Here is a 114980-nt window from a genome sequence, read left to right on the forward strand (position 1 = left end):
TCGTCGGTGAGGCCGACCGGGCGAAAGAAAATCTTGATACGGGTACGAATGGCCACCTGCAGCAGGTTCGCCGCATCGTCAGCGGGGGCGGCCGGCTTGGGTGGAATATCCAGCACGTTCAGCCAGAAGACCGACTCCTTGTCTTGCGGCAGCGCGTCGCCCGTATACGTCAGGCGCAACGTCTGACCCTTATGCGGCTCAATGCGGGCAACCGGTGGAGTCAGAATGAAGGTGGCATCGATCTTGTCCGGCGCCGCTTTGGAATCGCCCTTGTCCACCCAAACCTGAACCAGCGAAGGCAGATCGCCATTGTTAGTCAGCTTGACCGTGACCTCCCGTTCTGCGGCAGGATAGATTACGCGCGTTCCCGTGATCACCACGTTCGCCCCTGCCGGGTTGGCCGAGCAAACGCAAGCCACGCATGCAAGTCTGGATAGCCACCCGAACAGACGCTTGGGCGTTCGTGTTACGTTCATAACGTTCTCTAGCAGTTGGAAAAAGGGGCACGAGACGCTCGCATCCCCCTCACGGTGCATACCGGGCGCCAGCAACAGGGCTGCCAGGCCGCCCGCCGCTCGTGCGTGCTTACAGCACGTATTCGATCGAGTAGGTCACCGAGCTCGTGACGTCACCCGCGCCCGGCGCGCCGGAGCCGACCTTGTAATAGCGAGCGATGTAATGCATGGTCGCCCCGCCGCTGTCCGTGGCCACCGCAGTGGCACTGTGCTGGCTGCTGTCACCAACCTTCAGTCCCGAGCCATCGGCGTAGGCCAATTGGACCCGAACGTTCTTGGCCGGGGTGCCAGCCGTATTCAACAGGGTGTAGTCGTTCGCGGTGTCGAGCGTAGGACCTGCTTCGAAGAAGGTGCGAACGGCAGCGGGACGAGCAGCACCCGTGCAACCCGACACCGCGACGGTGAAGTCCGTGTCGCCAGCAGTCTGGGAATTCACCAGCAAGCCGGTAGCCACCGTCGGCAGCGTCACGGTGCTGGTTGCGGGACCGCCATTGACGGCGACGTTGCAGGTCTGGTCGACCACCTTGCCATTGAAAGTGATCACGCCGTCCGACGCCTGAGCCGAGGACGACAGAGCCATCGTGGCTGCGGCGAGGGCGCCCAGCACCGTCATTGCGTACTTCTTGTTCATATCTTTGCTCCTTATCTTGAATATGCGGTTGGCGCCGAGGCATGAAGTCTTGTTTCAGACCGAAAGCGCGACGTAAATTGTCGGTTCCGGCATTCGCATATCCAATCGCTTATCGTCCATATTTCGCCGTTCACGCTGGAAATCCGTTGAAGCTCCCGACGGGGCGACACCGATGCCGAGCCGTCAACAGGCAGTGAAGCACCCCGAGTTTTCCGGAGAGGGTTGAGCTTATGGAAAATATCGACAAGACAGGATGAAACACGCCGCCGAAATATCCGGCCGACGGACGCCAATGCGCGGTTCGCATGGTGTTCGAGCATCGATCAGCGGGCGCGGACGGACGCAACCGGAGGCCATTCAGTCGATCGCCGCCAGGATGGGCTGCTCGCGCGAGACGTTGACGAACCCGGTGCGTCAGGCCCATGAAACGGGGGATTCACACACATCGTTTCAACCGGGCTGAAGCGATAGACCGTGAGATCAGCCAGGTGCCGGGCACAAGGACGCACGGTGGATCCACAACGAGTTGCGGCTTCACAAACCAGGAGAATTGTCCTTCGCAACCACTCAAAGTGAGCGCAATCGCACCCCGCGGATCCGCTGGAAAACGCCCACGACGAGCGGAAACAGCGAATCCGGCATCGCGAATGGAAGTCGACAAGACCCCTGCCGAGCATCATCGGCGCGTGCTTGAACTCGCGTCTCCTGCCGGAGCCACGCGATCAGACACGCCGGGAAAGCGGTCTTCAAGAGAGCGAAACGATGTCCATGAATCGCACCAGTCAAATCCCTTTGAGTAAGTAGCCCAGCGGAGCCGCACCGCTGTATGTGAACCTCTCGACCCGTACAGCTCCTGTCGTCCAGCCGTGGCTCCGAGCGGCCGATCCGCGAACAGCGCCGGGCGCCGCGTTTTGAGACGCGCAACCGTTGCCATGCCCGCGGTTTGCGCGTCCAGAGTCTCCTGGATCCGCGCTGAGCGCAACGCGCCATGAATGAATCCAGGGCAGGTAAGGCCCCTCGACGAGCGAAAGCCAGGAACCGTCCGCAGTATCGAACCCAGCCCGGAAGCACCGGCTGTGTCCATCGAGGGATTCCTAAAGTTCCAGATCGGTGGCGACGGTGCGGCCGCACCGACGCATTCGCAACCGCATCGATCTGGCCGCTTTGTCGCTTACCGCGGGGGCGAAACTGACGAACGGTGTTCCAGAGCGATTCGTTGAACGACCCTCCGCGCGACCCGGTCCGCCACGCCCGGACGGCTGGTGCGAACGACACACTCTCAACGAGCATCCGGGTTGGGCGGAGATCCGTCATCCGTTTCGTCCGCTCACGTGTCAACGGCTGCGGGTATTGAAGATGCGCCGGCGTCCACGAAGCGTTTCTTGAACCCGGCCGCAGCATGATCTGCAGGAACATCTTGCAGCGTACTCAGCCGCTTCCATGAAACCATCTCCTAATCAATTATTCCCATGCGTTATGGTTGCAATTGGTGGTTGCATCAGGTAAAAATGCCTTCCCTCTGCTTTTCACCTTCCAGTGGTCCTGGGGTTATGCAGCCGCATCCTTTGCCTGTTGAACCTTGAGCCAGTCCCGCAAAGCGGGGTCGGCGATACAAGGCCGAGCGACGAATAACGGCGGCTTCTGTTTTAGAACACCTTAATGTATTCAAACAAGTCCGCTGTGGCCTCCCGATGCATGCGATACCTCATGCCACGCATCCGCTCGTGCTTCAGGCTGTTGCGGAAGTTCTCCGTCGGCGCGCTGTTCCGGCCATTTCCCTTGCGGCTCATCAAACAGCGCATGCGCTATCCGGCGCAGCTTGCGCCGAAACCCACGGCTCGCGCACTGGCTACCGCAGTCCGAGTAGCGCAGCGCAGCGCGCGCGGGCTTGCGGTAACACCACGCCGCCGTCAATGCGTCAGTCGCCAGGTCCGCCGTCACGCGCGACTTGATGGACCAGCCCACGACTTCCGGGTTGACCGAGTCCAGCACGACCGCCCGATGCCGCCGACTCTCGTCGATCCCCACGTACCTGAGGTCCACGCTCCGCGCCTGGTTCGGCGCGGCCGGCGCGCCCTTGCGAGTCAGCAGGTTCAGTGCGACGGGCAGTTTGTGGCTGGAATCGGTCGTGACGCGGTAACGGCGCTTGTGGCAAGCGCGGGTGCCGTTCCGGCTCATCAGGCGCTCCACGCGTGCGTCGCTGGCCGGAATGCGTCACGAACGGGTCTCCTCGGCCACGCACGGCCACCGCCTTATTCCACCGTGTACACCTGTTTCGCTACCTTGAACATTTCTTTCCTTCCTTCGGGTCGACTTGATACATGACCTGCCGGCAGGCCAAATTCCAAGGGAAACCCAGTCGTTGCGCTACCTCTTCTTCAGACACCACAGACCATGCATCACACAACAATTTCCATTGCGGACGATCACCCTTTTGTTCTTGCCTCCATGACCGCCGTTCTGCAGGGAGTCCCCCAATTCGCCGTCGTACATCAGTGTGCGAACGGAAAAGATCTACTCGACGCGCTATCCAAGGTAGAAACGGATCTGGTCGTCACGGATTTTTCGATGACGCGTGAAGACCGCTCGGTAGATGGCTTCGGCTTGCTAGCCGAACTCCGTCGCCGGCATCCGGATGTAAAAATCGTTCTCCTGACGGCCTTGGTCAACGCTGGAATCTTTACAAGAGCGCTTAGCGTGGGTGTAGGGGCGTTGGTGAGCAAAACGGATTCCATCAGTGAACTGGCGCGAGCATGCGCGCGTGTAAAGATCAGTCGCTCGCCGTACCTTTCTCCTGCCGTGCAGTCCATTATTCATGGCGCATCGATGGATCACCCCAACACCTCGAAGGCCAGGCTGACGCCCAAAGAACTGGAAGTTGTGCGCCTATTGGTTGCAGGCCGGTCGCTCGCCCAGATCGCATCCCAACTGGGCCGCTCCCCCAGCACCATCTCCACGCAGAAATACAACGCCTCCAGGAAGATCGGCGCAACTTCCTACACACAATTGATCCGGTATGCTTACGAGAACGGTCTGACCTGAAACCGCTTGCGCGAGTCGTTTTCCTTCGCTCCACAGCAGCGGACACGGCGAGCGTTGTAGAGGATGACCCTGTTCGACGAGCTGGTTGTACTGGATGATGGTGCGCCGCTCTTGCCGGAGCTTCCCGTCGATAACATCGCCGCCGAACCTCAGCCGTTTCGCGAAGCCGTTGAACCGCTCGCGCCTGTCCGTCACGGCGTGAATCGTGCGGCACGTTTCCAGGTCGTTGATAACGCGGCAGAAATATCGCGCGGATGACGGGCCCCGGTTGCCGGAACGCGAAATACAAACGGTACGGAACGCCTAGCTCATCACGGGCTGCGGCGACCATACAGCCCTGGCGAAGCGATCTGGCGACAGGTGTGAAAGGTACGCGGGTTCCGCCTTCCCACACAGCAAGTCGGCGAGAATCTTGCCGACCATCGGTCCCGGGCCGAACCCGTGACCACTGAAGCCGCTCGCCACCAGCAGCCCGATGATTCCGCTCACCGAGCCAATGGCCGGGATCATGTCGGGCGTGCTTTCGATGAGACCTGCCCAACTGCCCACAACGCGCCGTTTCGCGAGCGCCGGAAAAAGGCTGTCGAACTCGTCGAGTGCCGCCTTCGCCTTGGCCGGACTGGGACGGGGATCGGCTTTGCCTGTCGCCAGGTCCGGGACCGCAGCCGGCGATCTGTCCGGCAGAAGACGTTTGAACGCATGCAGGTAGTTCAGCGTCACCGCGCCGTGGCTCTCGCGCAGCGCATGGCGAAACCAGCGGAAATCGGAGAAGACGCTCGTACCCAGGTCGTAGTCACCCCCCGCGACGGAAAGATGGAGGGTGCCGTCAACTGCCTGCCTGATGCCGGCAACCCGCCCGGACACACACGGAGCGATGTCAAACGGCACCGCTTCGGTCCGCACGACGGTCGCACGTACCGTGCTTTGCGGAAACACCAGCCCCGCTTTGCGAAGCAGTTTTCCGGTGCCCGCGCCCGCGGCGCAAACGACACGATCGCTGTGGAACAGCTTGCCGCCTATCCGCACGCCGGCGACGCCGCCGCCACTCATCACGATTTCGTCGACGTGTGCTCCGATGACCGCTTCGGCGCCGAGCGCGCGCGCGGCGTCGTAGAAGGCGCAAGTTGTCCGCGCGGGCTCCGCCTTGCCGTCGCTCGCCGTATACATCGCACCGACGAATGGGGCGGCCAGCTTCGGCGCGAGCGCCATCGCCTTTTCGCGCGATACCATTTGCGTATCGAGACCGTAATCGGCCGCGCGGCGGGCCCAGCGCGCGAGGCGCTCCCTGTCGGATTCGTCGGTTGCGAGAGCGAGATTGCCGCCTTGCCGCCAGCCGATGTCGCGGCCCAGTTCGGCTTCGAGCTGGGGCCACAAGCGGGCTGCATGGATCATCAACTCGAGCTCGCGGAAATCGCGGCCCTGCTGTCTTACGAAGCCCAGATTGCGGCCCGATTGCTGGGCGGCAATGTTACTGGCTTCCACCACGAGCACCCGGAGGCCTGCCCGCGCCGAGTAATAGGCGGTCGCGCAGCCGACTATGCCGCCGCCAACGACGATGGCATCGTAATTCCGCGTGCGTGCCCCTCGCATAAGTAGGTCTCGAGATAGGTGTCAGGCGATCATCGACAGAAAGGCTTTCGTTCGCTCATGCGATGGATGGCCAAATATCTGTTCGGGATGACCGGTCTCTACCACGGTCCCGTTGTCCATAAAGACCACGCGATCCGCTACGTCGCGCGCGAAGCGCATTTCATGCGTCACCACGATCATGGTCATGCCGCCGGTAGCCAGATCGCGCATCACGTCCAGCACTTCTCCGACCAACTCGGGGTCGAGAGCGCTCGTCGGCTCGTCGAACAGCATGAGCTTGGGCTGCATGGCCAAAGCCCGCGCGATCGCAACGCGTTGCTGCTGTCCGCCCGAGAGCTCGTGCGGGTAATATCCGAGACGCTCGCCCAGTCCGACGCGCTCGAGCAGCGCGACGGCCGCCTCGGTCGCTTCCCGGCGCGGGCGGCGCAATACTTGTATCGGAGCCTCCATGACGTTCTGCAGCGCGGTCATATGGGCAAACAGATTGAACCGCTGGAACACCATACCGGTCTGAGCCCGTTTGGCGGCGATCTCGGACTCGCGGAGTTCCCGAAGGTAATCGCCGCGCCGCCGATAGCCGACCAGCTCCCCGTCGACATAAAGCGCGCCGCCGTCGATGTGCTCAAGATGGTTGATGCATCTGAGAAAAGTCGACTTGCCCGAGCCCGACGGCCCGATAAGGCAGACCACCTCGCGCGCCTGCACCTGAAAGTCGATGCCCTTCAAAACCGGCACATTGCCGAAAGACTTGCGCACCTGGATGGCGGAAACCATAGGGTGGTTCATCGAACAATTCCTCCGAATACGCGCATCCACGAGCCGGCTTTGCGTGCCCGGCGGGTCAGACAGAGGTGCCGCTCGATGCGCGATTGCAGCAGCGAAAGGACACTCGTGACGACGAGATACCAGATGCAGGCGACGACCAGCAGCGGGATCGTCTGGAAAGTCCGCGACGAGACGGACTCCACCGAATAAAGCAGGTCCGAGAGCGCGATAACGCTGACCAGCGACGTGGTCTTCAACATGCCGATGGTCTCGTTTCCCGCCGGCGGCACGATGATCCGGATAGCCTGGGGCAATACGATGCGCCGGAGGATGCGCGCCGGCGTCATGCCGAGTGCTCGCGCGGCCTCCTGCTGGCCGGGGTCGATGGAAAGAATTCCCGCCCTCACGATCTCCGCCATATAGGCTCCCTCGTTAAGCCCAAGGCCGAGCAACGCCGCGGTGTACGGCGTAATCAGGTCATTGGCGGAGCCATGGAACAGAACCGGTCCGAAGGGAATTGCAATCGAAATCTGCGGAATGAGAATCGCGAGATTGAACCAGAAGATAAGCTGCACGAGGACAGGCGTGCCGCGAAAGAACCACAGGTAAAGCTGTGCGGGCACGCTCAGAAATGGATTGCTCGAGGTGCGCATCACGGCGAGCAGTGTGCCGAGCACGATACCGATCGCCATCGCGGCACACGTGAGCCAAAGTGTCAGGCCCAGCCCGCTAAGCACGACGTGCGCGGTGAGATACTGGAAGACGACGTCCCACTGGAAGTTCGGATTGGTGACCACGCCCCAGCCCAGCCAGACGGCCAGGACCGCCATGATGACTGCAGCGAGCCACCTGCCCCACTTGCGCCCCGAGAGGACTTCCAGTTCGTGATCGGGAATGCCGTCTTCAGGACGGAAAGTCGACGCGGACTCGAAGACGGCCTTGTTCTTTTCCCTGGCGTGGATATCGATAGTTTCCATGGAGGACACCCGATTCATGTCGACGGGCCGTGCGCGGCCCGCCGATCGGTTTGGACAGTGCTTACCTGGCGACCGCACCGTGGGAAACCAGGTTGATTCCGGGGGTCTCGAGTTTGACCGCGTCGAGCTGCCACTTGTTCATAATCCTGTCGTAGGTCCCGTCGGCGATAATCGCCTGGGTGCCGGCCAGCAGCGCTTTGGCGAGGTCCGTCCGCTGGGGCTTCATGATGATTCCGTCGAACCACTTGGGGAGAACGCTCAGCGTGACGAGCTTGATCGGCTTCTGCGATTTCTTTTTCAGCTCGGCCGCCGACGAAGCGTCATTGACCAGAAAGTCCACCCGGCCGGACAAAAGGGCGAGCAGCGTCGCGTCTTCCGAAGGAAATTCGACTTTGGTGATCGCGGGTTTGCCGTTTTTGACGCACAGCGGCGAAAGCACCGTGTCCACGCTGGCTCCGAACGTCGTGCCGGTCTGCGAACCGCTCTTGAGTCCGCACAGCGACAGGGGATCGCTGGTGATCGGGCTGTTACCCAGCGCGTAGACGCCATTGGTCGAAATCGACACATCGACGAACAGCACCTGCTTCTCGCGTTCCAGCGAATCGGAGATGCATTCCATGGCGATATCGGAACGCCCGCTCTGAATGCTCGGAATGAGATTGTCGAAATCCAGCGAGCCAGGCTTGACCCTGACGCCGAGCTTTTTGCCGAGCGCATCCCAGAAATCGGGCTCCCAGCCGATCATGGTCACGTTATCGTCGGCAAAGGATTCGCAGGGCGGATAGTGCGCGTCGGTCGCCAACGTGATGACACCGGCATCCCTGATTTCCTTGGGCAGCATCGCGTGCAGCGCCGGGTCGGTGGTTACCGATTTCGTGATGGCATCGTCGGCGAAGGCGAAGCCCGTGGTGGTGAGTAACAGGGCGCCGCCCACGAGGCAAGCGGCAGACATCGAGCGTAAGGTCTTCAGCAACATTTCGAGATTCCTCTTGTGGACGGCCGGCGCTTTCGCATCCGGCTGGGTTGTGCTTGTTGGCGTATCTGCTGCGGCGCTGGGCGCCGCGGGTTTCCGGTTTCTTCAGTGTTCTCGTGCTTCCCGGCGTTTTCGAAGATCGCTCAGCGAATAGCGGGTGTGGATGGCCTCGGGATCGACAAGCAACTCGATCACCGCTGGCTTTCCAGCGGCGAGGCTTCGTTCGAAGGCCGGGCCGAATTCCCCGGTGGCCACGACTTTCTCGGCATGCGCGCCATAGGCTCTCGCGAGCGCCGCGAAATCCGGATTGACGAGGTCGGTCCCATGACGCCGTCCGCTCAGCCGGTTCTCCTCATGGATCCGGATCGTGCCGTACATCGAATTGTTGAAGATGACGACCACGATATTGACGCCGTACTGGACGGCTGTGGCCAGTTCCTCGCCGCTCATCTGGAAGCAGCCGTCCCCGACGACATCGACCACGACGCGCTCGGGATAAAGCAGCTTGGCGGAGATCGCGGCCGGCAGGCTGTACCCCATCGAACCGCTGATCGGACCAAGCTGGGTGTGCAGCCGGTAATGGGGAAAGTAGCGTTGGCTCCAGGTGGCGTACGCGCCCACGCCATTAGTGACGATCGCGTCGTCCGGCAAACGCTCGCGCAGCCATTGCATCACGCGCGGCAAATCGATTGGGCCGGCACACGGCGACGGAGCGGTTTCGATCTCGAAGCTGCTGCGCAGCCGCGCCAACCATTCCGTGCGGCGGCTCGCGTCGACTGCTTCGTGGCGACTCAGCGCCGCCGCGAACGCGTCGTTGTCCGCGAGGATTGCCAGGTCGACCTGATGAACCCGGTTCAGATCGTCGAAATTGCCCGTGACGTGCACGAAACGCTGGCGGGGCACGGGAATATCGAAGAGCGTGAAGCCCTCCATGTAGCCCGCGCCGATCGTATTGACGTCGCTCAGCGCATCGTTGCACATGAGCACGAAATCGGCCTCGCGTACATGAGTCAGCAGCGCGGGGTTCGAGCCGATTCCGATCTCGCCGGCGTAGACCGGAAGGCGATGATCGATGATGTCGCGGCGCCTGAAGGTAGTCACGACCGGCACACCGTTTGCCTGCGCAAAAGCCTGGATGTCGTCGCGCGCCCGCTCGGTCCAGCCCGACCCGCCGACGACGAGCAAGGGACGCGCGGCTTCGGCGAGCATGCCGAAGATGGAATCGACCTGGCTGCTGGACGGCTCGCCGGCCCGGGCGCGAACATACCGTTTGCCGGGTGCGACATCGCTTTCTTCTTCGAGCACGTCCTCCGGGAGAATGAGAACCACGGGTCCCATGCGCCCGGTCATCGCCGTATGGTAGGCACGCTGGACAAATTCCGGGATGCGCGCGGCGCAGTCGATCTGCGCGACCCACTTGGCCATCGGCGCAAACATCGCCCGGAAGTCGTAGGACATGAAGGCCTCGCGCTCCATGAGCGCGCGCTTGACCTGCCCCACCACCAGGATCATCGGCGACGCATCCTGGAAGGCGGTGTGCACACCGTTGACCGCGTTGGTCGCGCCGGGGCTGCGGGTGACGAAGGCGATGCCCGGCCGCGCCGTCAGCTTCCCATAGGCTTCGGCCATCTGCGCCGCGCCGTTCTCGTGCCGGCAGGCGATCAGCCGGACCTCGGGATGGCGCACCGCCAGCGCGTCGAGGGCGGAAAGAAAGCTTTCGCCGGGAACGTGATAGACGAGGTCGGTCCCGTTGAGTGAGAACTCGTCGGCGAGAATCTCACTGCCTTTTCGCATGTTCGTCCTGCTTGTCATCGATGCTCCTGGCTGTTCGGCTGACGTTCCGGTCAGCCAATGACGAACGGATTTTCGATTTCTTCCGCTGTGGAGATCCAGACGGCCTTGGTCTGCAGATATTCGCGAATGCCCTCGATGCCGTTCTCCCGGCCGATGCCGCTTTTCTTGTAGCCGCCGAAGGGCGTCGTATACGAAATGTCGCGATAGGTGTTGATCCAGACACTGCCGGCCTCCAGCCGCTCACTCATCCTGAGTGCCAGTCGCATGTCGGAGGTCCATACACCCGCACCCAATCCGAAGTCGCTGTCGTTGGCGATGGCGATGGCTTCTTCCGGATCATCGAAGGGAATGGTGGCGAGCACCGGCCCGAACACTTCCTCGCGCGCGATCCGCATGTCGTTGCGGATGCCGGTATAGATGGTGGGCTCGATGAAGAATCCTTCCCCGCACTCGGCGATATCGGGGCGCGCCCCGCCCATCACCAGCTCGGCGCCCTCCTCGCGCGCGATGTCGATATAGCCCAGGATCTTGTTGTACTGCATCCGGTTGGCGATCGGACCGATCTGGGTTTCCGGTTTGCGCGGGTCGCCGATGCGCGCCGTTTTCGTGAAAGCCGCGAGCTTGTCCACGAATTCGTCGTGGATGCGGCGCTGCACCAGGAGGCGCGAGCCGGCAATGCAGGTCTGCCCGACTGCCCCGAAAATTCCGCCGACCACCCCGCGCACGGCATTGTTCAGATCGGCGTCGTTGAAGACGAGATTGGCCGATTTGCCGCCCAGCTCGAGGCTGGCGCGCTTCACGTCCTTCGCGGCGAGCGCATAGAGGTGAGAGCCGGTGGCCGTTGAGCCGGTGAAACCCAGATGCCGCGTCAGCGGATGCGCGACCAGCGGCTCGCCCACCTCTTTGCCGAAGCCGGTCACCACGTTGACGACGCCGGGAGGAAAACCGGCTTGCTCCACCAGTTCCATGAGCTTGAGCGCCGACGCTGACGTAAATTCGGCCGGCTTCAGCACGATGGTGTTGCCGGCCGCGAGCGCCGGCGCCGCCTTCAGCGAGAGCAGCAGCAGCGGCGCATTCCACGGCACGATGCCTACGCACACGCCGAGCGGCTCGTGCCGCGTGAAGCTGAGCGCCGGCTGCTCGACCGGGTGTACGGCGCCTTCGATCTTGTCCGCCAGTCCCCCGTAGTAGTAATACCATTTCGGGATGCCTCTGATCTGATGGCGCATCTCGGCCAACAGCCGGCCGTTATCGCGCACCTCGATCCCGGCCAGTTCGTCGGCATGTTGCCCGATGAGTTGGCCGAAGCGCTGCAGCACCAAACCGCGCTCGGACGGATGCATGGCACGCCACGGGCCGTCGCGGAACGCCTTGTCGGCGGCGCGTATCGCGCGGTCGGCGTCTTCGGCATTACCACGCGGGATCAGCGCCCAGGGCTTCGCCGTGAATGGATCCACCGTTTCGAAATATTCGCCCGACGCCGGCTCTACCCACTCGCCGCCGATATACATGCTGAGCTTCGGCAGATGTCCCGTCATAGAAAAACTCTCCTGTCTCATGTCATAGAGCACCGCACTGACGAAGCTCATGTGCGGCGTATTGATATGTTTTCGTATAAGAAATCATGTCATTGCACAAACGTTAAGTGGCCATTTTTTGCCTGTCAAGCGCCAAAATTCGGCTTCTCTGATGCCGCGGAAATGCGCCCATGGAAAGGAGGCGCACCGGGGAACACGCGCAATCCGGCCGACGCAGGCGCGTTTAACGGCTTGAAGTACGCTCCCTGCAACGCCGCGACAATGCGCTTTCATTCCACTACGGCATGCGTCGTCGCGGCAATTCAGAGATTGCATTGCGATATTATTTTACGTATATACTGATGTTGTTATGACACGGACGACGAATCATGCCGCAGCTTCCGCAAGCCCAGCAGCCCCTTTACGCACAGATCAAGACCGCAATCGAACAACGCATTCAGGCAGATGAATGGCGAGCCGATTTCCAGTTGCCGCGCGAGGAAGAACTCGCCGTTGAATTCGGCTCGTCCCGGCTGACAGTGCGCCGCGCCCTGAAGGAATTGCAGGACGAAGGCTTGCTGGTCCGGATTCAAGGGCGGGGCACCTTTGTCGTCGGCCCGCGCGTGCCATGCGCGATCTTCGATCTGCCCGATATCTCGGAAGAAATCGAATACAGCGGCGGCATCCATACCAGCGAGGTGATTTCACTCCGGGCGCTGGACCGGGACGATCCGCTGGCAAGCCTGCTGCCCGTACCGGCAGGCGCGGTGCTGTTTCACTCGCGCATCCTGCACAAGGAGGACGGCACGCCGCTACAGGTCGAGGACCGCTTCGTCAATTCGCTGGAGGCGCCCGCCTATCTCGATCAGGACTTCACCCGCGTGACTCCGCACGCCTATCTGCTGTGCGAGACGGAAGTCACCGCGGTCGAAAACAGCATCCGGGCGGTGCGCGCGGACCCCGAGAGCTTGCGGCTGCTCGAAATCGCGGGCGACCAGCCGTGCCTGCTCATCGACCGGCGTACCTGGCGAGGCAAGGTACCGGTAACGCGCAGCCGCTTCCTTTACCCGGGCGATCGCTATCGCCTGCGCAGCTCGCACGAGGCTGCCACGTCCAGCCGGCCGCCCATGTCGGCGATGTTCGACATCAACCCGTCCCCCCGGAGAATTCGATGAGAGACTACCTGGCGCGCCTGAGAGAGCGCGGCGATCTGCTGGTGGTAGAGAAGGAAATCGACCCGTTCCATGAGCTGGCGGCCGTCACGTTCCAGGCGCAAAAGCGCTGGGGCAAGCCGATTCTTTTCACCAGGGTAAAAGGCTCCCGCTTTCCCGTCGTCACCAACGTCTATGGCTCACGCGACCGGCTGGCCGAAGTGATCGGCATTCGCGCCGCCGATTTCTGCCGCCAGTGGAGCAATCTTTCCAGTCTCGGCAGCGGCACCGGCGACCAGCCGCCCTTCACCCATGTAGAAGATGACGACCTGATCGAGTGCAAGCTGTCCGACCTGCCGCTCATCACTTATTCGGACCGTGACGGTGCCCCCTATTTCACTTCGGCGATGTTTCTCGCCAAGGATCCGGAAACCGGGGTGGGCAATCTGTCCTTTCACCGCTCCATGTACGTGAGCGACAACGAGCTGCGCTGCCGTCTCGCGCCACGCCATCACCTGACCATCTACCACGAGAAGGCCGAGAAGATGGGCAAGCCCCTGGAGGCAGCCATGCTGATCGGCGCGCCAGCGACCTCTTTTCTCACCGCCGCCGCGCCGCTGCCCTACGACGTCGACGAACTGGAAGTCGCCGCTCGCCTCAAGGGCAGCCCCATCGCGATGCGGAAATGCCGCCATATCGACCTCGAAGTACCGGCCGACACCGAAATCGTCATCGAGGGCAGATTCCTGCCCGATGTGCGGCGCCCAGAAGGGCCGTTTGGCGAATTCATGGGTTACTACGTGCCCGTGGGACCCAACGCGGTGTTCGAGGTGCTCGGCGTCACCGTGCGGCCCAACGCCGTGTTCCACTCGATCCTGTGCGGATCGGCGGAAGAAGTGCTGACGCTGGAGCTGTCGGTGTCCGCGAATATCTACCAGCGCCTGAGCGCCGCGCTCCCGGGCATCGTCGACGTCACCTGCCAGCCTTTCGTCACCCATGCGATCATCAAGATCGATCCGCAGTTCGAAGGCCATGCGCGCCAGGTGATGCTCTCGACGATCGGCGCCGAGCCGATCTGGGCCAAAGTCGTGACCGTGGTCGACGAGGATGTCGACATCTACAACATGGACGACGTCATGTGGGCGATCCTCACCCGCTGCCGGCCCGACAAGGACATGTTGATCATCCCCGAGACGCCCTCCTTCTATCGCGACGAGCAGCGCGACCACTGGGGACGCCTGCTGATCGACGCCACCAAGCCGTTCAACCGGCAGGGCGAATTCGAGCGCAAGAAGATCAGGCTGGCGGACCAGATCAATCTGGCCGACTGGTTCCCCAATGCGGACAGGACAGGCCATGAATGACGGAGCGACGCGCAGGCTCGTGCTCGCGATCACGGGCGCGTCCGGCGCCATCTACGGCGTCAGGGCGCTCGATGCGCTGATGCGCGCCGGTGTCGAAACTCATCTCGTCATCAGCCGGGCAGCGCATCTGACCCTGGCGCAGGAACTGTCGCGGCGCCCGGCGGAACTCGCGGCGCAGGCCAGCGTCGTCCACAAGGTAGACGATGTCGGCGCGTCCATTTCGAGCGGTTCTTTCCGCACGATGGGCATGCTGATCGCGCCATGCTCGGTGCGAACGATGTCGGAAATCGCCTCCGGCGTCACCTCCAGTCTGATCAGCCGCGCGGCGGATGTCACGCTGAAGGAACGCAGACGCCTTGTACTGATGGTGCGCGAGACGCCGCTCCATCTCGGGCACCTGCGCACGATGACGGCGTTAAGCGAAATGGGGGCGATCATCATGCCGCCCGTTCCCGCCTTCTACGCTGTGCCACGCAGCCTCGATGAGATGGTGGACCATACCGTCGGCCGCGCGCTCGATCTGTTCGACATCGACACCGATGCCGTGCGCCGCTGGAACGGCATGGCGGCCAGCCGCAGCGAGGCGGCCGATGACGCTCGCGCCCAATAGCTTGCGCGCGGCGGCAAAACCTCGGCCGGTGCACGGCACCTTGATCGGAATGATCGTGCTCGATACCGGCTTCGCACGGCTGCCCGGCGACGTCGCGCACGCGGCGACCTGGGACTTTCCGGTGCAGTTCCGGGTGGTGCGCGGAGTGCGGCCGCGCGACGTCATCGAGCGTGATCCGGCCCAGAGCCTCGGCGCGTTCTACGCCGCAATCGACGATCTCGTCGCAACCGGCGTGCGCGCCATCGCCACGAGCTGCGGGTTCCTTGCCGCCGTTCATCCCGAACTGCGCGCTTACAGCCCGGTGCCGTTCGCTTCGTCGAGCCTGATGCAGATCCCGCTGGTGTTGAGTCTGCTGCCGCAGGGCCGGACGGTGGGTGTGCTGGTGTCCGACAAGGCGTCGATTACCGATCGGCATTTTCTCAACGTCGGAGCGCCCCTCGGCCTGCCGCTGGGTGAGTTGCCTTATGACGGCCCTATCCGCACCGGCATGCGCGAAAACAGGATGCATGTGGACGCTGCGGCACAGGAGCGCGACGCGCTGGACGCCACGGCCCGGATGCTCTCCGGGCACCCCGGCATTGGCGCGATCATCAGCGAATGCGCCAATCTACCGCCCTATGCGGCCGCCATGGAGCGCGAGTTCGGCCTGCCGGTCTATGACGCCGTCACGCTCGTGAACTGGCTACAGGCCGGGCTCGCACCGCTTCACTTCGCGGCGCGCGGCCGCAGCCGGCCGGCATGAGCGGGCATGACCTCATCGTGATCGGCGGTGGGCTGATCGGCTCGGCCATTGGCTGGGGCGCGGCGCGCGCCGGCGCGGACGTCACGCTGCTCGACGAGGGCGATGTCGCCTTTCGGGCGGCTCGCGGCAATTTCGGCCTGATCTGGCTGCAGGGCAAGGGCGTGGGCACGCCGCGCTATATGCACTGGTCGCTGCGCGCGGCGCGGATGTGGCCGCGTTTCGCTTCGACATTGCAGGCGCAGACCGGTATCGACATCGGCTGGCGGCCGTCTGGCGGCCTGCACTTCTGCTTGTCGGAAGCGGAGTTGCAGGGCCGGCGCGACATGATCGCCCGCACGCGGGCCGCTGGCGGGGACATCGACATCGAGATGCTCGACCGGTCGGCACTCGCCGAGATGCTGCCCGGCCTCGGACCGGACGTGCTGGGCGCCTCATTTTCTCCGCTTGATTCCCACGTCAGCCCGCTTTACCTGCTCCGCGCGCTGCAAAAGGGCCTGCAACTGGCCGGCGGGAGCTACCGGCCGAACTTTCGCATCGACGAAATCATCTGCCGGCCCAATGGTTTTATCGTGCTGTCGGAGGGACGTCGGATCGAGGGCCGGCGGCTAGTCATCGCCGCCGGCCTCGGCGCGGCAAAGCTGGCGCCCCAGGTCGGCCTCAGCATGCCGGTAGCGCCGGAGCGCGGCCAGATCGTCGTCACCGAACGGCTGAAACCGTTCTTCCCCTACGCCGGCAATTGTCTGCGCCAGAGCGCCGAAGGCTCGGTGCTGCTCGGCAGCAGTCATGAAGAGGCCGGCTTCGACGACGGCACCGACGTCAGAGCCGGCGCGAAGCTCAGCCACCTCGCGGTGAGAATCTTCCCACGGCTCGCCGAGGCGTCCGTGGTTCGGCTATGGGGGTCGCTGCGGGTGATGACGCCCGACGGCCTGCCGATCTACGAGGAATCGCAGCGTTGCCCCGGCGCGTTCGCCGCGACGTGCCATAGCGGGGTGACATTAGCCAGCATCCATGCCCTTGAAGTCGGTCCGGGCATCGCCGCCGGCGCCCTGCCCGCCGAAGCCGGCTTTTTTTGCAGCACGAGATTGACTCAACCAGCGTAGCCGGGAGCGGAGCGGAATGCTTCACGCGAAGCTGGCGGCGCTCCCGGTTGAAACGTGCTTTCCCTGCCACCAGTCCAGCCTGGCGAAAAATACCGGAAGCTGCGCTACGGGTATCGCCTTGCCAAGGAAAAAGCCTTGTGCCAGATCGATTCGCGCTCGCCCGACAGCAAGGTATTGGCCGCTTCCTTCGACTCCGTCTGCAATCACAGCGATATTGAGCTGACGGCCTGCAGCCGCTATCGTCTGGAGCGTCCACAGCCGATCTGCCTCATCAAGCCCCATGACATCGCGATCTATCTTGATGAACTCCAAACCGGCAGGCAGCGCGGAGGCGGTTAACGAAGTCGTTGTCCGTATCCCTGACAGGGCAACGCGAACCCTATCCGCGCGCAGGCGCTCGAGGCTGCCCAACTGCTGTGGCAGGTCGTCAGCCTTGACCTGGAACACCAGCCGGCTGACAGTGAACGATCTTGCCGTCGCGGCGATCAACGAAAGGCACTCTTCGCTTTCCAGGCATGTTTTCCACAAATTGACCATCAGATATAGCTTGCGGCCATTGGCGAGACCGGCAAGTTCCGTCTCTGCAGTCGAGAGGACGAAAGCGACGAGCTTGCGGGTAGAACGGCGATCGACCAGCTTGTCCATATACCACCCTTCTCCCCGCAGGCCATACGCCTCGTTCTTCCAGCGCAGCGCCACCTCCAGCCCTATGCATTTACGGGTTCTGGTATAGAAGACAGGCTGATATTCGAGGTGGAACTCGTTACGTCTCAATCCACGATTTACGGCGCGAGCGAGAATCGCGCGTTCGCTAAACCACCGCAGGTAAAGGAGTGCGCCGGACGCGCCGAACAACACCAGCAGAGCGACCGTCAGAACCAGCACGGATGCGAACAGAAGCCACCGGTAATGAGCCGCTGATATCGTCTGGTTCGTCGGCCCCGCGTGCTTCTTCGGCTGATGGAAATGGCCTGCGGGCAAAGCCCAATCCATCCGTCCCGGCATCGACGCGCCCGCCGGCGATTCCACCGGCTTTGTAGAAGGGGTCACGTCCCCGGCGTTCCGGGCGACTCCAGGCGGCGAGGAATCCATGTCGGCCGATGGCGCGGACAACGCGTCGAGCCGCCGGCTACCTGGCTGCGTCTCGACTGCGTCCGGAGCACGCTGTACCGCGTTGGTTGCCGGGAAACTCGGGCTGGATGCGCCCGGGTTCGCGGGGTGAAACGCGCAAGCCTTCCGGATCGCATCCGCCGGAATGAACGCCTTCATTCCGGCATCGCCAAACGCAGCGGGTAGCAGGAACGCGCCTGCTTCGGCACACCCATGATCGGGAAAGGCGGCCGACGCCGCGCTTCCCGGATTCGCGATTCCAGTCGCCGAACGGATCAGATAGGAGAATGTAGCCGGGTCCTCCGCATAGCACCCGGCGGATAGACAAAGAAGAAGAAGACTGCCGACGAAATGCTGTGCTCCGGTTCTCATATCGATCACGACCTGGCGTGCCAGGATTACCTCTCACGTGTCACGAAAAACTCGTTTCACGAGAACGGGCTGGGTTAGCCCAGCCAACAATTCCGGTTATTCGGAGGGCGTGCCGGGAGCGGAGAGAAAACCGAACTCACGAATCGGCGGGTCGGAGCCGACGCGTTGGGGAGCGTTGAGGTAATAGCCCTGAACCCACTGCACGCCCGCATCACGGGCGACCCGGAGATCGCCGGGTGTTTCGACACCCTCGACGACGACGAGCGGTGCGGTGCCCTGCGCCATCCGGACCAGCCGGTTGAATTCAGCCGTGCAAAGCGTGCCCTGTCGAACACGCCGCAGAAACGAGCGGTCTATCTTGAGGATGTCGGGTTCGCACATACGCGCGGCATCTGCGGAAAATCCCGCGCCGAAATCGTCGATTGCAATCCGAACGCCCAGCCCTCTCAAGCGCTGGACAAACGCGCGCCCTTCAACCGGCGAGACCGGAACTGACTCGGTGATTTCCACCACCAGCCGGGCCGCAACCCGAGGCTCGGCCGCCAGTTCGCGAAAAAGCGATGTCCACCAGTAATCGTCCCGAACGCTTTGAGCCGACACGTTACAGCCGAGATACGCGGCCGGCATACGCCGGATCTCGTCCAGCGTACGGCGCAGGACGTAGCAGTCGAATGGACGCATCAGCCCGAGTTGTTCCAGCGCCGGAATGAAGCGGCCCGGCAGCATCACCTCGTTATCCACCGTCATCCGCGCCAGCGCTTCGCGATAGAGGATGTCCGCGGGAGCGTCGATAGCGGCGATCACCTCATGCTGGAAAAACAGCCGGTCTTCCGCGATGGAAGCGAAAACCGCTTGCGCGATCCGCCACTCGGGCGACCGCAGTGTCATTGCATCGCTGCGCGCCTCGACGCTCGGATCGTCCCGGTTGACGCTTTCGATAGCTCGCATTGCCGCTCCGCGACAGGCAAAAGCACACGGTCGCCCGTTGCGCTGCGCACAAATTTTTACAAATTCCTGGAGATCGTCACCCAACTCTATGGCACAAAATCGGTCCTTTTTGTCTCCCGGCAAAACTCATGGCTCCGGTCTGCGCCTTCTGTCATTTTCAGAAGACGACTGCACCAATCAACGAGACATGAAGCCTGCTGTGCATACGGCTCCTGACAGCCCGATATCAGGACTCCTCTGCACGAAACTCGTCTATGCTCAATACTCGTGTGCACCAAAGCGAGGCGAGCATGGCGACCGATACCGTACCGATTGCCGAGCGCGGCGTAGCCACCCTGTCAGAACAGGCATGGGAGCGTGCTCGCTGCCGCGCGGAGATCATTGGGCCGTTGGCGCAGTCGGAGACGGTCGGGCATGAAGCGGCCGACGCAGCAGCCCAGGCGCTGGGTCTGTCCCGGCGGCAGGTCTACGTCCTGATCCGCCGTGCCCGGCAAGGTTCGGGGCTGGTCACTGATTTGGCTCTTGGACAGTCGAGCGGTGGCAAAGGTAAAGGCCGCTTGCCGGAGTCGGTCGAACGAATCATCCGCGAGCTACTGCAAAAGCGCTTCCTGACCAAGCAGAAGCGCAGCTTGGCGGCGTTCCACCGTGAAGTTGCGCGGGTGTGCAAGCTGCAAAAGCTGCGGATGCCGGCGCGCAACACGGTCGCGTTGCGGATCGCCAGCCTTGATCCACTCAAGACCACTCGACTTCGGGAAGGCCAGGATGCGTCCCGCATCCTGCAAGGTGTTGGCGGTGTTCCTCCGCCAGTCTCCGCACCGCTGGAGCAGGTACAGATCGACCACACAGTCATCGACCTGATCGTGGTGGACGAGCGCGACCGGCAACCGATTGGCCGTCCGTACCTGACCCTCGCCATCGACGTGTTCACCCGCTGCGTGGTTGGCATGGTGGTCACGTTAGAAGCGCCATCTGCCGTCTCGGTCGGCCTGTGCCTCGCACACGCCGGTTGCGACAAGCGCCCTTGGTTGGAAAGGTTGGACGTGGAAATGGACTGGCCGATGAGCGGCAAGCCCGCGCTGCTCTACCTGGACAACGCGGCCGAATTCAAGAGCGAGGCGCTACGCCGTGGCTGCGAGCAGCATGGCATCCGGTTGGACTATCGGCCTCTCGGGCAGCCGCACTATGGCGGCATCGTGGAACGGATCATCGGCACGGCGATGCAAATGATCCACGACGAATTGCCGGGGACGACCTTCTCCAACCCTGACCAGCGCGGGGAATACGCCTCCGAGAAGATGGCCGCCCTGACACTGCGCGAGCTGGAACGCTGGCTCGCATTGGCGGTTGGCACCTATCACGGCTCCGTGCACAACGGCCTGCTCCAACCGCCGGCCGCACGCTGGGCCGAAGCTGTCGCGCGTACCGGCGTTCCAACCGTCATCACTCGCACCACGGCTTTTCTGGTCGATTTCCTGCCCGTCCTCCGCCGCACCCTGACCCGCACTGGCTTCGTCATCGACCACATCCACTACTACGCCGATGCGCTCAAGCCGTGGATAGCTCGGCGCGACCGCCTGCCTGCGTTCCTGATCCGGCGCGACCCACGCGACATCAGCCGCATTTGGGTGCTGGAGCCGGAGGGGCAGCACTATCTGGAAATTCCATACCGTACCTTGTCGCACCCGGCTGTCACCCTCTGGGAACAACGGCAGGCGCTGGCGAAATTGCGGCAGCAAGGGCGCGAACAGGTGGATGAGTCGGCGCTGTTCCGCATGATCGGGCAGATGCGCGAAATCGTGACCACTGCGCAGAAAGCCACGCGCAAGGCGCGGCGCGACGCGGATCGACGCCAGCATCTCAAGTCAACGGAACAACCTGTCAAAACCACGCCACCAGCGGACACGGACATGGCAGACCCGCAGGCGGACAACCAGCCACCTGCCAAACCGTTCGACCAGATTGAGGAGTGGTAGCCGTGGACGAATATCCCATCATCGACCTGTCCCACCTGCTGCCGGCGGCCCAGGGCTTGGCCCGTCTCCCGGCGGACGAGCGCATCCATCGCCTTCGCGCCGACCGCTGGATCGGCTATCCGCGAGCAGTCGAGGCGTTGAACCGGCTGGAAGCCCTGTATACGTGGCCAAACAAACAACGCATGCCCAACCTGCTGTTGGTCGGTCCAACCAACAACGGCAAGTCGATGATCGTCGAGAAGTTCCGCCGCGCCCACCCGGCCAGCTCCGACGCCGACCAGGAGCACATCCCGGTATTGGTCGTGCAGATGCCGTCCGAGCCATCGGTGATCCGCTTCTACGTCGCGCTGCTCGCGGCGATGGGAGCACCATTGCGACCGCGCCCACGGCTGCCGGAAATAGAGCAACTGGCGCTGACACTGCTGCGCAAGCTCGGTGTGCGTTTGCTGGTGATCGACGAGCTGCACAACGTCCTGGCCGGCAACAGCGTCAACCGCCGGGAATTCCTCAACCTGCTGCGCTTCCTCGGCAACGAATTGCGCATCCCGCTGGTCGGTGTGGGCACACGCGACGCCTACCTGGCCATCCGCTCGGATGACCAGTTGGAAAATCGCTTCGAGCCGATGATGCTGCCGGTGTGGGAGGCCAACGACGATTGCTGTTCACTGCTGGCCAGCTTCGCGGCTTCGCTCCCGCTGCGGCGACCTTCGTCGATTGCCACGCTGGACATGGCTCGCTACCTGCTCACGCGCAGCGAGGGCACTATTGGCGAGCTGGCGCACCTATTGATGGCGGCGGCCGTGGCCGCCGTGGAGAGTAGTGAGGAAGCGATCAACCACCGCACGCTCAGCATGGCCGATTACACCGGTCCCAGCGAGCGGCGGCGGCAATTCGAGCGGGAACTGATGTGAAGCCAGCGCCACGCTGGCCACTGCATCCGGCACCCAGGGAAGCCGAAGCCCTGTCTTCGTGGCTCAACCGCGTGGCCCTTTGCTATCACATGGAAGTGTCCGAGCTGCTGGAGCACGATCTTGGTCACGGCCAGGTTGATGACCTGGACACCGCGCCACCACTGGCGCTGCTGGCGATGCTCTCCCAGCGGAGCGGTATCGAGCTGGATCGGCTGCGCTGCATGAGTTTCGCCGGCTGGGTGCCTTGGCTACTGGACAGCCTTGATGATCAGATTCCAGCCGCATTGGAAACCTATGCGTTCCAGCTCTCGGTACTGCTGCCGAGACTCCGCCGTAAGACGCGATCCATCACGAGCTGGCGTGCCTGGCTGCCCACCCAACCGATACACCGCGCCTGTCCGCTCTGCCTGAACGATCCGGAGAACCAAGCCGTACTGCTCGCGTGGAAGCTGCCCCTGATGCTGAGCTGCCCACTGCATGGCTGCTGGCTGGAATCCTATTGGGGCGTGCCAGGGCGGTTTCTCGGCTGGGAGAACGCCGACGCCGAACCGCGCACTGCCAGCGACGCGATTGCGGCGATGGACCAGCGTACCTGGCAGGCACTGACGACCGGCCACGTGGAGTTGCCGCGCCGACGCATCCACGCCGGATTGTGGTTTAGGCTGCTACGCACGCTGCTCGATGAGCTGAACACCCCGCTTTCGACGTGCGGCACCTACGCGGGGTATCTCCGCCAAATCTGGGAATGCTGCGGGCATCCGCTGCGTGCTGGGCAAAGTCTGTGGCGACCGTATGAAACCCTGAACCCGGCAGTACGGTTGCAGATGCTGGAGGCGGCGGCAACGGCAATCAGCTTGATTGAGGTGAGGGATATAAGCCCGCCAGGCGAGCACGCAAAGCTATTCTGGTCCGAGCCCCAAACCGGGTTCACCAGTGGCCTGCCGGCGAAAGCGCCGAAGCCCGAACCCGTCGATCACTGGCAGCGTGCAATCCAGGCCATTGATGAGGCCATCATTGAAGCACGACACAACCCCGAGACGGCACGCTCGCTGTTCGCGTTGGCTTCCTATGGTCGGCGCGACCCCGCTTCCTTGGAACAGTTGCGCGCCACCTTCGCGAAGGAAGGCATCCCCCCGGAATTTCTGTCACATTATGAGCCTAGCCTACCCTTTGCATGCCTTAGACAGAATGACGGGTTAAGTGACAAATTTTGACGTGCAGAGCTTCCCGATGCAAACTGTCACATAATCGAACGTATATGTGACAGGTACAAGATGCTGATTGGCTACATGCGAGTATCGAAGGCGGATGGCTCCCAGGCGACGGACTTGCAGCGCGATGCGCTGGTCGCGGCCGGTGTTGATCCGGCGCATCTCTATGAAGACCAAGCGTCCGGAAAACGCGAGGATCGTCCCGGTCTGGCGAGCTGTCTGAAGGCACTACGACATTGGACGCCGCGCGCTCGCGCGCCTGCCGGCTGAAGTCGGCACTTGAAAGCCGCAAAGTCCATGCTGAAGTACTCAACTACTGTCGCGCCGAACTGCTGGATGAAAACTATTTCCATGCCGTCTTCGAGTCGACCAAAGGTGTCGCCGAGCGCATCCGTTCCATGTCTGGCCTGACCATGGATGGCGCCGAGTTAGTGAGCCGGACGTTTTCGACGCAAAACCCGATCCTGGTTTTCGGTTCGCTCGCCACCGAATCTGAGAAGAGCGAGCAAAAAGGCTTCGCCCATCTGCTGGTGGGCCTCTTCGGCGCCGTGCGCAACCCACTCGCCCATGCCCCCAAGACAAACTGGCCGATGTCCGAACAAGATGCCCTGGACATCCTGACACTGGTATCACTCATTCACCGCAAGCTGGATCGCACGCTGAAAGCGAATACCGCGGCGTTGTAGCGGCTCCCCGTGTCTCCAGAGGATGGGGGTACTACCCTTTCGCGGGTGATCGGTCGGCGCCAAGACAGCCATCACGTAAGCCGTAAGCGCAACCGCTCGACAAGTTCTTCCAACTCGACGAGCCCTGCAGTGCGGCATTCCGGACTCTGTGCGATGGCGAGCATGTCGGTGAGCACACAGGCCACGCGCCATGTCTGGTTGAACCTCTCGCTCGTTTTCTCCTCGCTGCAGTACCCGGCGTGAACCGCGGCCCCGATCGATGGGCCGAGGCCATCGGCGCAGATCGAGCGCCGGGTGGCTGAAATACGCATCGCCGAAGTCGATGAGGCCAGTCAACTGCCTAGTCTGCGGATCGACGAAGACGTGTTCGGGGCCGGGGTTGCTGTGCAAGGCCACCCAGGCGTCTGCGTCCGGCAAGGCGCGCATCGCGAGGCGCGCCAACTGCAACGGGTCGAGCGCGAACGGCCAGGGCTGGGCCGCCCGCGCCGGGGTCTCCTCGTTTTCAGTGCAATAAGTGACGGTACGAAAAGCTAGCACTGGCGCGGAGGTGGTGTTGGTAGATCGTTGATTTCATTGACTTTCCTGTTCACTTTCAAATCTGCGATTCGTGGCGTCAAACCGTGGTCGGTTTCATCCATTGGTGCCAGTTATCGATGCATTTGGCCGCGAAGGCAGGATTTGGTCAGCATAGCGGTCAACCGGGAAGCGAAACACACCCCGCAAGTTGATGCTCTCCAGCCTGGTGGGCGCAATCTTCCCGATCAGTTCCGGTGGAATGACCTGGCGGCGGTTCGACCAGCGATCCAGGACCGCCTGCATCTGTGAGGTATTCCACGCCATCACGATGTTGGCCATCAGGCTCAACGCATCGGCCACAGCCTGCATTTCATCGACACGTTTGGCCTGCGCCGGGCTGATCCGGCCGGTATAAATGGCGCGCTTGAGGGCGTTAACAGCCTCGCCCCGATTGAGCACCCGGCGCAACTCGTTCCTGAAAGCGTCCTTGACAAAGTAGTCAGCCAAAAACGCCGTACGCAGCAACCGCCCCAATTGCACGCCAGCCTCATAGATTGGATCGCCCTGGGCGGCAGAACCGAACCGCGCAAGAGCTGCCACCGCACTGGCATGTCCGCTCATGACCGAGGCTGCCAGGTGCACCAGACTATCCCAATGCTTTTCGATCAAAGCGACGTCGACATTGGCTTCGCACACCGCAGCGATTTCTGCGGGCACTTTGGTGCCGCGTGGCACAAAGAGGTGGCGCTGTTTGAGTTCCTTCAACCGCGGGCAAAGATCAAAACCAAGCAAACGGGCATGTGACATGGCAAAGTCGGTGTAGCCATGGGTATCCACAGCAAGCTGGCTGGTCTCCAGCTTTTCTTGGCGGATGACACCTTCAATGGCCACGCCCGCCTGGCGCTCATTGAGCACAAAGGGCTGCGCATGGAAGATGCCCCACCGGTCTTTTACATGGGAGTAGATTCCAATGGAAGGTGTGTTGCGCCGAGGATCAAGCCGGGCTTGCCACACCCGTTTGGTGGTCTCCATGGTCATCATGTCAGAAGATGCCAAATCGGACCGCCCCCAGGTGGCGGCAATCGGGTGTCGCTGCATGAATTCCAGCACAGCCTGGCAGGCCTGGCTCAGACGCCGTTCGTCCCGCGCCCAGCGCATGGCCTGGCGAATGCTGGTGGCAGACAATTGCGGAATCATGCGCGCGCATTCGACCGCAGTCAGACTGGTGCCGTGGGCCATGATGCCGGCATAGACCATCAGCAGCTCGTCGGTAGAGCGCGGCTCACGTCCGAGCATGATCCAGCTAAAGCGCACCTGGGCGTCAACGGCCAGAATCACTTCCGGCAATTGAACCTCACCGATGCGGTGATCCAAAGCCGCGCGCAGCTTGGTCACTTCTGGGTCTTCGTCCTCTGCGGGCAATGGCGACAAATGGAGTTCATCATCCACGCGCAGTACGCCACTGCGGGCTGCAGCGGCCACCGCATCGACACCGGCAGTTACTCTGGCCAGCAAAGGCTTCAAGAAAGTGGCAGCCTTGCTGGGTAACGATAGACGGGCATAGTGTTTCTTGGACTCTGCCTGCCAACGCTCGTCCGTGAAGAACAAGCGCGCACGACCCCGAAAGCTCAGGCTGTGCTCAATCCAGACCGAGCCATTGCGCACCGCGCGGCGCAGGGCAAACAGGGTGGCCACCTCCAACGCCTGAAACGCCCGTTCCCGGTCTGGGCTGGAGATCGAAACCTGCCAGATCATTCCCAGACTTGGTGCCACCACTTCAACTGGCAGCTTTCTGGATCCTTTGAGATATAAAGCTTGCAGCTTGGCAAGGTACTCGATGGCAGGATGCTCGCCGGTGGCCTGCCAGGGCAGCTTTGCAATGGCGACGAGCAACGACCGCACGGGGCGAATTCCATCAATCAATCCCTCGCGGACCAGGGAGGCCCTGCTCGGTGGTTTGCGTTTCTGGGTTTCGGTGATCAAGGCTTCAAGACGGGCACGCAACTCAGCATCTGGCACCGCACCTTGCGCGCTCAAGGCAACAAGTTCGCCGAGCAGCGTTTTGTACATTGCGGCCCAATTGACGGTAGCGGGGACATCGGCGGCAGCCTGACGCCACAGATCGGCGATCCGGCGCTGCACCATAAGGATCAACTGGTCTGTGGTGGTGAACAGGCAATACCGAAGAAAGCATGCGACCTCCACGGTGCGCGCTGGCTCTTTGATCTTGGCTCCGGCTGAGGGCGGCCTGGAGACAAGTCGGCGCGCGTAGCGGCGCAAGATGAGATCGGGGATGTCTGCCAGGTGCTTATGAACGTCCAGCGTGTAAAGCAGGTCGATGCGCTCCAGTACCTCGCTGATTTGGCGGGTTGAGTGTTTCGCCGGTGCAGCCCATAGCCAACTCTGCTGGGTTTGTCCATCTGGGCGCAGCTCTGAAACTGAGGCTCGCCAGCGATCAAGTGTTGCTGGATCAACGCTGGCGGCGATGGCGGTGCCTGTTTCAACTTCAAGCTGGGCAAGTGCCGCCGCAATCAGTGTCCGAATTGCCCGCTCGTGCACGATCACCAGCTTGTTCTTGTACAGCCATTGACGCGCCCGCACGAGTAGCTGATCGCGGTCGGCGCAGCGCGCCACTTCGTCGCGCAGTTCACGTACCAGTGAGCGGCGCTGGTGCTCGCTCATCCACTGGAATCCAAGGACCGTGCAGGCTACTTGTTGGTGATCGAATAGCGTGCGCCCGCGTTCATACATGGCTCTCAGCGAGGCGACTTCTGGTGCTGCAATGCCAAGCTCGTTGCCAAGGTGGCGCCACAAGGCTACTGGAATTACCCGAAAGGCACCGAGCAAACGCCCACTCATGCGCAGGAAACCAATATGGAGCGCCAGACCAAGCTTGTGGGAATCACCTCGGCGTGCATTGATTGCGTCGCGCTCGGCACCATCGAAGGTGAAAAATGCCTTCATCTCGAAGTCGCTGATATCGCGGGGGAGCCCACGCATCCCCAAAAACGTTGTGTGCCAACCCTGCATCGTGAACCTCAAAAGTGGGAGGCCACCATACCCGTTTACAAAGCGAACAGGAAAGTCAATGAAATCAACGGTCTACCCAGACCACCCCCGCGCCAGTGCTAGCTTTGCGTACCGTCACTTATTGCACTGAAAACGAGGAGACCCCCCCTCGGGCGCACTGGAAATATCCACCGCCAGCACCAGGTCGGCGCCCATCTGGCGCGCATAACGCACCGGCACCGGCGACACCAGGCCGCCGTCCACGTAGTCATGTCCCGCGATCCGGACCGGCTGGAACACCGAAGGCACGGCGCTCGACGCCCGCACGGCCGTGCCGGTGTCACCCCGGCGGAACAACACGCCCTGCCCGCTGTTGAGGTCCGTTGCGACGATGCCCAGCGGCATCGGCATGTTCTCGATCAACCGGCCCGCCACCTGCGCGCTGACATACCGGCCCAGGGCCTCGCCCCGCAGCACGCCGCGGTTGAAGATCGGCAGCGTCCAGTCGGTGAAGGTGGCCTCTTCCATGGTTTCCGCCACCTGCTGCAGCTGGGCACCGTTCTTGCCGCTGGCGTAGAACGACGCCACCAGGCTGCCCGCCGAGGTGCCCACCACCAGGTCGGGCTTGATGCCGGCTTCCTCCAGTACCTGGATCACCCCGACATGGGCGAAGCCGCGTGCGGCGCCTCCACCGAGCGCCAAGCCGAGACGCGGCGTCTTCTTCACCACCGGCGGCGTCACGGCCACCGGCGGTCCGCCTGCGGGCGGGCTGGCGCAACCGCCCAGCACCAGCCCGATGACCGCCACAGCGGCCCAGGTCCAGCGGCCTGCCGGGCGCAGGAATGGGTCATAAACACTATTGAGAATTATTCTCGTTTGATTTATCATCGCTTCATTCGTTGACTTCTGTTGCCATTCACGGGATCTCATATGCTGAAGAAAACCGCTTTTGCCCTCGCGGCAACCCTGCTGGCTGCCACCGGCGCCTCGGCCCAGGAACAGGTTCTGAACCTGTATTCGGCGCGTCATTACACAACCGACGAGGCGCTGTACGCCAATTTCACCAAGGCCACCGGCATCAAGATCAACCGCGTGGACGCCGATGATGCCGGGATTCTCGCCCGGCTGAAGGCCGAAGGCACGGCCTCACCGGCCGACGTGATTTTGCTCGTGGACGCCGCGCGGCTGTGGCGGGGCGAGATCGAGGGCCTGTTCCAGCCGGTCAAGTCCAAGGTGCTGGACGACGCCATCCCGGCCCAGTTGCGCGCCAAAGCCGCGGCCGACGGCGGTACGCCGTGGTTCGGTTTCTCGACCCGGGCGCGCGTGATCGTGTACGACAAGATCAAGGTCCAGCGCGAGGACGTCGACACCTACGAAAAGCTCGCCGACCCGAAAAACAAGGGCAAGCTGTGCATCCGCTCGGGCTCGCACCCCTACAACCTGAGCCTGTTCGGCGCCGTGACCGAACACCTCGGCCCGGTCAAGACCGAAGCCTGGCTCAAGGGCCTGGTCGACAACATGGCCCGCTCGCCCAAGGGCGGCGACACCGACCAGATCAAGGGTGTGGCCTCCGGCGAATGTGGCATCGGCGTGACCAACACCTACTATCTCGCCCGCATGCTGCGCTCCACCAACCCGCAGGAACGCGCCGTGGCCGAACGCGTGGGTGTGGTCTTCCCCAACCAGTCCAGCTGGGGCACCCACGTGAACGTGGCCGGCGGTGCGGTGGCCCGCCATGCCAAGAACCCGGCCAATGCCGTGAAGTTCCTGGAATACCTGGCCAGCCCGGCCGCGCAGGAGCATTTCGCCAACGGCAACAACGAGTGGCCCGTGGCCAAGGACGTGAAGCTCAGCAACCCGGCCCTGCAGGCCATGACCGGCGGCAGCTTCAAGAGCGAGACCATCCCGATCAGCGCCGTCGGCATGAACCAGATCAAGGTGCAGCAGATGCTGGACCGTGTCGGCTTCAAGTGAGCTGAAACACCCGCGACAACCCGGCCCGGCGCCCTGCCCGGCCGGGTTTTTTATTTCATGCTGTGATCAGCACCGAATTTGGCTGATCTACGCTGAGGCCCGCCACAGCGAGTTTTCCTAGGGATCAAGTGGATTCACCATACCCCGGTGCTTTCCACAACCCGATCCGGTTTCCATCCGCTTGGCTCCCAGCCGACACCTGGAAACTGGCTCATTCCTCCTAGGAGTCAGCATGGCCAAAATCAAACTCACCAAGTCCGCTATAGACGCGGCACAACCCCAGGCGCAGCCCGTCGAACTGCGCGATACCCTGGTGCCCGGCTTCATGTGTAAGGTTACACCTGCAGGCCGCAAGGTGTTCATGCTCCAGTACCGGACCAATGCCGGGGAGCGGCGCAAGCCCGCCATCGGCCTGTACGGAGAGCTGACCGTCGAGCAGGCCCGCTCGCTGGCGCAGACCTGGCTGGCCGAGGTCCGCCGGGGCGGCGACCCCGGCGGCGACAAGGCTGAGGCGCGCAAGGCACCGACCGTCAAGGAACTGTGCGGACGCTTCATGTCGGACTACTCCAAGGTTCGCAACAAGCCGAGCACGCAGAAAGGCTACCAGGGCAACATCGACCGCAACATCATCCCTATTCTGGGCCGCATGAAGGTCCAGGACGTCAAGCGCCCGGACGTTGCGACGATGATGAAGAAGCTGGAGTCCACGCCGATGGAGGCCAACCACACGCTCGCCGTCATGCGAAAAATGTTCAACATGGCCGAAATCTGGGGCTTGCGGACGGATGGCACGAACCCGTGCCGGCACATCCCCCAATACCCTCAAGGCAAGACCACCCGGCTCATCACCGACGAGGAAATGGGCAAGTTGTTCAGGCATCTGGACAAGGTGGAGGCCGAAAGCAGCGAACCACCCATCGTCACGCTGGCCATCCGCTTGCAGTTCGAGTTCGCGGCGCGCCGCTCCGAAATCCTGTTGCTGGAGTGGACCTGGGTCGATCTGGAGAACCGGCGCGTGGCCTGGCCTGACAGCAAGACCGGCGGCATGTCCAAACCGATGAGCGAGGAAGCGCACCGCCTGCTCTCGACGGTGCCCAGGCACGAAGGCTCACTCTATGTGCTGCCGTCGCTGCGCGATCCGCTCAAGCACATGACGAACGGGGAGCATTACAACGGCTGGAGCCGCATCCTGAAGGCTGCTGGTGTGCAGCACGTCGGCACACATGGTATCCGGCACCGTTCGGCCACCGACATCGCCAATTCGGGCATCCCGGTCAAGGTCGGCATGGTGCTGACCGCGCACAAGACGGTGGCGATGTTCATGCGCTACATCCACACCGAGGATGCGCCGGTGCGTCAGGCGGCCGAACTGGTGGCGAACCGGCGCAAGACGGTGGTGGCGGGCACGATTGCCACACCAGTCGATGTATCTTGACAGTCATTCGTTTATAGACGAAAATGGCAGCATACGAGATTGAGCATTACCTGACTCTCGGTGAGCAGAAGGACTTCTACATCGAATGGCTGAAGCGGTTACGCGACGGTCAAGCCAAGGTTGCGGTGGCACGGCGCGTCATTCGCATCGAGCAAGGCAACTTTGGCGATCACAAGTTCTGTCGCAAGGGCGTGTGGGAGTTGCGCATCGATGCGGGGCCGGGCTACCGGGTGTACTACGCCTTGTCGGGCCGGCGTGTGGTGTTGTTGCTGTGCGGCGGCGACAAGAAGACTCAGGACGCGGACATCGCTCGGGCGGTGGATTACTGGCAAGACTGGCAACGGAGAACAGATGATGAGAAGTAGACCCCATGACGATGCGATGGCCGAGTTGTACCGAAACGACCCCGCGTTCGCGCTGGAAGTGGTCAACGGCATTCTGGAAGATGGCGACCAGGCCGAACTGCTGATCGTGCTGCGTCAAATGGCCGAGGCCTTCGGCGGCGTTCAGGCGGTGGCCGAACAGGCGCACCTGAATCCGACGCAGCTTTATCGCACGCTCTCCCCGAAGGGCAATCCGGCACTTAACAGCTTGCGGGCAATCCTCAAGGCGATGGGTCTGCGGCTGGCGGTGCAGCCGTTGGCTGCACCCGCCGTGCCAGCGCATGCCACCTGAATGTGGCATTGATGTCGGTCTGCGACAACTGACGGCCACGGAGACGATAACGCCTGGTGGTGGCTTCGGATCAGTCCCTGGGTTGCGCACCTAGCCAGCGCTCCATGACGAAAATAACCACCGTGTGTGATGCATGGACTGCCAGCCGGGCCTCAGACGCCACGATCTGCGGCGGCTCAATGCCGCGTCCATGAAACGACCACGCTCGCGCGTTGCTAAGCACATTCAAACGCCTGGCTCACTGATGACGCCGAAATCACGTGTAATTCGAGGTCCCCTGGAGTTCGATCCTGGCCGGCATCGAACTGATGCATATGATTCGCAAAGGCCAGTTCATGCTGAAGCGTGAAGGCATGTCGTTTGCCGACCAGTTCTACGCATTCGCAGGACACTTCCGTCTGACGTAAGAAGTCGCTGGCGCAACCCGGTACCACTTTGCCTTGCACCCGCTAACGCGATACAACCGCACCGGACGCCCGGACCGGGCGGCGGTCACTGAACGGTCAAAACTGCTTGCGAAGCGACAGGAAAGTCAACACCGGATCCAGTTTGACATCGGCACGAACCGGCGCGCCACCGGCAGTCCCCGTGGCCTTGACTTTCAAAAACAGCTTCTGAACCGAGAAGCCGATGCTGTAGCCATCCGACAGGGGCCAGTCCGCGCCGATCGTTAGTGCCGTACCGAGCCCATCGTCAACCTTGAGGTTCTGCACGGCGCCATCTTTGGTGCTGAAAACCCTCAGATAGGTCAGACCGCCGCCGAAAAACGGTCGGATCGGCCCCAGCATGCCTGGCGAATACGTCATTGTCAAAATGGCCGGGCCACCTTTGACACTGCCCAATTTTCCCAACGGGCTCAAGGTTCCAGCGCCGCCTAAATCGGTTTCCACCGGCGAACCGACATCCAGCCGGGCCGTCCAGTTGGGCGTTACGGCGTATCCGATTTCCACGCCCAGCACGGTGTCGCTGCCCACCGTCACCGCGCCACCCGGTTGCCAGCGAACGAGACATCCGCCGAGGGGTGGAACTTCAGGTGGACGGCTCCGACGCCAATGGACCATGGCGACGGGGAGTTGGTGAAGGCTTGTGCATGGACGCCGGCCGACAGAGTCGCTACGGCAAAACAGGTCAGCGTGGAAGCGATAATTTTCATGATTTTGTCTCCTTATATTTTTAAAAAACGAACTTCAATTGTCCAAAATGGACGCTTTTGTCTCTTCTGAATCCCGCCGCTTCATTTCGGCCTGATGCGTACCCCGTACCGACACGCAGGACAACAAAAAGCGGCGCTCTTGCCCCTTACGCGTGCCGCAGGAAGTCAATCACCAGGCGGTTGAATTCATCGGCATGCTCCCATTGCGCCCAATGGCCGCACTTGGAGAAAACGTGCAAACGCGCGTCGTCGATGTTCCAGAGCAGCTTCAAACCGTGGTCAAGGGGAACGAAGCGATCATCGCGCCCCCAGGTAATGAATGTCTTGGCCTTGATTTCTCCAAGTCTGGCAGTCACATCCCAGGTTGAAAGCGGCGCCTTTTGTGCGCTGATGAGGAAGTTCTTCAGGTGTTCCGGTTGGCGCTGAATGGCTTCCCAGCGGCCCTGCAGCAACTCCTCGGTGATAAGGGACTGGTCGTACAAAAACACCTGAAGCATCTGTTTCAGCGTCTCGTAGGACGGCTCGGCATACAGCTTGAACAGCAGCTTGATGCCTTCCATCGGCATCGGCGCGAACATGCTGGGGCCCAGGCCGCCGGGCCCCATGAGGATCAGTTTGCCGATGCGGTCGGGGTATTCGAGCGCGAAGTTCAGCGCCGTGGCGCCCCCCATCGAGTTGCCGACCAGGTGCGCCCGGTCGATGTCCAGCGCATCCATCAGCCCTTTGACGGCACGGGCGTTGACCAGGCCGCGCTGCTCGTCCATCACCACCGCGTCCGACTTGTTGAAGCCGGGCGAATCCTTCAGGATCACCCGGTAACCGGCGTCGACAAACGGTCCGACGTTGCGGTAGTAGTTACTCCAGCCGCCAGCGCCGGGGCCCCCGCCATGCAGCATGATGACGGTTTCGCCGTTACCCGCCTCGTTGTAGTGAATATTGAAATCGGAAAAACCTTTTTCATTTATTTTCACGAACTTGCTGGTAGAACTTTCGGTGAGTGCGGTCATTTTTCATCCTTTAAGTGAGTGGAGTGGAAACTGGTCAGGCGCAGCGCTTCATGCCGCGCCGGGTTTGAAATCATGCGGCGGTCAAGGTCAACCCGCGCTCACGTGCCATGGTCATGGCGGTGTCTTCAATCATGTCTTCCTGGCCGCCGACCATGCCGCGCCGTCCCAGCTCGACCAGGATGTCGCGCGCCGGCACGCCGTACTTCGCACTGGCGCGTTTGGCAAACAGCAGAAAGCTGGAATAGACCCCGGCATAGCCCAGCGTGAGCGAGTCGCGGTCGATGCGGATGACATGGTCCATGATCGGCACCACCAGGTCTTCGGCCACGTCCTGGATCTTGAACACATCGACTCCGGTTTCGATCCCCATGCGCGCGCATACGGCGATGAACACCTCCATCGGCGTGTTGCCGGCGCCGGCACCCAGGCCAGCGGCAGCGGCATCGATGCGGGTGGCCCCGGCCTCGATCGCGGCGATCGAGTTGGCGACGCCCATGGCCAGGTTGTGATGGCCGTGAAAGCCCAACTCGGTTTCGGGTTTGAGCGCGGCACGCACGGCACTCAGGCGCGCTTTCACGTCGTCAGGCAGCATGTAGCCGGCCGAGTCGGTGACGTAGATGCAGTTGGCGCCGTAGCCTTGCATCAAGAGTGCCTGGCTGACCAGCTTTTCTGGGCTGGCCATGTGCGCCATCATCAAAAAGCCCACGGTGTCCAGACCCAGCTTGCGCGATTGGGTGATGTGCTGCTCCGACACATCGGCTTCGGTGCAGTGGGTGGCCACGCGGATGGTGTTCACGCCCAGGTCCTTGGCCATCTTCAGGTGTTCGACGGTGCCGATGCCGGGCAAGAGCAGGGCACTGACCTTGGCCTGCTTCATCAACGGAATCACGGCGCCCAGGTATTCCTCGTCGCTGTGCGCCGGAAAGCCGTAGTTGACGGAGGAGCCGCCCAGGCCGTCGCCGTGGGTGACTTCGATCAGCGGGATGCCCGCGGCATCCAGGCCGCAGGCGATGGATTTCATTTGCTCCAGCGTCATCTGGTGGCGCTTGGGGTGCATGCCGTCGCGCAGCGTCATGTCGTGGACGGTGACTTTTTTGCCTTCTAGCTTCATGGTGGTTCTCCTGCGTGGTTCAGGCGTGGACGGGCTGGAGTGTCAACTGCCCGGCGAGGATTTCCTCGGCAAACATCTCGGCGGTGCGGGCCGCCGCCGCCGTCATGATGTCGAGGTTGCCGGCGTATTTGGGCAGGTAGTCGCCCAGGCCCTCGACTTCCAGGTAGACCGAGACGCGCAAGCCGTCGAAAACCGGGCCGTTGACCAGCTTGTAGCCGGGCACGTACTTCTGCACCTCTTTGATCATGGCGTGGATGGACTCGGTGATCTTGGCCTGATCGGGTTCGCTCTCCAGCAGGCAGTGCACGGTGTCGCGCATGATCAGCGGGGGCTCGGCCGGGTTGAGGATGATGATGGCCTTGCCCTTTTTGGCGCCACCGACCTTTTCGACCGCGCCGGCGGTGGTGCGGGTGAATTCGTCGATGTTCTTGCGCGTTCCGGGTCCGGCGGACTTGCTCGAGACGGTGGCGACGATTTCGCCGTAGGCCACCGGCTGGACGCGGCTCACGGCCGCGACCATGGGAATGGTGGCCTGGCCGCCGCAGGTGACCATGTTGACGTTCATCTCGCCTTTGCCGACATGTTCCTTGAGGTTGACCGTCGGCACGCAGAAGGGGCCGATGGCCGCCGGGGTCAGGTCTATCATCAGGGCGCCGAGGGCATTCACCTTGCGGCTGTTGTCAGCATGCACGTAGGCGCTGGTGGCATCGAAGACGATCTGCACGCCGTCGGCCTGCATGTGGGGAATCAACCCATCGACACCGTCAGCGGTGGTCTTGATGCCCATCTCGCGGGCGCGCTTGAGGCCGTCGGATTCGGGGTCGATGCCGACCATCCAGATGGGTTCCAATACCGGGCTGCGCTGCAGCTTGGCCAGCAGGTCGGTGCCGATGTTGCCGGGGCCGATCAGGGCGCATTTGATTTTTTTCGTCATGTGCTGAAATTTCCGGAAAAGTCAGTGAAAGCGCACCGAGCAGCCGCCGATGCCGCCGATGGTGACGCGGAAATGGTCGCCGGCCTGGGCCGGGAACATGGCGGCCAGCGCGCCGGAGAGAATCACCTCGCCGGCTTTCAGACCGATGCCCAGGCGGCCCAGGGTGTTGGCCAGCCAGGCCACGGAATTGACCGGGGAGCCCAGGGCGGCGGCGCCGGCGCCGGTGGCGATGATCTCGCCGTTTTTCTCGAGCACCATGCCGCAGGTCATCAGGTCGATCCTGCGCGGGTCGGCGGCGCTGCTACCGAGCACGAACATGCCGCAGGAGGCGTTGTCGGCCACGGTGTCCTGGATCTTGATTTTCCAGTCGCCGATGCGCGAGTCAACGATCTCGAAGCAGGGCATGACAAAGTCGGTGGCAGCCAGCACGTCGGCGTTGGTGACGCCGGGACCCATGAGGTCCTTTTTCAGGACAAAGGCGATTTCCCCTTCGGCCTTGGGCTGGATCAGGGAGGACATGGCGATGCTGCCGCCGTCGCTGACGATCATGCCGTCCAGCATGTAGCCGAAGTCGGGCTGGTAGACGCCCAGCATGTTCATCACGGCCGCGCTGGTAACGCCGATTTTCTTGCCGACGACGCGCTCGCCGGCCTGCAGACGGCGCGAGATCATCCGTTGCTGAATGTGGTAGGCGTCCTCGACGGTGATCTCTGGATGGCGGCTGGTCAACGGCTCGACCACGGTGCGCGTGCACAGCGCGCTGTAGAGCTCGTCACCCAGCGTTCCGATCAGTTCAGGGGTCATGGCGTTTCTCATTCCAGGTCGGGGCGTTCATTGCTTTGAGGCAGCTCTCCCAGGCCCGCTTCCGCGCCCCGGGAAGGCATCTTCACTCCTTGATCAAGCCTTCGGCGCGAAGCGCTGACTGTACCGCTTCACGGCCTCCAACACGGCCTTGGAAGGCCTGCAGCGAGGGCCAGGGCGAAAGATCAATGTTGACATATGCGCTCCAACCGAGCACGACGAACAGATAGATGTCGGCCACACTCAGTTGGTCGCCCAGCAGATAAGGCGCATGTTCGAGCTGTCGTGCGACCTGCCCCAGGCGGGTGTTCAGGCTCTGCCGCACGGCGTTTTTCCACTCATCGCTGGAGGCAGGGTTGAACAAGGGGCTGAAGCTCTTGTGCAGTTCGCTCGAGATGAAGTTCAGCCATTGCTGCAAGTGGTAGCGCTCGAAGCTGCCGTTGGCCGGCGCCAGCTGCTTGCCGGGGACCTGATCGGCCACGTATTGCACGATGGCCGGGCCTTCGGTCAGGGTACGGCCGTCGTCAAGCTGCAGGCAAGGCACGTACCCGGCCGGGTTGATCTCCAGGTAGTCCTGCCCGGAGGCAGTCTTCTTGCTCGCAAGATCGACCTGCACCAACTCGAAGTTCAGGCCCGCCTCGCGCAATGCAATGTGCGGTGACAGGGAGCAGGCACCAGGGCTGTAGTAAAGTTTCATGCAGGGATTCCCGTGCTATTCAGGTTGTTGTTCATGCTTTGTTGCGCGCAGCTGCTTTGTCGCGCACAGACTTGTGGCCCCACATGCTCGGACTGTCGTGCCTCACCACAACCCAGGAGCGGTCAACGGTACGGGCACTCCAGCCATACTCGACCTCTACTCCGGACGGGGTCGAGGCATAGAACGACACCATGTGGTCATTGGTGTGGCGCCCCAGCGTGGAGGTGATCAAGCCGTCCGCGTCAACCCGATCAAATGCAAAGCCGACGTCATCGAGCGAGGCGACTTCGAGCATGAAGTGATGAATGCGTTTTGGCAGCGGGAATGCCGCAATTGCCAGGGTGTGGTGGCGTTCGTTGCAGTGCAGGAAGTACGCAGGAACCGTCACGTCCGGCCCCATTTTCATGTCGATGACGTCAGACAACTGGAAGCCGAGCACGTCGGTATAAAACGCCAGCGCCTTGTCCGAATCCGGAACGCAGCGCACGAAATGCCCCAGCCCTTGCTCGCCGGTCAGGAAACCCGACACGGCCGCACCAGGCAGGAACGGTTTTTCGAACACCTCGCTGGCGCCATAGTAAATTTCCAACGGCAGGCCAAACGGGTCGGCAAAGGTGATCAATCCGGTCACCCCGCGGCGCCTGGCCAATGAGGCATCGCCGGTGGTGACTGCGATACCGGCCTGTTTGAGCTTGTCAGCCATCTGCGCCAGCCCTGCCGCATCGGCCACCTCGTAGCCGGCAAAGGCCAGATCGTCAACCTCGCCCTGCTGAACGGCGATCCGCCAGGCTCTCGAATCGATGCGGAACAGGTCGCCGTTGTCGGTCGTGCCCGCTTCCATCAAGCCCAGTTTCTGCGTCAGAAACGAACGCCAAGCAGCTACGTCGCTGACCGCAAACCCCATGTATCCCAAACTTCTGATGCTCATTACTGTCTCCTTCGTCGATGCTTAGGGATGGATATTCAGCTGTTCGAGCAAGTCATTACCTCCGGCACCCGAGAAGAATCCACGAACGCCCAAGCCACCGTCGTAGTTCAGCAAGGCCCCGGTCGCAGGCGCCGCATCGCCTCGGGTGGCAAAAAACACATAGGCCCCGGTGTACTCTTCGACCTCGGGCATGCGACCAATCGGCAGCACCGACTTCAGCATGTCGGCCAGCGGTACGGTCGAAATCGCCTTGCTGCCCATTCCCAGCGAGGAAGGACCTCTCAGATCGCTATTGATGCCGCCCGACCCCACGCCGTTGACGCGCACGTATGGCGCCAGCTCGAACGCCAGTTCACGCACCAGGCCCACGATGGCGTGCTTGGCTGCGGTGTAAAGAGGGCCGCCGCCATTGGGATAGAAGCCCGCATTGGAGATCGTGAAGATCACGTTGCCACGGCTGGCGACCAGGGCCGGCAGGCAGGCCTTCACTGCATGGATATAACCCTTGACATTGATGTGAAAGACCTCATCGAACGCGGCATCGAGGCTCTCTTCGGGCAGGTCGACCAAGGCCGTCGAGTAATCCCAGATGCCTGCATTGGGAATCAAGGTGTCGATTTTCCCGAACCTGGCCACGCAGCGGCTGGCAGCCTGTTTCTGGTCTTCCAGTGAACGCACATCGCCGACGATGCCGAGCACGTTGTCGCCATGATCGGTTTCCAGCTCTGCAAGGCGCTCTGCCGACTTGTCGAGCACCGCCACTTTGGCGCCTTCGGCCACGAATCGGTCCACGAGCGCGCGCCCTAATCCGGAGGCGCCCCCCGTGATCAGTACCGCTTCACCTTTCAGTTTCATTTTTCCAATCCCCTTTATTGTTAAAGCGATTCGCCGGTCATGCGCATCAATTCGGTTTGGCTTTGAGTAAATCCCGCAGGTTCGAGCCGACGTCCTGCAGTTGCTCGGCGGAAACAGAAACCCGGGTGCCGACCAGTCGGGTCGCCACAGAAAATTCCCTGGTGGCATTGATCGCCGTCGCGGCCTCGACGCAGCCATCAAGCAGCCTGAGCAACACGATTGGCTGGCCGCTCTGGGCGTCGCCGCGTACGACGATCTCGCCGGGCCCTTCGGCATCGCCAATCATCTGGATGCGGTGGCCTGCAATCTCCGTCCACGAGGTCGGCACCTGGGGCGCCGGCACGGGCTGACTCAACATGGCGCTGGCCGCGATTTCGGCCTCCATCTGGCTGTTCAGGTAGGTCTCCAGCGAGCGCTGGCCCCCTTGACGCAGCGGCCAGGCGGCGACGTCACCGGCGGCGAACACCTCTGGACACGAGGTGGCGCCGGTGGCGTCGACCAGCACGCCGCGCGCGCAGGCGATGCCAGCGGCACGGGCCAGCTCGTCCGCCGGCTCGGCGCCAATGCTGACCAAGACCACATCGGCGGGCACCCGGCGCCCGTCGGCGCAGATCACGGCGCGCACCTGCCCCTGGCCTTCGAAGCGCGCGGCCTGTGCATTGCGCTCCACGCGGACACCCATGCGTTCCAGTTCGGCCCGACACCATGCCCCGGTCCGGTGACCCAGCACGCGCACCAGCAACTCGTCGCCGGCTTCCAGAATCGTGACATGGACACTCAGCTTGCGGGCGGTGGTCGCCACCTCGCAACCGATCAGGCCTCCGCCGACGATGACCAGCGACTGGCCCGGTTGCAGCGCCTGCCGCAGCGCCTGGCTGTCGGCGAGGTCTCGCAAGGTATGGATGCCTGCCAGGTCGCCACCCCGAATCGCCATGCGCCGGGCGCGCGCGCCGGTGGCCAGCAGCAGCCGGTCGTAGGCCAGCGGGGCGCCCGATTCAAACTGAATCTGGCGGTTGGCCAGATCCAGGCAACTCACCCGTCGCCCGAGCTGGACATCCACATGGGCCGATGCGTACCAGGCGCTGTCCAGGATTGCAGGCGGCTCGGGCTGCTCGCCCGCCAGCACCGTCTTGGACAGCGTGGTCCGGTCATAGGCCTGATGCGACTCATCCCCGAGCAGGTGGATGCGCCCCTCGTATCCCTGGGCGCGCAGTGCGCGCGCAGCCGTCGAACCGGCCAGGCCGGCGCCGATGATGGCGATGGTGTCGATCATGGCGCCAGATACCCGGCTTCGAAGTCGACCAGCACGTCATTGTCTTCGATGCGGATCGGAAATATCTTCAGTGCCTCACAGGGCGGCGGTGATTTGACCTTGCCCGTGCGAACGCAAAACTTCCCCATGTGCAGTGAGCATTCCACCACGTCACCTTCAAGATAGCCGCCATCGGACAGGGACCAGTCGCCGTGGGTGCAGCGGTCCTGTGTTGCGAACAGCTCGCCATCCACATTGAAAATCGCGACGGAGGTGCCTCCACTTTCGACCTTCAGGGCTTCGCCTTCGGGCACATCTCTTCGATCACAAACTCTGGTAAATTTCATAACGCTTCTTGTAATTAGTTAAAAGGGTTAAATCGCCTGGGGCGAACAGTCACTGTTGGTGGCTGAAGAGTAATTCAAAGTGTCCTCAGCGATTTCGACGCCAGGGCACGCCAGGCATGCAGGCCCCAGCCAATCCACAGCACATGGATCACCAGCGTGACAAGCCCGAACCACAAGGCTTCGTGGCTCCACACGATGCTGTAAAAATCCCAGAGGCCATCGACCACTTCCGTTGCGATGACCACTGGAATAACGGCCCGATAACGGCCCGGATCGCGGGCGCCCCACAAAGCGACGGCCCCGATGGCGCCCAACTGGAGACCGACCACCGCCCAGGCATCCTGCAGCAGGGTGAAAATCGGCGCACCCACGTGCAGTTCTACGCCTGGATACATCCTGCCAAACAAGCCCAACGTGCTGAAGGGAAGCGTGCCAATGAGGTTGATGATGTAGAAGACGCCGATGGCGATCAAAAACAGTCTTGCATTTTTCATGGCAGCATCCTCATTGAGGCCGGTTCAGCGTGCTGGGCTAGAAGAACATGCTCAGGTTGTTCGACAGCAAGGTACTGGCGTCGAGCAGGATGGTGCGCTTGGCGATGCTGAAACCAAGGTTGTTGTCGGCGCGGCGCAGCACGTCCCGGCGTTCGCCCGCGAAGATGTCGACCTGGCGCTCAAGCCGATTGCGGTACAGGATGAATGCGGAATTGACCTCGAAGGTATCCGGCGTGGCCGTCTCCTTGACGATGACGTTGGAGACCAGGTGGCGCGTGCGGGAAGGCGGGTTCTCCGCCCAGCCCACGTCCGAGGTCACCTTGCGGATGCGCCCGTACATGGTTTCATGGGTTTCATCGAAATGGGCTAAATCCTGGTCGCCGGAATATTCCAGCTCGCCCTCCCGGATCATGCGATTGGTGCGCAGCGGCATGAAGTAGTGGATATCTTTGTCCAGCAGGGCAAACCAGGCCTCGTAGGCCCGGTGGTCAAGCAACTGCGCTTCGCGGTAGTAGAACTGCTCGATCTCGTTCTGCAACTCAAGGCCAGCCGCCTTGCTTGGCCATTCAAATGTTTTGAAAAAATGCGGGGATGGATTTGTCATAACAGTTATCTCCAAGTAAATATCAGGGGACGGAACCTCGGCGCGCCGTCTGCACATGCACGTCCAGCCCACCATGTTGAATTCTTCCGGTTGACAGATCTAACGATTGCGTCTTGATCAGGGCTTGAGCGTGGCCCAGCTGGGCTCGGACATCATGCGCATCCAGTGGTGATACATACCCCGCGCCGCTTCTTCGGCGTAGACGTAGCCGACGTTGCCAGGAAAATCAGGGTGACCGGTCTGCGACCGACCCAGGCCCATCTGGGCATTGAGCGGCTGGCTCTTGGCCTTGTACCCACGTAGCCCCTTCTGGATCTCCACCCAGTTCTCGCCATCGTCCTGCTCAAACACGCCGCCTGCGGAGAAGTTGCGGATGTTGTGCCGGCGATATTCTTCCTTGATCTCCGCCGGGGCGTCGGCATCGACCAGGGTGAAGGCCCACACCTCGATTTCATTGGGACCACGCGGGTGCCAGATCCGGATGTTGTTGAAGGTGGGCAGGAATGAACAGGTCGGGAAGATCGTCATGTGCTGGCCGACCATGCGTCGAACCGGCATGCCGGTGTGCCCCAGGCGCTGTTCCGCAAGCTCGGCAGCCGGACCCTCGGTCCAGTACTGGGTGACCTTGGGGCCCATCACCGCCAGGAGTGAGCCCGGCTCGTCGACATACCAGCCCGAGCCGTGCCCGCCCCAAGCGGCCCGGAACTGATTGCCCTTGGTGGGTATCTGCGCCTGGGAGAGGTCCATTTCCGGCGGAATGCCCGCCAGGATGCCGGACAGGTGCGTCGTGGTGCCGGCGTGGTACATGTCACTGCAGAACTGCTCGGCGGCAAACTTCCAGTTGCACGGAATCACCCACTTCTGCATGCCGCCGATGGCCACAGTCCCGGCCGGCGTGCGATCCAGCATGACGTCCATATAGGGGCGGGCGTCACCGAGGTAGGTCTCCAGGTCTGGCGCCTGCACATCCCAGTTGGCAAAGACCAGGCCCTTGTAGGTTGCCACGCGTGCCTGGAGCGGGCCCCATTCGGCCTTGTCAAAGCCGCAGTCGCCTTCTTTCTTGTCGCAAAAGGCTTCCTTCTCGAACGGCACGTTCACCAGCTTGCCGGCGATGTCGTAGGCCCAGCCGTGATAGCTGCAGGTGAAAGCCTTGGCGTTGCCGGCGTCCGAGCGGCAGATACGCATGCCGCGGTGCCGGCACTGGTTCAGGAACACCTTGATGCTCTTGTCTTTCTGTCGCACCATAACCACCGGATCTTCGCCCATGTAAGTGGCCAGGAAGTCCCCGGTTTCAGGCACATGACTCTCGTGCCCAAGTAACAGCCAAGAGCGACCAAAAACCCGCTCAAGCTCCAGCTCATAAAGACTCTGATCGGCGTAGATGCGTGGATCAAGCAGCCCTTTTTCCTGATCGACCAACCCCCGGATCGCCTCCGGCGTCCAATTGGTAACCCACTTCACAGGGGCTCCCTGCACTTCTTTGATTGCTGAACTCATGATTTAACGTCTCCGTTGAAATGCCCTTGGCAGGGCGGAAAAAATACCAACCTCTTCCATCACACAAAAAAGATACCTGCGATGTTGGCGTCACCGCAACAAACCGAATTGCCGAACCACCGAAATTGATGACTCAATATGCATCCGCAACAACTCAGTACAGCGCTCGGCATCACGCGCGAGCGCGCTGTCACGAAGCGCCAGATGCTCCTCGTGCACGTTTCTGGCAGGCCGGTTGTGCATCGCCGTCAATCGGCGGTAGCGCTCCATTTGCAAATACAGGATAGACAGGAACCGCTGGGTCCAGGCGGATGAACAGGCTGAGATCAGGGCTTCGTGAAAGTCGCGGTTGGCTTGCTCCCACTGATTGAACAAGTGAACCGGATCGCGCATCGTGCGCTCGTCGAGGAGCGAGAGCCGGTGATACGAACTGACAACCCGCGCCTCCCATTCGGCGTCGCCATTCAGCACACTTTGGCGCAGCGCTTCGCACTCAAGCGCGATCCGCGTGGCGGCCAGATCACGCATGTCATCCAGAGACATGGGGGTCACATGAAATCCACGCTGGGCCTGTGTCTGCACCAGGTTATTGGCCACCAGCAGGGAAAGCGCCTCCCGCACGGTCCCGCCGCTAACCTCATAGCGCGACTTGAGATCTTCAATGGCGAGTCTGGAGCCAGCAGCGAGTCGCCCCTCCACGATGTCCGCCCGCAACCGCTGAAACGTCGCCTCAATCAGGCTGCGCACGTTCGCGATGGGCACCGGCGACGCATCCGCAAATGACTTGTCGCCTCCCATGGTGAGGCTGTTTGGAGTTCTCGCATTCATTGCATTTCTCACCTGGTCATTACAGAAAATTTCCCCACATTTCAGCGCGGACTGAATCAGGCTTCGATAGCAAGTGGCTCGTCATAATGTTGATATTATTATCGACATTCGACATCCATACCTGAGTGAAAACCCTAGGAAAGGTCTTAGTACGGGTTTGGTGTCCATCGCTGCGATGCCCTCGGCCAGTGCGGTGCGCCGCACCAGATGCACGGCATGCACAGATTCGTCGCTGTCGTGCACCTCGGCACCCACGATCTTGCGGCTGTACAAATCCAGGATCAGGTACAGGTGGAACTTGACACGACTTGCGGTTCGGGCGATCCCTGACGGGTTTCAGCCGCTCCCACATCGTTTTGGATGATCCTAAATCCGGCAGTTGCTCGACCGTGATCGGGCGCTGAGCCAGTCCAGTTGCGGCTTTGCGCGGTTTTGGCACACTCACCCGATGGGTGAAGCAAGACGCAAGGCGCTGGCGGCGCGTCCAAGGGCAGGCCATGAGCCCGTCCAGCCGCAGATCGTGGACACGCTGGGCGGGCGCATGCACGTGCGCTGGGACGAAGGTGCGGCGGCCACGCCGCACGGCCAACTGGTGTTCTTCGCGGAATTCCTGGCCGCCACCGGCGTGTTCGAGCGTTGGGTGTCCGCTTGTCCACTCGTCTACCGCAGCGGCAACGCCCCGGACAAACGTGACGTGCTGGGCACGCTGATGCTCGGACTGCTGGCCGGGCACCGACGCTACGCGCACATCACCGCCCTGCGAGGCGACGCTGTGGCCGCGCAGGCCCTGGGCATGAACAGAATGGTCAGCGAGGACGCGCTGCGCCGGGCGCTGCAGCGCATCGACGAAGCCAGCAGTGCGGCGTGGCTGCGCCCGAGCCTTGCTACTTCAGTGCGCGAGGTGCTCGACCAACCCTGGGTGCTGGACATCGACGCCAGCATCAAGCCGCTGTACGGGCACCAAGAAGGCGCGGAGATCGGCTACAACCCCACCAAACCCATGCGGCCCAGCCATGTGCTGCACACCTTTCTGGTGGCCAACTGACCTTGCCCTCGTTTCGTGTAGCTCTTAGCCCGACGATTACGCGGCCTTTTTGCGCTGTGCCTCGTACCAGCGTTGCTCGAACTGCATCGGGCTGAGATAGCCCAGTGACGAATGCAGCCTGCGGTGATTGTAGAAAGCCATCCAGTCCATCACAGCCTGTTTGGCTTGCTCTCGGGTGGTGAACTTGTGTCCATGCACGCTGGCCGTTTTCAGCCGGCCCCAGAAGCTCTCGGTCGGTGCGTTGTCCCAGCAGTTGCCCTTCCTGCTCATTGACGAGCGCATCTTCCAGTCTTTCAACGCCCCCTGGAACTCGCCGCTGCAATACTGGGCGGATTCAATTGGTCGTCGCAACACCTTCAACCAGGAGGTGTTTATGGGGCGACCCGCAGGATGGATGAAGCAATTGACAGGGAGAGATGCGATGCGATCTCCGGGGGCGCCTTCGCTTCGGCGAGAGGTCGAGCGCCAGTTCTGGGTACAGATTGCAACCGGAATCACCAGTGAGAGGGCAGCTGAGGCGGTTGGCGTATCGCAGGCGGTGGGCTCGCGCTGGTTCCGGCATCGTGGAGGCATGCCATTGTTCATGTCGAAACCTGTATGTGGGGTCTCCTCGTTTTCAGTGCAATAAGTGACGGTACGAAAAGCTAGCACTGGCGCGGAGGTGGTGTTGGTAGATCGTTGATTTCATTGACTTTCCTGTTCACTTTCAAATCTGCGATTCGTGGCGTCAAACCGTGGTCGGTTTCATCCATTGGTGCCAGTTATCGATGCATTTGGCCGCGAAGGCAGGATTTGGTCAGCATAGCGGTCAACCGGGAAGCGAAACACACCCCGCAAGTTGATGCTCTCCAGCCTGGTGGGCGCAATCTTCCCGATCAGTTCCGGTGGAATGACCTGGCGGCGGTTCGACCAGCGATCCAGGACCGCCTGCATCTGTGAGGTATTCCACGCCATCACGATGTTGGCCATCAGGCTCAACGCATCGGCCACAGCCTGCATTTCATCGACACGTTTGGCCTGCGCCGGGCTGATCCGGCCGGTATAAATGGCGCGCTTGAGGGCGTTAACAGCCTCGCCCCGATTGAGCACCCGGCGCAACTCGTTCCTGAAAGCGTCCTTGACAAAGTAGTCAGCCAAAAACGCCGTACGCAGCAACCGCCCCAATTGCACGCCAGCCTCATAGATTGGATCGCCCTGGGCGGCAGAACCGAACCGCGCAAGAGCTGCCACCGCACTGGCATGTCCGCTCATGACCGAGGCTGCCAGGTGCACCAGACTATCCCAATGCTTTTCGATCAAAGCGACGTCGACATTGGCTTCGCACACCGCAGCGATTTCTGCGGGCACTTTGGTGCCGCGTGGCACAAAGAGGTGGCGCTGTTTGAGTTCCTTCAACCGCGGGCAAAGATCAAAACCAAGCAAACGGGCATGTGACATGGCAAAGTCGGTGTAGCCATGGGTATCCACAGCAAGCTGGCTGGTCTCCAGCTTTTCTTGGCGGATGACACCTTCAATGGCCACGCCCGCCTGGCGCTCATTGAGCACAAAGGGCTGCGCATGGAAGATGCCCCACCGGTCTTTTACATGGGAGTAGATTCCAATGGAAGGTGTGTTGCGCCGAGGATCAAGCCGGGCTTGCCACACCCGTTTGGTGGTCTCCATGGTCATCATGTCAGAAGATGCCAAATCGGACCGCCCCCAGGTGGCGGCAATCGGGTGTCGCTGCATGAATTCCAGCACAGCCTGGCAGGCCTGGCTCAGACGCCGTTCGTCCCGCGCCCAGCGCATGGCCTGGCGAATGCTGGTGGCAGACAATTGCGGAATCATGCGCGCGCATTCGACCGCAGTCAGACTGGTGCCGTGGGCCATGATGCCGGCATAGACCATCAGCAGCTCGTCGGTAGAGCGCGGCTCACGTCCGAGCATGATCCAGCTAAAGCGCACCTGGGCGTCAACGGCCAGAATCACTTCCGGCAATTGAACCTCACCGATGCGGTGATCCAAAGCCGCGCGCAGCTTGGTCACTTCTGGGTCTTCGTCCTCTGCGGGCAATGGCGACAAATGGAGTTCATCATCCACGCGCAGTACGCCACTGCGGGCTGCAGCGGCCACCGCATCGACACCGGCAGTTACTCTGGCCAGCAAAGGCTTCAAGAAAGTGGCAGCCTTGCTGGGTAACGATAGACGGGCATAGTGTTTCTTGGACTCTGCCTGCCAACGCTCGTCCGTGAAGAACAAGCGCGCACGACCCCGAAAGCTCAGGCTGTGCTCAATCCAGACCGAGCCATTGCGCACCGCGCGGCGCAGGGCAAACAGGGTGGCCACCTCCAACGCCTGAAACGCCCGTTCCCGGTCTGGGCTGGAGATCGAAACCTGCCAGATCATTCCCAGACTTGGTGCCACCACTTCAACTGGCAGCTTTCTGGATCCTTTGAGATATAAAGCTTGCAGCTTGGCAAGGTACTCGATGGCAGGATGCTCGCCGGTGGCCTGCCAGGGCAGCTTTGCAATGGCGACGAGCAACGACCGCACGGGGCGAATTCCATCAATCAATCCCTCGCGGACCAGGGAGGCCCTGCTCGGTGGTTTGCGTTTCTGGGTTTCGGTGATCAAGGCTTCAAGACGGGCACGCAACTCAGCATCTGGCACCGCACCTTGCGCGCTCAAGGCAACAAGTTCGCCGAGCAGCGTTTTGTACATTGCGGCCCAATTGACGGTAGCGGGGACATCGGCGGCAGCCTGACGCCACAGATCGGCGATCCGGCGCTGCACCATAAGGATCAACTGGTCTGTGGTGGTGAACAGGCAATACCGAAGAAAGCATGCGACCTCCACGGTGCGCGCTGGCTCTTTGATCTTGGCTCCGGCTGAGGGCGGCCTGGAGACAAGTCGGCGCGCGTAGCGGCGCAAGATGAGATCGGGGATGTCTGCCAGGTGCTTATGAACGTCCAGCGTGTAAAGCAGGTCGATGCGCTCCAGTACCTCGCTGATTTGGCGGGTTGAGTGTTTCGCCGGTGCAGCCCATAGCCAACTCTGCTGGGTTTGTCCATCTGGGCGCAGCTCTGAAACTGAGGCTCGCCAGCGATCAAGTGTTGCTGGATCAACGCTGGCGGCGATGGCGGTGCCTGTTTCAACTTCAAGCTGGGCAAGTGCCGCCGCAATCAGTGTCCGAATTGCCCGCTCGTGCACGATCACCAGCTTGTTCTTGTACAGCCATTGACGCGCCCGCACGAGTAGCTGATCGCGGTCGGCGCAGCGCGCCACTTCGTCGCGCAGTTCACGTACCAGTGAGCGGCGCTGGTGCTCGCTCATCCACTGGAATCCAAGGACCGTGCAGGCTACTTGTTGGTGATCGAATAGCGTGCGCCCGCGTTCATACATGGCTCTCAGCGAGGCGACTTCTGGTGCTGCAATGCCAAGCTCGTTGCCAAGGTGGCGCCACAAGGCTACTGGAATTACCCGAAAGGCACCGAGCAAACGCCCACTCATGCGCAGGAAACCAATATGGAGCGCCAGACCAAGCTTGTGGGAATCACCTCGGCGTGCATTGATTGCGTCGCGCTCGGCACCATCGAAGGTGAAAAATGCCTTCATCTCGAAGTCGCTGATATCGCGGGGGAGCCCACGCATCCCCAAAAACGTTGTGTGCCAACCCTGCATCGTGAACCTCAAAAGTGGGAGGCCACCATACCCGTTTACAAAGCGAACAGGAAAGTCAATGAAATCAACGGTCTACCCAGACCACCCCCGCGCCAGTGCTAGCTTTGCGTACCGTCACTTATTGCACTGAAAACGAGGAGACCCCGTAGTGAGCAGGCCCGCGGCCAGGGCCAGTGTGGAGAGGGTTAGACGCAGCATGGAGTTTCCTTGGTAGTTGGCGGGATGCAGCTCCGGGGGCTGGCCGGAGCGGGTAATCGAGGCAGGTGCCGGTCAATCGAACGGGTATTTCGACGACAGAGGTTCCGGAGTGACCTCGTAGAGGTCTTGGCCGTGGGCGCGCAGCAGATAGGCCTTGCCTTTGCGCAGTACCGTCCAGCATTCGGGCTCTACACCCGTGCTGATGCTTACGCACAATTCCTTGCCCACGATCTTCCAATGCCCCTGGTGCGGCCGCCCCAGTTCAATGGACTTCGTGCGTCCATCGGGAAGGAGGTAAGCGGACCAGTGCGCGCCTTCGGATATGACATTGCCGACGAAGACTGTCTTGATCTGCGCGCCGGTGAGTTCGCTGGGGCCGGGCGCTGCCGATGCCGCCACCAGGCTCAGGGACTGAATGAGTGTGGCGAAGGCAAGACGGGGGATTGCGGACATTTGGTGCATTTTCAGTTGGGCGGATCAGGCTGGCATGACCGGCGGCCAGTTGTGTGTCTCGGCCTGGCATGCGCGGCACCACGCATAGAGGGCGTCGTACATCACCATGCCGTGCTGGAGCATTTCGTGGTCGTCGCTAAAGTTGTGCGACAGCCCGAGCGAGAGCGCATAGAGCCCTGCTGATTGCGGCGTCAGGTCGAGCCGGGAGGTGTCGGCGCCGCGCACGATCTCGGCCAACTGGCGCAGCGCTGGGTCGTCCAGGTGGTACTTCGACAGGAAGGAATCGAAACTGCACAGCTCGCCCACATGGCTTAGTTCGACATTCGGGATGTCGTAGGGGATGGCGCCGGTAGCGTTGGCGGTTTTCAGCACCTCGCTGGCCGGCACATAGAGAAATTCCGCCTGCTGGTCGATGAAGCGCGCAACCAGCCAGGGACAGGCGATGCGGTCGATCTTGGGGCGTTCGCGTGTAATCCACTTCATGGTGCTACTCCTTTGCTTCAAATGTCACGCCAGCAGCGCGACAGGCTTCGATGCCTCCGGCCACGAAGCGTGCGTCGAGGCCATGCGCTCGTAGCGCGAGCGCCACCGACTGGCTGACTTCATGGCCGTGCACGCAATACACAAGGACGGGTTTAGAGGTATCGATTTCACGGCTCCAATTTGCCAACTGCACGGGATCGCGCCGAATGGCCCCGGCGATGCGATCAGGCGCTTGTGCGTAGCCTGCCGTGCGTCGCACGTCGATCAGTTGGAGGTCACCGCCGACTTCCTCTGGTGCGGCCGACCAGGGCAGTGCATCAGCCTCGACGGCGGCAGCGTAGCGCTGCATCACGGCATTCCAGCGGATGTTTTGCATGAAGGCGTCAACATACGCGGCCGCCTTGGCACCGAAATCCATGTGGTAGGCGTGCTCGTACATGTCCAGTGCCAGCAGCGGTGTGGCGCCGGCCAGCAGGTTCGTATGGTCTGCCGCCCAATGGTTGATCAGCCGCGCCTCGCGTGTGGACCATGACAGCAGCGCCCACCCCGAGCCGCCGCCCATGGCCTTGGCCAGTGCGGAGAATTCCGTGCGCCAGCGGTCAACGCTGCCAAAGTCGCGGGCCAAGGCAACTGCCAGGCCGGAGTCCGGCAATGCACCGTCGCCTCCCAGCGTGTCGAAGTACAGCTCGTGGAGCCAAGCGGAATTGGCGGCGATCAGCTCTTCGCGCTTCAGGCCATTGATCATGAAGACCGGAGCGGTCGGCCAATCCAGGTGCGCCAGTTGCTGGCGAATAGCATCCAGGCGCTTGACTGCGCCGGTGTAGTTATTCGCGTGATGGCTGAGGATGAGTTTCTCGGACAGCCCGTTGAGGGCAGCGAGGTTGATGGTAAGGGGGCGTAGTTGTAAATCCATTGGAGTGTTCCTAGAAATGTGGCAAGTCATGGGTTAAGGCGTGGACTCCTCTCGCTTCTATTCAGCTGCGGGTCACCAGCGGGTAGACGACCAGCCCAATCAGTGCCGCGGCAGCGACAACGATCGGCTCCGGCAACTTCTTGAATTTCCAAAGCAAGGCAGCAGTCCCCAGGGCGAGTAGCGCCGTGGGAACGTCCTTGATCGAGCGCACCCCGATAACTACCACGGCTCCGGCCAACGATCCGATGGCGGCTGCCGTCACGCCATCGACGAATGCCACGATTCCCGGTTTCTTTCCATATTTCTTGAAGTACGGGGCTGGCAGGACTGTGAAGAGATAGCACGGCAGGAAGGTTGCCAGCGCCGCAGCAACCGCGCCCCAGAAGTCCGCGACCAGAAAGCCGATGAACCCGGTAGTGACGACGACAGGACCGGGAGTGATCATGGCGACTGCGACAGCGTCAAGGAACTGGTGATCGGTCAACCATCCGTACTCCTTGACCACTCCGCTGTACAGAAACGGGACGATAGCTAGGCCGCTACCAAAAACAAAGCTGCCCGCGTAGAAGAAATACTTGGTGATCTGCCACAGCCTGGTCCAGTCGACGTTGGACAAGCCAAGCAAGGCCAGCAAAGGAATAGCACTGCTGTGCAGCGTGCTGGACGGCTTAATAAATTTCGGCGGCGCGCGCAACAACCACACGAGAATGCCTGCGCCCAGGAACAACCACAGTTCCTCGGATTGGGTGATGATTGTCACTGCCGCCGCTACTGCAAAGATGGCACATTGCAGTTTGTCTTTGCCGATGTTCTTGGTAGAGAGCTTCCAGGTGCTGACAGCAATGATCCCAATGACAGCGGAACTCACGCCATAAAACACGGCCTGCATCCAACCCAGGCCGCCGAAATGCGTATAGGCCCAACCCAGTCCGATCACCATCAGAAACGAGGGCAGCACAAAAGCGAGGCCCACCAGGGTGGCCCCTAGGAAGCTGTAGTGAACAAAGCCCAGGTAGATGGCCAACTGCGCGGCTAACGGTCCTGGCGCGAGCTGCGCCAAGGCCAGCCCTTCCTTGTAGTCTGCCTCGGTGAACCATTGGCGCCGTTCCACCAAGTCGCGATCCATGTAGCCGGCCAGGGCTACGGGTCCGCCGAAGCCCAGTGCTCCGAGCCGTAAGAAATAAGCAATCAATTGCCACAGCGTATAGCTGCGAGGCGCCGCACTGCTGATGGCTGCAGCTGAAGTGGTCTCGTTCATGAAGATTCGTTCCTAAAAAAGTGATCTGAGTTAAAGAAGTGATCTGAGGTGGGTCGTCACGTTTTGCGACTACTGGAGAAATGGGCATGGAGCGAATCCAGCACGCCGCCGATGTCGACCAGCAGCGCGTCGTCGTCCGGCCAGCGCTTGCGTGCGCCGGCCAGCACGGCCTCGAAGCCGCTGGCCTCGGGTGTGGTCGCGCCACCCACGTCGAGCGCATGCACCATGGCTCCCAGGCGCGAGAGACCCCGATCGTCCTCCAGGCCGAAGCTCGCCAGCAGTACCTCGAACGTCACCCGCTCGCCCACGTGCGAGAAAGTCGCGCCGTCGAAATCGAAACCCAGCGCATCGGACGGGCAGTCTGCTGCGGTGTTCAGCCACAGGAAGCGCGCGTGAGGGTCGATAAAACGCTGGATCAGCCAGGCACTCGCCACGCGGTCCACCCAGAGATGGCGGCGTGTGGCCCAGACTCGCCCCTGGTACTGCATGCGATCACGCCGAGCAATGCGGCCGGCCATAGGCTGCGGCTCGCCGGGTGACTGCATAGATTCGAGGGCGTTGGCGAAATCGCGCCACTGGGCGTCGGCGCGGATCGACGTCTCGCCGGGAAAGAAGTCGATTTTGCGGATGACCTCATAGGCACGCGCATGCTTGCGCTGTGTACGCTGGAGTTCGGCTGCGCTCAGGGCGGAAAGCGTCTGGCGTGCTTGCGCCAGTTCCTCCAGCCAGGGGGTGTAATCGGCCGTCCGGTCGAACAGCGCCTGAAAGGTGGCCTGCTCAGCCAGGTCAAGGGCTTGTACCTGCAGCAGCCAGGCTTGGCCACCTTCCTGCAGCGCTTCATCGGCCAGCATTTGTAGCTGCGCAGCCTGTTCGGCCTGAGCGGGCAGTAGGTAGGCGCCGTCGCGCAAGGCGGCACAGCCGAGCGCCTTGACGGCGCGCCAAATCCGCATGCGTGCCGTGGCGCTCGCGGAGGGGAGGCTGACGATGAGGGTCAGCCAAGAGTCGGAGGTGAGAGTCATGGCAACAGCTTAAATCCCTGTCACGGTCGTTGCAATGATGTAGCGATCTCTACAAAACAGTAACTACTGGGTTCAGAAGATTTGCACCCCGCCCTGGGGCGTGTCGGCGCGCGGCGCCGTCAGGCTCTCGGGCGTTGCCCCGTGCTTCGTGCCGAATCACGGCCATGCGGCGTCGATCCTTCACGCAACTGCGGCCCTGATCGCAGATCCGGGCCTGCGCGCTGCGCTTGCTAATACCGGCTGTGCCTGGGTGGCGCGGTGTGGCGGCTTGTTGCTTCTCCATCGTGCCACGGCGTTCTCGCCGTGCAAGGGCGGCGCGTGCTCGCACTCTTGCGGCCTGCGGCCGTCGTTGACCCTTGACTGCTTGCGCTGCGCAGTGCCCCGAAAGGGTCGGGCAATTCCGCCCGGCAACCTTTCAGGAGCTCACCATGAACAACGCACTCATCACTGACGAGCAGCGCATCGTGCTGCTGTCGGAATCCAGCCTGCGCTCTGACGACTCGGCGTGATGCCTTCGCGCCCCTAACGGGGCGTTGCGCGCTTTGCTTGTCTCCAGGGGAAAGCCCTGCGGGCTATCCCCGCCGCGCGAGCTTGGCGCCCCTCAAAGGCCGCCGAGCCGGCTTCCCGATGCCTGGAGCATGAGCTTGTGCATCGAGCCTTGAAGTCCGGGCGTCCCCGGCCAGGAAACATGGCCGGTCGCGCTGTCGTGCTGCGCATCGAACCCCCTGCGGGGTTTCGCCCCTGTCGGGCTTCCATCATTCCCTCGCGCTGATCGGCTGACGCCTCCGGCCCGGCTTCCAGCTTCGGGCCTGCGCGCTTCGCTTGCCGTGCGGTCGGCGCATGGGGAAGGCCGTTGCCTTGTCCAGCCGTCTCCCCTGACTTCATCACCTTGTCCGCGACTGTAGCCCGCTCCCGTGCGCCGTCAAGGCGCGCAGGGCCGTGTCCTCGCTGCGCTGCGGGCCGCACCAACCCTGCGCTTGCCTCCTTGACGGCCCCCGTCCGCGCGCTCCTGACCGTCGCGGGCGATGAACTCAGGAAAGACGGTGGCAACAGGGCCAACCAGGTTCCTCGTGCCGACCGCACCGAACAGCCGAAAGGCTGGGCTCCGAATCTAGGAATCCGGTGTGCGGTTTTCTTCAACAACCAAGTCAGGAGAAAGACATGCTTGCATCCCGTTTTGCTTCCCATTCCCCGGCGCTGCGTTCCGATTACCCCTTGTCGGATGACCAAATCCGGCGCGTGGCCCCGTCCATCTTTGCGGATGCCCCGCATGAGAGCCGTTCCGAGCGGTACAGCTACGGCACTACGGCCAGGCGACACGTTGGTCGTTTGGAAACTGGATCGGCTCGGGCGCGACCTGCGCCATCTGATCAATACCGTCCATGACCTGACCGGACGCGGCATCGGCCTCAAGGTGCTGACCGGGCACGGCGCGGCCATTGACACCACGACCGCCGCCGGCAAGCTGGTCTTCGGTATCTTCGCCGCGCTGGCCGAGTTCGAGCGCGAGTTGATCGCCGAGCGCACCGTGGCGGGCCTGGCCTCAGCACGGGCACGCGGCCGGAAAGGCGGCCGGCCGTTCAAGATGACCGCCGCCAAGCTGCGGCTGGCGATGGCGGCAATGGGGCAGTCAGAGACCAAGGTCGGCGACCTGTGCCAGGAACTTGGCATCACGCGGCAGACCCTGTATCGGCATATTTCACCCAAGGGCGAGCTACGTCCAGATGGCGAGAAGCTACTCAGCCGAATTTGATGCCGACATGAGGCGACGTAGCGAAAGCGTGGTTTGTCTCAATTTGACGGCGGCGAACCGCAAGCGTTCGGTTCGCCGCTCGTTTCGGTCGCAGTGCTGGCCCGCGCCTGGAAACGTTGATAACACTCCAGCCCGCAGAAGTGCTCGACGTACTCCGCGCCTTCCGGTGTGAAGGCGGCATCGAGCGGAATTTCCTTGCAGCACACGCAGCAACTGGTGGCGGTCGGATCATTTGCATTCATGGTGGCACCCCTCCATTGACTGACGAAGACGGCGAATGCCGCCGCCGGCATCGGCTTTGCGAACAGAAAGCCTTGCCCGCGCTCGAACGCTTGGGCCCTCCGCCGTAGTCCATCCATCCGGCCGGGAAGCGCTCATGATCTTTCCCTGAATGCCCGCAACGCCCGCGCCAGTGACAGAAGAAACAGGCCGGTCAAACCGAGCGCCGTGATGACCCAATACTCGACAAGGAATGCACCGGCGGTTGTGCCGGCCAGCACGGCAGCGAGGATGGACAGGTGGCAGGGGCAAGTCAGCACGGCCAGCGTGCCCCACAGGTAGCCGGTGAACGGTTTGTGCGTCTCGGCCGGCATGCGCTCGGGGCTGTTCATGGCAAACTCTCCGCATGCTGTGCCGGCGCGGTCGGCATGGCGGCCAACTGCACTTCCAGATTGGCCAACGCTTCGCGCCGGCGTTCGACGAACTGACGCAGCACAGCAAGCTGCGCGGCAGTTTCATCGCAGTTCGCCGCATCCAGCGCCCGGCACAGCCGCGCCAATGCGCCGAGGCCGATGCCCGCCTCGAAGGCGGCCCGCACGAAGCACAGTCGCTGCAAGGCGGCGTCATCGAACAGGCCGTAGCCACCCGTGGTGCAGGCGACTGGCCGCAGCAATCCACGCAGCAGGTAATCGCGCACGATATGCACACTCACCCCGGCATCAAAGGCCAACCGGGACACCGTGTAGGCGTTCATCGAACACCTCCTTTTCCTCATCCGGCACAACACGAAAGCTGCTTCACGTCCTTGCTGAAGGTCTGCGCCGCGAGCTTCAACCCCTCGACCATCGTCAGGTAGGGGAACAACTGGTCGGCCAGTTCCTGCACCGTCATGCGGTTGCGAATGGCGAGAACAGCCGTCTGGATCAATTCGCCGGCTTCCGGGGCGACGACCTGCACGCCGATGAGCCGTCCGCTACCTTCCTCGATGACCAGCTTGATAAAGCCGCGTGTGTCGAAGTTGGCAAGCGCACGCGGCACGTTGTCGAGCGTGAGCGTGCGACTGTCGGTTTCGATCCCGTCGTGATGCGCTTCCGCTTCGCTGTAGCCCACGGTTGCTACTTGCGGATCGGTGAACACCACGGCCGGCATCGCGGTTAGATTGATGGCAGCATCCCCTCCGGTCATGTTGATCGCGGCACGGGTGCCGGCCGCTGCCGCCACATAGACGAATTGTGGCTGGTCCGTGCAGTCGCCGGCCGCGTAAATGTGTGGCGTGCTGGTGCGCATGCCCTTGTCGATGACGATGGCACCCTGCGCATTGACGGTGACTCCCGCCGCGTCGAGTGCCAGGCTGCGCGTGTTCGGTGTCCGTCCGGTAGCGACCAGCAGCTTGTCGGCACGTACTTCACCGTGTCCCGTGGTCAGCACGAATTCGCCGTTCACATGCGCGACCTGGCTGGCTTGCGTGTGTTCCAGTACCTTGATCCCTTCGGCACGGAAGGCCGCTGTGACGGCCTCGCCGATGGACGGGTCGTCGCGGAAGAACAGCGTGTTGCGAGCTAGGATCGTGACCTGGCTGCCCAGCCGGGCGAAGGCTTGCGCCAGTTCCAGCGCGACCACCGACGAGCCGATCACGGCTAGGCGTTCGGGAAGGGTGTCGCTGACCAGGGCCTCGGTCGAAGTCCAGTAGGGTGACTCTTTCAGGCCCGGAATCGGCGGCACGGCCGGGCTGGCACCCGTGGCGACTAAGCAGCGGTCGAAAGCTACCACGCGCTCGCCACCATCGTTTAAACGGACGACCAGGCTCTGCTCATCCTTGAAACGCGCCTCACCATGTACAACGGTGATGGCCGGGTTGCCGTCCAGAATGCCTTCGTACTTGGCATGGCGCAGTTCTTCGACGCGCGCCTGCTGCTGGGCCAGTAGTTTGCTGCGGTCAATCGCAGGCACAGTCGCCGCGATACCGCCGTCGAACGGACTTTCCCGACGTAAATGGGCGATGTGGGCGGCGCGAATCATGATCTTGGACGGCACGCAGCCGACGTTGACGCAGGTGCCGCCGATGGTGCCGCGCTCGATCAGCGAGACGTGCGCGCCTTGCTCGACGGCCTTCAGTGCTGCCGCCATTGCCGCGCCACCGCTACCAATGACGACGACCTGCAACGGGCGTTCGTTGCCACTGGGCTTATCAGCGGCCCCTATCCAGCCGCGCATCTTGTCGAGCAGGCCGGCGCGGTTGTCCGTCGGTGGCGCATCGGCAAGCGTTGCCTCGTAGCCCAGTCCGGCCACGGCGGTAGTCAGCGCATCCGATGACGTGCCCGCCTCAATGGCGAGTTGCGCTGTGCCCTTCGGATAGGACACCAGCGCCGATTGCACGCCGGGCACTTTCTCCAAGGCTTCCTTGACGTGAGCCGCGCACGAGTCGCAGGTCATCCCGGTGATTTTCAGGGTGGTCATGTATTTTTCCTTTTCTGTGGTGGCTACGGCTGTTGCCGTCAGCCACGTTGTTCTGGCAATTCACAGCTGTCCGGCCCGCAGCGGCGATGTGCTGGCGAGATGAAATCCCAGACCGACACCCCAACCATCAAGGCCAGGCCGACATAGAGCAGTCCACCGCTCTGCCAGCCGTAAGCCCGCATTAAAAACACCGCTGCCAGCACCAAGATCGGGCCTATCGTGCCGAGCGCCGTGCGTCGCCACTGTCGATGATTGAGCCAAGCGATAGCATTGGCGAGTAACGCGATGCCGGCGAACATCGGCAGCAGGATGCCAATGAATAGCCCCTCGTACTGGCTCAAGAAGCCCAGTCCGATGGCCGCGCCAAAGCTGGCGATGGCAGGAAAACAGGCGGCGCAGCCCATCGCGGAAACGACGCTGCCGAGCGCGCCGGTTTTGCCAGCGATGCGCGTGATGAGTCCCATGTGTCGCTCCCGAGTTCGGTTAACGGATCAGCGTTTGAGGCTGGACGGATAGCCCGCGTCCTCGGTCGCCTTGGTCAACTTCTGGACGTTGGTCTTGGCATCGTCGAAGGTGACGACGGCCTGGCGCTTGTCGAAACTTACGTCGGTCTTGCTCACGCCCTCAACCTTGGAAAGCGCGTGCTTGACAGTGATCGGGCAAGAGGCGCAGGTCATGCCAGGCACGGACAGCGTGACGGTCTGAGTGGCGGCGAACACGGGGGCAACGAAAGCGGCGAGAGCGAGGGAGGCAAACAGCTTTTTCATGATGAACTCCTGATTAGTAGAAAAATGGCATGACGTAGGGAAAACCAAGCGCGACCAAGACCAACACGGCGACGAACCAGAAAATGAGCTTGTAGGTGGTGCGCACTTGCGGAATCGCGCACACCTCGCCCGGCTTGCAGGCTGCGGTCGGTCGGACGATGCGCCGCCAGGCAAAGAACAGTGCAACCAGCGCCGCGCCGATGAAGATCGGCCGATACGGCTCCAATACCGTCAGGTTGCCGATCCAAGCGCCGCTGAACCCCAAGGTGACCAGAACCAGCGGCCCCAGGCAGCAGGCCGAGGCGAGGATGGCAGCCAGCCCGCCGGCGAAGAGCGCCCCGCGCCCGTTTTGTGGTTCAGACATGCGCGTGTCCTTTCGAATTTAAATTGGATAGCGTAACCTTACTTCCGTAGTCATGTACGGAGTCAAGCAATATGGAAAACAATTTGGAAAATCTGACCATCGGCGTTTTCGCCAAGGCGGCCGGGGTCAACGTAGAGACCATCCGGTTCTATCAGCGCAAGGGCTTGTTGCCGGAGCCGGACAAGCCTTACGGCAGCATCCGCCGCTATGGCGAGGCGGATGTAACGCGGGTGCGGTTCGTGAAATCAGCCCAGCGGCTGGGCTTCAGTCTGGATGAAATAGCCGAACTGCTGCGGCTGGAGGATGGCACCCATTGCGAGGAAGCCAGTAGTCTGGCCGAGCACAAGCTCAAGGACGTGCGCGAAAAAATGACTGACTTGGCGCGTATGGAGTCGGTGCTTTCCGAACTTGTGTGTGCCTGCCACCTGCGGCAGGGGAATGTTTCTTGCCCGCTGATTGCTTCACTGCAAGGGAAGAAAGAACCGCGCAGTACCGACGCGGTGTAGCCAAGGGAACTACGCCTAAGCGTGCTTTATTTTCCGTTTTCTGAGGTGACGTCAACCGTCAGAAAAAACCGTGCGGCCGACTTTTGATAATTCGTGCTATCGCCTTCTGAAAATGACACCTTCGGCCGCCCCGCCATGATCCCTTATTCGTCTAACGATAGTGGCAAAAAGGACCAATTTTGTCAACTGAATGGTGACGGCATTGCCGGGAGACCAACACAAGATGCCGCTTCACTCACCACCAGTTAGGCAGAGGGCCCCTCCTTTCTCGGAAAACACATGAAAATCGGTTATGCACGCGTTTCAACGCACGAACAAAGCCTTGCACTACAACTCGACGCATTGCGTGCGGCAGGCTGCAACAAGTTCTTTACTGATCACGGGGTGTCAGGCACGGTGTTCTGCCGGCGCGGACTGGATGCCGCGCTCGACGCCGCAAAGGAAGGCGACACACTCGTCGTGTGGCGGCTGGACAGACTGGGGAGGTCGTTGAGCAAGCTGGTCGATCTGATTACCCATCTTGAGCGGCGCGGCATCGAATTCGTTTCCTTGAACGAATCGATCAACACGAGCTCATCCGGTGGCGTCCTCATCTTCCACATGATGGCCGCGCTAGCCGAGTTTGAACGGAATCTGATCAGCGAGCGGACCCGCGCGGGCATAGCGGCCGCCCGCGCCAGGGGCAGCAAACTCGGGAGACGGCGTGCGCTCTCGGCAACGCAGCGGTCACAGGCACTCGAGCTACTTCGTCACCAGTCGGCCACCGAGGTAGCAACCCGGTTCAATGTCCATCCGCGAACCATGTTGCGCCTGAAGGCGGCTGGAGCCTAAGGTCGGGACGGGCAAGCGGCCGGGTCGCCCGAGCGGCGCGGTGAGTCGTCGTACGGCCAACGACGATCCACGGCCTGCATCCTGCTGGGCGCTGTCAAGCGTTTCTGGCGGCGGCCCGATTGTGACGCTTGCGCGCCACCCTGCCGGGCTGCCTGCCGGATACGCGTCGAATGTCGTATCGGGCGGGCGGTCCGCGACCCCCAGACCGGCATCTCCGGCGCCTGTCGAGCGCCCTGCGCATCGACCTCTGTGGCATCTGGGCATTTCAATCTCGACTCACGCCACGCCGGTCCAGTCACGCGGCATCCGCCAACATCGACTGGCGGCATCCCGGAGCGGCACACCGGCAGGCGTACTGACGTCGAATGTCGTCGTCCACGGGATCATCAACGGTCAGCAGGTATTCAATGAAGAGTTCTTCTCCGGCCTCGATTGGCCTGAGCGTGTGGATGAAGATGCGTCCAGCGTCCTCGATGGTTTCGCAGTTGGGCTCACACGCGTGGTTCAGCCATCGCGCGCTATTGCCGCCGCGGCTGCCGTCGATCACGCGTCCGTCCGACAGGCCGAAAAGAAACGTATGCCCGGCGACGCCTTCGCGCCGATGCCGACGCACGGCCTCCCGCCACGCCATGATTTCACCCTTATATTCGAGCACGCGCTCGCCCGCTGCGAGCGGCCGCATCGCGAACACGCCTTTCCCATGAATTGACGAACGCCGGACAATCACGCGTCGCATACTGTTCTCCTGATTGATATGCGCGCCAGTATAAAAGCGGCAAATTTCCGCATCCACCGCTTCGTGATGGGCGTGTCCACAAACCGGGGGCGCCAATCTGCTGGGGACTGGGGGCGGGGCTCCCTATCGGAACCCCCACGGCATACTCGCCGCGCTGCGGTATGGCAACGCAAAGCCACTGAGATCAGCCTGGTGCCGAAAATTGTCGTGAGCGAATTGTTCGTGCTCGCGGATCTTTGTCGTGCGGCCTGGGCGTCGCAGTATTGCCGATGTACGCGGTAACGTCTGCGTTAGCGGATGGCGGCCTGGTCGGCCGCCGCTCCCGCGCTCCCGTTTTCCCGAACCGGATGGGTTTGCCGCGTAGGCGATGAGGATGGCGGCCGTCGGGAAACACGCCCGCCGCCTGACGGGTTTCAAGGGCCGCGGGCGCAGTGGGAACCCGCTGTGCGTGAGTCGCGCTGAGCAGCTTCCTCAGGTAGCGTTCACAAGGAATCACGAAGAGGAATCACGAAGACTTCGCGTCTCCGGCATCGCGCGAAGCACACCAACGCCGTCCCGTCTTCGGCGCAGCGAGGGTCTCGACGGCGCGGCGCCACCAGAGTTCGCCGCGATGCGGCGCGCCCAGATCCAGCCGCTCGCCTATCCGGGGCGTCGACAGCGCGACCCCGCGCGCGAGCGCCAGCCCCGTCACTCTTTCGAACGGCTCATGCCAGCGGTGCATCGCGAGATCGAAGGTGCCGTTGTGAACCGGCACGAGCCAACGGCCGCGCAGATCGATGTGCGCCTGCACGGTCTCTTCAGGCTGCATGTGAACGTACGGCCATTGCGCGTCGTACGCGCCCGTCTCGACCAGCGTGACGTCGAACGGCCCAAGGCGCTCGCCGATCGTCCGGAAGCCGTCGAAGTAGCCGGTGTCGCCACTGAAGAACACGCGCAGATCGTCGTCGACGATCACCCACGACACCCACAACGTGCTGTTGCCGTCGCACAGACTGCGGCCGGAAAAATGCTGCGCGGGCGTAGCGGTGAACTGCATGCCGTCCAGTTCGGTGCCTTGCCACCAGTCGAACTGCCGCACCTTCGAAGCGTCGATGCCCCATTCGATCAACCGGTCGCCGACGCCGAGCGGTGTCAGAAACACGCCGGTGCTCCGCGCAAGCGCGAGCACGGTTTCGCGGTCGAGGTGGTCGTAATGATCGTGCGACAGGATCACGCCTCGCAGCGGCGGCAAATCGGCGAGCGCGATCGGCGGAGCATGAAAGCGCCTGGGGCCGAGATGGCGAAACGGTGACGCACGCTCCGCGAACACGGGATCGGTCAGCCAGTACTGGCCGCGCAGCTTCAGCAGCATCGTCGAATGACCGAGCCGGTAGAGGCTGCGGTCGGGTGCCGCGTCGAGCTGCGCACGCGTCAGCGCATCGACCGGCAACGTCCTGGCCGGCGCGGTGCCGGGTGGCTTGTTGAACAATACGTTCCACGCAATGCCGAGCGTCTTGCGCAAGCCTTCGGCGGGACGTGGCGTGACGTTGCGAAAGCGTTCGCCGTCATGCTGCGGCGAGAGGCGGAACAATGCGCGTCCGCGTCGCGCGGCGGTGACGCCAAGCACGCGGCTGACAAGAGCGGGAATCGACGTCATGAAGTGGGGCCGTCCACAGGAAAATATACACTCGGCAGTGTAGTTTATTATCGAGAGAAGTAAACTGCCCGGTTTAAAATCCTGTTTATGAATCCCGCTGTCACCCCTCAACGCCTCACTGACCGCAAGCGCGTCGCCATCATCGGCGCCGCGATCGAGGAATTCCTCGCGGCCGGCTACGACGCGACCAGCATGGACCGTATCGCCGCCCGCGCGAACGTCTCGAAACGCACGGTCTACAATCATTTTCCGGGCAAGGAAGTACTTTTCGCGGCGATTCTCCATCAGCTATGGGACGCGAGCCAGCGGGGCGACGCCCCCGCCTACCGCGCGGGCGAACCGCTACGCCCGCAGTTGCTCGACCTTTTGGGCCGCAAGCTCCGGCTGCTGAACGACGCGTCCTTTCTGTCGCTCGCGCGTGTGGCGATCGCGGCCGGGATTCATTCGCCGGAGCGGGCGCGAGACATGGTCGCGCGCCTCGGCGAACGCGAGGAAGATCTGACCATGTGGGTCCGGGCGGCCGTCGCCGCGGGCCGTCTCAAAACCGACGACCCGGGCTTCGCGGCGCTGCAGTTGCAGGCGCTGGTCAAAGCTTTTGCGTTCTGGCCGCAGGTGACGATGGGCGAGGCGCCGCTCGGCGAACGGGAGCAAAGACAGGTGGCCGAAGCGGCCGCCGACATGTTCCTCGCCCGTTATGCCTGAGCCGACCGCCAGGCGTCGGGTCTGTTTGCCGGATTGGCCGTTGACAACCCGGCATTTTCGAGGAACTGTGGTACGCGCAAACGCCTTCCGACTTTCGGAGGCGACGCGCCCAGGCATTACGCTTGCTGCACTCTCGTTTGCGCGTGCGGCTTGCGCGTGTGTGACGCGACTTCGACGCTCGCCGCACTGAACGCCCTTTAGCGGGCGATTCGATCGCCAACGGATCCCGCTTCTACTTCAGTCCGCCGCCGGGGCGCGCCGATTCCGGCGACCCTTGCCATGAGGAGAACGCATGATGCAGCAGACCGCCTCCCATCCCGCCGCCCCGCAGCAGCAAGACCGCGACGCAGCCCGAACCGTTCGCCAGCCTTCGGCCGGCATGACCATGCCAGTCGAGCTGACCGTCAACGGCAATCTCTACACACTATCGCTCGATCCGCGTACCACGCTGCTGGACGCGTTGCGCGAGCATCTGCACCTGACCGGCACAAAAAAAGGTTGCGACCACGGCCAATGTGGCGCGTGCACCGTGCACGTGAACGGACGCCGCGTTAACGCATGCCTGTCGCTGGCCGGCGCTCACTCCGGCGACGAAATCACCACCATAGAAGGCATCGGTCAGCCCGACGCGCTGCATCCGATGCAGGCCGCGTTTGTGGAATGCGACGGCTATCAGTGCGGCTACTGTACGTCCGGCCAGATCATGTCCGCGGTCGCGCTGCTCGGCGAAGCGGTCGGCCCCGGCGATGCGGAAGTACGCGAAGCGATGAGCGGCAATCTGTGCCGCTGCGGCGCCTATCAGAACATTGTCGCGGCGATCCAGTTCGTGCGCGGCCAGTCCTGAGGAGCGCCGTCATGGAACTATTCCAGCTGTCGCGCGCCAGCGGCGTGGCCGACGCGGTCGCGGCGGGCGCGGCCTCCGCAACCGCCCAGCAAGGCGCGCAGGTACGCTTTCTCGCCGGCGGCACCACCTTGCTCGATCTGATGAAGCTGAACGTCGAGCGCCCGACGCGTGTCGTCGACATCAGCCGGCTGCCGCTCGACCGGATCGAAGCACTGCCCGATGGCGGCGTGAAGATCGGCTCTACTGTGAAAAATGCGGACCTCGCATTGCATCCGCTGATTCGCGAGCCGTATGCGGTCCTGTCGCAAGCGCTGCTTGCCGGCGCGTCGGCCCAGTTGCGAAACATGGCGACGACCGGCGGCAACCTGCTGCAACGCACGCGCTGTGTTTACTTTCGCGACACCGCGATGCCGTGCAACAAGCGCGAGCCGGGCTCGGGTTGCCCGGCGATCCACGGGTTCAATCGCACGCTTGCGATCCTCGGCGCCAGCGGCACCTGCATCGCGACCAACCCGTCCGACATGAACGTCGCGCTGACCGCGCTCGACGCGACCCTGCACGTCCAAGGAACGGACGGCGCGCGCAGCATCGCGATCGACGACTTCTACCTGCTGCCGGGCACCACGCCGCAACGCGAGAACGTGCTTGAAGCGGGCGATCTCATCACGCACGTGACGCTGCCGCCGCTGCCTGCGCGGGCGCGCTCGGTTTACCTGAAGCTGCGCGATCGCGCGTCGTACGAGTTCGCACTGGCATCGGCCGCCGTGGTCGTGACGCTCGACGGTGCGCGCATCGGGCACGCGCGCGTCGCGCTCGGCGGCGTCGGCACGCGCCCCTGGCATGCGCTCGAAGCGGAAGCCGTATTGCGCGGCGCAGCGCCCGACCCGGCGACCTTCCGCAAGGCTGCGGACGCCGCACTCGCGAATGCAAAGCCGCAAACCCAGAACGGCTTCAAGGTCGAACTGGCGCGGCGCTGCATCGTCCATGCGCTGACCCAGGCCACGGCCACGTCCACGCCTTGAACCGCCGATGGAGAGGAACGCACCATGTCTACCTTGCCCGACTCCGTGCTGTCCGTGATCGGACGGCCTCATGCGCGCATTGACGGCCCGTTGAAGGTCAGCGGCGGCGCGAACTATACGTCCGATGTGGATCTGCCCGGCCTGCTGGTTGCCGTGCCAGTGTGCAGCACGATCGCGAGCGGCCGGCTCACGTCGCTCGACATCGCGCATGCCGAGGCGATGCCCGGCGTGCATGCGGTGCTGCATCGAGGCAATCTCGGCCGCTTCTACCGGCTGGCCGGCAATTCGATGGAGACCGGCTATGTCGACGAAGCACGGCCGCCCTTCGAAGACGACATCATCCGCTACTACGGCCAGTACATCGCGGTCGTGGTCGCCGAGACCTTCGAGGCGGCAAGCGCTGCATCGGCGTCGATCAGGGCCGGCTACGAAATCGCGCCGCACGACGTGCGCGACGAACTCGAACCCGACGACAAGCCCACGGTCGAGAGCGAGCGCGGCGACCCGCATGCCGCATTCGACGCTGCCGCAGTGACTCTCGACGCAACCTACGTGACGCCAGTCGAAACGCACAACCCGATCGAACTGCACGCGTCGATCGCACAGTGGGACGGCGAAAACTACACGTTCTACGAGACGACCCAGTCCATTTCGATTCACCTGGGCACGCTGTCGCAGATGCTAGGTGTGCCGAAGGAAAAGATCCGCGTGATCTCCCGCTACCTGGGGTCCGGCTTCGGCGGCAAGCTGTGGGTATGGCCGCACACGCTGTTGGCGGCCGCGGCGGCGCGCCGGACCGGCCGCCCGGTGAAGCTGGTCGTGAGCCGCAAGATGATGTTCCAGAACGTCGGCCATCGCCCGCTCACGCAGCAGCGCGTGCGGCTGTCGGCTGAACCCGACGGCAGGCTCACGTCGTTGCGGCACGACTACATCAATCACACCGCGATCGCCGACCAATACCAGGAAAGCTGCGGCGAAGTCACGCCGCTCATCTATAGCACGCCGAACCTGCGCGTGAGCGCCGGCCTCGCGCGCCGCAACGTCGGCTCGCCTACGGCGATGCGCGGCCCAGGCGCCGTGCCGGGGCTGTACGCCATCGAATCGGCGATGAACGAACTGGCCCGCGAACTCAACCTCGATCCCGTCGAGTTGAGGCTGCGCAACGAACCCCGCGTCGACGAAAGCACCGGTTTGCCATTCTCGTCGCGGCATCTCGTCGAGTGTCTGCGCACCGGCGCCGAACGGTTCGGATGGTCGCGGCGCACGCCGGGCATCGGATCGATGCGTCGTGATGGGCTGACCCTGGGCTGGGGCGTCGGCGCGTGTGTCTGGCCAGGCGTGCGCTTTTCCGCTGCCGCGCACGTCGATCTTCGTGCGGATGGAAGCGCGCGCGTGGTATGCGGCACACAGGACATCGGCACCGGCACCTACACGGTGCTCGCGCAACTGGTCGCCGAGGAGACCGGCATTCCGCTCGACCGGATCGAGGTCGGTCTCGGCGATTCGGCGTTGCCGCCGGGTCCGGTGTCGGGCGGCAGCGCGGTCACGGCATCGGTGATTCCCGCCGTACTCGATGCGGTGCGTTCGGCCATCAAGCTGCTGCTGTCGCGTGCGGCGGCCGTCGACGGTTCGCCGTTCAAGGGCGCGGCGCAAGATGAACTCGCATTCAGCGCTGGACAGGTGCACCGCAAGGGCGACGCGCCAGAGCGCGGCGTGCCGTTCAGCCAGATTCTCGATACAGCGAAAATGCGCGCGGCGTCAGGCAGCGGCAGCGCCAAGGGCGGCTTTGACGATCCGCTAAAAAAGCGCTTCTCCATCTATTCTTACGGCGCGCATTACGCCGAAGTCACGTGGCAGCCGGAGACCGCGCAGTTACGCGTGAGCCGTGTGGTCACGGTGATCGATGGAGGACGCATCATCAACCCGCGCGCCGCCCGCAACCAGATTGAAGGCGCAGTCGTGATGGGCATCGGCATGGCGCTGTTTGAGCATACGATGTACGACGGGCAGACGGGCGCGCCGATCAACAGCAACCTGGCCGATTACCTCATCGCGTCGAACGCGGATACGCCCGAACTTGACGTGACGTTTCTCGATCATCCGGATACGGTGTTCAATGAGCTCGGCGCCCGCGGGGTTGCGGAGATCGGTCTCGCGGGCATAGCAGCCGCGATTACCGACGCTACCCATCACGCAACCGGTGTACGCGTGCGCAAGCTGCCGGTCATGATCGAAGATCTGCTGGCTGCGGAACGTGCTTGAACAAAGACGCCGTTGCAAGGAGCGGGACGCGTTGATGCGGCGCGCTGGCCGCGTGCTGACGCCGGAGCGCCGCGGCTTTCGCGTGCATGCGGGATGCAACGAAAAGTGGACCGACCTTGCGCGTCGTTGTCTCGCGTATTGTCGGTCCGCTTCGCGAAAATCGGTCAGGTCGGGCCAAGCCGCGCAGAGGCCGACACCTATTTCTCCAGCAGCGCGGTCAGGCGCGTGATGTCCGGCAGATCCTCCAGATGCCGAACCATTTCGACGACCTGCCGCGCGCGCGCCGCATCAATACCTGCATACGCGGCACATCCGTGGAACTTGTCCGCCACGTCCTGATAAGTCACCGGATCCTGCGGACTGCCTTTGCCGTAGTCGGCCTGTCCGCTGATGGTCCGGCCATCGGTGAGCCGGATATCGATGATGGTGCGCATCTTGTCGAGCCCTGCAGCATCGGCTGCCGCGTTATCGTAGAAGTCGACGCGCTTGATCATCGCCTGGACATCGGGACGGCGCACGACGTTGTCCTGAAAGTCGCCGAGCGACGCGTGCCCCCCGTTGATTAGCAGGATCGCCATGCAGAATTCAATGCTGAACTTGGCTTCGAGTCCGCTTTTCGGATCGTGATGGATCATGGTGTTCAGCATCTGCTTGCTGGCACCCACTCTCACCTGGGCGACCTCGCCGGGCTTGATGCTGTTCGCCGCGATCAGGCTTTGCAGCAAGGTCATGCCGGGATGACTGAGCGAACCCGACGGGAATGGCTTGATTGATACGCCCGGTGTGACGAAGGTCCAGGGCTGGCCGAGGCGCGTCATTACCGCCGGGTCGAAGCCACCGCCCTCAGCCTCGAAGAAGCCGCGCTTCGCCTCCAGGATATTGGGCGCGGCGGTCCAGCCAAGCGCGATCAGATCGGCCGAGATCACGCCTGCCTCGGCTGCATGCCCTGCCTGAAACGGCTTGGTCATGGTCCCGAAGTTCTCGCGCAGACCTCCCGATTGTGCTGCGGCCAGCCCGAGTGTCTGCTGTACCTGTTCGGGACCAAACCCGCGCAGGCGAGCACTCGCCACCGCCGAACCGAATACGCCGCATGTGCCGGTACTATGAAAACCATCTTCGTAATGGCGTGGCGCGATCGCCTCGGCAATCTTGGTTTCCACCTCTACACCGAGGTGATACGCAAGCATGAAATCGCGGCCGGAGCGCTTTCCAGACTGTGCCATCGCCAGCGCCGGCGGCATCGTCGTCACGCTGGGATGCGTCAGCAGACCATAGACCCGCGTTTGATTTACCGCCAGTTGTGTGTCGTCGAAATCGTCGGCATGGATGGCGACGCCGTTCGCGAACGCGGCAAAACGCGGCGGCACCCGTGCACCCGTGCCCAATACGCTGGCGCCCGGAATCGACGTCTTTGTGCTTGCCTTCGCGCGCGTCTGCGTCAGCCCCAGCGAGGCCAGGTAACGTAGGACAATCGGCCCCGATCCGGCATGCTGGCCAGCCACGGCGAGGCCAAGCGAGTCGAGCAGCGATTTTTTCCCGACCTCGATCAATTCGGGCGGCAGGTCCTGCCAGCGCGTGCCGACCACCCATTCCGCGACACGCCGGGTCACCTCGTCCGGCGCATGAGCCGCGGCCGGAGCGGCGGCAGAAGAAGCCGATGAGGAGGCCAAGGAAGGCGCGGAGCTCGCCGTGGGATCCGCCGCCCTTGTAGACTGCAAAGGCAGGGCGAGACTGGCAACCGATACACTCGCCAGGAAATCACGTCGCTTCATGTTCCAATTCTCCTGGTTGCAGATTATCGCTAGGGACCTGGCCACATCGCGGAACTGTCGCGCAAGTTCATGTGATGGGAATCTGTAAATTGCTATGTGACAGCCGCCGCTTTCCGGCTGCCGTCATTCGTTGCGCTGCGCGTTGGTTCGCTTTGGTCGAGCCTGCACGGCGTTAAGGAGTCGATGTCGAGCGCGAGGTGATCGTCGGTTACGAAACGATCCGGCGCTGGGCCGACAGGTACGGTGCGCGCTTCGTGCGTCGCCTGAAGGCAGCGCATCACAAGGCCGGGTTCGTCCGGCCTCTCGACGGTATGCTCGTGACGCCGGAGATCGGTCCCGGCGGCAAAGGCCACGATTGCCGGGAATACCGGGCAGAGCGGCGTCGAGCACGTCTTCGTCGACGCCCGTGCCGGAATCGGGAACCGTGCTGAAACAGCCACCGGCTCAGTGGCCGTGTCGCTCGCTGGCTGCAATCGCGCTCTGCTTCGATTGCCGGCTCAGCATCAGCGTCATCACTGCGGACACGGCCAACGTCGCGCCGACGACGTAGAGCCCCGCCGAGTAGCCGCCGGTCACGTTCTTGAGCCAACCGATCGCGAACGGACCGACAAAGCCGCCCAGGTTGCCGATCGAGTTGATCATCGCTATGCCCGCAGCCGCGCCCGCGCCAGAAAGGAACATGCTCGGCATGGCCCACAACGGCGCCTTGGCCGCGCTGATTCCGATGTTCACGATCACGAGCGCCGCGATGATCATCAACACAGTCGTGGCGCTGCCGGCGAAGACGAATCCCAGACACGCCAGCACGCACGGGATGACGACATGCCACGTGCGTTCTTCGGTGCGATCCGAGTGCTTTGCCCACAGGATCATCGCAACCACGGCGAGGATGCTCGGTACGCCTGCAAGAAGTCCTGTTTCGAACGGGCCGAAGCCATACTGGCGAATGATCAGCGGCGCCCATAGACCGAGCGTGTACAGGCCGGCAGACGTGCCGAAATAGATCAGTGCAAGCGCGAGAACGCGCGGATCGCGCAACGCGCCGAGCGAACCGGACGTGTGCCCGGCATTCGACTGTCGCGCGCCCGCTTCCACCTTCAGCTTCGCGATCAGCCATTCACGCTCTTCCGGCTGAAGCCAGTGTGCCTTCGACGGCGTGTCCGTCAGGTATTTCAGAACGACAAAGCCCAGAATGATCGCGGGCACTGCTTCCAGGATGTAAAGCATCTGCCAGTCGGCAAATCCGGCGATCGGATGAAGCTTCATGATCGCGCCGGACAGCGGCGAGCCGATCGCGGTGGATATCGGGGCCGCAGCCATGAACCAGGCCGCGGCCACCGCGCGCTGGCGCAACGGGAACCACAGGCTGAGATACAGAATAATGCCGGGGAAGAACCCCGCTTCAGCCACGCCGAGAATAAAACGCAGCGCATAGAAGCTATTCGGGCCGACCACGAAAGCGGATGCCAGCGACACGACTCCCCACGACACGATCACGCGCGCAATCCACCGGCGGGCGCCGACCTTGTGAAGAATCAGGTTCGAGGGGACTTCGAACAGGAAGTATCCGACGAAGAATAATCCGCCGCCGAAACCGAACGCGGTCGGCGAGAGCCCGATGGCCTTGTTCATCGACAGCGCGGCGAAGCCCACGTTGACGCGGTCGAGAAAACTCACGAAATACAGCAACATGACAAACGGGATGATCCGCAGCATGAGCTTGCGGGAAACGCGGCTTTCGAGTTCGGGAATCATGGTCTCCTCCTTTGAGGTTTGCGCACTTCTCGATTCAGAAACGGAGCAGGCGTGCAGTCGCGCGCGGGGGCCATCGGCGTGGCTGTTTTCCCGGGCATGTCTGCGGTTCGAACGCCTCGACAGAGACATCCTGCGAACCATCACTGGACCTGCGCGTTGCGCGGGAAGTTCGCGATTCCGGACATGCCGGAGGGCTTCGGCGAAAAACCGCGCGTGGTTGTTATTGAGGCTCTAAAGCGCGCGGATGCCGCGCCCGCCGGACCGCCATTTCAAAGCGTCGGGGCCGCCGGGATCGGCGCGAGCCTTGCTGCGGCCATCGACGACGGGCGCAGCAACGCAGGCTTCGGCGGACCGCCAGCCGCATTCAGGCCGCACGAGCGGCCGACGAGACCGCGTTCTCGATAAACGCGCAAACCGCGGCCGTCACCTGTGCGGTCGTTGCCGTGCCGCCGAGATCGCCCGTGTGCAGCGAGGTGTCCGCGGTCACTGCTTCGACTGCCTGCATCACGCGCTGCGCGGCGTCGAATTCGCCCAGGTGTTCGAGCAGCATGACGACCGACCAGAAGGTGCCGACCGGATTGGCGAGCCCCTTGCCCATGATATCGAATGCAGAACCGTGGATTGGCTCGAACATCGAGGGATAGCGGCGTTCCGGATCGATATTGCCGGTCGGTGCAATCCCCAGACTGCCGGCGAGCGCGGCGGCAAGATCGCTGAGAATGTCGGCGTGCAGGTTCGTGGCGACGATCGTGTCGAGCGTCGCGGGCCGGTTGATCATGCGTGCAGTCGACGCATCCACCAGTTCCTTGTCCCATTTGACGTCCGGAAACTCCTTCGAGATTTCCAGCGCAATCTCGTCCCACAGCACCATTGCATGACGCTGTGCGTTGCTCTTCGTGATCACCGTCAGCAGCTTGCGCGGACGGGATTGCGCGAGGCGGAACGCAAAGCGCATGATCCGCTCGACACCGGCGCGGGTCAGGATCGACACGTCCGTCGCGGCTTCGATCGGATGGCCCTGGTGGACCCGGCCGCCCACGCCGGAATATTCCCCTTCCGAGTTTTCGCGGACAATGACCCAATTCAGATCTCCCGGCTTGCAGCGCTTGAGCGGTCCGTCGATACCCGGCAGGATGCGGGTCGGGCGGACGTTCGCGTACTGGTCGAAACCCTGGCAGATTTTCAGGCGCAGGCCCCACAGCGTGATGTGATCGGGAATGTCCGGGTCGCCGGCCGAGCCGAACAGGATAGCGTCCTTGTTGCGGATCGCATCGAGCCCGTCAGCCGGCATCATGACGCCATGCTCGCGATAGTAGTCACCGCCCCAGCCGAAGTTTTCGAACTCGAATGCGAACGACTTGCTTGTTCTGGCGAGTGCTTCGAGGACCTGCGCGCCAGCGGGTATGACTTCCTTGCCGATGCCGTCGCCGGGAATGGTTGCAATGCGATAGGTCTTCATGTCTCCGTCCTTCTCGGGTTCAGGAAATATGTGAACTTTATCGACATTGGATGCAAAAAACCGGTGCTAGAATCAAAGCGTCTTTAACTTTCATTCACAAGTGCAGTCGATGTTCAATACCGTACAGCCCGCCGATCTGAGCTTTTTCTCCACCCTCGCGGCATCCGGCAGCCTGAGCGCCGCAGCGCGCGAACTGGGCCTGACGCCGGCGGCTGTCAGCAAGCATCTGACGCAGATGGAGAGCCGCGCGGGCGTGCCGCTGATCAACCGCACGACGCGCCGGATGATGCTTACGCCGGAAGGCGACTTGTACCTTGAGCATGCGCGCCGGATTCTCGACGAACTCGACGAACTCGCCGGGCTGCTGGGTACGGCGAAGAATAGTCCGAAGGGGTTATTGCGTGTGAATGCGACGCTGGGCTTTGGGCGTAGCCATGTCGCGCCGGCGATTTCGCGCTTCGTGTCGAAGTATCCACAGGTATTCGTCCAGCTTCAGTTGTCGGTCACGCCGCCGCCGTTGACCGACGACGCCTTCGACGTTTGCATCCGCTTCGGCGAGCCGCCCGACAGGCGGGTAGTCGCGCGCCGTCTGGCGCGCAATCGGCGCTTGCTATGCGCCGCGCCCTCGTACATCGCGTCGCGGGGGATGCCGGGGACCGCGCACGATCTGACGCGGCATAGCTGCATCGGCATCCGCCAGGGCGATGAAGCCTACGGGGTATGGCGTCTGACTTCGGGCAGGGGCGCGTCGCGCAAGACGGAAACCGTGCGGATCAATGGCACGCTGACGACGAACGATGGCGAAATTGCGGTGAAGTGGGCGCTGGAAGGACACGGCATCCTGATGCGGGCCGAGTGGGACATCAAACAGTATCTCGCCGATGGTTCGCTGGTCCGCGTACTGCCCGGTCACGACACGCCGAATGCCGATATCTTCGCGATGTACTCGCAGCGTCATCAGACATCCAACCGCATCCATGCTTTTGTCGACTTTATTGCAGATGATCTTCAGAGCGAAATGGGCCGATCCGTCTAGCAGACGGATATTTGAACGATGAGCCGTTCCTCGCAACGAGGACGAGGTGGAGTCATGGACGGTGAAGTATCCTGAATTGAACGCCCAAGCCGAAGCGCTTGCGGTGAAAAGGGAACAGGCCCGGCGTGATGAACGGCAAACCGCTCTGGAAAAAGTTTGCACCCGTGGCCGGGAAGATGGATTAACGCCTGAGCAGGTATTCGGTGCGCACACGCGCATGACAGACCGGACGATCCAGGTCACGTGAGCGCAAAGGCGGCTTGAGGGCTCGAAGAAAAGATTGAAGCTTGCAGGATGATGTCGAAAGGTTGCGTCCGCAACCAGTCGTGATGAGGTCGGACCGTGGCTCGCGGCATGGGATGCCGTAACCCATCCTGTCAAATCCGTCGCATTTCTACCACACTGGGCCAGCGACTCAACCGGTGCAGCGGCGACATGCTGTGCCAGCTAACACATTAATCCGACAAATAACTTTCTATAAACCACCGCGATCCGTACTTCTTATAGCCTCTCGATGGACTGGAAACTGATTTTCCGACCTTCGGCGAAAGGATTAGAAAACACGAGCCGCCACGTGATTCAAGGCAAGACCGTCGACGGGATCCGGGTTGCAATGGAAAGGTGAATCGACTTAACGGGACGGCCCCGCGAGCGGTACGAAGAGCTAAGACCACCAGCCCGCGCAGCCCCCGTGGGTGTGCGGTGAGCCTGTCGTCGACTGGGCCTGAACATTCACGGGATCAGCGTCCCCGAACCCGCGGTATCCGACGCCAGGATGATGGTCGCAGTATTGGCTGTAGACATGCCGACCGATCGGATAATTGCCGATGCGCATGCTTCACATGGCGCCTCGCCGCAAAGCATAGCAAAATTATTGCGTTGCGCGATAGAACATTGTGCCTCGAACTTACCCTGATTTAAGAGCGCGCTGCGTAGTGGCATTGTTGAATCCGTTACGTCGTCAGCGACAAGTTGATATTACAAAACCCTATCAGTCGCCTCCATGCAGCCGTGCCTGTTGATCGATACCGCTTGCGCCGGTTACCTGAATGACCGGCCCTATGTAAAGGTACCGATATGCAATGTGTTCAGGATAACTTTTCGTTATCGAAAAGAGACGGGGACCGGTCAACGTGACGCAGATGCTTTAGTGTCGAGCAGATTGTGGCGACGTTGAACCAGGCCGAAGCGGGGCTCTGCCACGCTGGGTTACGGAAGGTGCATGAGCGCAGATGGCACGAGTTCTCGCGGCGATTTTGGGTTAGCTCAGTAAAACGGTGAGTGCTGTCAGGTAAAGGAGGCGAGTCCACCCAATACCACTTACTGCAGTACCTCGCTTAACTTTGCACTTATCACATGGTTATATGCTGACGGCAAGACAGGAACAAAGCCCGACGAGACTCTGATCGGCGTTTCGAGCCACATAAACAAGAATCACCTACCACATGAAAAAATCAATTATCGCGTTCGTCGCACTCGGCACACTAGCCGGCGCCGCACACGCACAAAGCAGCGTCACCCTGTACGGCATCATCGACGAAGGGCTCGACATGATCACCAACAACAAGGGTGGCCACGTATACCAGTTAGCCTCGAGCGTGATGCAGGGCAACCGGTTCGGCCTGACCGGCGCCGAAGACCTCGGCGGCGGCATGAAGGCGGTATTCCTGCTCGAAAACGGTTTCAACCTTAACAGCGGCGCCCTCAGCCAGAACGGCCTGATGTTCGGCCGCCAGGCCTGGGTCGGCCTCGCGAGTCAATACGGCACGGTCACGTTCGGTCGCCAGTACGACTCGATTTTCGACTATGCGGCTCCGCTCGCGGCCGGCCAACTGGGTGGTGGCGTGTACGGCGCGCACCCGGGTGACCTCGACGACTCGAACATCGATTACCACTCGAACAGCAGCATCAAATATGCAAGCCCCACCTTTTCGGGTTTCAAATTCGGCGGTACGTACAGTCTCGGCGGTACGCCTGGCAACTTCACCAACAACCAGATCTGGTCGCTCGGCGCTGCTTATAACCAGGGACCAGTCGCCCTCGGCGCCGCCTACCTGAACGCGCGCAATCCGGGCACCGGCATGTTCAGCACGGCCGCGTCGAGCCTGCCCGAAACCTTGATGACGCCGATCTACTCCGGCTTTATGAGCGCGAACACGTTTCAATTGATCGATTTCGGCGGATCCTATACGTTCGGGCCGGCGACGCTCGGCGCCACGTATACGAACGCCAAGTTCATGGATTTGGGCAGCAATCCGATGCCGACCGGCGCCAAGGGTCCGGCCGGCGGCTACACGACGGGTAGCACGGCGACCTTCAATGACGTGCAGGTCAATTTCCTCTATCGGATCACGCCCGCTTTGCGCTTGCTCCTGGCGTCCGATTACGTCCATCGCAATGCGCTCACGGACCAGGACGGAAAATCAATCGAAAGCGCGAAGTACCTGCAATACGACGCCTCGCTCGACTACTCGCTGTCCAAGCGCACCGACGTCTATGTAATGGCGCTGTACCAACGCGCGCTCGGCGACGACTCCACAGGCGGCCCGGCCGTCGCGGCCATCACCGATACCACCGCGATTTCGTCGAATGGCAAGCAGTTCCTTGCACGTATTGGAATTCGCCACAAGTTCTGACGGTACAAGCTTCGCGCACGCCACGACCGACAACCCGTTGTCGGTCGGAACACGATCGCCTTTTCGTACACCGTTTCGTACGCCGTCGTGTTGACCAAGGTATGGCGACATCGTCGCCATACCTTGGCCTCAGAAAAAATATGAGGGATGCCAGAACATGCTCTGCGACCAACAACAATTCCTCCAAATCGCGGGCACGAATATCAAACCGGCCGGTCATCCCTGCCTGCTCAGAACTTGTTGAACATCCCGATGCGGATCAACGCCTGATTGCGAGACCCCGACGAAGAACCGTTGGCGGCGTCGCCGAGCGACGGCGTCGCCGCCACAAGGTTGCCGAACGCGTCGAACGTATCGCCACCCGCACGCTGATACCCACCGTACAAATAGAACGAGGTGCGCTTGCTCAGATTGTAGAACCCGACCCCGGCGATGCTTGCGTACCACGGCCGCGCTTTCCCGTCGCCGACCGATTGCCCGCGCGTGTAGGTCGGGCTCAATGCGAAGCTCATTGTGGTGCTGTACTGATAGCGCATCGCGATACCGGCGGAGTTGTAGGCGACCACCTGATGGAACGATGACAGCGCCGACGGCCGATACTGCGTGTAGCCATAGTTCACACCGAGCATCAGCGTGCCGAACGTATATGCCGCGATCGCGTTGGCAGTCTGCACCGCCCGCGCGCCGGCGAAACCGGCGGTGACCGACGAACCGAAATTGCTGTCCGCCGATGCCGACGACCACGTATTGCCGGTGGCCCCGCTGTTATCCATCCGCATGTACGCGGCACCCACCGCGACCGGCCCCGCGACGTAATTTGCGCCGACGCTCAGCGTGCTGTTCCGCCATGCGGATCCCGCTACCCCACCGAAGCCATAAACGATCTCGCCAGTCAGGTGATCGATGGTCGGCGTGCGGTACTTGATCGAGTTGTTGATGCGAATACTTCCGTCGAAGTTCGACAAGTCGCCCGGATAGGTGCCGATTCCGCCCGCGGAATCCGGCCCGTAATACTCGACCAGGTCGTTGGTTACGTCGTATTGGCGCCCGAAGGTCAAGGTACCATAGCGCGTGCTGTTCAAGCCCATGTACCCCTGACGGCCCCACAATGTGCTGCTGCTGACGTTCAACGCGCCATTGCCGATGTTGAACCAATTCTCGAGCTGGAAGATCGCTGTATAGCCGTCCCCCAGATCTTCGACGCCCTTCAGGCCCCAGCGGTCGCCGTAGTCGGCGCCGCTCTGAAAGCCGAGCCGTCCCTTGCTCGCATAGTTCACCGGCCGCCCCGCGGCACCTATGTTCTGCGCAACCGCGACGTCGCTGTTGTACTGAATGCCCGCATCGACGATGCCGTACAGCGTCACCGAATTCTCCGCCCAAGCCGCACCCGAGACAAAACCGGTTGTTGCCGATAAAACAAGGATTCCTAATCTATTCACTTTGACCCCCGCGAGTTTTAAATAAGCCTGCCTGATTTCGATCGCTCCGGAACACGCGCGGCGCGCGCGCTCCGTCTTCGCCTACATTGAGTTCACATTTCGCCGAGCGCGTCGTGCGCGGACTCGATTCCGCTAAGCCGCTTCCTGCCCTGGCTCGACGCCTGCTGGAACACCTTGGTGGCCAGCGCGCCGCATACCCCCAGCACCGCGACGTGATTGTCGAGCGGACCGGGCGCCGACGTTTCGCAGATGATTGTCCACGTGGCGCCCGCGCGCGCCGGACTGCTGCGATCGGTCACATACAGCACGCGCGCGCCGGCACGCGCCGCATACTCGATCACCGCGTCGGTCTGCGGAACCCGGCGCCGCAGACCGAACACGATCACGACCGACTTGCGGTCCAGTCCGACCAGATGCTCGCCGAGGGTCTCGCCCGGTCCGGGCAGCGCGATCACGCGCTCGACCACCTGCAGGATCTGCCAGCGGAAGTAGCTCGCGAAGGCCTGGCTGCTGCGAAAGCCGAACACGAGGACCTGTTGCGCACCGACGACCGCGCCGGCTATCTCGTCGAGCATCGCATCGGACAACTCGGCGAACGTGCGCGTCAGATTCGCAATCCCGAGTTGCGCATGCGCGGCGACCCCCTGCTCGTCCTGACCGGCATCCGCACCGGTGAGCAGCAAGGCCGCACCATCCTTCTTGTCGTCGCGCACGTGCCGGCGCGCTTCCTCGTAGCTGCTGTAGCCAAGATGCCGAAAGAAGCGGCTCACCGTCGCGTTCGACACATTCGCGAGCTTGCCGAGCTCCGCGGCGGTGTAGCTGGCCAGGTCACCCGGGAATTCGAGGACGAACTCGGCCAGACGTCTCTCGGTTGCGGACAGGGCGTCCATCGTCGCGCGGACCCGTCCGACAAACGATCGTGGCTTGGCTGGCATTGCGTGCATCTCCTGATTGAATGAAAACATGTACAACGCGCTGCGCGCTTGACACGCACCGCCTAGTGCCAGACAATGCGCGCGCTGCGCTCATCCCAACGCAAGCTTACCTGCGTACCGACACCGACCGCGCGTTGCATGGGCGAACTCGGTTGCAGGCATACCAGCGTGTGCGCCGAGCGCAACTGCACCGTGAACTCGATCGCCGCACCGCGATACACAACGCGCGTCACGGTTCCGCTCGCCCGGTCCAGACCGTCGTCGCCCGCACCGCCAACCGGTTCCATCCGGATCGACTCGGGTCGCATCATCACGGTGACCTCGCCCTGGTCGGCGGCCGGGATTGCCGGGGGAGCAGATATCACGGCCGCCGAAACTCGCAGGCCGCTCTCGGTATGGACCACCAGCGCATCGCCTTCGCGCTGTGCAACCCGGCCCCGCATCAGGTTCGATGCACCGATGAACGACGCAACGAAGCGCGACGACGGATCGGTATAGATTTGAGCCGGCGTGCCGCGCTGGGCGATCCGGCCGCCCTGCATCACCGCCACCAGATCGGAAATCGACAGCGCCTCTTCCTGATCATGCGTGACCATCACCGTCGTGATCTTGAGCTTGGTCTGGATCTCGCGCAGCTGGATCTGCATCTCCAGGCGCAGGTTCTTGTCGAGCGCGCCGAAGGGCTCATCGAGCAGCAGGAACGCCGGCTCGGTCACGATCGCTCGCGCGAGCGCGACGCGTTGTCGTTGGCCACCTGACAATTCCTGCGGAAAACGTTCGGCGAGGTGCGCGAGCTGCACCATGTCGAGCGCTTCGAGCACCAGCGCTTGATGACGCCGCCTGTCGCGCATGCGCATTTCCAGGCCGAAGCGCACGTTGCTCTCGACCGTCATGTGGGGAAACAGCGCGTAGTCCTGGAACAACATGCCGACGCCGCGCTTGTGCACCGGCACGTCCTTCACCGATTTGCCGCGAAACAGAATGTCTCCGCTCGAGGGCTCGAGCAGGCCGGCGATCATCCGCAGCAACGTGGTCTTGCCGCAACCGCTCGGCCCGAGCAGCGACAGCAACGCGCCTTGCGGCACTTCGAGATCGATCCCGCTGACCACGGCTTGCTCGCCATAGGTCCTGGTCAAACCCATCAAAGTCAAATCGGCTATCGGCACGGTCTATCTCCACGATTCAGCAAAGCACCAAGCTACGCAGTAAAGATCTCATTGGTCTTCTCAGTCCACTTCGCCCGGTTCTGGTTGACGAATTTCCAGTCGGGAATGAACAGGCCGAGCTGATCCATGCGCTGCTCCGGGTACGCGACATAACGCAACGTCTGCGGTGTCAGCGTGACGCCGCGCACCGGCGGCGCGACCAGCGAGAACTCCGCCAACGCCTTCTGCACGTCGGCCGACAGCATCCGGTTGATGAACGCGACGCCCAGGTCCTGATTCGGCCCATTGGCGACCAGCACCTGGCAGTTCACGCCCGCAAAGCTGCCTTCCTTCATGAACACCATATCGATCGGCGCGCCTTTGACCGCATACGGATAGATGAATTTCGAGTAGTCGATCCCGCCGAGCATCGCCTGGCCCTGCGCGACTTCGTTGGCCGCCTCGACGCCAGACACGTAGATGTTCTGCACGTTCGGCTTGAAGTCGCGCAGCTTCGCCCAGATCTTGTCGACCTCGTACTGGGCAGCGCTCAACGGCTTGCTGGTCACGACCGCGGCCGCCGCGATCAGGAAGTAGATGCCCGACGTGTTCTCCCAGCTGTTCAGCTTGATGCTGTCGCGATACGTGTCGCTCCACAGATCGGCGAAACTCTTCGGCGCCGGCGTGGAAGTGTTCCGGTACATTGCGCCGATCGAGATTCCGACGCCTGTCGCGTAGCCGCCATAGTTGAAGCGCGGCATCAGATTCGCCATGTTCGGAATTCGGTCGACCGGCAGCGGCGCGATCAGCTTCTCGGTGATGCAGGTCGAGACCGCGACGTCATCGATGAACATCACCGTGTATTTCGGGTTCTTCAACGTCGCGCGCATCTTCGCGACGTTGACGAGCGTGAAGCCTTCCTCGGCAAGCACGCTGCAGTTGTAATCGCGCTCGAATCGCGGAATAACCACCTTGCGAATGAAGTCGCCCTGCGCGCCGCCCCAGATGCCGACGACAATCTGCCGCGTGCTCGCGCGCACCTGACGAATCATCGATGGCCCCAATGCCAGGCTCGCTGCTGCGGCCTTCAACATGTCGCGCCGCCGGCCGTCGATCTTCGACGGCAGCACCGGCGTAAGTTCCTGCGCGTCCGGCAGGTCGTGTGCTGGCTGAATGTGCTTTGTGTTCATCGTCGCTTCCTTGTTTTCCATAAACCTGTTCCGGTTCACCCGATCACGAATTTTTCCAGCTTGACCTTGAGCACGCGCTCGACGAACACGATCAGCAGCACCGAGAAACCGATCATCAGTCCGGCAATCGCCGCGACACCCGGATCGAACGATCGCTCGATGAATACGCCCACCTGCAGCGGCAAGGTGAAGTGGCGCGCATCGGCGAGCCACATCGCCATCGTGTAATCGTCGAACGACGTGACGAAGCAGAACACCGCCCCGGCCGACACCCCGCCCGCCACTTGTGGCAACGTGATCCGTCGAAAAGTGACCCACGGATTCGCGCCGAGCGTGCGCGCGGCGTCCTCGGTCGTGCGCGGCATCACCAGCAGCGCAGCCGACACGCTGCGTACCAGATACGGCAAGCAGATCGCCACATGCCCGAGCGTGAGCAGCCACAACGAATCCGTAATGCCGAGCGCGTTCGCGCATTGCAACAGTGCAACGCCTGCCACCAGCACCGGGAAGATCAGCGGCGCCAGGACCAGCCCGTTGACCAGCGTCTTGCCCGGGAACTCGCAGCGCGCGAGGCCGAGCGCGCACGGCAAGCCGAGCGCAATGCACACCAGTGTCACCATCGCGCCCAGCTCGGCGCTGAACAGGAAGGTGTCGCGGAAATCCGCGTCGGCCAGGACCTTCCCGTACCAGCGCAGGGTCAGTCCATGCGGCGGAAAGCCGACCAGCACGCTGTCCGAAAACGATACGGCAACCGGGATCGCCAGCGGCGCGACGATCACCACACACAGCGCGAGCGCCAGCAGCGTGGTCCAGCGCGACGGAGCCAATGCGGCCTTCATCGCTGCCTCCGGGTCCAGCGCAACGCGTGGCGCTCGACGAACACGATGAACAGCAGATTCGCGAGCAGCGCCATCGCCAGCATGAGCGACGCGATAGCCGCGCCGAACGGCCAGTCGTTCAACGTCAACACTTGTTGCTGGACCAGATTGCCCAGCATCGCCGAGAAATTGCCGCCGAGGATCTGCGGTGTCACGTAGGACGTCGCGGTCAGCGAAAACACCAGCGTGATGCCGACCGTCAAGCCCGGCATGCTCATCGGCACGACAATGCGCTGAAACAGCACGCGCGCATCGGCGCCGAGCGTTTGCGCGGCCTCGGCGATCGACGGCTGGATCTTGCGGATCGCACCGGCCAACGGCAGCACCATGAGCGGCAGGAACACATGCACCGACGCGATCACCACCGCCCAGTCCGTGTAGAGCAACGGGCGCGGATGCGGGCTCAGGTGCAACCACTGCAGCAATTCGGTGAGAAAGCCTCCGCGCGCGAGGATCAGCTTCCAGCCATAGGCGCGGATCACCACCAGCACGAGCAACGGCGAGAGCACGACTAACAGCGTCAGGCGCGCGGCCAGCGGCCGGCCTTGTGCAATGACGAGCGCCAGCGGATAGGCGATCGGCACCGCGATCACGCTGCTCAGCGTCGCGATCTTCAAGGTCCGCCACAGCACGTTCCGATACAGCGCGGAACGCAGCAGCCGCGCGTAGTTCTCGGCGGTCACGCCCCGCACCAGCGTGCCGGCGTCGAGATGCCGGGTCACGCTATGCGCGACCATCAACACGGTCGGCAGCACGAACACCAGCATCAGGAAGGCTGCCGCCGGCAGCACCAGCAGCGGACCTGTCAGCGCGCCGGAACGCACACGAGGGACGCCATGTGCGAGGCGCCTCGCGTCGACGCACGAGTGTAGCTGGCCGGTCATACTCGCGCTCCGTTCAGTTGCGCGAGCAGTCCGCGCACCGCCGCCGGAATCGGCTCGATGATCCGCGTCGGCGAATCGACCGCGAGCGTGCGCGCCGCGCCCGCCAACGGTCCGCCACCGATGATGATGGAGCACACATCGTCGCGCTGGATGATGGTCTCGATCACCACTGCCAGCGCCGCCTCCATTCGTTCGGCGTCCGCCATGACTTCGGCGAAGTCGCCGCTGGTGGTGCGAATTGCCCGCAGCTGCGCGCCGAACCCGCGTCGCATCACATAGCGTTCGATCGCGTCGATCAGTTGCGGCGTGGTCGTTCCGATGGCGAACTTGCCGCCGAACGCGGCGGCTTCGGCCAGACTCGCTTCGGCCAGGCCAAGCACCGGCATCGGCACGCGCGCCCTCACCGCTTCGACACCCGGGTCGCCGAATGCCGAAATGATCACGCCGTCGAAACCATCGGCAACACCGGAGTCAATCAAGTCGAGCACCGCCTCGGCGGCGACCCGCAAGTGCGCTTCGCAGGAGATCAACGGGCTGCCGAAGCGTGCGGTGAAGCCTGCGATGCTCGCGGTCTCACCGGCTTCGGCCGCGGCGATTCCAACCATCAGCCGGGTCGACGCCTCGGACGTGTTCGGATTGATCAGCGCGAGGCGCGGCATGCGCTTGCTAACTGCTTTATCGGCGTTATCGGCGACCACACGCATCATTCGAGACCCAGCAGACGAGCAGGATTGCGCCTCGTGAGCAGTTCGATTTCGGCGAGGCTGAACTGCAGATCGAGCAACGTGCTGATCAGCAGCCGCATCCCTTCGCGGGGCGCCGGACATGAACCGATTCCGTAATCGGTGCCGAGCACCACGTTCGCGAGTCCGACCTCCCGTAGCTGGCTCGCCCACTGGACGACACCCTGAAACTGCGGTTCGTTCGCGATACCGGCGATCTCGTCGGCATATTCGCGTTCGACGTAGTAGTTGGTGCGCGGCAATCCGCGATGAAACAACCAGTCCGACACCGAACCCTCCAGGAAGAAGCCGCGTGCGCTCAGATCCTTTTGTTGCGCGGTGCTGAGCCATGCGCGTGCCGGATGGGCGACGATCATCTTGCGGATTCCGAAGCGCTCGGCGAGCTCGGCGAGACGCATCACCTCGCCGGGTGAGATGTGACCGGTATTCAGGTAGACATCCGGATGCCCGGCTACCAGTCCGAGGATTTCTTCCAGTTCGCCGGGCACCGGACCGTCGAGCGGAATCCGAATCGCGCGCGCCAGTTCCTGTTCGGCGAATTTCGGGTACAAGTCCTTGAACGGCACGGGCTTGCCGTCAACGTACGAGCCCTCGCGACTCGCCATGTGATACGTGCAGTGCGTGCCGAAGTGCACGAACTTCGCACCGTCGCCGTAATGCAGCGCGGTCTTGACCGCGCGGGGATTCATTCCGCCGAAGTTCGTGGTCAGGATGATTCCGCCGTAGACGTCGATGCCCGGCACGCTGCGCCTCACCATCCACGAGGTGCCGGCGCTGTTGCCGAACGTGTGATCGTAAAACACCACCGCGCGCATCCCCGCTTGCTTCGCCTGCTCGGCAATCTGGAACGGATCGAGTCGACCCGGGCAGCTCTTTAACCAGGGTCCGCTATGAATATGCGTATCGATCGCGCCGACCAGCAATTCGTCGGGCAATTCGATCGTTCTATGGATAGGAGATGTGTCGTGAGTCATGCGTTCGTCCTGTGCCGATAGGATTCGGCGCGCCCAAAAGTGGTGAAACCCAGCAAGGCGCACCAAAACAGTGAAATATAAATTCCAGAATTTCATTAAATGTAATTACGTTTTCATGATGAAGCAAATGAAAAAAAATAAACCTGCAGTCATGCTGGAAACGGTCCGGGCGCTCGCGAGCGAACGTGGCAATGCTGGAAACGTAGCCCCGGCAGAAGGATTCAAGTCCGGTCTGGCGATTCGAGTGCATAAGTAGTAGTCCGATACATATTTGATAACGTCATCACCGCAATGGCTGATCAGCGCGTAGCAGCGTGCCCAGATGGCCGAACCGGCGCGCCAGTTCAGCAGGCAACCGGTCGACAATCAAACGTGGCCGCACTACTTCCTGTTCGTTGCACGCAACGACTACCTGGCAAAACACCCTGACGCGAAGGCCAGGCTGCAAACCACTATCCCGCGATGCCGTCGCATACATTGCCAATAACAACGATCAGGCCGCCGCCTGGTTTGGCGAACGGCTGCGCGTCGAGCCGCGCATCGTCACACAGATTACCGTCGAGAACCCGGTTTTCCATGGAGTGAAAAAACCGGAAGATGCCAGGATCAACGTCACGCAAGCTGATCTGCAAAGGCTCAATGACTGGTTCGCGGCTGCCTGCGAGAACGGATTAATCAAATCAGGAGTCGAACCGTACAAGCCATGACGACGGCGTTTTTCCCCAGCCGCTCGGCCCGTCGGTTCACAGGCGAAGTTGGCGTGCCGCAGAGCTCACGCGTTCTAGCCGCTCCGCGGTGCCGAAGAAACGCAACATCTCGCCCTTCGACCGACGCGAGAGCGACCGGATCGTTTGGGCGAGCCATATTGAACGGATAGTCAATCGCCGTCAGCCCGGCCTCCCGGCATTGCCGCAAGAAGTCGTCGTGCAGCGCTTGCAAGCCGCGAACCCAGGTGCGTAAGCACCAGGTCCCATGAAAATCCGCTTTCCTTTGCTCTCGCGCCCACGGGTGAGGCGCGTTCATTTCCTTCCGTCATATCGAACTATCCGGCAGCGCACGGCGACAACCGGATTGCCAGAGCGGTGCAGGCGGACGATGTGATCGCACTGAAAGAAGACAGATCGTGCATCGCTCTCCGAACGAGTCAGACCTCGGTGCCGCGAACCACTCCGATCAACCTGAGACCGAACGCGACGCTGGTGAACACGAAGCCTACCGCGCAGACACCACTCCAGCCGGCCAGCGACCATGCCGCCCCCGAAAACATCGCACCCAATGCGCCGCCGACAAAAAACACCCCGACAAACAGCCCATTAAGCCTCCCGCGCGCGGCGGGATTCATCAGGTTGATCGCACGTCGGCCTAGCGTCTGGTCAGTCACCACGCCAGCATCGAGCGCAGCCGCGCCCGCGACCAGCAACGCAACCGCCAGCGCCGGATGCGCGCCCGTCGAAAAGCCGCCCCAGTCAGCGCCGGCTGCACCGATTGCCGCGAGGGCAATGAGCATCGTCAGATGGCCCGCAATGAGCGCTTTACGGCCCGCCCCGCGGTCGCCCGCGCGCCCCGCAAGCGGCGTCACGATCGCACCCGCCGCGCCCGCGAGTGCAAACAGCGCAATGCGATTCATATCGAAGCTGAACGGCGGTTGCGCGAGCCGCAAGCCGATAGCGGTCCAGAACGCGCTGAACGCCCCCATCACCAACGCAGCCGATGCCGCATTGCGTTGCAACACCGGCTCGGTCCGCAGCAAGGTCCACAGCGAGCGCAACAGCGCCGGGTAGCGCGTCACGACAAGCGGCCGGCGCACGGGCAGGTTCACGTAGAGAACCACCGCGAGCAACGCATCGATCGCGGCAGCAACGCCATAGAAAGCGCGCCAGCCAATCGCCCCGGCGATCACGCTCGCAGTCGGGCGCGACAGCAGGATGCCAAGCATCAGGCCGCTCATCACGTTGCCGACCGCCCTTCCGCGATGGCTTTCCGCTGCCATCGAAGCCGCCATTGGCACCAGCATCTGAATCACGCTGGAAGTCGCGCCAGCGAGGAATACCGCGACCAGAAACACGCCTCGCGAATCAGCGAACATCGCGATGGCAAGAAAACCGGCACAACCCGTCAGTGTCTGCACGATCAGGCGACGGTTTTCCAGCAAATCGCACAAGGGCACCAGCAGCACGAGGCCAGCTGCGTAACCGAGTTGCGCAAGCATCGCGACAAGGCCGGCTAATCCGGGGGCAAGGTGCAAACTCCGGCCAATCGCAGCGGTCAACGGTTGCGCGGCAAACAGGTTCATCACGATCACGCCCACCGCCGCGGCGAAGAAGAACGTTAGCGGCGCGGTGAGTTGCCGCGGGCTATCGCCCTCCTGCGTCGCGACAACGCGGGCGGAGTTTTCGGCGGATGGGTTCATCGAACGTCGCTCTCGGGGTGAGTGGGAAAAAGCCATCCTACTGACGCACTCAATATGAGACAATTGAAATATGTTGATAATGATTATGCGAGTTAATTTTGAATACGCGAGATCTGGAGGCGTTCGTCGCGGTCATCGAGAGCGGTTCGATGGTGCGCGCCGCGGAAAAACTCCACCTCACGCAGCCCGGCCTGACACGGCGCGTGCAAAACCTTGAAAGCACGCTGGGTGCCGAGCTGCTCGATCGCCAGAGCAAACCGCTCAAACCGACCGCGGCGGGCAATGAGGTGTATGCGCTCGCACGCACTGTGTTGCGCGCGGTGGACGATCTGTTGTCGCTTGCATCGCCTGACAGCGAGCCGGCCGGCGAGTTGAGAATCGGCATGCCGCCATTTCTTGCCGAGGTGGCACTGGAAAAACCGGTGGATCTTCTGCGAAGTGTCTTTCCGCGGCTTACGCTGCGTGTCACAGCGGGTTGGTCGCCAGGTCTCGTGCGGGATGTTGAACGCGCGTCGCTCGATGTGTCGATCGTGCTGATGCCGTCCAGCTTCTCTCCGCCCCAAACGCTGCACGCGATACCCCTCGCATCTTTACCGACTGTGATCGTCGCGGCGCGCGCTCTCGGTCTACCCGATACGCCGATGACGCTGGCGGATTTGTCGCAGCGCGAGTGGGTCCTCAATCAGGATGGCTGCGGAATGCGCTCGGCACTCAGGCAGGCGCTCGAGGCAGCAGGACTCCCCTTCAAGGTCGCAGTCGAAGCATTCGGCTCAGAACTGCAGCTGTCGCTGGTCGCGCGCGGCATCGGCATTGGACTGGTCACGCCGGATCTGCTGGAACGTTCCGTCCATCGCTCTTTGCTACGGATTGTCGAGACCTCGGACTTTCACTCAGGCATCGATGCATGGTTCATTCATGGATCGCTTCCCGGCCGGCTTATGCGGCCCGTCGATCTGCTGCGACGGTCACTGACCGAGGTGCTGGCCGAAAGTGGAATGGCGATGTACGGAGAGAGTGCGGGTCCTGCAGCTATGAGAGCGCAGACGTAGACGGGGCGTGTCGCGCGAAAGGTGCTCCTGTTCAGAGGGGTTGCCTCTGCGGGATGCGAATTCCGGCACGCTCAAGTGACGCGGCACCGATGCGGCGCGCCGCGCCAGGTCGCGAACATCTCGTCCAGATGCCGTGTGCTGTCTGGCTTGCGCCCCGGCCCTTTTAGCGCACCGGCGAATCTGGCGGCGAACTTGTCGCTCAAGCAACAACTCCCCTATGTCGCGCAAGCCCAGGCTGAACCGGAAATACCGGCGAAGCGCGCAACTGACGACACCTTCCTACTGGATAATTCGATGCGTATTCCATATCAGGAAGCATCGAAAAAATCCTGATTCAATTAGCGGCCGCACCGGTACGCGCTTGAATCAGCTCGGCACCGATATGCTGATAATCACAAATCGATTTTAATCTGCCCGAATTCCAGCAAATTGCTAACCGCCTGCACGCCAACGCACACCTGGCGTAAAGACCACGACGAAAAACTTAACGCTCACCCTGATAAAAAGCGCCATCGCGCGTCGGTTCGAATTGGTTGCGAGACACCGTTCTCACACGCCATTTTGTTACTGCGGGCACTGAGCGCGGCAGGCTATGGCCCGCTTGGCGCGGGACCGCACGAATAAATCGATATCGATTTTCTTATAGATGATGCCATTCGAAATCAATTTAGCAACGCCGATATATGAATCGTTTGAAAAATTCTTTGCCACGCGTCATCGATTCTTGAAAAACTTGGTGCCGCTTTGAAACGAATTCCTCACGGAGAATACCGTGGCGAAAAAACCGCGGCAAACCAACGAGCCGCGTCCATTTGACGAAGTCAACCAGGAAAATTCATGGCCATCATTCCGAACCTGAGAACCCGGAGTATTCGCGGTGAGGCATATGTGCCGCCCGCGCCACGTGCTTACATCGATACGCTTTTCGATTACGCCACGTTCACCAATGCGCTCGCCACTTCGCCGATCGGCAAGCTGACCGGCAGCCAGGCAAGTAGTCCCATCGCCATCATCGGGACGGGGTTGGCAGGTCTGGCCGCGGCCTACGAACTGCTGCGCGCGGGTGCGACGAACGTGACGCTATTCGAGGCGAGCAATCGATCGGGCGGTCGAACCTATAGTGCGGTCTTCAATGCCAACCAGCCGGAATTTATCGCCGAACTTGGAGCAATGCGCTTTCCGCCGACCGAGTTCGCGCTGTTTCACTATCTCAACGCCTTCGGCATACCTGTTTCAGGCGATTTTCCCGATCCGGGCATCGTAGACACGACAATCAGCTATCAAGGCCAGACCTACTCCTGGGCTGCGGGCAGTCCGCCACCGTCGATCTTCAATACGGTCTACAACGGCTGGAACGCGTTTCTCGCAAACGGAGCGACGGTCGACGGGGTGACGCTCGCCTCCCCCGACAGCATTACTGACCTGCTGACCCAGGGCAACCTGGCCGCGGCAAACACCGCCTGGCAAAAGTACATTGACGTCTTCGAAAACGAATCGTTCTATTCGGGCTTGTTCAAGATATTCAATGGCCCCAACCCACCTGGCAACACAAACTGGCAGCATCCTGCCGACTATCAACTCTTTGGCGCTCTTGGCCTTGGATCCGGTGGCTTCGGTCCGCTTTATCCGTTGGGCTTTCTCGAACTCGTACGCATGGTCATCGACGGTCTCGAGACCGATCAGCAGTTTGTGCTCGGCGGCATCGAGTCACTCGCGACGGCGTTCAAGCAGGCGTCGTTTAACGGCGTTCCCCTCGGCAATCTGATCAAGCTTGGCACTCCCGTCACAGGCGTGTCAGTCGATTCGGGTTCGGGCGTCGTCGCGCTGACAATCAAGGGTACGACTCAGAAGTTCTCCCGCGCGATCGTGGCAACGAGTCATCGCTCGGCGCAGATCAGCATAGGGCTCGCACCGGGTGCTCCGGTAACGCCGCAGACCTACGGCGCGCTGAGCGAATTGCACTCGGCAAGTTCGTCGAAGGTCATCGTCATGACGAAAAACAAGTTCTGGCTGAACACACCCGGTCTGCCCGCCAATATCCAGACCGACAAACTGGTGCGCGGCGTTTACTTTCTCGACTACTCGCCCGGCAATCCCGCCGATCCCGGGGTCGTCATTTTGAGCTACACGTGGGAAGACGATTCGGTCAAGCTACTCGGGATACAGGACCCGCAGACGCTGGTCAAGCGGCTGCTGCAGGACGTCGCATTGATCAACCCGGACTATGCGGAGCAAATTGTTCCCATCAACAACGACTACGACACCTACGTCAAGGTCATTGCATGGGAAAACGAACCGTATCAATACGGTGCGTTCAAGTTCAATTTCCCCGGCGACGACATCTTGACGCAACAGCTCTACTACAACTATCTACTCGCCAACAATCCCTCGACCGATCCTTACCTGTACTTTGCTGGCGAAAGCTATTCATTTCATGGCGGCTGGACCGAAGGCGCGATCACTACGGGATTGAATGCAGCCACTGCGGTCATCAAGAGTCTGGACGGGACACTACTGATCAACCCGAATCCGCTCACCGATCCGGGGCCGGGTTATAACTATTGATCCTGGCGGAAGGCACGCGATTCCCAGCACGGTCTGGCGCGTCTGCGCGTCTGGCTGGTCCTGCGAAGATTAACGCACGTTGGGAGAGAGCCTTAGCCGCCCAGCGAATAGAGGTATCGCCGGGTTCGATATTGCTGATGCTGGGGACCAGGGCGGCCAATCGCTCGCGCGCCTTGTCGGATTTTGCCGCAAATCGGGCATCGAATTTATTGTACCGGCAGCCACTCATCACGGCTGCCGTATCGCAACAGATTCGATGTCCGCCGGCGTCTCGACTCATGCACTCGCCATTGCCCAACTGAGCGACCTTGGGGCATGTAGCCTGCCCCGTCCGGGACAGGCTATTAGCAAATTGTTGCGATACCAACAGTTGCCTTTCCCGACCTCAGTTTAATCGTGATCTTTTATATGTCCGTTTCCGGTTTGCTGCCGAAGCGAAAACCAGCAACACCAATGGATTAACAGCCATCCTCGCTAACCGAATAAGCATCGAAAATATCAATATTAGGGGCGAAGACATTCGTCTTCCACACTGCAGACTGAACACCCCGATGCAATGTCCAACGATTATGCCTCGAACAATAAATCTTGCCACCGTCCACGGCAGTTTATCGGACCCTCACGCGCGCGGGTCTGTGGTACGCGTTAGCTCGTGAGCAGCGCCCGTCTCTATGCACAACAGGAGGTGACTCACGTCCTGCAATTGTTATCGCTCTCATTGACGACCTCAGTTCGGCTTTTGCCAGTCGTAAGTGCTGCCGACGGGCGTGTCAGCCCGCGGGAAAACCTTAGCGATTACCGCATGGCAAGTCCTGCGCCCTTCGCCTCCCGAACTCGCCGTCATGCTTGCCCCAGGAAACCCCCGCACCGACTGCGCAAGCCACCGCAGCCGACCAGGTCGTTTCTACTTTTGAATCTCGTTAGAGACGCGGAATCACCAAAAATCATGTCAGCACCGGTAGAACTTCATCCGACATCGATCCGACGAACGGTCGAGACGCTAGTGCATAGCTTCGCTGCCAGCGTAGTGGAGCGCGATGAGCGTGGCGGTACGCCCAAGAAAGAGCGCGACGCGTTGCGCAAGAGCGGGCTGCTGACACTTTCAATTCCCACGCAGTACGGCGGCTTGGGGGCGAGCTGGATAGAGACCCTGGATACCGTCAGGGAATTTGCACGAATCGACAGCTCGATTGCGCATGTCTACGGCTTCCACCATCTTCTGCTTGCGACAGTCAGGTTGTTCGCACGTCCCGATCAGTGGGAACCCTGGTTCACGCAAACCGCGCGCCATGAATGGTTCTGGGGCAACGCGCTGAATCCGCTCGACACTCGTACCATCGTCCGTAAATTCGATAACTGGTACGATTTCTCTGGCAAAAAGAGCTTCTGCTCGGGCGCCCTTGATTCTGAAATGCTTATCGCCTCCGGTTTCGAAGAGACAAGCGGAAAATTACTGATCGCTGCCATTCCAAGTTCACGCACGGGCATCACCTTACATCATGACTGGAACAGCTTTGGCCAACGTCAAACCGACAGTGGCAGCGCCCTGTTCGAGAAAGTGCGAGTCGAGGAAAGCGAACTGCTACTCGACCCAGGGCCGTTGAGTACACCCTTCGCATCACTTCGTCCATTGCTCGCGCAACTGATCTTCGCACATCTTTTCCAAGGCATTGGAGAAGGCGTGTTTGCAGAAATCAAGCACTATACCGTGCATGAAACGCGGCCATGGTTCAGTTCTCCTGCATCCCATGCAAACAAAGATCAACATGTGCTACGGCATTACGGAGAGTTCTGGGTTGAGCTGGAAGGCGCCCGACTGCTGCTTCAGCATGCCACTCGTTTATTCGATGAGGCGTGGGCGCGCGGGGAAGCGCTCAATGCCGAGGCGCGCGGCCACGTGGCGATTGCCATAGCCACCGCCAAGATAGCGGCTACGCGCAGCGGACTCGATTTGAGCAGCCAGCTTTTCGACGTGGCTGGCGCTCGGGCTACGCATGGTGCCCTGCGACTTGATCGCTTCTGGCGCAATCTCCGCACGCAAACCTTGCATGACCCAATCGACTACAAGCTGCAGGAGATTGGCGAGTGGGCTTTGAACGACGAACTGCCTACGCCATCTTTCTATTCTTGAATAGAACCCATGTCTATCTCATCGCTTTGGCCTACACCTCCTGGATCGAACGCCAGGATTCCGACTACGGACTGGATCTTCGAAGATCCTCATTCGAAGGCCCTGCTCGCCGAAATCGAGCAGATCGCGCCGAGTGATGCGAGCGTTCTGATTAGCGGCAAGACGGGTACAGGCAAGGAACTGATCGCACGCTACATCCATAGTCGCAGTCTGCGCCGCCACGGCCCGTTTGTGACGGTAACCTGCGGCGCATTTTCCGAGATGCTCATCGATGCGGAATTATTCGGTCATGAAAACAGGGCCTTTCCAGGTGCATTCGGCACGCAAACGGGTCGCTTCGAGGAGGCCAACGGAGGCACGCTCTATCTCGACGAGATCAACGATTTAAATATACCGATACAGACCAAACTGCTCAGAGTGCTCAAGGACAAGGAAGTCCTGCGTCTGGGTGGACATAAGGGTATTGCGATCGATATTCGGGTATTGGCCTCGACCACCTCGGAAGTCGAAGCGCTTGTTTCCTCAGGAAAGTTTCGCGAGGATCTTTACTATCGCATCAACGTCGTGACCCTGGACATACTGCGCCTCAGCGAACGACCCGGCGACATCATTCCGTTGGCCCGATACTTTATTAAAGAATATAGTCGCCAGCTCAATTATTCGGGCGGAACGCTGACACCGGACGCCGAACAGGCGCTGGTGAACTACCCGTGGCCTGGCAACGTACGGGAACTTGAGAATGTTATTCATCGCACGATGCTGGGACTGGACGGCGGTGCAATCGATTCAGCCAAGCTGCGCTTTCCAGTGCGACACAATGTGCGGCACGAGCCTGAAAAAGCCATACAAGTTCCAGCAACGCAGGGCGGCAACGGCCTCGAGCTTCTTGGTCGGGCGATACGCGCGCTGTGTGACGAGCGCGTGCACGATCTGGATCAACTGATTGAGAAGACAACGGTCAACGAGGTATTTCGTTATTGCCACTACAACCAGAGCGAAACGGCACGATTACTCGGCGTGAATCGCAATGTGGTTCGGGCTCGCCTGGCGCGCTCCGGGGAACTCGCAGAGTTGCGGCGCACTCCGAAGGACGACGCACACGATGAACTGCCAAAGGAAGAAGATTCGTAACGCTTCAGATTTTCGCCGTTCTCATGCCCCGCAATCGCCCGTGGTCGTTATGCCCACGCGTTTCATATTGAACACGTCGAGCCAGATCTCTCTGTGCCTTACAGCACTCCGTGACATCTTTCGCAGCGATAATCGCCCCGGTATCCGCTGCGATAGGCCGCGCGGGCTTGGGATCGTGCAATTGAGGACACTCCGGCGCATCGTCGGCACCCGGGATATTGACACGCCTGCCAGCTGTTTTTGAGGAAGAGCCATTCCGGCAACACAACCTGGTTTATCTGTGTCTTCAACGTCGCCCGGTCATATGCACCCGATTGCGACAGCGCATATTCCCGGATCAACGCTCCCTTACGATCAGAAGAAGTGACGAATCCCGACCGATACGGCGACTTGCTGATTCGTACTCGATGCGGGAAGGCCAATGAGATCAGCGCCGATGCCCGTCCCCGACAGACCGCTTACGTGCTGCCAGTCAGTCTGCAAGTAGACATCCGTGCGCTTGCTAAATGCGTAAGCCGCGAGAAAGTTCACCTGGTTCCACTTGGGACTGATTCCATCCAGACGACCGTCGGTATAGGTATAGCCACCTGACAGGGTAATGGCTGGGGTCACACTGTAATGTCCATTCAACTCGTAATTGTCGAACCGCACATCTCCGCCCGACAGACCAATACCGCTTGCAGTGCCGGACGCGTATGCATTGATCCCCGTGGCATTCTGGAGCCTGGTTTCTGTGAACAGGAATCCAACCCCGCCCTTGTCAAACGAATAAGTCGCGGCGGCACCGAACGTCCGTTGCCGCGACGCGTTAAACGTTGCATCCCCCGTTACGGATCCGGCGCTGTTGAATCCCACAGTGGCGCCGGAATTGTTCAATTGCAGATAAGCCGCTGCCAGATGGAAACCTCCAAAATCATAGGAAGCGCCCCCACTGTAAGCGCGGTTTGCGGCAAATCCACCGGCCTGGTTCGAAAATCCATAAAGGCCGCTGAAGGTCAGGCCGTGGTAGTTCACGCTGGTATATTTGACGGAGTTGTTCACCCTGAACGAGTCGTCGAGATTGTCGTTGTCGAACGGGTGAGCGGAATGCACACCACCGTACCCGGTACCGGTTAGTGCCAGCGCACCCAGATAGTCGACAACCGAATCATATTGCCTGCCCAGCGTCACCGAACCGTAACCATCAGAAGCCAATCCGACAAAAGCCTGGCGATTAAACAGCTGACTGCTCGATCCCGCGCCACCATTTGTCAGCGAGAAGCCGTTTTCAAGCGTGAAAACGGCCTTCCATCCTCCGCCTAAATCCTCGGTTCCGCGCAATCCCCATCGGGTACCGTCAACATTCTGATTGGTCGCCTGCCATGCGCCACTGCCATGCTGGTTATTCGTATAGGTCAGACCTTCGTCCAGGATACCGTAAAGCGTAACGCTGGATTGCGCATGTGCAGAAGGGTTGATGATGCATCCAGCAGCCAGCAGCCCCATGAATCCGCCTTTCCTACCCAGTGCGAGATTTGCTTTCATTTTGTTATCCATAAATTATGAATACCTAATCAATGATTTAATAATTGCATTGCAATTCTTATCCATCGTCTTTAAATCAAATCAACAGACCCGTCGCATCCTATGGACCGGGCAACGTAAATTCCTCCGCAGGTGGACTACGGCAGCGTTGGTTTGGAAGGGTGATCATCGTTATTCGTTGCCACGAGGCTGGATCGCTATTCGAACCGGCATCACAACGAGGGATGACGTAAATGCCAATCCGTTTCCTGCTGGAAGGTGTGGCCAGCCCTGAGCAACAGCGGTTCATTCCATGCCGCCGCAACTAATTGAAATCCGACCGGGGCACCGTCGTCGGTGAATCCTCCGTTCAGGCTAAGCGTCGGCTGACCGGTCGCATCGAACGGGAACGTGTATCGGGTCAGGCGTTCAGCCAGCGTCGGCTCTTCGATGAAGCGCGAAAGCGTGGCGTAGGTCGGTGCAGCGACGCCGTAAGAAGGCACGATCAACAGATCGATGTCGCGGAAAAGCCGGTCGACGCGTCCGCGAAAATCCTCGCGTCGCAGGATGATCTTTTGATAATCCGTACCCGAGAGGGCTTGCCCCGTGCGGATGAGATTGGCCAGTACCGGGCCATACTCTGCTTTCCGGCTAGCAAATATCTCTTCATGCGCAACCGCGGTCTGCACGCCCGCGAGCGGAATCCAGTCAAGATTGTTTTGCACCGCATCCGGAAACTTCACGTCGACGACCGCCGCACCTGCACGACGCAGCACCTCGATCGCATCGCTCACGGCCGTGGCGGCCTGGGGATCGGTACCCTGTTCGTTCCATGCCTTGTCGATCCCTATTCGCACCCCTCGAATACCTTTGTCAATGCCGGTCAGATAGTCGGGAACAGGTCTATCCGCCGCGGTCGGGTCGAGGTCGTCGACGCCGGCAATCACGCCAAGAATGGCAGCGACATCGTCGACGGTGCGTGCGATCGGCCCAATGTGATCGAGGGTCGCGGCCAGCTCGAATGCGCCGTACCGGCTTACCCGTCCCCACGTCGGCTTGAGCCCCGTGACGCCGTTGGCACCCGCGGGGAACCGAATGGAGCCTCCCGTATCCGTGCCAAGCGTTCCATATGCGAGACCAGCGGCAGTCGCCACGCCCGAGCCGCTGGAAGAAACCCCGGGCCAGAGATCCTTTCGCCACGGGTTAACCGGCGCAGGAATCTCGGGATGGTGCTCAGAATATGCGCCCTCGGTCAATTGGAGCTTGCCGAGCAACACCGCGCCTGCCTCACGCAGCTTGCGAACGACCGTTGCGTCCTCGGTCGGAATATGATCGCGATAAACCACGGACCCGAACTGGGTTGGAATGCCTCGAGTCCACGCCAGATCCTTCACGCCGATGGGAATTCCATGCAACGGTCCCTTATAGTCCCCACGCGCCAAGGCCTCGTCGGCAGCGCGCGCCTGTTCCAGAGCCACGTCCGCCGTGACGGTGACATAGGCACGCAGGCCAGGATTCAGCCTGGCAATCCGGTCGAGCTGTGTTTGCGTGACCTCCAGCGAAGACACGGTCTTCGTTCTGATGCGTTCAGCCAGGACTGTAAGTGGAAGGTAATGAAGATCGTCTGCAGACATAAGGTTTCCTTTAGAAAGAACCGCTAAGGCGCCAGTAATTGCAGGAGGCGAGGATCCTCGCGAACCTGGGAAGTTGGGCCGGACAACACGATGCGGCCACGATCCAGCACATGAACGTGATCGCTTATCTTCCATGCCAGTCCGAGGTTCTGCTCGACGGTCACGACAGCAATGCGGCTCGCTAGTTGCACCAGTTGTTCTGCAATCTCATCTATGACGCCGAACCACATCCCCTCGGTCGGCTCATCCAGCAAAAGGATGCGCGGCGCGCCAAGCAGCGCGCGCGCAATGGCAAGCATTTTTCGTTCGCCGCCCGACAGCGTTCCGGCGGTCTGCTTCAGGCGTTGCTGAAGTTTGGGAAACCAGGCGAACGCGAGAGCAATGTCACCATGCCTGCGTTGTCGGGCGATACCCAGTTCGAGATTTTCCTGGACGCTCAGCCCGGCGAATACACCGCCCTCCTGGGGAACGTAGCCGATACCGCTTTTGATCCGCTCATGGGTACGCAGCCCGGACAACGGCAGGCCCGCCAACTCGACCGAGCCGCCCTGGAAAGGCAACTCTCCGACGAGTGTTTTCAACAAGGTGGTTTTGCCCGCGCCATTACGCCCAAGAATCGTGACTCCGCCAACGCGAGGCACTTGCAGATCGACGTCGAACAAAACACGGCTAAGCCCGTAACCAGCGCTGATACCTTGCGCGTCCAGCAAGATTCCGTCGTCAGCCAAGATAGGCCTCCCTGACTTTCTGATTGGCCTGAATCTCGCTGACCGAACCCGTTGCCACGACCTCACCCTGATCCAGTACGGTGATTGCATGGCATAGATCGCGAATGAACTCGAGATCGTGTTCGACGATGAGAAGTGAACACCCATCGCGCTTCAATGAGCTCAGCAATTCGCCTGTCACCCGGCGCTCCTCGACGCTCATGCCCGAAGTCGGCTCGTCCAGAATGAGCAGGCGCGGACGGATTGCGAGCGCCATCGCGATTTCCAGCCATTGCTGATGTCCGTGCGAGAGCTCTGCCACTGGCGTGTCGGCAACATCCGCGAGCCGGAATTGATTCAACAGCTGTTCGACCGTGACCGCGGTATCGTGCCGAACCTGCGACAGGAGCAACTGAAAGAAGCCCGCATGAGCCTGGGCGGCGAGCTGCACGTTTTCATAGGCGCTAAGCTGAGGCAGGACACTGGTGATCTGAAACTTCAGACTGATTCCGCGCCGCGCGCGTCGTGCCGGTGGCAATGTCGAGACGTCGACGCCGTCGAACGCCACCGTGCCGGAGCTCGGTATCTCTGCACCGGCGAGACATTTGAGCAGCGTGCTTTTGCCCGATCCATTCGGCCCGATCAGCCCATGAAATTCGCCTGGCGCAATAGATAAATCCACGCCGTTAAGTGCCGTGAACGGGCCATAGTGTTTGCGCAATCCACGCACGTCCAGTAGCGTCGTCATCGCCTCGGTTTCCCCCGAAGCCAGCCGAACGCCCCTGTGCGCTCCCTGACGGATACGATCAGGCTGATCAATCCCTGTGGCCGATAGATGATCAGTAGCAGCAGAATGATGCCCAGCAATACAGGCCAAAGTTCAGGCAGGCGATCGCTCAGGCCGAACCCCAGCGTTTCGATGATCACTGCGCCGAACACCGCACCGATCAGTGTGCCGCTGCCTCCCAACAGACTGTAAAGCACAGCCTGAGTGGAAAGGACGGTGCCCAACGAGCCAGGGCCGATGAAACCCTCGTGAAAGGCAGTCAGTCCTCCAGCAAGCCCGGCGATCGCACCGGAAAAGACGAAAACAGCCGCTTTGAAGACATTGACGCGATAACCGAGGAAGACCATCCGCCGTACGTTCTCCCGAATGCCGGTGAGTGCCAGGCCGAGCTGAGAACGAACAAGAAAGCGGCTCACCGCATAAATGACGATGAGCAGAGCCAATGCCAGATAGTAAAAGCGTGGTCCTTCGTCGAATTCGTAGCTTCCCGTCTTGAGCAGCGGCAGTGATGAAATGCCGTTCTGCCCACCGAGGTAGTACCAGCTAATCGCCAGGCGGTAAGCCGCATACGAGGCAGTCATCGTTCCTAGCGCGATAAAAATCTGGGTTGCCGATTTCCCGAGGACGACCACGCCAGCCACGACCGCAGAGAGCAGGGCCCCGGCGAGAATAGCTGCCGGCAAGGCAACGATGGCGGCATTGACGCCGTAGTCGCGCGCCAGAACCGCAGCTACGTAACCGCCGCCACCAAAGAACAGCGCCTGGCCAAAACTCAGGATGCCGGCGTATCCCCAGACGAGGTCGAAGCTCAGTGCAAGCAGCGACAGAATCAGCACCTTCGTTGCGAATACCGTGAGGTAATCGCTCAGCACGAAAGGCACCACGACTGCGACCACAAGCGCTGCCCATTGCAGCCGGGGAATGATCCGCGCAGTCATCATCGCATCAAGTCGCGAAAGGCTTCGGATCAAGCAGGCCGGGACTACGCTGCACGATCTGATATGAACCGCTCTTTGCCTCGGCCGTGTAAATGCGTAACCGGACATGACGCTGTCCCGGCACGAACTCGGCGGGACCGCCTGGCCCCTCGGCAATCTTCGCGTGATCGAGTGCGGCAGCTACCGGGTCACGTTCAACCGAATGCGCTTCCGTGACAGCAGCCTCCCACAGCTTGATTGCCCGATAGGTACCGGTTGCCGCGCTACCGGCGGCCAGCAGGTAACGTGAATTCGGATAGGCCTTGTCGTATTCCGACTGAATTCTTGCGCTGACAGGATCGGTAGCGGTGACTGCATGAAAATAGTCGAGGCTGGTTGCCAAACCTTCGATATCTTCTTTCGGGCTAATGCCGAGCGTGTTTTCGTCGTAGTATGGAACGGATAGACGACCGCCACGAGCAAGAAAGCCCGCCGTATGCAGTTGCTTGAGGAACGGCCCGATGCCAGGAGGAATGATAGTGGCTAGTACGACATCGACTTTCTCATTGATGATGCGATTGACCGTCGAGCCATAGTCGACCTGGTCCAGCGGATAGTACTCTTCGAGGACGACCTCGCCGCCGTGTTCCTGAATCACCTTGCGCGCATAGGCGTTGAGCTGATGAGGCCAGACGTAATTGGCGCCCGGCAGTGCGAAGCGCTTACCGCCGTTGGCGATCAACCACGGTATCAGCGGGTCCAGCTGTTGCGCCGGCGTCGGCCCGGTCACGAAGAGATACGGCGTATTCTCCCCGCCCTCATAAAGCTGCGGATAGATATAGAGCGTGCGGCCACGATTGACAATGACATCCTTGATCGCGTTGCGCGTCGCACTGGTTACGCCACCGATAACAATGTCCACCTTGTCCCGCTGGATAAGCTTGCGCGTATTCGCGACGGCGATCGTCTCGTTGGAAGCGGTGTCTTCAATATAAAGCTCGATGGGCCGTCCGAGCAGGCCGCCCGCCGCATTGATCTGTTTGACGAGAAGCCTGGCGACGTTTGCATCGGCGCCGCCGGCGTATGAGATTGCACCGGTAATATCAGTTGCAAGTCCAAGCTTGATCGGTCCGGCATCCGCACCCCATGCGGCCGGAATGACCCAGCTCCCCGGCCCGGTCGATATGGCGGCCGCCGCCCAACCCATGCGTGAGAGCCATCGCCTGCGTGATACGTTGGTCAGCGAAGCAGGCGCGCGTAGTTTCGACTTATTCATATAGTCACTTCCTTTTGATTACGAGAAGGCCATCAGACCGGAATTTCACAAAAAGAATGGCCAGAACAAACACGAGTACATCCGACAACACAGGAGAAATCAGCCACGGAAGACCGGCGCTCAGTCCGCCTACGGCAAAAGCGCCCGCGAGCGGCCCCTCGAACGTGCCGATCCCACCGGTCAGTACCGAGATGAACCCCTGGATCAAAAACCGGGTTCCGAGATCTGCGAAGAGCGAGAAACTGGGCACGATCAATGCCCCAGCGAGCCCGGCCAGAGCCGAGCCGAAGACGAATGCGGCGGTATAAAAGCTCGCTGTCGAAAATCCGCTGGCTCGCGTTAACGACGGATTTTCCAGCGTCGCCCGCACCAGCAGTCCAAGGCGCGTGCACCTCAGCAACAGCCAGCTTGCCGCGACGATAGCGATCGCGGCGCCGATCAGGAATATGCGCCAAGTGGAGAAATGTAGAGAACCAAGCACATATGAACCGCTAATCGGTTCGGCTACTTGAAAATAGTTGCCGCCGAGCGCATAGCGAACCGATTCTCGAATGATCAGGCCAAGCGCAAAAGTCGCCAGCATCGCGCCGACGGGTTCGTCATAAAAACGACGGACAACCAGGCGTTCAACGCCCCAGCCGAGCAGGCCAACGACAACTGGGGCAAGCAGAATGCCCAGCCATGACGGATATCCCGCACGCTGGACAAGAAAAAGGATATACCCCCCCAGAAGAACGAATTCTCCATGAGCGAAATTGAATATACCCATAAGGCTCGCGATGACGCCCAATCCTAAAACGACGAGCACGAGCACCGATGCAAATGACACGATGTCGAAAACGGCAGTGAGTAAGGTGTTCATCTCAGGGCCGTCAGAAATGGCTGAATCGAAACGTACTCACTTTGGACTTCCCCGGCCGGTATGTGACCATACCTGTAATTCAAACGATCAACGACGTGCATTCGCCACCCAGATCGCTTATAAATATGCTGGAATCGAAGGACGCGTAATTCCCTGTTTATTCATCAACAAGGCTTTCCGCTCCGTAACCTGTCATGCCGGATAGATTAGATATCAGTGAGCGGGCGCGACCTAATGGGATATTCCAAGATACTTATCTTCATTCAAGATTAAAGCTTAAGTACATGTTTCTTTAGCGTTTGTTCTGGAGAGGGAAGCTAATATCGCGCTCACGCCCTCGCTGGAGATGAGCCGGGCTCATGGGCCGCATGACTGCTTTTCTAGCAACCTGGTGATGCCATGTCTCTGGAAAGACAGTCCAGTTATCGCAATCCGTTCATTAGAATGCACATATGCGTATGCGCGTATGCGTCGTCCGTCGATCCACGGCGGTCGCAGGGCAAACACGATTGTTATGCGAACCGGAACGGCAATAGCACGGCGTCTAATCAATAGATGATCTGTGCAGTACAGGAGAATTGACGGGACAAGGCCAGACGTACGCGTACGAGGCAACGACTCAGACGTCCGGATCACACGTCTGCTCGCCTCGCCGCGACAACGCCGTCGTAATCCCGGCACTCGTGCCTGGGCGTCACGTTACCGCAACGCAACGCGACGCCCGCGCTAAACAACTTCCGATTCCTTGACCTCGAAAATCTCCGCCCACGCGCGCGAATCGTCCTGCATGATATGCGCGCTTTTCTGCACCGCCCGGCGCAGGGATTTGCTGGTGAGCCGGTCGCCCGTGAGTTTTTCCATATTCGCCTTCTCTATCGCCAGCAGTCCGATGAGCCGTGCCGACCGATGGACGACGATCTCGAATTCGGCCTGATTGCGGATGCCGAAACCTGCGGCGCCCGCGGCAGGGAAGATACCGGCTAGCCAGCCCCACAAGGCAACGTGCCGTGCGCCCGGCCAGAAAAGCTCGATACAGACCGCGCCCACGGTTCCCCAGAAGAGAAGCTCGCTGATCAGCCGAAGACGTTTGCCTATCTTTGCGTTACGGCGCACCGCGGCCTCGTTGTAGGCAATCTGGTCGCGCAATCTTTGCCTGACTGTATGGTCGCGGATGCCGCAGAGGTAGGTCGCGTCATATCGTGCGCCGACTATTCCGACCGAGCGCGTCACCGCAGCGACGAACCATGGCACCCAGCCGCGCATCGGGTGAATCTCGCTATTGAGGTTCATGCACCCGCACGGCTCCGAGCCTCCAATTGCCGCCAGCAAATCCGCCTGCCGAAACTGCTCCGCGAGCGTTCTGTAATCGAGCCATCGTTCCCGCCAGCGACACCGCCGTTCCGCCAACACGAGAGCAAGAACAATGACAAGGGCGCCCAGTTCCACGAAGATCGCCCCAACGTCGAATCCCGACTGGTCCTGGTGCATGACTTTAAAGGAAAGTGCCGTGAATGCAGCGACGAGCGATATCGAGCCCACAAGATAAATCAGCACAAAAGCGCTCCGATGTATGTTCGCGTAGTGGGTGGCCAATGCATCGGATCTCCGGAAGTGGGCGACATATGTCTGCGCGGCCTGGCTGCCGGCGACTGCCGGCGGGTTCTCTTCCACGGCGATGGAAGACGATGCGTCCACGCCCGCCACACATCGCTGCAAGAATGGAAAAATGCGGCTCAGCCATGTCAAAGGCGTGGCCTTCAAACCCGCACGCGACAGCTCCGTGCCATCGGCGCACACGCTCTCCGGTTCGTCCCACAAATACGTCTCGGCGGCCTTGTGGTGATGGCGTTTGCTGGTTGAGCCGAGCGAGCCTCGCGGCCACGCCGGCACCACGATCAGGCGAACGATCTCCTCGATCGTCAGGCTGCGGCCGCTTTCGCCCGGAAGCGGGTCAAACAGCAGTTCGACAGCGTGCGGCGCAGCCGAATCGATATGAACGACCGGCAAACCGAGCCTCGTTGCCGTTTCCACAATCTCGCCAGTGCCGCCTTCCCCGGCCGCTTCGAGACCGTCCCATATGGCAATCAGCACGTCGCAATGGTGCAGCACGAAGTGTCCCGCCTCGAAATAGGCGGCGCCTTCCGCTTCGCGCCGTCCGTCGAGTTCGGCCACCTCGCCGATCGCTTTTGCCTGTGCCAACAGGCTGCGAAACTCGTCGACACTGTCAACGAAGTCCTTTTCGTATTCCTGCTGCGGGAACGGCAACGGTGCCGAAAGCAGCCACTGGCGCGCAACGGCCTGGCGCGCAACCACGCGGTCCGCGCCCGGCGCGAGCGGCGAAACCATCCGCAGAACGGGCTTCTCCTGCTGGTAAAACCGGTGCAATGCGCGATCGCTCGCGAGCGCGTTCAGGGTGTCCGCAATCGCATCAAGGATTTTCCCGACCGTCGCATCGAGAAGCGCAAGGTCGGCGAACGGGAGCTTGCGATGTCCCGTGACACCCACCCGCAGGCCGGGCACCGGGCGGCTCGCGGTTGCGCATGCTTTTGCCATGCGTCCCGGCGTGGCGCCCAGTTCGCTTCGCACACCCGACTCAGACTCCGCCATGTCGCTGTCTCCGGCAAAAAAGGCGCGATCGCACTTCAGCGCATGCTGTCGTCGCCCCGTCGGGAAAGGCCGGCAAAGCTGACGAAGCGATTGCTAACGCGGTATTTAGTAGGCGCGATTCTGTCTCCGTATGTGCGGTGCGCCCTATCCGCACCCATCACGCGGCGATTCGGCCCGGTGAAAAGTTCCGTCAGTTTTAAACCTTCAATGACTGCGTATGTGCGTTAGCGCACATACGGAAAGAGCCGCTTACCGAGAATGAGAAACGGTATTGCGCCCGTAGCTTCCGGTTGACGTGCGCGGGTAACAGACATCGTTCGACGAGAAATCGAAGCGTGTGGGCAGCAGGCCCAGATATCGATGCCGCGCAAAATTGGAGTGGTTGTCCGGATTTTTATTCATGGGCTACGACGCGTTCATCAGCTTTTCCTCCAAGGACTGCATCGCCGCAGACAAGCTCAGACATGGGCTGGAGCTGCGCGGCCTGTCCTGCTGGATCTCGTCGCGCGACGTCGCGCCCGGCGCCGACTTCGCGGATTCGATCGTGAAGGCGCTGGAAACATCGAGTGTGATGGTGCTGGTGTTTTCCGCCAACGCCAATAACTCGGACGAAGTAAAAAAGGAACTGGTGCTCGCAGGCGAATACAAGATGCCCGTGATGCCCGTGCGTATCGAAAACGTGCTGCCTTCCGGGGCTTTCCGCTATCAACTGACGATTCGGCAATATCTCGATCTGTTCGAGGACTGGGACACGAATCTCGCGAAGCTGGCCGAGCAGGTCAAGCGGATGGTTGAGAGCCGTATGGCCTTCGTCGGCGACGCATCCGCCGACACGAAACCGGCAACGGCCGGCGCCGCGGATACCCGCGAGCAACCGGCAGCGCGGCCGGCAGCGCGGGCATCGGCACCCGCCCGGACGGGTGCGCCGGCTCGCACAGCGCCGTCCGCGTCGACCCCGGGCGCGCAACCGCAAACGGAGCGGGGACGCCGCCCCTCTCGCGTCGTTCCGGTTGTCGCCGGGGCGTGCGTCGCATTGGTCGCCGCAGGGTTCGTCGCGGCAAGATTCGCGGGCCATTCCGATTCCACACCCGCGCCCGTATCTGCGCCCGCCCTTGCAGCTACGCCTGCACTTGCCCCGGCACCTGCGCCCGCACTTCCGCAGGCTCCGGCTGCGGCGCCTTCACCCACGCCCACGCCGGCCCCGCTCGCCAATACCGGCAACGCTAACCAGCAACTCGTCAGCAACCAGCCGCAATCGCCGCCTGCTGGCCCCGCCGGTCCTTCGGTATCGTCCGCGACGCCCGCTCCCGCTCTCACGCCCCAGGCGGCGGTCAACGCCAACCCACCGTCCGGCGGCACCGCAGTGCAGCCCGCGACGCCGGATATCGACGGCCACGTGGATCAGGTGCTCGACTCCGGTGCGCTGATCGTGTCCGGAAAGATCGTCAATCTGTTCGCGATTCGCGGAGACGACGGGCGGCCCGCGCAGGCCATGCAACGTTATCTGAAGAGCAAAGGCGGCCACGTCCTGTGTTACGCGAAGGGCAGCACGTACCAGTGTCTGGCAAACGGCGAAGACGTCGCGGAGCACGCGGTGCGCAGCGGCTGGGCACGCGCGCGCGACGGAGCGCCCGCCGAATATGCTGCCGCCGAACAGCAGGCGAGGCGCGCGCATGCCGGGGTGTGGGCAATGTAGCGAAGCCGGCGATCCCGTCTGGTTAAAACAAGGAGATAGGTGATGAATAACTGGCTCTTGGCAATCGCCTGCACGGTCATGACCGGCGCGACATTGACGGGCTGCGCGGACAGCAACGGTTCCGGCGGAATAGACAAGACCACGGGCGGCGCGCTGCTCGGCGCGGGCGCCGGCGCTACGCTCGGCGGGCTGTTCAGTCATGGCAGCGCGGGCGCGATTGTGGCCGGCGGACTCGCGGGCGGTCTGCTGGGCGGCGTCATTGGTCACGAGCTGGACGAGCGCGACCGCGAGGCGCGCGAAGCCGCGCTGCAACAGGCGCTGCAGACTTCGCAGGACAATCGTCCGCGACAGTGGCACAACCCGAAGACCGGCAACTCGGGGGCGATCAAACCGCTGAACGGCTATACGAAATCGGCGAGCGCGCAGACTTGCCGGCAATTCACCGAGACCTACACGAAAGAGGGCAAGACGTACGAGCAGACGTCCCGCGCGTGCCGCGATGCGAATGGAGAATGGAAGCTTGCGAACCGGTAGCGCATGCGTGACGGGTGAATGCCGAAAGTGACCGGTCCGGCAACGGAACGCGCAGGACGCGAACGATGAGACAACACGCGGCGCGCCATGACTGGCGCATGGACCGACCCGGTGATGCGCGGTTGCGGGCGGCCGTCCTGATGATGGGCGCGTGCTGCGCCGTCAATGTCGGCGGCGCCGCGCAATCGCATTCCGGCAGACTTCTGCGCAGCGGCACCGCATTTTTCGTCACGCATACGGGCGACATGCTGACGAGCGCGCATGTGGTGCGCGGCTGCAAGGCGATCGCCGTGTGGCCCCGCAGCGAGGCGGCCGTGCCGGCGTCGCTGATCGTCACCGATGACCGGCTGGATGTCGCGTTACTCGCCACGCGACGCGCGGTCGATGCCATCGCGGTGCCCACGGACCGGCCGGTTGCGGCCGGCGCTTCGGTTTACACGATCGGCTTCGGCCTGACCCCGTCGTCGCCGCGCGTGCCGGTGCTGACGCATGGCTATGCGACGGGTGCCGCGTACGTGAACGGCCACCGCTTGCTGGTGTTGCATGCCGACCTCCGTGAAGGCAACAGCGGCGGCCCGGTGATCGACGCGAGCGGCCGGCTCGCCGGAATGATCGTCGGCCGCTATGCCGATGCGCCGGGGTCCAGCGTGGCGGTGCGCACCGAGGATCTCGCCGGACTGCAAAGCACGCCGCGCCCCGCCGCCGAACGCCCCGTCCAACCGCTTGCCGCCGAAAACTGGCGAGCGCGGCTCGAAACAATCGCAGCGCTCGTTCAATGCATCGACGACAGTTGAACCCGCTGCCCCGCGAATTCGTGCGTGGTCGAACACCGTCGACGCATGCGCGCCCGCAGGATGAAAATCGCCGGGTTCCGGCAAGTCGCCCGCTCACGCCATCCGCTGGCGCAACGGGAATTGAGCGATCCACTGGAGAGTTCGCGATGGACAATCTTCAGGATGTGCGCGCCAACCGGACGCCCGATCTGAAGTATCTGCTCGGGTTCATCATCGCGATCGGCCCTGTCTCAGTGGACATGTATCTGCCCGCCGCGTCCGCGATCGCCCTGGAATTCGGCCGCTCGACGCCGCAGCTCACGCTGGCCGCCTACTTCGCCGGCTTCGCGGTCGGCCAGTTGACCCAGGGGCTGATCTCGGACCGCTTCGGACGGCGCGCGCCGCTTGCTGCCGGCCTCACGATTTACACGCTCGCGTCGATCTGCTGCGCACTCGCGCAGGGTACCGCGAGCTTTTGCGCGTTTCGGGCACTCGCGGCGTTCGGCGCCGCCGCGTCGATCGTGGTGCCGCGCGCGATGGTCCGCGATCTCGCCGACGGCGCGAAAGCCGCCGCCCTCATGTCCGGCGTCATGCAGGTCATGTCGGTCGCCCCGGTCGTCGCGCCGGTGCTCGGCAGCCTCGTACTGGAGTTCGCCAGCTGGCGGATGATTTTCGTGGTCGCGGCGCTGTACGGCGCACTCAGCCTCGCACTGATGGCCTGCTTCCTGCCCGAGACCTTGCCGCGCGAGCGGCGTCTGCCGACTGCTGTCGCCACGTCGCTGCGCCTCTTTGGCAGCGTGCTGCGGGAACGGCAGTTTCTCTCGAACGCGCTGGTCGGCACGTTCGGCATGGGCGCGCTGTTCGCGTTCCTGGCCGGCTCGCCAACCGTGTTCATGACGCAATACGGCTATGCGCCGACGGCCTATGGCCTGACGCTCGCGCTGATAGGGGCCGCGACGGTCGGCTGCTTTCGCGTCAATACATGGCTCGTGCAGCGGCGCGGCGCACCGCGCGTGATCAGTCTCGGCGTCGCGCTCTGGTCGATCGCGAGCGGCTATCTGGTGTGGTGCGGCCTGAGACCGCCGCTGCACTCGTGGCCCGTATTCATCGCGTTGCTGGTGTTTACGCTCGGCTATTGCTTCATTCCATCGAACACGCAGGTCGGCGCGTTGTCGCGGCATGCCGCTCACGCGGCCAGCGCGACCGCGCTAATGAGCACGATGCAGTATTCAGCCGGAGCGGTAGCCGGCGCGCTCGTCGGCAAGCTGGCCGATGGCACGGCCAGGCCGATGGCGGCCGTGATGCTGGGTTGCGCCCTCGCGGCCGCGCTGGCGGCCCGCTTCAGACCGCGCGGCAACCGGCAATACGTGTGACCGATCGAAGCCCTTCATAACCATCCAGCCTATCTGCACGATAAGGGGAACATGATGACGCGCCGGCTGCTGGCACTTTCCATCCTGCTCTGCCCGCTGCTCGCGGCCTGTTCGCTCGAGCCGCTGATCAACCATCAGGTCGTCGATTATTTCGAAGCCAACGACATCGCGTCGAACCAGGTGATCCTGCAGAACATCCTGCGGGCGAAAGACGGCGCGCCGCTGCACTTCAGCGAACTCGCGAGCATTCGCGGTTCGCTGTCGAACGGCGCGTCGGTGTCGACGACGTTTCCGTTCATGGCGCCGGATCACGCGACGACGTTGCCGCGCAAGCTCGGCACGGTCGGCATGACGATCACCAGTTCGCCGAGCTTCGACATCGACAGCCTGGATACGCAGGACTTCACGAACGGCGTGATGCGCCCCATCACGCCGGAGACCGCGCAGTTCTTTCTGAACGAAGGCATCGATTACCGGATGGTGCTGCTGTTGCTGGTGTCCGGCCTGCGCTCGGGAGGCCGGCCGGAAATGCTGCTGAACGCGCCGAACAGCTCGCGAGTCGTGTGCTATCACGAGTTGCCGGCCCTCAATGCGCTGCCGACCCAATACTCGATCCTGGAAGCCGACGAGCCGTGCGACGGCCAGTCGGAACCCGAGTTCTATGCGTTTCTCCGGACCATCAACCATCTGGGGCGCCTTTATCCGCTCAGCGTCCCCCAGCCGCCGAAGCCGGTCGGCCGACCGTTCGATCTCGACATGACGAAGGCGCTGACCGCGGTCGCGAGTATCGATCCAGGCCGTTATTCGCTCGCGCGCCTCGCGTCCGGCCAGTATCAACTGATGAGCGCGGCGCACGGCAGCTATGTGATCCTGTGCCGCGAGACGCCCGACGGGCCGGCTGTGGCCGGCGTGCTGACGAGCGAACGCGACGAATCGACGCCGGTGCCCGTCGACGCGTGTTCACGCAAGCACGGTAACGCGGCCGATCAGCACGCATCTGGCGATCCGGCGGGCGCCGCGCAGCCGATGATGATGATCGGCGAGCAAAAGAATACCGTCGTGTTCAAGCTGCGCTCGACGCTCGAAGTGATCCAGTACGTCGGGCAGATTCTCGCGCTGCAGCAGGACGAAACGGAAGCGAATCCGCAGTTGCCGGAGCGCTGCGTGACACTGGAGTACGAGAACTACAAGGGCGGCAACATGACCTGCAACTTCGGCGTGCTGTTTCATCTGCAGAGAGCCGGCCCCGCCTTCAGTTCGCCGCTGAACGCGGTGAGCTATAACGGCGTGAGCTGGTCGCTGCCCGCGCCCAAAGTCTGCCGGGCGCCGACGCGCTGCGACCACACGCTCGAAACCATCTCGGTGATCTCGCTGCTGCTCAACCAGAACAAGTCGTCGAAGGACATCGCCAAAACGCAGGCCGTGCAGGTGGTTCCATGACGCCCTCCGTCACGGACAGCGCAGGCCCGGTTACGCCAGGCATCGCCGGCTGGCTCGAACGTATTCAGCGCGCGAACGGCAACGAAGGCAACTACCTCGCCGCATACGACCTGTGCATGAAAGCGCTCGCCGCGTGGCCCGACGCGATGGTCTTCGAACATCAGGCGATCCTCGCGCTCGCGCGCGCCGGCGCACTGAACCGTGCGCTGCAGCGATACCGCAGACTCGACGAAGCCGGCCGGCTCACCGCGCTCACCGACCTCGATCTCGCGGCGGAGTTCGCGGGCCTGTTCGGCCGCTTGCTGAAGGACTGCGCCAGCGGCAGTTCGATCGAAGATGCGAAAAAGCACCGGCTGGGATCGGCAATCGCCTATGCGAACGCATTCGAACGGCTGGGCAAGTACTATCTGGCAATCAATGCGGCGTCGATGTATCTATCGTGCGGGAAGAGCGGCAACGCGCGCCATTACGCACGACTCGCGCTCGAACTGGCGGCCGCGCAGCGCGAGCAGGACTACTGGTCGCATGTGACGCAGGCGGAGGCATGCCTGATTCTCGGACAATTCGATACCGCGATCGCCATGCTGAAGGCCGCGGCCGACGACCGGCGCTCGACTATCGCGGTCACCGGCGCCGAAAATCTCGACGCCGTGGCGAGCACGCGCCGTCAACTGACGTGGGTCGCCGGTCTCACCCATGCGCCCGCGGGCATCGTCGACGTTCTACCGAAGCCGCGCGTGCTCAACTGGATCTCGCGGCCCGAGCTGCTTCTGACGCGCGACCCGTTTGCCTTCGCGCCCGGACAGACGGTGATCGCATTCGGTCCGTTGATGTCCACCGCCGATCTGCTGATCGCGAACGCGTTGCTCGAAGTCGGCGCGAATGTGCATGTGGTGCTGCCGTGTGAACCGGATTCGCTCGCCGCGCGAACCTTTCTGGAGCAGCCGAAGTCGGTCGACATGCTGGCCCGCGTTCTCGGTCACGAACGCGTGCGCGTGACGCTCGTCACCAAGGAAGGTTCGCCCGACGAGCCGGCGGGCGCCCTGCTATGCCAGCAGCAGGCGCGCGGGCTTGCGCTGCTGCGCGGACACAGCCTGCTGGTCGACCCGGAACTGTGCTTCCCCGGCGACGGCACGATCGGGTTCGGCGCGATTCCGTCAGATAACCGGGACATTACCGGGGTTGCGCCGCCCGGCGGCGCCCGCTCGAATGGAGTGCGCAAACCGCATGCGATCGTGTTTGGCGACGTGCGCGGCTTTAGCGCGCTGAACGAAGCGGAGCAACTGACGTTTCTGGAGCATGTGATCGGTGGCTTCGCGAACGCGCTGCAGGCGTGCGGCGGCGTCGAATACGCGGAAACCGCCGGGGATGGTCTGTTTATCGTGCTATCCGACGTGATGGCGGCGATCGACTGCTGCTTCAGGCTTCAGAAAGTGCTGCGGCCTGAGAAAACGGCGCGACTCGGCTTGCCTGCTCATCTGGGCATCCGCTTGAGCGCGCATGTCGGGCCGCTTTACCGGCGTTATGACAAGGTGATCCATCGCCATAAGTTTGTCGGAATGGAAGTCGTGCGCACCGCTCGCATCGAACCGGTCACGCCCGTCGGCGAGATCTTCGTGACCGAGCAGTTCGCGGCGGCGCTGGCGTTCACGACACGGGATGCTTATGTCTGCGAGTATGCTGGCATGCAGCCGATGGCGAAGAACTTCGGTGAGTGCCGGATGTATTCGTTGCGGCGAGCAGGGCGGCGTTTTCCTGCCTGACGGATGCTCGGGGCGATGCTTGCGGGGATGCCTGAGACGTTCAGCGAGGGTTTCCCGTATCCCGTTCGCGGCATTTTGACTACGGTTAAAATACGCGTTTTACCGGTGGGCCATGTCGCGCGTCAACGCTGGCCCGGGTATGGCTCATGCAAGCCAGCGAGCAAGGAGCGGATGAAAAATAGGGCTACTGTTCTGTGCGTTCGGGACAACCGTATCCTGCTGGTTGCCAGGGAAAGGTCGAGATGGTCGCTGCCGGGCGGAAGAATTCGCCGGGACGAAGCGCCCCATGAAGCCGCGTTGCGTGAGCTGGAAGAAGAGACCACGCTGGTCGCGGATCAGCTCATGTATCTTTTCGAGTTTAACGGCTTCAGCACGCAACACCACGTGTTCTTCGCCGAGGTGGGGCCCCATCTGAGCGCGGAACCCCGCAACGAAATCGCGAAGTGCAAGTGGTTTGCGCCAGTCAAAATCGCGACGCTTTCCGCCAGTGTGCCCACTCGCGGGATCGTGGAGCTTTTTTTCCGGCACATCGGCGTTTCTGTAGCCCGACGACGGCCGGTCGCGCCGTAGCATGCCCACCGGACATCATTCAAAGCGGCAATTCCCGCACCGGTGCGCCGTCAAGCCAGGCCTGAATCGCTTCGACGATCTGCGGGTAAGCAGCGCGGTAAGTGTTTTCCGTGACGTAGCCGAGATGGGGCGTCGCCAGCACGTTGGGCAGAAACCGGAACGGATGCTGACGCGCCAGGGGTTCCTCATCGAACACGTCGAGTGCCGCGCCGGCAATGCGCCGCGCCTGCAATGCCTCGATCAGCGCCGCCTCGGAGATGATCGGCCCACGCGAGGTGTTGACCAGATAGGCGCCGGCTTTCATCAGCGCCAGTTCACGTTGGCCGACAATTCCGCGGGTGCGCTCGCCGAGTTTCAGGTGAACGGAGAGCACGTCCGCGTCGCGAAACAGCTGATCCTTGTCGACGCGTTCGACGCCGTGTTCGGCGGCCCGTTCGGCCGTCAGATTCTGACTCCAGGCAATCGTGCGCATCCCGAATGCCTGCCCGAGGCGCGCGACCGCCTGCCCGATACGGCCGAGTCCCAGCAAACCGAGCGTCTTGCCGTTCACGTCCACGCCGAGGCCGACCTGCCAGCCGCCCGCGCGCACCGAGGCCGCCTCCGCGTGCAGGTTGCGCGTGATGGCAAGGATCAACCCCCAGGTGAGCGCCGGGGTCGCCGCAGGGTCGCCGCCGCTCGTCCCCGATACGACGACCCGCTGCGCGCGGGCCGCGTGCAGATCGATCGCCGCGTTCCACATGCCGACGCTGACGATCAGCCTGAGCCGTGGCAGACGCGCGAGCAGCGCGGCGTCCAGACGGGTACGCTCGCGCATCAGCACGACCACGTCGAATGGCGCGAGACGTGCGGCGAGCGAATCGGGATCGGCGACATGGTCGTGAAAGAAGACCGGCTGCGCGCGAGGCGCGAGACTGGCCCAGTCAGCGAAACAGCGGGCCGTCTGCTGATAGTCGTCGAGCACCGCGATGCTCGCCACGGCGGAAGGAGGTGACATGTGGGCGGTTCCTGTCTTCAGTGAGAGATGACAACCTTGCCGAAGAAGGCGCGGTCGTCGAAGTGATGCCAGGCGTCAAGCGCACGCTCGAACGGAAATACGGTGTCGATGACCGGCTTCAGGCCGGATGACGTGACGGCACGCACCAGTTCCAGCAGCCCCGAGCGGTCGCCGACCGAAATCCGGTAGAAAACGCCGCCGCTGCGAAACAGGTCGTTGAACCCGACGCCGGAATCGCCTGAGGCGAGAAAGCCGATCAGCGCGACTTCGCCGCGGCTCGCCACGGCCTTGATCGACTGTTCGAGCGTGCCTGGGCCGCCGACCTCGAGCACCCGATCGACGCCGCGTCCCTCGGTGAGCTCGCGGACCCGCTCGCCCCACGCCGGCGTCTCGACATAATTGATCACTTCATCGGCGCCGAGCGCCTTGAGCCGCGCCGCCTTTTCCGCCGAAGAAGTCGTGGCGATGACGCGCGCGCCCAGCAGTTTGGCAAGCTGGACCGCGAATACCGAGACGCCGCCGCTGCCCTGGGTCAACACGGTTTGTCCGGGACGCAGCGGTCGCAATCCGGACAGTGAGGTCCATGCAGTCAGCGCCGCGCAAGGCAACGTTGCCGCTTCCTCGAACGAGAGGCCGGGGGGCGCTGCCACGATCGCTTCCTGGCTGACGACCTTGTATTCGCTCAGCCAGCCGTCGCGATGTGAGCCGTAGCCCTCCGAGCCGAGCGTGGGTGGCGGATTGCCACCGTACCAGCGCGGATGAAACGTATTGATGACCCGCTCGCCGACCTTGAAGTCGACCACGTCCTCCCCCACGGCGACGATCTCGCCGGCGGCATCGCTGAGCGGAATCAGGCCCGCCCGCTGCGCGCGCAGGTAGGTGCCGTGAACCATCGCGATGTCGCGATAGTTGAGCGACGACGCGCGCACCCGGATCAGCACTTCGCCGCGCTGGGGCTCGGGCGTGGGTTCGTCGTGAAGCGTCAGATGGTCGAGACTGCCGGCTTGATCGAAGCGATACACTTTCATCGAATGACTCCCATGCAAAATTGCGCGGCACACGGCCGCCCGACGGAGAACGACGGCATCCAGCCGCCGCGCGAGTGCCCAGTCTAAAAGGATCTTCGCGAGGCTGCTCGCCGCCGGGCCATTCGACTCCCGGTGGCTGACAGGAATGGGACACCGCAGAGGGCATGGCCGCGCGAGCGGAGCCGAAACCCCGAGCGATTTCCTCCGGAGAGAGGTTGTTTGGCAGCTCGCCGCGCAGCGCGCGCCTTGTTATAATCCTTTCAGGAAATCGAACGAAACATAACGCCACCCCCGCCACGCGCCAGGACTTGCATGCTGAAACCCGACCGCCTTCGCGCCCTCGCCGATGCGCTGGCCAAACAGAGCGTGATGCGTCTGCGCGACGCCGCCAGACTGCTGGGCGTGTCGGAAATGACCGTTCGCCGCGATATCGCCGGTAGTCCGGAACGCTTCACCTATCTCGGCGGCTACATCCTCAGCGCAACCGACGTCCCCAATAACGCCGGCTATTCCCTCGAATCCGAAAAAGACCACTTCGCCCAGGCGAAGGCGGAAGCGTCGGCCATCGCGGCGGGTCTTATCGGCGACAACGAAACGCTGTTCATCGATTGCGGCACCACGCTCACCACGCTCGCGCGGCTCATTCCGCCGGAGCGGCATGTCACGGTCGTTTGCTATTCGTTGAACGTCGCGGAGATTCTGCGGCGCAAGCCGAATGTGCGCATGATTCTGCTCGGCGGCGTCTACGTGCCGTCGTCGGATTCGTTCGCGGGCGAAGAGAGCCTGGAAATGCTGCGGCGGATGGGCATCAACAAGGCGTTCATTTCAGCGGGCGGTGTCGATGCCGCGCGCGGCGTCACGTGCTGGAATTTTCACGAAGTAGCGCTGAAGCAAGCCGCGATGGCAAGCGCCGTCGAACGGCATCTGGTGGTGGACATGAGCAAGTTCGGCGTGGTCAAAGCGGTGCGTTTCTCGCAGATCGACGACTTCGACTCGATCATCACCGAGCAAGGCCAGCAGCACCGCCAGCGCAAGTAACTGGCGCGCCGCGCGGCAGGGGCCGGCACTCAGCGCTACGCAGCCCAACCCGCACAACGCAGCGCCTAGCTCTTGCGTTGCAGCGCGAACAGCGTGCCGGCAATCAGAATGAACGCGCC

The 114980-nt window shown here is 62.0% G+C and carries 105 protein-coding genes and 10 pseudogenes (2 of these 115 only partly in view); 44 read left to right on the forward strand and 71 right to left on the reverse strand.

Annotated features, from left to right (window positions below):
- Both BXE_RS42105 and BXE_RS42110 read right to left on the reverse strand, forming a co-directional pair.
- Positions 1-380: the 5' portion of a fimbrial biogenesis chaperone gene (locus BXE_RS42105; RefSeq protein WP_233518889.1), read on the reverse strand. The gene continues 313 nt to the left of window position 1, outside the view; only the first 380 of its 693 coding nucleotides appear in the window; its start codon is at positions 378-380; its stop codon lies off the left edge, out of view.
- A 205-nt stretch (positions 381-585) separates the two neighbouring features.
- The gene (locus BXE_RS42110; protein WP_011494265.1) at positions 586-1146 is read right to left on the reverse strand and encodes a fimbrial protein; all 561 of its coding nucleotides are present in this window, start codon (positions 1144-1146) and stop codon (positions 586-588) included.
- Positions 1147-1737: 591 nt separating this feature from the next.
- On the opposite strand from BXE_RS42110, the pseudogene BXE_RS48430 reads away from it, so the two are divergent.
- A pseudogene (locus BXE_RS48430) lies at positions 1738-1946 on the forward strand (hypothetical protein); the annotation flags it as partial.
- Between the two features lie 748 nt (positions 1947-2694).
- On the opposite strand, the pseudogene BXE_RS42115 reads toward BXE_RS48430, so the two are convergent.
- A pseudogene (locus BXE_RS42115) lies at positions 2695-3354 on the reverse strand (DDE-type integrase/transposase/recombinase); the annotation flags it as partial.
- Between the two features lie 186 nt (positions 3355-3540).
- On the opposite strand from BXE_RS42115, the gene BXE_RS42120 reads away from it, so the two are divergent.
- Entirely contained in the window at positions 3541-4188 is a 648-nt protein-coding gene (locus BXE_RS42120; RefSeq protein WP_011494268.1) for a response regulator transcription factor, read from the forward strand.
- Positions 4189-4251: 63 nt separating this feature from the next.
- Positions 4252-4446, forward strand: coding sequence for a hypothetical protein (locus BXE_RS42125; RefSeq protein ID WP_011494269.1), 195 nt, complete (start codon positions 4252-4254; stop codon positions 4444-4446).
- Positions 4447-4491: 45 nt separating this feature from the next.
- Here the strand turns inward: BXE_RS42125 and BXE_RS42130 are convergent, their stop codons facing one another.
- The 6 genes from BXE_RS42130 to BXE_RS42155 form a co-directional block, all read right to left on the reverse strand.
- Positions 4492-5778 (reverse strand): NAD(P)/FAD-dependent oxidoreductase, encoded by a 1287-nt coding sequence (locus BXE_RS42130; RefSeq protein WP_011494270.1) that lies wholly within the window; start codon positions 5776-5778, stop codon positions 4492-4494.
- A gap of 21 nt (positions 5779-5799) precedes the next feature.
- Positions 5800-6564, reverse strand: coding sequence for an amino acid ABC transporter ATP-binding protein (locus BXE_RS42135; RefSeq protein ID WP_011494271.1), 765 nt, complete (start codon positions 6562-6564; stop codon positions 5800-5802).
- Positions 6561-7520, reverse strand: a complete 960-nt coding sequence (locus BXE_RS42140; protein WP_011494272.1) for an amino acid ABC transporter permease — start codon at positions 7518-7520, stop codon at positions 6561-6563. The genes BXE_RS42135 and BXE_RS42140 overlap by 4 nt, the downstream gene beginning before the upstream one ends.
- A gap of 61 nt (positions 7521-7581) precedes the next feature.
- Positions 7582-8496, reverse strand: coding sequence for an ABC transporter substrate-binding protein (locus BXE_RS42145; protein WP_011494273.1), 915 nt, complete (start codon positions 8494-8496; stop codon positions 7582-7584).
- A gap of 102 nt (positions 8497-8598) precedes the next feature.
- A complete protein-coding gene (locus BXE_RS42150) occupies positions 8599-10305 on the reverse strand; it encodes a thiamine pyrophosphate-binding protein (protein ID WP_011494274.1) in 1707 nt (568 codons plus the stop codon).
- A gap of 32 nt (positions 10306-10337) precedes the next feature.
- Positions 10338-11798: an aldehyde dehydrogenase gene (locus tag BXE_RS42155; RefSeq protein WP_233518888.1), complete on the reverse strand. Its 1461-nt coding sequence runs from the start codon at positions 11796-11798 to the stop codon at positions 10338-10340.
- 395 nt (positions 11799-12193) lie between these two features.
- Here BXE_RS42155 and BXE_RS42160 point away from each other — a divergent pair, with 395 nt between their 5' ends.
- The 5 genes from BXE_RS42160 to BXE_RS42180 are packed head-to-tail and all read left to right on the forward strand — an operon-like array spanning position 12194 to position 16771.
- Positions 12194-12979, forward strand: coding sequence for a UTRA domain-containing protein (locus BXE_RS42160; RefSeq protein WP_011494277.1), 786 nt, complete (start codon positions 12194-12196; stop codon positions 12977-12979).
- Positions 12976-14319: a UbiD family decarboxylase gene (locus tag BXE_RS42165; protein ID WP_011494278.1), complete on the forward strand. Its 1344-nt coding sequence runs from the start codon at positions 12976-12978 to the stop codon at positions 14317-14319. Before BXE_RS42160 ends, BXE_RS42165 begins: the two co-directional genes overlap by 4 nt.
- Complete coding sequence (locus BXE_RS42170; RefSeq protein ID WP_011494279.1) at positions 14312-14929, forward strand: UbiX family flavin prenyltransferase; 618 nt, start codon at positions 14312-14314, stop codon at positions 14927-14929. Before BXE_RS42165 ends, BXE_RS42170 begins: the two co-directional genes overlap by 8 nt.
- Complete coding sequence (locus BXE_RS42175; protein WP_011494280.1) at positions 14910-15671, forward strand: aspartate/glutamate racemase family protein; 762 nt, start codon at positions 14910-14912, stop codon at positions 15669-15671. Before BXE_RS42170 ends, BXE_RS42175 begins: the two co-directional genes overlap by 20 nt.
- Positions 15668-16771 carry an NAD(P)/FAD-dependent oxidoreductase gene (locus BXE_RS42180; protein WP_011494281.1) on the forward strand — a complete coding sequence of 368 codons (1104 nt, stop codon included), beginning with the start codon at positions 15668-15670 and terminating at the stop codon, positions 16769-16771. The genes BXE_RS42175 and BXE_RS42180 overlap by 4 nt, the downstream gene beginning before the upstream one ends.
- A gap of 21 nt (positions 16772-16792) precedes the next feature.
- Here the strand turns inward: BXE_RS42180 and BXE_RS42185 are convergent, their stop codons facing one another.
- Together BXE_RS42185 and BXE_RS42190 are read right to left on the reverse strand one after the other, a co-directional pair.
- Positions 16793-18253, reverse strand: coding sequence for an EAL domain-containing protein (locus BXE_RS42185; RefSeq protein WP_011494282.1), 1461 nt, complete (start codon positions 18251-18253; stop codon positions 16793-16795).
- Between the two features lie 96 nt (positions 18254-18349).
- Entirely contained in the window at positions 18350-19285 is a 936-nt protein-coding gene (locus tag BXE_RS42190; RefSeq protein WP_233518887.1) for an EAL domain-containing protein, read from the reverse strand.
- Between the two features lie 206 nt (positions 19286-19491).
- On the opposite strand from BXE_RS42190, the gene BXE_RS42195 reads away from it, so the two are divergent.
- The 5 genes and pseudogenes from BXE_RS42195 to BXE_RS42215 all read left to right on the forward strand — a co-directional run bounded on the left by BXE_RS42195 (position 19492) and on the right by BXE_RS42215 (position 23982).
- Entirely contained in the window at positions 19492-21174 is a 1683-nt protein-coding gene (locus BXE_RS42195; RefSeq protein ID WP_011494284.1) for a Mu transposase C-terminal domain-containing protein, read from the forward strand.
- Positions 21175-21176: 2 nt separating this feature from the next.
- A complete protein-coding gene (locus BXE_RS42200) occupies positions 21177-22085 on the forward strand; it encodes a TniB family NTP-binding protein (RefSeq protein ID WP_011494285.1) in 909 nt (302 codons plus the stop codon).
- The gene (locus BXE_RS42205) at positions 22082-23299 is read left to right on the forward strand and encodes a TniQ family protein (protein WP_009288528.1); all 1218 of its coding nucleotides are present in this window, start codon (positions 22082-22084) and stop codon (positions 23297-23299) included. Before BXE_RS42200 ends, BXE_RS42205 begins: the two co-directional genes overlap by 4 nt.
- Positions 23300-23359: 60 nt before the next feature.
- Positions 23360-23530: pseudogene (locus tag BXE_RS42210) on the forward strand (recombinase family protein); the annotation flags it as partial.
- Between the two features lie 2 nt (positions 23531-23532).
- Entirely contained in the window at positions 23533-23982 is a 450-nt protein-coding gene (locus BXE_RS42215; RefSeq protein WP_013722008.1) for a TIGR02391 family protein, read from the forward strand.
- A 71-nt stretch (positions 23983-24053) separates the two neighbouring features.
- Here the strand turns inward: BXE_RS42215 and BXE_RS47735 are convergent, their stop codons facing one another.
- The 4 genes and pseudogenes from BXE_RS47735 to BXE_RS42230 form a co-directional block, all read right to left on the reverse strand.
- Complete coding sequence (locus BXE_RS47735; RefSeq protein WP_233518941.1) at positions 24054-24293, reverse strand: hypothetical protein; 240 nt, start codon at positions 24291-24293, stop codon at positions 24054-24056.
- 28 nt (positions 24294-24321) lie between these two features.
- A pseudogene (locus BXE_RS47740) lies at positions 24322-24519 on the reverse strand (hypothetical protein); the annotation flags it as partial.
- A 93-nt stretch (positions 24520-24612) separates the two neighbouring features.
- A complete protein-coding gene (locus tag BXE_RS42225) occupies positions 24613-27528 on the reverse strand; it encodes a Tn3-like element IS1071 family transposase (RefSeq protein WP_003158660.1) in 2916 nt (971 codons plus the stop codon).
- Positions 27529-27672: 144 nt separating this feature from the next.
- A pseudogene (locus BXE_RS42230) lies at positions 27673-28395 on the reverse strand (patatin-like phospholipase family protein); the annotation flags it as partial.
- A gap of 42 nt (positions 28396-28437) precedes the next feature.
- Here BXE_RS42230 and BXE_RS42235 point away from each other — a divergent pair.
- The 4 genes from BXE_RS42235 (at position 28438) to BXE_RS42250 (ending at position 31591) form a co-directional block, all read left to right on the forward strand.
- Positions 28438-29481 carry a Fe(3+) ABC transporter substrate-binding protein gene (locus BXE_RS42235; RefSeq protein ID WP_011494288.1) on the forward strand — a complete coding sequence of 348 codons (1044 nt, stop codon included), beginning with the start codon at positions 28438-28440 and terminating at the stop codon, positions 29479-29481.
- Positions 29482-29713: 232 nt separating this feature from the next.
- Positions 29714-30916: a tyrosine-type recombinase/integrase gene (locus tag BXE_RS42240; protein ID WP_011494289.1), complete on the forward strand. Its 1203-nt coding sequence runs from the start codon at positions 29714-29716 to the stop codon at positions 30914-30916.
- Positions 30917-30939: 23 nt separating this feature from the next.
- Positions 30940-31281 carry a type II toxin-antitoxin system RelE/ParE family toxin gene (locus tag BXE_RS42245; RefSeq protein WP_011494290.1) on the forward strand — a complete coding sequence of 114 codons (342 nt, stop codon included), beginning with the start codon at positions 30940-30942 and terminating at the stop codon, positions 31279-31281.
- Positions 31271-31591 carry a DNA-binding protein gene (locus BXE_RS42250; RefSeq protein WP_011494291.1) on the forward strand — a complete coding sequence of 107 codons (321 nt, stop codon included), beginning with the start codon at positions 31271-31273 and terminating at the stop codon, positions 31589-31591. Before BXE_RS42245 ends, BXE_RS42250 begins: the two co-directional genes overlap by 11 nt.
- Before the next feature lie 70 nt (positions 31592-31661).
- Here the strand turns inward: BXE_RS42250 and BXE_RS48435 are convergent, their stop codons facing one another.
- The 17 genes and pseudogenes from BXE_RS48435 to BXE_RS48440 form a co-directional block, all read right to left on the reverse strand.
- Positions 31662-31814: a hypothetical protein gene (locus tag BXE_RS48435; protein WP_196812977.1), complete on the reverse strand. Its 153-nt coding sequence runs from the start codon at positions 31812-31814 to the stop codon at positions 31662-31664.
- 280 nt (positions 31815-32094) lie between these two features.
- Positions 32095-32565 (reverse strand): OmpW/AlkL family protein, encoded by a 471-nt coding sequence (locus BXE_RS42255; RefSeq protein WP_233518886.1) that lies wholly within the window; start codon positions 32563-32565, stop codon positions 32095-32097.
- 2 nt (positions 32566-32567) lie between these two features.
- On the reverse strand, positions 32568-32744 hold the full coding sequence (locus BXE_RS46850; protein ID WP_167540902.1) for a hypothetical protein: 177 nt from the start codon (positions 32742-32744) through the stop codon (positions 32568-32570).
- A 146-nt stretch (positions 32745-32890) separates the two neighbouring features.
- Positions 32891-33751: a 2-hydroxy-6-oxo-6-phenylhexa-2,4-dienoate hydrolase gene (bphD, locus tag BXE_RS42260; protein WP_011494293.1), complete on the reverse strand. Its 861-nt coding sequence runs from the start codon at positions 33749-33751 to the stop codon at positions 32891-32893.
- A gap of 70 nt (positions 33752-33821) precedes the next feature.
- Entirely contained in the window at positions 33822-34862 is a 1041-nt protein-coding gene (gene bphI, locus BXE_RS42265; protein WP_003450974.1) for a 4-hydroxy-2-oxovalerate aldolase BphI, read from the reverse strand.
- A 19-nt stretch (positions 34863-34881) separates the two neighbouring features.
- The gene (gene bphJ / locus BXE_RS42270; RefSeq protein WP_003450975.1) at positions 34882-35796 is read right to left on the reverse strand and encodes an acetaldehyde dehydrogenase BphJ; all 915 of its coding nucleotides are present in this window, start codon (positions 35794-35796) and stop codon (positions 34882-34884) included.
- A 21-nt stretch (positions 35797-35817) separates the two neighbouring features.
- Positions 35818-36600, reverse strand: a complete 783-nt coding sequence (dmpE, locus tag BXE_RS42275; RefSeq protein WP_003450985.1) for a 2-oxopent-4-enoate hydratase — start codon at positions 36598-36600, stop codon at positions 35818-35820.
- 82 nt (positions 36601-36682) lie between these two features.
- Positions 36683-37294 carry a glutathione transferase GstA gene (gene gstA / locus BXE_RS42280; RefSeq protein WP_003450988.1) on the reverse strand — a complete coding sequence of 204 codons (612 nt, stop codon included), beginning with the start codon at positions 37292-37294 and terminating at the stop codon, positions 36683-36685.
- Positions 37295-37325: 31 nt separating this feature from the next.
- Entirely contained in the window at positions 37326-38222 is an 897-nt protein-coding gene (gene bphC, locus BXE_RS42285; RefSeq protein ID WP_011494295.1) for a biphenyl-2,3-diol 1,2-dioxygenase, read from the reverse strand.
- A 21-nt stretch (positions 38223-38243) separates the two neighbouring features.
- Entirely contained in the window at positions 38244-39077 is an 834-nt protein-coding gene (bphB, locus tag BXE_RS42290; protein WP_011494296.1) for a cis-2,3-dihydrobiphenyl-2,3-diol dehydrogenase, read from the reverse strand.
- Between the two features lie 46 nt (positions 39078-39123).
- The gene (locus tag BXE_RS42295) at positions 39124-40350 is read right to left on the reverse strand and encodes an NAD(P)/FAD-dependent oxidoreductase (protein WP_003450997.1); all 1227 of its coding nucleotides are present in this window, start codon (positions 40348-40350) and stop codon (positions 39124-39126) included.
- Positions 40347-40676, reverse strand: coding sequence for a non-heme iron oxygenase ferredoxin subunit (locus BXE_RS42300; RefSeq protein WP_011494297.1), 330 nt, complete (start codon positions 40674-40676; stop codon positions 40347-40349). Before BXE_RS42300 ends, BXE_RS42295 begins: the two co-directional genes overlap by 4 nt.
- A gap of 74 nt (positions 40677-40750) precedes the next feature.
- Complete coding sequence (locus tag BXE_RS42305; RefSeq protein WP_003451002.1) at positions 40751-41170, reverse strand: BphX family protein; 420 nt, start codon at positions 41168-41170, stop codon at positions 40751-40753.
- Between the two features lie 37 nt (positions 41171-41207).
- Positions 41208-41774 (reverse strand): aromatic-ring-hydroxylating dioxygenase subunit beta, encoded by a 567-nt coding sequence (locus BXE_RS42310; protein ID WP_040123616.1) that lies wholly within the window; start codon positions 41772-41774, stop codon positions 41208-41210.
- Between the two features lie 117 nt (positions 41775-41891).
- Positions 41892-43271 carry an aromatic ring-hydroxylating dioxygenase subunit alpha gene (locus BXE_RS42315; protein ID WP_011494299.1) on the reverse strand — a complete coding sequence of 460 codons (1380 nt, stop codon included), beginning with the start codon at positions 43269-43271 and terminating at the stop codon, positions 41892-41894.
- Positions 43272-43361: 90 nt separating this feature from the next.
- A complete protein-coding gene (locus BXE_RS42320) occupies positions 43362-44099 on the reverse strand; it encodes a GntR family transcriptional regulator (RefSeq protein ID WP_011494300.1) in 738 nt (245 codons plus the stop codon).
- Positions 44100-44219: 120 nt separating this feature from the next.
- A pseudogene (locus BXE_RS48440) lies at positions 44220-44396 on the reverse strand (IS3 family transposase); the annotation flags it as partial.
- 223 nt (positions 44397-44619) lie between these two features.
- On the opposite strand from BXE_RS48440, the gene BXE_RS43615 reads away from it, so the two are divergent.
- Positions 44620-45144 carry a transposase gene (locus tag BXE_RS43615; protein ID WP_199577093.1) on the forward strand — a complete coding sequence of 175 codons (525 nt, stop codon included), beginning with the start codon at positions 44620-44622 and terminating at the stop codon, positions 45142-45144.
- Positions 45145-45180: 36 nt separating this feature from the next.
- On the opposite strand, the pseudogene BXE_RS45575 reads toward BXE_RS43615, so the two are convergent.
- Positions 45181-45474: pseudogene (locus BXE_RS45575) on the reverse strand (integrase core domain-containing protein); the annotation flags it as partial.
- Positions 45475-45538: 64 nt separating this feature from the next.
- On the opposite strand from BXE_RS45575, the pseudogene BXE_RS45580 reads away from it, so the two are divergent.
- A pseudogene (locus tag BXE_RS45580) lies at positions 45539-45748 on the forward strand (IS30 family transposase); the annotation flags it as partial.
- 140 nt (positions 45749-45888) lie between these two features.
- Here BXE_RS45580 and BXE_RS42335 read toward each other — a convergent pair.
- The 6 genes from BXE_RS42335 to BXE_RS42360 all read right to left on the reverse strand — a co-directional run bounded on the left by BXE_RS42335 (position 45889) and on the right by BXE_RS42360 (position 53128).
- Positions 45889-48804 carry a Tn3-like element IS1071 family transposase gene (locus tag BXE_RS42335; protein WP_003158660.1) on the reverse strand — a complete coding sequence of 972 codons (2916 nt, stop codon included), beginning with the start codon at positions 48802-48804 and terminating at the stop codon, positions 45889-45891.
- Between the two features lie 270 nt (positions 48805-49074).
- Positions 49075-49455, reverse strand: a complete 381-nt coding sequence (locus tag BXE_RS42340) for a hypothetical protein (RefSeq protein WP_013722014.1) — start codon at positions 49453-49455, stop codon at positions 49075-49077.
- Between the two features lie 24 nt (positions 49456-49479).
- A complete protein-coding gene (locus BXE_RS42345) occupies positions 49480-49938 on the reverse strand; it encodes a chromate resistance protein ChrB domain-containing protein (protein ID WP_005797792.1) in 459 nt (152 codons plus the stop codon).
- Positions 49939-49942: 4 nt separating this feature from the next.
- Positions 49943-50851: a Fe-Mn family superoxide dismutase gene (locus tag BXE_RS42350; protein WP_005797796.1), complete on the reverse strand. Its 909-nt coding sequence runs from the start codon at positions 50849-50851 to the stop codon at positions 49943-49945.
- Positions 50852-50912: 61 nt separating this feature from the next.
- Positions 50913-52109, reverse strand: coding sequence for a chromate transporter (locus tag BXE_RS42355; RefSeq protein WP_005797798.1), 1197 nt, complete (start codon positions 52107-52109; stop codon positions 50913-50915).
- A 56-nt stretch (positions 52110-52165) separates the two neighbouring features.
- Positions 52166-53128: a chromate resistance protein ChrB domain-containing protein gene (locus tag BXE_RS42360; protein WP_005797799.1), complete on the reverse strand. Its 963-nt coding sequence runs from the start codon at positions 53126-53128 to the stop codon at positions 52166-52168.
- Between the two features lie 1161 nt (positions 53129-54289).
- Between BXE_RS42360 and BXE_RS46945 the strand changes: the two are divergent.
- Positions 54290-54439: pseudogene (locus tag BXE_RS46945) on the forward strand (recombinase family protein); the annotation flags it as partial.
- On the forward strand, positions 54390-54881 hold the full coding sequence (locus tag BXE_RS42365; RefSeq protein WP_081435654.1) for a recombinase family protein: 492 nt from the start codon (positions 54390-54392) through the stop codon (positions 54879-54881). The pseudogene BXE_RS46945 and the gene BXE_RS42365, both read left to right, overlap by 50 nt.
- 38 nt (positions 54882-54919) lie before the next feature.
- Here the strand turns inward: BXE_RS42365 and BXE_RS47030 are convergent.
- From BXE_RS47030 to merT, 7 genes and pseudogenes are all read right to left on the reverse strand, one after another.
- Positions 54920-55207: pseudogene (locus tag BXE_RS47030) on the reverse strand (DUF3330 domain-containing protein); the annotation flags it as partial.
- 48 nt (positions 55208-55255) lie between these two features.
- On the reverse strand, positions 55256-55492 hold the full coding sequence (gene merE, locus BXE_RS42375; protein WP_005413392.1) for a broad-spectrum mercury transporter MerE: 237 nt from the start codon (positions 55490-55492) through the stop codon (positions 55256-55258).
- Entirely contained in the window at positions 55489-55854 is a 366-nt protein-coding gene (gene merD / locus BXE_RS42380) for a mercury resistance co-regulator MerD (protein ID WP_005798827.1), read from the reverse strand. Before merD ends, merE begins: the two co-directional genes overlap by 4 nt.
- A 17-nt stretch (positions 55855-55871) precedes the next feature.
- Positions 55872-57557: a mercury(II) reductase gene (gene merA / locus BXE_RS42385; protein ID WP_005798829.1), complete on the reverse strand. Its 1686-nt coding sequence runs from the start codon at positions 57555-57557 to the stop codon at positions 55872-55874.
- A 38-nt stretch (positions 57558-57595) separates the two neighbouring features.
- Positions 57596-58021 (reverse strand): organomercurial transporter MerC, encoded by a 426-nt coding sequence (merC, locus tag BXE_RS45370; protein WP_000522996.1) that lies wholly within the window; start codon positions 58019-58021, stop codon positions 57596-57598.
- Between the two features lie 27 nt (positions 58022-58048).
- On the reverse strand, positions 58049-58324 hold the full coding sequence (gene merP / locus BXE_RS45375; protein ID WP_004178136.1) for a mercury resistance system periplasmic binding protein MerP: 276 nt from the start codon (positions 58322-58324) through the stop codon (positions 58049-58051).
- Positions 58325-58337: 13 nt separating this feature from the next.
- A complete protein-coding gene (gene merT, locus BXE_RS42400) occupies positions 58338-58688 on the reverse strand; it encodes a mercuric ion transporter MerT (protein WP_005798838.1) in 351 nt (116 codons plus the stop codon).
- Positions 58689-58759: 71 nt separating this feature from the next.
- On the opposite strand from merT, the gene merR reads away from it, so the two are divergent.
- Both merR and BXE_RS42410 read left to right on the forward strand, forming a co-directional pair.
- A complete protein-coding gene (merR, locus tag BXE_RS42405) occupies positions 58760-59194 on the forward strand; it encodes an Hg(II)-responsive transcriptional regulator (RefSeq protein WP_005798840.1) in 435 nt (144 codons plus the stop codon).
- Positions 59195-59473: 279 nt separating this feature from the next.
- Positions 59474-60025, forward strand: a complete 552-nt coding sequence (locus BXE_RS42410; protein ID WP_011494304.1) for a recombinase family protein — start codon at positions 59474-59476, stop codon at positions 60023-60025.
- A gap of 295 nt (positions 60026-60320) precedes the next feature.
- On the opposite strand, the gene BXE_RS42415 is transcribed toward BXE_RS42410, so the two are convergent.
- Positions 60321-60761, reverse strand: a complete 441-nt coding sequence (locus BXE_RS42415) for an SET domain-containing protein (RefSeq protein ID WP_011494305.1) — start codon at positions 60759-60761, stop codon at positions 60321-60323.
- Positions 60762-61266: 505 nt separating this feature from the next.
- Positions 61267-62397: an MBL fold metallo-hydrolase gene (locus tag BXE_RS42420; protein WP_011494307.1), complete on the reverse strand. Its 1131-nt coding sequence runs from the start codon at positions 62395-62397 to the stop codon at positions 61267-61269.
- Positions 62398-62484: 87 nt separating this feature from the next.
- Here BXE_RS42420 and BXE_RS42425 point away from each other — a divergent pair, with 87 nt between their 5' ends.
- The 4 genes from BXE_RS42425 to BXE_RS42440 all read left to right on the forward strand — a co-directional run bounded on the left by BXE_RS42425 (position 62485) and on the right by BXE_RS42440 (position 67227).
- Positions 62485-63099: a TetR/AcrR family transcriptional regulator gene (locus BXE_RS42425; RefSeq protein WP_011494308.1), complete on the forward strand. Its 615-nt coding sequence runs from the start codon at positions 62485-62487 to the stop codon at positions 63097-63099.
- Positions 63100-63391: 292 nt separating this feature from the next.
- On the forward strand, positions 63392-63943 hold the full coding sequence (locus BXE_RS42430; RefSeq protein WP_011494309.1) for a (2Fe-2S)-binding protein: 552 nt from the start codon (positions 63392-63394) through the stop codon (positions 63941-63943).
- Positions 63944-63954: 11 nt separating this feature from the next.
- Positions 63955-64965, forward strand: coding sequence for an FAD binding domain-containing protein (locus BXE_RS42435; protein ID WP_011494310.1), 1011 nt, complete (start codon positions 63955-63957; stop codon positions 64963-64965).
- 24 nt (positions 64966-64989) lie between these two features.
- A complete protein-coding gene (locus BXE_RS42440; protein ID WP_011494311.1) occupies positions 64990-67227 on the forward strand; it encodes a xanthine dehydrogenase family protein molybdopterin-binding subunit in 2238 nt (745 codons plus the stop codon).
- Positions 67228-67424: 197 nt separating this feature from the next.
- On the opposite strand, the gene BXE_RS42445 is transcribed toward BXE_RS42440, so the two are convergent.
- The 3 genes from BXE_RS42445 to BXE_RS42460 all read right to left on the reverse strand — a co-directional run bounded on the left by BXE_RS42445 (position 67425) and on the right by BXE_RS42460 (position 72213).
- Positions 67425-68999 (reverse strand): MmgE/PrpD family protein, encoded by a 1575-nt coding sequence (locus BXE_RS42445; protein ID WP_081435655.1) that lies wholly within the window; start codon positions 68997-68999, stop codon positions 67425-67427.
- 444 nt (positions 69000-69443) lie between these two features.
- Entirely contained in the window at positions 69444-70754 is a 1311-nt protein-coding gene (locus tag BXE_RS42455) for an MFS transporter (RefSeq protein ID WP_011494314.1), read from the reverse strand.
- Between the two features lie 364 nt (positions 70755-71118).
- A complete protein-coding gene (locus BXE_RS42460) occupies positions 71119-72213 on the reverse strand; it encodes a tartrate dehydrogenase (protein WP_011494315.1) in 1095 nt (364 codons plus the stop codon).
- 109 nt (positions 72214-72322) lie between these two features.
- On the opposite strand from BXE_RS42460, the gene BXE_RS42465 reads away from it, so the two are divergent.
- From BXE_RS42465 to BXE_RS42470, 3 genes are all read left to right on the forward strand, one after another.
- Positions 72323-73249: a LysR substrate-binding domain-containing protein gene (locus tag BXE_RS42465; protein WP_011494316.1), complete on the forward strand. Its 927-nt coding sequence runs from the start codon at positions 72323-72325 to the stop codon at positions 73247-73249.
- A 61-nt stretch (positions 73250-73310) separates the two neighbouring features.
- Positions 73311-73496, forward strand: a complete 186-nt coding sequence (locus BXE_RS46295) for a hypothetical protein (protein ID WP_148223129.1) — start codon at positions 73311-73313, stop codon at positions 73494-73496.
- Positions 73497-74694: 1198 nt separating this feature from the next.
- A complete protein-coding gene (locus BXE_RS42470; protein ID WP_011494317.1) occupies positions 74695-75885 on the forward strand; it encodes a porin in 1191 nt (396 codons plus the stop codon).
- Between the two features lie 230 nt (positions 75886-76115).
- Here BXE_RS42470 and BXE_RS42475 read toward each other — a convergent pair whose 3' ends face one another.
- The 8 genes from BXE_RS42475 to BXE_RS42510 all read right to left on the reverse strand — a co-directional run bounded on the left by BXE_RS42475 (position 76116) and on the right by BXE_RS42510 (position 84073).
- Positions 76116-77324: a porin gene (locus tag BXE_RS42475; RefSeq protein WP_011494318.1), complete on the reverse strand. Its 1209-nt coding sequence runs from the start codon at positions 77322-77324 to the stop codon at positions 76116-76118.
- A 92-nt stretch (positions 77325-77416) separates the two neighbouring features.
- Positions 77417-78259, reverse strand: a complete 843-nt coding sequence (locus BXE_RS42480) for a MurR/RpiR family transcriptional regulator (RefSeq protein ID WP_011494319.1) — start codon at positions 78257-78259, stop codon at positions 77417-77419.
- 62 nt (positions 78260-78321) lie between these two features.
- The gene (locus BXE_RS42485; protein WP_011494320.1) at positions 78322-79425 is read right to left on the reverse strand and encodes an ABC transporter ATP-binding protein; all 1104 of its coding nucleotides are present in this window, start codon (positions 79423-79425) and stop codon (positions 78322-78324) included.
- Positions 79426-79457: 32 nt separating this feature from the next.
- Complete coding sequence (locus tag BXE_RS42490) at positions 79458-80594, reverse strand: extracellular solute-binding protein (protein ID WP_011494321.1); 1137 nt, start codon at positions 80592-80594, stop codon at positions 79458-79460.
- A gap of 35 nt (positions 80595-80629) precedes the next feature.
- Positions 80630-81433, reverse strand: a complete 804-nt coding sequence (locus tag BXE_RS42495; protein WP_011494322.1) for an ABC transporter permease — start codon at positions 81431-81433, stop codon at positions 80630-80632.
- Positions 81430-82356, reverse strand: a complete 927-nt coding sequence (locus BXE_RS42500; protein WP_011494323.1) for an ABC transporter permease — start codon at positions 82354-82356, stop codon at positions 81430-81432. Before BXE_RS42500 ends, BXE_RS42495 begins: the two co-directional genes overlap by 4 nt.
- Complete coding sequence (locus BXE_RS46855) at positions 82353-83015, reverse strand: aspartate/glutamate racemase family protein (RefSeq protein ID WP_040123833.1); 663 nt, start codon at positions 83013-83015, stop codon at positions 82353-82355. Before BXE_RS46855 ends, BXE_RS42500 begins: the two co-directional genes overlap by 4 nt.
- A 44-nt stretch (positions 83016-83059) precedes the next feature.
- A complete protein-coding gene (locus tag BXE_RS42510; RefSeq protein ID WP_011494325.1) occupies positions 83060-84073 on the reverse strand; it encodes a DUF6282 family protein in 1014 nt (337 codons plus the stop codon).
- 395 nt (positions 84074-84468) lie between these two features.
- Here BXE_RS42510 and BXE_RS46300 point away from each other — a divergent pair, with 395 nt between their 5' ends.
- Complete coding sequence (locus BXE_RS46300) at positions 84469-84780, forward strand: hypothetical protein (protein WP_148223130.1); 312 nt, start codon at positions 84469-84471, stop codon at positions 84778-84780.
- A gap of 437 nt (positions 84781-85217) precedes the next feature.
- On the opposite strand, the gene BXE_RS42515 is transcribed toward BXE_RS46300, so the two are convergent.
- Complete coding sequence (locus BXE_RS42515; RefSeq protein ID WP_011494328.1) at positions 85218-86519, reverse strand: MFS transporter; 1302 nt, start codon at positions 86517-86519, stop codon at positions 85218-85220.
- A gap of 62 nt (positions 86520-86581) precedes the next feature.
- On the opposite strand from BXE_RS42515, the gene BXE_RS42520 reads away from it, so the two are divergent.
- The 5 genes from BXE_RS42520 (at position 86582) to BXE_RS42535 (ending at position 93359) form a co-directional block, all read left to right on the forward strand.
- A complete protein-coding gene (locus tag BXE_RS42520) occupies positions 86582-87532 on the forward strand; it encodes a LysR family transcriptional regulator (protein ID WP_011494329.1) in 951 nt (316 codons plus the stop codon).
- A gap of 192 nt (positions 87533-87724) precedes the next feature.
- Positions 87725-87865, forward strand: a complete 141-nt coding sequence (locus BXE_RS48100) for a hypothetical protein (RefSeq protein ID WP_158340973.1) — start codon at positions 87725-87727, stop codon at positions 87863-87865.
- 504 nt (positions 87866-88369) lie between these two features.
- Positions 88370-90097: a flavin monoamine oxidase family protein gene (locus BXE_RS42525; protein ID WP_011494331.1), complete on the forward strand. Its 1728-nt coding sequence runs from the start codon at positions 88370-88372 to the stop codon at positions 90095-90097.
- Between the two features lie 946 nt (positions 90098-91043).
- A complete protein-coding gene (locus BXE_RS42530; protein WP_011494333.1) occupies positions 91044-92228 on the forward strand; it encodes an acyl-CoA dehydrogenase family protein in 1185 nt (394 codons plus the stop codon).
- 9 nt (positions 92229-92237) lie between these two features.
- Entirely contained in the window at positions 92238-93359 is a 1122-nt protein-coding gene (locus tag BXE_RS42535; protein WP_011494334.1) for a sigma 54-interacting transcriptional regulator, read from the forward strand.
- Between the two features lie 354 nt (positions 93360-93713).
- Here the strand turns inward: BXE_RS42535 and BXE_RS42540 are convergent, their stop codons facing one another.
- The 8 genes from BXE_RS42540 to BXE_RS43620 form a co-directional block, all read right to left on the reverse strand.
- Positions 93714-94844, reverse strand: coding sequence for a porin (locus tag BXE_RS42540; RefSeq protein ID WP_011494336.1), 1131 nt, complete (start codon positions 94842-94844; stop codon positions 93714-93716).
- Positions 94845-95095: 251 nt separating this feature from the next.
- Positions 95096-96496 (reverse strand): amidase, encoded by a 1401-nt coding sequence (locus BXE_RS42545; protein WP_011494337.1) that lies wholly within the window; start codon positions 96494-96496, stop codon positions 95096-95098.
- Between the two features lie 23 nt (positions 96497-96519).
- Positions 96520-97224: an ABC transporter ATP-binding protein gene (locus tag BXE_RS42550; protein ID WP_011494338.1), complete on the reverse strand. Its 705-nt coding sequence runs from the start codon at positions 97222-97224 to the stop codon at positions 96520-96522.
- Positions 97217-97951: an ABC transporter ATP-binding protein gene (locus tag BXE_RS42555; RefSeq protein WP_011494339.1), complete on the reverse strand. Its 735-nt coding sequence runs from the start codon at positions 97949-97951 to the stop codon at positions 97217-97219. The genes BXE_RS42550 and BXE_RS42555 overlap by 8 nt, the downstream gene beginning before the upstream one ends.
- Positions 97948-98931 (reverse strand): branched-chain amino acid ABC transporter permease, encoded by a 984-nt coding sequence (locus BXE_RS42560; RefSeq protein ID WP_011494340.1) that lies wholly within the window; start codon positions 98929-98931, stop codon positions 97948-97950. Before BXE_RS42560 ends, BXE_RS42555 begins: the two co-directional genes overlap by 4 nt.
- 4 nt (positions 98932-98935) lie before the next feature.
- Positions 98936-100183, reverse strand: a complete 1248-nt coding sequence (locus BXE_RS42565) for a substrate-binding protein (protein ID WP_011494341.1) — start codon at positions 100181-100183, stop codon at positions 98936-98938.
- Positions 100184-100187: 4 nt separating this feature from the next.
- The gene (locus tag BXE_RS42570) at positions 100188-101045 is read right to left on the reverse strand and encodes a branched-chain amino acid ABC transporter permease (RefSeq protein WP_011494342.1); all 858 of its coding nucleotides are present in this window, start codon (positions 101043-101045) and stop codon (positions 100188-100190) included.
- Between the two features lie 726 nt (positions 101046-101771).
- On the reverse strand, positions 101772-103310 hold the full coding sequence (locus BXE_RS43620; protein ID WP_148223131.1) for a DUF4231 domain-containing protein: 1539 nt from the start codon (positions 103308-103310) through the stop codon (positions 101772-101774).
- Between the two features lie 742 nt (positions 103311-104052).
- Between BXE_RS43620 and BXE_RS43625 the strand changes: the two genes are divergently transcribed.
- The 7 genes from BXE_RS43625 (at position 104053) to BXE_RS42610 (ending at position 111801) form a co-directional block, all read left to right on the forward strand.
- Positions 104053-105348, forward strand: a complete 1296-nt coding sequence (locus BXE_RS43625) for a toll/interleukin-1 receptor domain-containing protein (RefSeq protein ID WP_011494344.1) — start codon at positions 104053-104055, stop codon at positions 105346-105348.
- Positions 105349-105390: 42 nt separating this feature from the next.
- Positions 105391-105882, forward strand: coding sequence for an RT0821/Lpp0805 family surface protein (locus BXE_RS42585; RefSeq protein WP_011494345.1), 492 nt, complete (start codon positions 105391-105393; stop codon positions 105880-105882).
- Between the two features lie 98 nt (positions 105883-105980).
- Complete coding sequence (locus tag BXE_RS42590) at positions 105981-106676, forward strand: S1 family peptidase (RefSeq protein WP_041744385.1); 696 nt, start codon at positions 105981-105983, stop codon at positions 106674-106676.
- Positions 106677-106822: 146 nt separating this feature from the next.
- Entirely contained in the window at positions 106823-108028 is a 1206-nt protein-coding gene (locus tag BXE_RS42595; protein WP_011494347.1) for a multidrug effflux MFS transporter, read from the forward strand.
- Between the two features lie 51 nt (positions 108029-108079).
- Complete coding sequence (locus BXE_RS42600) at positions 108080-109468, forward strand: hypothetical protein (protein ID WP_040123610.1); 1389 nt, start codon at positions 108080-108082, stop codon at positions 109466-109468.
- On the forward strand, positions 109465-111231 hold the full coding sequence (locus BXE_RS42605; RefSeq protein WP_011494349.1) for a tetratricopeptide repeat-containing protein: 1767 nt from the start codon (positions 109465-109467) through the stop codon (positions 111229-111231). The genes BXE_RS42600 and BXE_RS42605 overlap by 4 nt, the downstream gene beginning before the upstream one ends.
- Positions 111232-111402: 171 nt before the next feature.
- On the forward strand, positions 111403-111801 hold the full coding sequence (locus BXE_RS42610) for an NUDIX domain-containing protein (protein WP_011494350.1): 399 nt from the start codon (positions 111403-111405) through the stop codon (positions 111799-111801).
- A gap of 19 nt (positions 111802-111820) precedes the next feature.
- On the opposite strand, the gene BXE_RS42615 is transcribed toward BXE_RS42610, so the two are convergent.
- Together BXE_RS42615 and BXE_RS42620 are read right to left on the reverse strand one after the other, a co-directional pair.
- Positions 111821-112795 carry a D-2-hydroxyacid dehydrogenase family protein gene (locus tag BXE_RS42615; protein WP_011494351.1) on the reverse strand — a complete coding sequence of 325 codons (975 nt, stop codon included), beginning with the start codon at positions 112793-112795 and terminating at the stop codon, positions 111821-111823.
- Between the two features lie 17 nt (positions 112796-112812).
- The gene (locus BXE_RS42620) at positions 112813-113823 is read right to left on the reverse strand and encodes a zinc-dependent alcohol dehydrogenase family protein (RefSeq protein ID WP_011494352.1); all 1011 of its coding nucleotides are present in this window, start codon (positions 113821-113823) and stop codon (positions 112813-112815) included.
- 312 nt (positions 113824-114135) lie between these two features.
- Here BXE_RS42620 and BXE_RS42625 point away from each other — a divergent pair, with 312 nt between their 5' ends.
- Positions 114136-114861, forward strand: a complete 726-nt coding sequence (locus BXE_RS42625; protein WP_011494353.1) for a DeoR/GlpR family DNA-binding transcription regulator — start codon at positions 114136-114138, stop codon at positions 114859-114861.
- 65 nt (positions 114862-114926) lie between these two features.
- On the opposite strand, the gene BXE_RS42630 is transcribed toward BXE_RS42625, so the two are convergent.
- Positions 114927-114980, reverse strand: partial view of an ABC transporter permease gene (locus tag BXE_RS42630; protein WP_011494354.1) — the end only. Its footprint extends 1017 nt past the window's final position; only the last 54 of its 1071 coding nucleotides appear in the window; the start codon falls outside the window, past its right edge — the gene reads right to left on this strand; it ends in the stop codon at positions 114927-114929.

Source organism: Paraburkholderia xenovorans LB400, assembly GCF_000013645.1.
Lineage (GTDB): Bacteria > Pseudomonadota > Gammaproteobacteria > Burkholderiales > Burkholderiaceae > Paraburkholderia > Paraburkholderia xenovorans.

Coding starts and splice junctions, on each gene's coding strand:
- BXE_RS42110 (WP_011494265.1), bottom strand. CDS start 1,146: ATGAACAAGAAGTACGCAATGACGGTGCTGGGCGCCCTCGCCGCAGCC.
- BXE_RS42120 (WP_011494268.1), top strand. CDS start 3,541: ATGCATCACACAACAATTTCCATTGCGGACGATCACCCTTTTGTTCTT.
- BXE_RS42125 (WP_011494269.1), top strand. CDS start 4,252: ATGACCCTGTTCGACGAGCTGGTTGTACTGGATGATGGTGCGCCGCTC.
- BXE_RS42130 (WP_011494270.1), bottom strand. CDS start 5,778: ATGCGAGGGGCACGCACGCGGAATTACGATGCCATCGTCGTTGGCGGC.
- BXE_RS42135 (WP_011494271.1), bottom strand. CDS start 6,564: ATGAACCACCCTATGGTTTCCGCCATCCAGGTGCGCAAGTCTTTCGGC.
- BXE_RS42140 (WP_011494272.1), bottom strand. CDS start 7,520: ATGGAAACTATCGATATCCACGCCAGGGAAAAGAACAAGGCCGTCTTC.
- BXE_RS42145 (WP_011494273.1), bottom strand. CDS start 8,496: ATGTTGCTGAAGACCTTACGCTCGATGTCTGCCGCTTGCCTCGTGGGC.
- BXE_RS42150 (WP_011494274.1), bottom strand. CDS start 10,305: ATGACAAGCAGGACGAACATGCGAAAAGGCAGTGAGATTCTCGCCGAC.
- BXE_RS42155 (WP_233518888.1), bottom strand. CDS start 11,798: ATGTATATCGGCGGCGAGTGGGTAGAGCCGGCGTCGGGCGAATATTTC.
- BXE_RS42160 (WP_011494277.1), top strand. CDS start 12,194: ATGCCGCAGCTTCCGCAAGCCCAGCAGCCCCTTTACGCACAGATCAAG.
- BXE_RS42165 (WP_011494278.1), top strand. CDS start 12,976: ATGAGAGACTACCTGGCGCGCCTGAGAGAGCGCGGCGATCTGCTGGTG.
- BXE_RS42170 (WP_011494279.1), top strand. CDS start 14,312: ATGAATGACGGAGCGACGCGCAGGCTCGTGCTCGCGATCACGGGCGCG.
- BXE_RS42175 (WP_011494280.1), top strand. CDS start 14,910: ATGACGCTCGCGCCCAATAGCTTGCGCGCGGCGGCAAAACCTCGGCCG.
- BXE_RS42180 (WP_011494281.1), top strand. CDS start 15,668: ATGAGCGGGCATGACCTCATCGTGATCGGCGGTGGGCTGATCGGCTCG.
- BXE_RS42185 (WP_011494282.1), bottom strand. CDS start 18,253: ATGAGAACCGGAGCACAGCATTTCGTCGGCAGTCTTCTTCTTCTTTGT.
- BXE_RS42195 (WP_011494284.1), top strand. CDS start 19,492: ATGGCGACCGATACCGTACCGATTGCCGAGCGCGGCGTAGCCACCCTG.
- BXE_RS47735 (WP_233518941.1), bottom strand. CDS start 24,293: ATGCGTATTTCAGCCACCCGGCGCTCGATCTGCGCCGATGGCCTCGGC.
- BXE_RS42225 (WP_003158660.1), bottom strand. CDS start 27,528: ATGCAGGGTTGGCACACAACGTTTTTGGGGATGCGTGGGCTCCCCCGC.
- BXE_RS42235 (WP_011494288.1), top strand. CDS start 28,438: ATGCTGAAGAAAACCGCTTTTGCCCTCGCGGCAACCCTGCTGGCTGCC.
- BXE_RS42240 (WP_011494289.1), top strand. CDS start 29,714: ATGGCCAAAATCAAACTCACCAAGTCCGCTATAGACGCGGCACAACCC.
- BXE_RS42245 (WP_011494290.1), top strand. CDS start 30,940: ATGGCAGCATACGAGATTGAGCATTACCTGACTCTCGGTGAGCAGAAG.
- BXE_RS42250 (WP_011494291.1), top strand. CDS start 31,271: ATGAGAAGTAGACCCCATGACGATGCGATGGCCGAGTTGTACCGAAAC.
- BXE_RS46850 (WP_167540902.1), bottom strand. CDS start 32,744: ATGAAAATTATCGCTTCCACGCTGACCTGTTTTGCCGTAGCGACTCTG.
- bphD (WP_011494293.1), bottom strand. CDS start 33,751: ATGACCGCACTCACCGAAAGTTCTACCAGCAAGTTCGTGAAAATAAAT.
- bphI (WP_003450974.1), bottom strand. CDS start 34,862: ATGAAGCTAGAAGGCAAAAAAGTCACCGTCCACGACATGACGCTGCGC.
- bphJ (WP_003450975.1), bottom strand. CDS start 35,796: ATGACGAAAAAAATCAAATGCGCCCTGATCGGCCCCGGCAACATCGGC.
- dmpE (WP_003450985.1), bottom strand. CDS start 36,600: ATGACCCCTGAACTGATCGGAACGCTGGGTGACGAGCTCTACAGCGCG.
- gstA (WP_003450988.1), bottom strand. CDS start 37,294: ATGAAACTTTACTACAGCCCTGGTGCCTGCTCCCTGTCACCGCACATT.
- bphC (WP_011494295.1), bottom strand. CDS start 38,222: ATGAGCATCAGAAGTTTGGGATACATGGGGTTTGCGGTCAGCGACGTA.
- bphB (WP_011494296.1), bottom strand. CDS start 39,077: ATGAAACTGAAAGGTGAAGCGGTACTGATCACGGGGGGCGCCTCCGGA.
- BXE_RS42295 (WP_003450997.1), bottom strand. CDS start 40,350: ATGATCGACACCATCGCCATCATCGGCGCCGGCCTGGCCGGTTCGACG.
- BXE_RS42300 (WP_011494297.1), bottom strand. CDS start 40,676: ATGAAATTTACCAGAGTTTGTGATCGAAGAGATGTGCCCGAAGGCGAA.
- BXE_RS42305 (WP_003451002.1), bottom strand. CDS start 41,170: ATGAAAAATGCAAGACTGTTTTTGATCGCCATCGGCGTCTTCTACATC.
- BXE_RS42310 (WP_040123616.1), bottom strand. CDS start 41,774: ATGACAAATCCATCCCCGCATTTTTTCAAAACATTTGAATGGCCAAGC.
- BXE_RS42315 (WP_011494299.1), bottom strand. CDS start 43,271: ATGAGTTCAGCAATCAAAGAAGTGCAGGGAGCCCCTGTGAAGTGGGTT.
- BXE_RS42320 (WP_011494300.1), bottom strand. CDS start 44,099: ATGAATGCGAGAACTCCAAACAGCCTCACCATGGGAGGCGACAAGTCA.
- BXE_RS42335 (WP_003158660.1), bottom strand. CDS start 48,804: ATGCAGGGTTGGCACACAACGTTTTTGGGGATGCGTGGGCTCCCCCGC.
- BXE_RS42340 (WP_013722014.1), bottom strand. CDS start 49,455: ATGTCCGCAATCCCCCGTCTTGCCTTCGCCACACTCATTCAGTCCCTG.
- BXE_RS42345 (WP_005797792.1), bottom strand. CDS start 49,938: ATGAAGTGGATTACACGCGAACGCCCCAAGATCGACCGCATCGCCTGT.
- BXE_RS42350 (WP_005797796.1), bottom strand. CDS start 50,851: ATGGATTTACAACTACGCCCCCTTACCATCAACCTCGCTGCCCTCAAC.
- BXE_RS42355 (WP_005797798.1), bottom strand. CDS start 52,109: ATGAACGAGACCACTTCAGCTGCAGCCATCAGCAGTGCGGCGCCTCGC.
- BXE_RS42360 (WP_005797799.1), bottom strand. CDS start 53,128: ATGACTCTCACCTCCGACTCTTGGCTGACCCTCATCGTCAGCCTCCCC.
- BXE_RS42365 (WP_081435654.1), top strand. CDS start 54,390: ATGCCCCGCATGAGAGCCGTTCCGAGCGGTACAGCTACGGCACTACGG.
- merE (WP_005413392.1), bottom strand. CDS start 55,492: ATGAACAGCCCCGAGCGCATGCCGGCCGAGACGCACAAACCGTTCACC.
- merD (WP_005798827.1), bottom strand. CDS start 55,854: ATGAACGCCTACACGGTGTCCCGGTTGGCCTTTGATGCCGGGGTGAGT.
- merA (WP_005798829.1), bottom strand. CDS start 57,557: ATGACCACCCTGAAAATCACCGGGATGACCTGCGACTCGTGCGCGGCT.
- merC (WP_000522996.1), bottom strand. CDS start 58,021: ATGGGACTCATCACGCGCATCGCTGGCAAAACCGGCGCGCTCGGCAGC.
- merP (WP_004178136.1), bottom strand. CDS start 58,324: ATGAAAAAGCTGTTTGCCTCCCTCGCTCTCGCCGCTTTCGTTGCCCCC.
- merT (WP_005798838.1), bottom strand. CDS start 58,688: ATGTCTGAACCACAAAACGGGCGCGGGGCGCTCTTCGCCGGCGGGCTG.
- merR (WP_005798840.1), top strand. CDS start 58,760: ATGGAAAACAATTTGGAAAATCTGACCATCGGCGTTTTCGCCAAGGCG.
- BXE_RS42410 (WP_011494304.1), top strand. CDS start 59,474: ATGAAAATCGGTTATGCACGCGTTTCAACGCACGAACAAAGCCTTGCA.
- BXE_RS42415 (WP_011494305.1), bottom strand. CDS start 60,761: ATGCGACGCGTGATTGTCCGGCGTTCGTCAATTCATGGGAAAGGCGTG.
- BXE_RS42420 (WP_011494307.1), bottom strand. CDS start 62,397: ATGACGTCGATTCCCGCTCTTGTCAGCCGCGTGCTTGGCGTCACCGCC.
- BXE_RS42425 (WP_011494308.1), top strand. CDS start 62,485: ATGAATCCCGCTGTCACCCCTCAACGCCTCACTGACCGCAAGCGCGTC.
- BXE_RS42430 (WP_011494309.1), top strand. CDS start 63,392: ATGATGCAGCAGACCGCCTCCCATCCCGCCGCCCCGCAGCAGCAAGAC.
- BXE_RS42435 (WP_011494310.1), top strand. CDS start 63,955: ATGGAACTATTCCAGCTGTCGCGCGCCAGCGGCGTGGCCGACGCGGTC.
- BXE_RS42440 (WP_011494311.1), top strand. CDS start 64,990: ATGTCTACCTTGCCCGACTCCGTGCTGTCCGTGATCGGACGGCCTCAT.
- BXE_RS42445 (WP_081435655.1), bottom strand. CDS start 68,999: ATGAAGCGACGTGATTTCCTGGCGAGTGTATCGGTTGCCAGTCTCGCC.
- BXE_RS42455 (WP_011494314.1), bottom strand. CDS start 70,754: ATGATTCCCGAACTCGAAAGCCGCGTTTCCCGCAAGCTCATGCTGCGG.
- BXE_RS42460 (WP_011494315.1), bottom strand. CDS start 72,213: ATGAAGACCTATCGCATTGCAACCATTCCCGGCGACGGCATCGGCAAG.
- BXE_RS42465 (WP_011494316.1), top strand. CDS start 72,323: ATGTTCAATACCGTACAGCCCGCCGATCTGAGCTTTTTCTCCACCCTC.
- BXE_RS42470 (WP_011494317.1), top strand. CDS start 74,695: ATGAAAAAATCAATTATCGCGTTCGTCGCACTCGGCACACTAGCCGGC.
- BXE_RS42480 (WP_011494319.1), bottom strand. CDS start 78,259: ATGCCAGCCAAGCCACGATCGTTTGTCGGACGGGTCCGCGCGACGATG.
- BXE_RS42490 (WP_011494321.1), bottom strand. CDS start 80,594: ATGAACACAAAGCACATTCAGCCAGCACACGACCTGCCGGACGCGCAG.
- BXE_RS42495 (WP_011494322.1), bottom strand. CDS start 81,433: ATGAAGGCCGCATTGGCTCCGTCGCGCTGGACCACGCTGCTGGCGCTC.
- BXE_RS42500 (WP_011494323.1), bottom strand. CDS start 82,356: ATGACCGGCCAGCTACACTCGTGCGTCGACGCGAGGCGCCTCGCACAT.
- BXE_RS46855 (WP_040123833.1), bottom strand. CDS start 83,015: ATGCCGCGCCTCGCGCTGATCAATCCGAACACGTCCGAGGCGTCGACC.
- BXE_RS42510 (WP_011494325.1), bottom strand. CDS start 84,073: ATGACTCACGACACATCTCCTATCCATAGAACGATCGAATTGCCCGAC.
- BXE_RS42515 (WP_011494328.1), bottom strand. CDS start 86,519: ATGGCTTTTTCCCACTCACCCCGAGAGCGACGTTCGATGAACCCATCC.
- BXE_RS42525 (WP_011494331.1), top strand. CDS start 88,370: ATGGCCATCATTCCGAACCTGAGAACCCGGAGTATTCGCGGTGAGGCA.
- BXE_RS42530 (WP_011494333.1), top strand. CDS start 91,044: ATGTCAGCACCGGTAGAACTTCATCCGACATCGATCCGACGAACGGTC.
- BXE_RS42535 (WP_011494334.1), top strand. CDS start 92,238: ATGTCTATCTCATCGCTTTGGCCTACACCTCCTGGATCGAACGCCAGG.
- BXE_RS42540 (WP_011494336.1), bottom strand. CDS start 94,844: ATGGGGCTGCTGGCTGCTGGATGCATCATCAACCCTTCTGCACATGCG.
- BXE_RS42545 (WP_011494337.1), bottom strand. CDS start 96,496: ATGTCTGCAGACGATCTTCATTACCTTCCACTTACAGTCCTGGCTGAA.
- BXE_RS42555 (WP_011494339.1), bottom strand. CDS start 97,951: ATGACGACGCTACTGGACGTGCGTGGATTGCGCAAACACTATGGCCCG.
- BXE_RS42560 (WP_011494340.1), bottom strand. CDS start 98,931: ATGATGACTGCGCGGATCATTCCCCGGCTGCAATGGGCAGCGCTTGTG.
- BXE_RS42565 (WP_011494341.1), bottom strand. CDS start 100,183: ATGAATAAGTCGAAACTACGCGCGCCTGCTTCGCTGACCAACGTATCA.
- BXE_RS42570 (WP_011494342.1), bottom strand. CDS start 101,045: ATGAACACCTTACTCACTGCCGTTTTCGACATCGTGTCATTTGCATCG.
- BXE_RS43625 (WP_011494344.1), top strand. CDS start 104,053: ATGGGCTACGACGCGTTCATCAGCTTTTCCTCCAAGGACTGCATCGCC.
- BXE_RS42585 (WP_011494345.1), top strand. CDS start 105,391: ATGAATAACTGGCTCTTGGCAATCGCCTGCACGGTCATGACCGGCGCG.
- BXE_RS42590 (WP_041744385.1), top strand. CDS start 105,981: ATGGACCGACCCGGTGATGCGCGGTTGCGGGCGGCCGTCCTGATGATG.
- BXE_RS42595 (WP_011494347.1), top strand. CDS start 106,823: ATGGACAATCTTCAGGATGTGCGCGCCAACCGGACGCCCGATCTGAAG.
- BXE_RS42600 (WP_040123610.1), top strand. CDS start 108,080: ATGATGACGCGCCGGCTGCTGGCACTTTCCATCCTGCTCTGCCCGCTG.
- BXE_RS42605 (WP_011494349.1), top strand. CDS start 109,465: ATGACGCCCTCCGTCACGGACAGCGCAGGCCCGGTTACGCCAGGCATC.
- BXE_RS42610 (WP_011494350.1), top strand. CDS start 111,403: ATGAAAAATAGGGCTACTGTTCTGTGCGTTCGGGACAACCGTATCCTG.
- BXE_RS42615 (WP_011494351.1), bottom strand. CDS start 112,795: ATGTCACCTCCTTCCGCCGTGGCGAGCATCGCGGTGCTCGACGACTAT.
- BXE_RS42620 (WP_011494352.1), bottom strand. CDS start 113,823: ATGAAAGTGTATCGCTTCGATCAAGCCGGCAGTCTCGACCATCTGACG.
- BXE_RS42625 (WP_011494353.1), top strand. CDS start 114,136: ATGCTGAAACCCGACCGCCTTCGCGCCCTCGCCGATGCGCTGGCCAAA.